This is a genomic window from Paraburkholderia dioscoreae (assembly GCF_902459535.1).
Classification (GTDB): Bacteria; Pseudomonadota; Gammaproteobacteria; order Burkholderiales; family Burkholderiaceae; genus Paraburkholderia; species Paraburkholderia dioscoreae.
This window is the reverse complement of record NZ_LR699554.1, coordinates 3150060-3265402: the sequence shown is the minus strand read 5'-3', so window position 1 is coordinate 3265402 and position 115343 is coordinate 3150060. Positions and strand designations below refer to the sequence as shown.

The window sequence follows — 115343 nt, the reverse complement described above, 5'->3', positions numbered from 1 at the left end:
CGCGATGCTGCAGGCCGGCGTCGAACTGATCGCGGTACTGGGCGGCGACGGCACGCATCGCGCGGTCGCCGCTCATTGCGGCAGGGTGCCGTTGCTGACTTTGTCGACCGGCACCAATAACGCGTTTCCCGATCTGCGCGAGGCGACCGTCGCAGGCCTCGCGGGTGCGCTGGCCGCGTCTGGCGCCGTGCCGCCAGACGTGGCGTTCACGCGTAACAAGCGCCTTGTGGTGCGCTGTATCGCCGGTCCGAACCGGGGCCGCGAAGAGATCGCGCTGGTGGACGTTTGCGTGAGCCGGCAGCGCTTCGTCGGCGCCCGCGCCGTATCCGACCCGGCCGATATCGACACGCTCTTTCTCACCTTCGCGTTGCCCGACGGCATCGGCCTGTCGTCGATCGGCGGCGCGTGGGCACCCGTGGAGCGCACGGCCTCGCACGGACTGCATCTGCGCTTTGCACGACCCGGCGAATCCGGTGTTCCGCTCGTCGCGCCGATTGCGCCGGGCCGCGTCGAGCGGGTCTTGATGCGTACCTGCGAGCGTTTCGAAGTCGGCGGCTGGACACCGCTCGATGCCGAACACGGCACGCTGGCCTTCGACGGCGAGCGCGAAATAGAACTGGAGCGCGGCGACCAGTACGAAATCTCGCTGGATTGGGACGGACCGCTCACCGTCGACGTCGAACGCACGCTGCGCTATTCGGCGTCGCGGCAACTGGTTCGTGAAGTGGCAAATGTAGTTGCGCATCAAACGTAGGTTGTAGGCAAGCAGTGTATTTATTCCAAGGAGACACACCATGTCGGTTTCAACAGAGTTGAGCAAGGACGAACTGCTGAAGGCGTATCGCATGATGCGCACGATCCGTGAGTTCGAGGAGCGCCTGCACGTCGAATTCGCGACCGGCGAAATACCCGGCTTCGTGCACCTGTATGCGGGCGAGGAAGCGTCGGCGGTCGGCACGATGCTGCATCTGAACGACGCGGACTACGTGGCGACCACGCACCGCGGCCACGGCCACTGCATCGCCAAAGGCGTCGACGTGCGCGGCATGATGGCCGAAATCTACGGCCGCAAGACCGGCGTCTGCCACGGCAAGGGCGGCTCGATGCATATCGCCGACCTGTCGAAGGGCATGCTCGGCGCGAACGGCATTGTCGGCGCGGGTGGTCCGCTGATTTGCGGCGCGGCGTTGGCGGCGAAGTACAAGAAGTCGGGTGGCGTGGGCGTGTGTTTCTTCGGCGACGGAGCCTCGAATCAGGGCGTGATTTTCGAATCGATGAACCTGGCTTCGGTGTGGCGGCTGCCTGCGATTTTCGTGGCGGAGAACAACGGCTACGCCGAAGCGACTTCTTCGACGTGGTCCGTCGCGACCGACAACATCGCGGATCGCGCGAGCGGCTTCGGCATGCCGGGTGTGATCGTGGACGGTTTCGATTTCTTCGCGGTGCACGAAGCGCTCGGCGAGGCGATCGAGCGGGCGCGTCACGGCGGCGGACCGACGCTCGTCGAAGTGAAATTCTCGCGCTATTTCGGCCACTTCGAAGGCGATGCGCAAACCTATCGTGCACCGGGAGAAGTGCAGAAGCTGCGCGACGAGAAAGATTGCCTGAAGCGTTTCGAAGAGCGCGTGGTGCGGGCGGGCATGCTCAGCGCGGATCAATTGCGCGGCGTGGATGCGGAAGTGAAGACCTTGATCGACACCGCCGTGACCGAAGCCAAGGCCGCTCCGCTGCCGACTGCCGAAGACCTGCTGAGCGACGTCTACGTGTCCTATCCGTAACGCGCGCGCCGCAGACCTGAACGATTCGCAAACTTGCAGGGACCGAAGTCAGCGCGAGGCGCTCACGCCGGTCAACAGGAGACAGACATGGCACGCAAGATCACATTTTCTCAGGCAATCAACGAAGCACTGAGTCAGGAAATGGCCCGCGATGAAACCGTCATCGTAATGGGCGAGGACAACGCGGGCGGCGCAGGCTCCCCAGGCGAGCAGGACGCGTGGGGCGGCGTACTCGGCGTCACGAAGGGCCTGTTTCACAAGTATCCGGGCCGCGTGCTCGATACGCCGCTCTCCGAGGGTGGTTATATCGGCGCGGCGGTGGGCGCGGCCGCGTGCGGCATGCGGCCGGTGGCGGAGTTGATGTTCATCGACTTCATGGGCGTGTGCTTCGACCAGATATTCAATCAGGCCGCCAAGTTCCGCTATATGTTCGGCGGCAAGGCGGTGACGCCAGTCGTGATTCGCGCCATGCAGGGCGCCGGCTTGCGCGCGGCCGCACAGCACTCGCAGATGCTGACCTCGCTGTTTACTCACATACCGGGCCTGAAAGTGGTGTGCCCCTCCACACCGTACGACGCGAAAGGCCTGTTGATCCAGGCGATCCGCGACAACGACCCGGTGATTTTTTGCGAACACAAGCTGCTCTACAGCCGCGAAGGCGACGTGCCCGAAGAGTCGTATGCGATTCCGTTCGGCGAGGCGAACGTCGTGCGTGACGGCGACGACGCCACGATCGTCACGTACGGCCGCATGGTGCATTACGCCACGGAAGCCGCGGAAAAGCTCGCGAAAGACGGTATCGAAGTCGAGGTGATCGATCTGCGCACCACGTCGCCGCTCGACGAAGACACCATTCTCGAAAGCGCCAACCGCACGGGCCGTGTCGTGGTAGTGGACGAAGCGAATCCACGCTGCTCGATGGCCACGGACATCTCGGCGCTGATCGCCCAACGCGCATTTCACTCGCTGAAGGCGCCGATCGAAATGGTGACCGCGCCGCATACGCCCACGCCGTTTGCCGGCGTGCTCGAAGACATGTACATCCCTTCGGCCCGGCAGATTGCCGACGCCGTGTTGAAAGTGAGAGGTTGAGCGATGCCGATTCATATGATCACGATGCCCAAGTGGGGCCTTTCGATGGAGCAGGGGCAGGTCAACGGCTGGCTCAAGGCGATCGGCGACAAGGTTGCCAAAGGCGAGGAAATAGTCGACGTGGAGACGGATAAGATCTCGTCCGGCGTGGAGTGCGCATTCGACGGCATCTTGCGCCGGCAGATCGCGCAGGAGGGTGACACGCTGCCGATCGGCGCATTGCTCGCTGTGGTGGCCGACCCGGAAACCGCCGACGCGGAGATCGATGCAGCGGTCGGAGCGTTTCAGCGTGACTTTGTTCCGGCCACTACCGACGCTGGCGAAACCGGACTGCAGCCGGAGAAAGCCCAGATCGGCGGGCGGACCGTACGCTACCTGAAACTGGGCGACGGCGGCACGCCCGCGGTGCTGATTCACGGCTTTGGCGGCGACCTCAACAACTGGCTCTTCAATCATGCCGATCTCGCCGCTCATCGCACGGTGTGGGCGCTGGATTTGCCTGGCCACGGCGAATCGGGCAAAGCCGTCGAGACCGGCGGCGTGGAAGAATTGGCCGACAGCGTGATCGCGTTCATGGACGACCGCGGCATCGGCAACGCGCATCTGATCGGTCATTCGATGGGCGCACTGGTCGCCATGACAGTGGCCGAGAAGGCGCCCGAGCGCGTTGCTTCGCTTTCGCTGATCGCGGGCGCGGGGCTCGGCAATGAAATCAATGGCGAGTACATCAGCGGGTTCACGGAGGGCAGCAATCGCAACGCGCTCAAGCCGCAACTGGCAAAGCTGTTTGCCGACCCTACGCTGGTGACGCGCCAACTCGTGGAGGACATCGTCAAATACAAGCGGCTCGAAGGCGTGCAGGACACGTTACGCAAGATTGCCGCGTCTGCTTTCGATGGTGACGTGCAGCGCGTGGGCTATCGCGACCGGCTTGCGGAGTTGGTTCCGCGCGCGTTGGTGATCTGGGGAGCCCAGGATCAGATCATTCCCGCTTCTCACGCGCGGGGACTCCAGGGCGATATCCGCGTTCATGTGCTCGAAGGGAAAGGGCATATGGTGCAGATGGAGGCGGCCTCGGAGGTGAACCGCCTGCTCAACGACTTCCTGGGGTGTTGACATGGAAGCCGCCCTGCATGGCGATAGCGTCACGGCACTTGGCCAGCACGGCAAGCGCAGTGGCGACAAACTCGCGCGGATTCCGGTGAAGATCGTGCCGCTCGCCGGCGGCGAGGCCTTGCCGAAACCGCCCTGGCTGCGCGCGAGGCCGATGATGAGCGAGACGGTCGCCGGCATGGCGGCGGTCCTGCGCGAGCATCGGCTGCATTCGGTTTGCGAGGAGGCGATGTGCCCGAACATCGGCGAATGTTTTGCACAGCGCACCGCCACGTTCATGATCATGGGCGGCATCTGCACGCGGCGCTGTGCCTTCTGCGACGTCGCGCACGGGCGGCCGGAGCCGCTGGACGACGGCGAGCCGCGCAGGCTCGCCGCAGCGGTGGCGGCGCTCGGTCTGCGTTATGTCGTCGTGACGTCGGTGGATCGTGACGATTTGCGCGACGGCGGCGCCGCGCATTTTGCCCGTTGTGTCGCGCTACTGCGCGAACGCGTGCCGGGCATCCGGGTCGAAGTGCTGGCGCCAGATTTTCGCGGACGTGTAGAGCGGGCAGTGTGCGAACTCTCGCAGGCATGGCCCGATGTGTTCAATCACAACATCGAGACGGTGCCTTCACTCTATCGGGCCGCGCGTGCCGGCGCGGACTATCGCGGCTCGCTCGACTTGCTGGCGCGCGTCAAGCAGGAGAACGGCAATGTGTTGACGAAGTCGGGGCTGATGGTCGGACTCGGCGAATCGGACCAGGAACTGCTCGACACCATGCGCGATTTACGCGCGCATCAAGTCGATATCCTGACTATCGGCCAATACCTTGCGCCGTCGCGCTTTCATATGCCGGTGCGCCGATATGTCGAGCCGGGGCAGTTCGCTTCCTGGCGCGACGAGGGTTTGCAAATGGGCTTTCGCGAGGTGGTTGCGGGACCTTTGGTGCGCTCGTCGTATCACGCGGATCATGCCGCCGACGTGGTAACGGCCACAGGCCAGGAGCGGTGATAGCGGTGAAGCCCGTTGCCATCTACGGGTTTTCCCGGCGCGTCATGATGTCGATATTGCTGTGGGTGGTTCGTCGTAGGAGTATGTCCAACTCCTTTAGTGAAAGGCGAACACACCATGACTACCGGAACCGTCAATCTTCATCGTGTCTTGCGCGCCGTTCCCGAACGCGTGTACCGGGCATTCGTCGAACCCGATGCGCTGGCAAAGTGGCTTCCTCCTTACGGATTTACCTGTCAGGTGCATCAGATGGATGCGCGGGTGGGCGGCACCTTCAGGATGTCGTTCCGCAACTTCGGCACTGGCAACGGTCACTCGTTCGGCGGCGAGTACCTCGCACTGGTGCCGTTCCAGACGATCCGCTATACGGACCGGTTCGACGATCCAAACCTGCCCTGCGTGATGACCACCACCATTTCACTGCGGCAGGTGTCCTGCGGAACCGGGCTCACCATCGTGCAGGAGGGTGTGCCCAAGGTCATCCCTGTCGAGATGTGCTGCCTCGGCTGGCAGGAGTCGCTGGTTCAACTGGCAAAGCTGGTGGAGCCTGAGATTCCTGATTGAGGGCGCTGGCGCAGACGTGCGCGCAGCGAGCAACCAGGGGGCGCCTCGGTACGCGCAAGGGACATGCCGCGCCGAAGGCCTCCATTGCCAACCGGATCGCGCGCACTAGCGCCGGGCATGCGAGCCGCCCTCGCAGTACTACCGCCCCCCGCCATCGCATCAGGGATCGCCAAAGATCCGTTCACACAGTTCACCCTCAGGCACGACGCATGCGGAGTCCGAAGCGCAGGTGTCTCTCATTGCGTTCCTGCGCGCGTATTACGCCAGGGCAATCGCTCTGAGACCAGGGTTGGCGACATTCCGCACATGCGTTCGTCATCGCCCGCACGATCGTTTCCAATCAAGCGTCCGCCGGAAGACGCTCCTTTGCCACTTAAGGTGAAGAGCGCCGGCGGTTCCACCATCATGTTTTGGAGAAATGCGATGTTTGTGCACAATAAACGGCTTCAGTACACCGTCCGCGTAGCCGCACCCAACCCCGGCCTTGCGAATCTGCTTCTTGAACAGTTCGGCGGCCCGCAGGGCGAACTGGCCGCAGCGTGTCGATATTTCACACAGGCGGTAAGCGAGGACGACCCGGGTCGGCGCGACATGCTGTTCGATATCGCGACGGAAGAACTCAGTCACCTGGAGATCGTCGGTTCGATCGTCGCGATGCTCAACAAAGGCGCAAAGGGCCGGCTTGCAGAAGGCGTCGAGCAGGAAGCGGAGCTTTACCGCTCACTCACCGGAGGCGGCAACGACTCGCATACCACCGCGCTGCTCTACGGTGGCGGCCCGGCGTTGACCAACTCCGCAGGCGTGCCGTGGACAGCTGCGTACATCGACACGATCGGCGAGCCGACTGCGGATCTGCGATCCAATATCGCCGCGGAAGCGCGAGCAAAAATCGTCTACGAACGACTGATCAACGTGACCGATGATCCGGGCATCAAGGAAGCGCTCGGGTTTCTGATGACCCGCGAAATCGCGCACCAGAAGTCGTTCGAGAAGGCATTGCATTCGATCCAGCCGAACTTCCCGCAAGGCAAATTGCCGGGCGTGCCGGAATTCACGAACGTCTACTACAACATGTCCGATGGCGACGATGCGCCGCGCGGTCCGTGGAATGAAGGGCCGGGCTGGGACTTCGTCGAGAACCCTGAGCCGGCGGTCGACGGTGGCGATGGTCTCGCCAGCGTTCAGGTGTCTGAAGAGGAAGTTGAAGTGTTGAGCGCAATGGCGGCGCGCACGGCTTCTGCAACCGGAATCGACCCCGTCACCGGTGCCGACCTCGGCGCCGGGCAAGATGTCGCGGTAACGAAATAAAGCCCTGCAGCAATGACGGTTGTCAGTTCAATGCCGGCGACGGCGCAACCTGTTCGGTCTTCAGCGTAGCGCGAGAAGCACGAGCAGGTTGCCTTCGAAACGCCGCATTGTGGCGCTGTGCGCGCCTCACACAACGGAGCCTCTATGTACCCCGATACCACGAACCAGTTCTCCCCGCGTCAAAATGAAATGACTATCGACGCAGCTTTTGCCTGCACGAACGAGATATTCGCAGGCATCGAGAAAGTTGCAAAACTAAATGTCCAGACCATCAAAACCTCGCTATTGGAGCAGCAGGCGCTGGCCGATGCGGCACTTTCTGCCCAATCGGTGAGCGAAGTGCTCGATCTTCAATCGCAACAGTTACCGGCCGCGGTAACGAAGACCTTTGCATACTGGCGGCACATGGAAGACATTGCCGCTCAGACGCGAAACGACCTCGCTTCGGCGGTGCAGGAGCATTTCGGAAGTTCGCTTCAGACGTTCGCGAAGATGTTCGACTTCGCCTCTATCGGACTCGACGCTCAGGACATGCTCGGCAAGTCGAGCCAGTTCGTCATGGCGCAATCCGCGGACGCCTCTGCGGAACGGGTGGCGATCGTGGACAGTTCGGGCAAGGTGCTTTCTTCGGAAGGCGTTCGGAGCGACCTGCATTAGCCGGGGACTGGTGGCCGCAGGCGGGCGTTGCGTCCTTATCTGGTAGCAGTTCCAAGCCATCGTGCGAACTGTGCGAGAAAACGTATGAACTCCAATTTTGAAGACCGGGAACGCGGGGATGATCCCAGCGCAAGCCAGAGCGGCCGCCTGCAGAACGGGGCGCCTATTCGGGTGCTCGTCGTCGACGATTCGCGCCCGTCGGCAGACGCTCTTAGTGCATATCTGCAAGCCGGCGGAATGAGCGTGCGAACCGTCTATCACGGCTCGGATGCCCTGAAAGAAGCGCGGGCGTGGATACCGGACTGCATTGTTCTGGATGTCGCCATGCCGGGTCTATCCGGCATCGGCGTGGCGGCGGCGCTCCGGAGAATCGAGGCGACCGGTAAAATTCCTCTTCTGGCATACACCGCATTCGATACTACCGATTACCTCAGGGAAATGAAGGAAGCTGGTTTCGACGCCGTCTGCCGCAAGCCTGCCGAGCTGACCCAGCTCGAAGGCACGATCTTCAGATTGCTCGGGCATAAAACAGTGGATGACCGTCAGGCTGTGTCATCCACTACCGCGCTTGCGCGCGCCGAGCCGGGGGCGGACACGATCGAATGACAGAAGAGCAACGCGATAAGCACGAGCACGGCCAGTCTCGCCGTGACGAACCGTGTACGGGTTTTCATAGCGCTCTGCACTTGAGGCGACCAGGACAAAATTGTTTTACTACGGAGCGGCGGATCAACCTCCTTCTATTTGCACGGCTGCAGACTCACTTATCGAACGTAATTCCGCGTCTATGTAGTTCCCGAATGCTGCTGTCGAGGTGCGCGCGAGCGCTTTCCTTGTCGCCAAGACGCATTTGCTCGTACGCGCGCTGTGCGACATCGTGAGGCACGGGCTTGAGTGCCCGATTGGAACTCATCGCCTTGAGTTGAACCTCTGCAGCGCGTTCCAGGTAGTACAGGTCGTCCCACGCTTCCGCGATGCTTGCGCCCGCCACCATCACGCCGTGATTCTTCAGGAAGAGGATGTCCGCATCGCCCATTGCCGCGGCGATGCGGTCTCCTTCCGACTCGTCCAGTGCCAAACCGTTGTAATGCTCATCGACGGCCGTGCGGCCGTAAAACTTCAACGCCGTCTGCCCAAGCCACAGCAGCGGTGGCCCTTCCAGCAGGCAAAGCGCTGTCGCGTTCGGCATGTGCGTGTGAAACGCCGCTTTCACGCGCGGCATCAACCGGTGCAATCGCGCATGGATATAAAACGCGGTCGCTTCCGGTTTCCCTTCACCGTCGACTACATGTCCGTCGACATCGCAAACCAGAAGCCGCGACGCGGTGATTTCGCCGAACGCGTAGCCATACGGATTCACAAAGAACAGATCGTCGCGGCCAGGGACTACGGCCGAGAAGTGATTGCAAATCCCTTCCTCCAGGCCATGCTGTGCCGCGAGTTGAAAACACGCGGCCAGTTCGATACGAGCCTCCATGACGGCGTCTGAGTCGAGTCGCACGTCGCGTGACGGCACCGGGGAGCCGACGGATAAAAGTGTATGCGCCATGATCTTTGCCTCTGAAATTTACCAGCCAAGAGAAGTGAACAGCGGCGGCACCCGGTCGAGTGTCGCGAGCGTTGCGTCGGGCGTGTAATCGGGCAGCAAGGTGCGGCCCGTTCCGCGATCGATCCAGACGCAGCGAAAACCGATATCGCGCGCGGCGGCGTGATCCAGATGCGGACTCGCGCAAATATGCACGACGTCGTCCTTCGTTACGCCGAGTTGCTCATGAGCATAGTCGAATAGTCTTCGCGCCGGTTTGTACGCGCCTGCCTGCTGCGCGGTTATCACGCGGTCGATATAGCCGCCAAGCTGCGCGACGTTGCCTGAGATGATGTCGTCGTCGGTATTCGACACGATACAGAGGCGATAGCCTTCTTCCTTCAGCCGCCGCAACGTGGAGACCACCTCGGGAAACGGCGGCATCGCGGAGATGCCATCAGTCAGCACGCGGATGTCGTCCTGATCGCTGTGCAAACCGAGTTCTTCGAGCGCAAGACGCAAACCGTCGCCGGCCACCTTGTGAAACGAGCGATGCGGAGGTGTCTGCTCCAGCGCATGTTCGTGCCGGTCATAGACCTCGATGAGTTTTGCCGGATCGACGTCATTGCCGTGTTTCGTCCGGAGAATCTCGTCGACGGCCGCCCGCAGGCCTTCATCCCATTGAATCAGCGTGCCGTAGCAGTCGAAAGTGAGCCACAGTGGGCGACTTGTGTTGTGAAGTGACATGATTTGCTCGCAAAAAAGACGGGTTCGGGTGTGCATCTGTGTGCAGCTTAGGCACATTGGACGTTATTTGAAAATTAAATTAAACTATAAAAGTCAGTTGCATTTCGAATAACGAAGCGAGCCGATCATGCTTGATCTCGAACTGTTGAACACCCTGATTTGCGTCGTCGACGAGGGTAGTTTCACGCGCGCGGGCGAGCGTGTGCACCGAACACAATCCACGGTGAGCCAGCAGGTGCGCAAACTGGAAGAACTGGTCGGCCGGACTCTGCTGCTGCGCGATCGCACCGGCAATCAGGTCACGGCGACCGAGCATGGCGAGTTGCTCGCCCAATACGCGCGCCGGCTGCTGGCGTTGGCACAGGAAGCACAGGACGCACTGGTCAGCGACGTGGAACTGACGCCGGTTCGTATCGGCGTGCCGGAAGATTTCGACGCGCGGCGCATGTCGGCAATGCTGTCAGGTTTCGTCAAGGCAAAACCCGGCGTGCGGCTGGAGACGGTTGCAGGAATGAGTGTCGATCTGCAACGCAAGCTGGCGACGGGCGAGATCGAGATCGCGTTGGTCAAGCGCGAACCGGGCAGTGGCGAGTGCCTCGCATCCTGGCCGGAATCGCTGGTTTGGGTGCGGGGTGGGAATGTCGAATTGCCGGAAGAGTCGGCGGATGAACCTATTCCGCTAGCGCTGTTTCCTCACGGCTGCGTGTACCGGCAACGCGCGATTCGCAGCCTCGACAAGGCGCAGCGGCGCTGGCGCATCGCGTTTGGAAGCCAAAGTCTCACTGGCATTCAGGCGGCGGTTTCGTCGGGGCTAGGGATTTCGGTGTTGCCCACGTCGGCGGTGCTTCCTGAGCATCGCCTGTGCGCGGGCTTGCCACAGTTGCCGCCCACGGAGCTTGCTCTGGTGACATCTGGTGGCGTGCTCAATGCGCTTCAGTTGGCGTTGGTCGAATTCCTGAGGGCGGAGATCAAGGTTTAAGACCCCGGTCGACGCGGTCGCACGTAGCCGTGCCGGGCAGACGGAAGGATTGGTCGAACCGGATTCGTTTTTGGCCGGATTTCCGATCACCGGCAGCAGTACTTTGCGGGCCGCCCGGATTTCGCGTCGCTCAACCCTGTGGCGCTGTCGTATGTTTAACCCGAAGCGCAGTGAGAATACCTCTGAGAATATCAATGGGCGGCGGCGGACATCCCGGGATCGTCACGTCGACCGGAAGGAGTGTCGAGAGCGGCCCGCAGACGGCATAGCTATCCCTGAACATACCGCCCGTACACGCACACTCGCCGGCGGCGACCACCAGTTTGGGATGAGGCGTCGCCTCGTAGGCCTGCCACACGGCTTCCCTCATGTTCAGCGTCAACGGGCCGGTAACGAGCAGCATGTCCGCATGCCGGGGGCTCGCGACGATCCGGATGCCTAATCCCTCGATGTTGTAATAGGGATTGCTGAGCGCGTTGATTTCCAGCTCGCAGCCGTTGCAGGAGCCTGCGTCGATCTCGCGGATGCACAGGGCCCGCCCGAGCACATCGAGGATGTCCTGCTGGATCTGCCGGCTCTCGGTATGCCACGCGTCGTCGGCTTGCGGCACCCGTTCGTCGGGCGTGCCGGTTCGCGCGATCTGTTTGAGAAGTTGCCACATTACAGGTCGTGTCCCGCGTAGTTCAGATTGAACGACTTGTTGATCAGCGGAAAATCGGGAACGATATTGCCGATGATCGCGTGTTCCAGCGCGGGCCAGTTCTGCCATGACGGGTCATGGCAGTGGCAGCGGGAAAGGGTGCCGTCGGCGCCGGTCTGGAGGGCGACGAATACGTCGCCGCGCCAGCCTTCGATCCAGCCTACGCCGCGCGCCGGCGACTCGCGCTGTTCGAGCGCCGCGATGACGTCCCCTTCAGGCAGACCGGCAAGCAAGGTCAGGATCAGCTGGATCGACTCATAGATTTCACCGAAGCGGACCGCGACGCGGGCTGCCACGTCACCGCGCCCGTCGCTGACCATCTGCACCGGCACCTCGTGATAGGGCGCGTAGGGATGATCGACACGTACGTCGCTTTTCCGGCCGCTTGCCCGCCCCACGAGTCCGCACACGCTGAAGTGCTCCGCCACATCCGCGGAGAGAATCCCCGAGCCCGCGAAGCGATCCTGCAGTCCTGACTGATCCTCATAGATGCGCTGCATCACGCGAACCTCCGTGTCGATCCGCTCACACTGAGTCTGCATCGCCGTGATGAAACGCACGTCGATGTCCGTCGACACCCCGCCGGGGACGATCCGGTCCATCAGATAGCGATGCCCGAAAGCCTCGTCGTTCACGCGCAACCAGTCTTCCTTCAGCCGGGAGAACTGCGCGAGGCCGTATGCGAACCCGGCGTCGTTTCCGAGCGCGCCGAGGTCGCCGAGATGGTTGGCAATGCGCTCACGCTCGAGCATCAGCGCACGCAACCACTGTGCGCGCGGCGGAATCCGTCCATCCAGCGCGCGTTCCACGGCCATGCAATAAGCCCACGAGAAAGCGACAGTCGTGTCTCCTGCGATTCGTCCCGCCAGCCGATGACCCATAAGCAAAGGCGTCCGTTCGAACAGTTTTTCGATGCCACGATGGGCATAGCCGAGTCGTTCTTCAAGCCGCAGTACCTTTTCGCCGACCACCGAGAAGCGGAAGTGCCCGGGCTCGATCACGCCGGCGTGGATCGGCCCCACGGCGATTTCGTGGACACCGTCGCCATCCACGCGAACAAAGGGATAGTCCTCCTCTCCAGAGTGGAACCGTTCGGTGCCCGAGGACAGTTTTTGCAGCGGATGGTAGTCGCGCGGCCAGTTGCCGTGATTCAGCCACGGCCGACTATCCGCGGCGCCAATCGCGCGGAGCCCGAGCAGATCGAAGACAGCGCGTTGCATGCGCGCCGCGCAGGGAAATACCGCCGACAGATCCGGATATCCTTCCCCGGCCACCGGCGACTCAAGCCAGAGAATGCCGTCTTCCAGCGCGTAAGCGGCGGAGATCGCAAACGTGCCGGTTGCCTCTTCGTTGCCCCACAGAGAGATCAGCCGTCCGCCGTTTTCACGCGCGGTCCTGGCCGTTCTCATCCAAGTGTCGGGATCGACTCGCGCCAGAAATGCGGACGACCTGCCGGCGAATGCCGACAGGCGTATCTGGTTGGGAAGCCCGAATGCCTCGATGCGCATGCGTTACCCCGCGATCATGGCCGCCGCTTGCCGATACCACGTCGCAAGATACGGAGGAATATAGAGCCCCAGCATCAGGCCGATGCCGAGATGGACGAACACCGGCAGCAGCGCCGGCGAATGTTCGAGAGGCTTGACGCTCGTATCGCCGAACACCATGCCCTGCACGCGCGCGAAAATCGCCGCGAACGCCACGGCAAGGGCGAGTAGCAGAAAGGGTGTGGCCCACGGGAGTTTGCGCATCGCGGTGGTCAGGATCAGGAACTCGCTTGCGAAGACGCCGAATGGCGGCATGCCGAGGATCGCGAGCGTCCCGAGCATCATCCCCCATCCAACGGTCGGGCTGACGCGCAACAAGCCGCGAATGTCGTCGATTGCCTGGGTGCCGGCCTTCTGGGCCGCATGCCCGACGGTGAAGAAGATCGCCGACTTCACCAGCGAATGCACTGTCATGTGCAGCAGGCCTGCGAAGGTCGCAATGGGGCCGCCGAGCCCGAAGGCGAATGTCATCAGGCCCATATGCTCGATCGACGAATACGAAAAGAGCCGCTTGACGTCTTTTTGCCGGAACAGCGAAAAGGTCGCGACCAGCACCGAGACGAGCCCGAAGCCGATCAGCAGGTTGCCCGGCAGGCCGTTGTGGAGCGCGCCGTCGGCCAGCACCTTGCAACGCAGCACCGCATAGAGCGCGACGTTGAGCAGCAGGCCGGACAGCACCGCCGAAATCGGCGTGGGGCCTTCGGCGTGCGCATCGGGCAGCCAGTTGTGCATGGGCACCAGGCCGACCTTGGTGCCATAGCCGATCAGCAGGAACACGAATGCGAGTGAAATGATGGTCGGGTCGAGACTTCCTTTGACCGCGTTCAGGCTGGTCCAGAGCAGCGCTTCGTCGCCGCCGAGCTGCCGGCTCGCCGCAAGATAGAGCAGGATCGTGCCGAACAGCGCCTGTGCGATGCCCACGCCGCACAGAATGAAGTACTTCCACGCGGCTTCCAGGCTGGCCGCGGTGCGATATACGCTGACGAGCAGCACGGTGGCGAGCGTGGCGGCTTCCATCGCGACCCACAGAATGCCCATGTTGTTGGTGAGCAGCGCGAGCAGCATCGCAAAGATGAACAGCTGGTACATGCTGTGGTAGAGGCGCATGCGCGGGCCGGTCATCCTGCCGCGGTCCCGCTCGATGCGCATGTACGGCTTTGAAAAGATCGACGTGGTCCAGCCGACAAAGGCGGTCAGCGCGACCAGAAATACGTTGAGCGGATCGACGAAGAAGAGCTTGCCGAGCGCGAATGCAGGTCCGTGCGCCACGGTTTGCACGGCGAGCAGCGCGGCGGCAGCAAAGGTCAGGAAACTGAACCCGACATTGAGTTCCGCCGCCACGTGGTGTTGTCCCACGAGCGCCAGACTTGCGCCCGCGAAGAGCGGGATGGCGAAAACCAGCAGCAGTACCCAGGCTTCAGTCATCTTTGAGTTTTTCAAGGTGATGAATGTCCAGACTGTCGAACTGCTCGCGAATCTGAAACATGAACACGCCGAGAATCAGAATGCCGACCAGCACATCGAGCCCGATGCCGAGTTCGACGATCATCGGCATACCGTTCGTCGCCGCAGCAGCGGCGAAAAACAGGCCGTTTTCCATCGAGAGGAAACCGATTACCTGGGGAATTGCCTTGGCCCGCGTGATCATCATCATGAACGACAGCAGCACGCAGGCGAGCGCAATGCCGAGCGTGCCGCGCGCGACCGATGACGCAAGCAGACTGATCGGCGAGGCAACGTTGAACGCGATGATCACGAGCACGATGCCCACCAGCAGTGTGGCGGGAATGTTGAGGAGCGGTTCGACATCCGTCCTGACATTGAGCCGCTGCACGAGCTTGTAGAGAATCCAGGGAATCAGGCCGACCTTGAGCACGAGGGTCAAGAGCGCGGAAATGTAGAGGTGCGAGTCGGCGGTCACGTAACCGAGCACCAGGTTGGCGGATACGAGCGTCAGGCCCTGCAGCGTGTAGAGGTGGATCAGCGACAGGATCCGGCGCTGGCTGAGCATCGCAAACGACAGTAGCAGCAGGATGGCGGCCAGAAAGTTGATGATCTGCGTGGCGAATCCGTGCATTCATGCCCCCAGCAGAAAATGAACGAGCATTCCGATGACGGCCAGCAGGAAGGCCGTGGCGAGAAACTCGGGGACGCGGAAAATGCGCATCTTCGCGTTGCTCGTCTCGACTATCGCGAGTGCCGCGCCGCCCACCAGAAGTTTGACGAAGAGCGCGGGGATCGCGAACAGCAGCGCCGTCGGATTGCCGGCCTCGGCAATCCCCCACGGAATGAACAGCGCAACGCCGATGCACGAGTACGCGAACAGCTTGAGACTCGCGGCCCATTCCATCAGGGCGAGATGGCGGCCCGAATATTCGAGGATCAACGCCTCGTGGATCATCGTGAGTTCGAGATGGGTGGTTGGGTTATCGACGGGCAGACGCGCATTTTCGGCGAGCGACACCATCGTGAACGCAATGCCCGCGAAGGCAAGACTCGGATAGATGGCCAGTTCGCGGTGACTGAGCGTGGCGACGATGCTGGTCAGCAAGGTGGACTGCGTGATCAGCGATGCCGAGAACAGGACCATCAGCAAGGCGGGTTCCGCGAGGAACCCCACCAGCATTTCGCGGCGCGCGCCGAGCGTGCCGAACGCGGTGCCGATATCCATCGCGGCCAGCGAAAGCGTCACACGGGCCAGCGCGAACAGGCCGACCAGCGCGATTGCGTCCGCGGCAGGCGAGAGCGGCAGGTCGGTGGAGAGCGTCGGCACGATCGCGCAGGCGAGCGTCATGCATGCCCAGACCACATAAGGCGCACCGCGGAATATCGGGCTTGCGTGGCTGGCGACCACGGACTCCTTGTTGAACAGCTTGTGGAGCATCCGGTACGGCTGCCAGATGCTCGGCGCGCGGCGGTTTTGCAAGCGGGCGCGGCACATGTTGACCCAGCCCGTGAGCAGCGGAGCGGCCGCCAGCGCGAGCAGGATTTCGAGCCCCTGCGAGATCAGTCCGGAGAGCGTGATCATCGTCTCACCAGCATCAGCAGCACGATCAGCACAATGAAGCTATGCATCAGATACATGGCAATGCGGCCGGTCTGAAGCCGCCCGGCCAATGCCGCGATGCGCATGATCAGCCGTTCCAGTGGCGCATAGATCAGGGTCCACGCGCGATCCGTCACGGTGACGCTGTACACGGGGTGTTGGTCGAACGGCGAAGGCAGACGGCGCTCGATTTTGAATAGCGGCGTGAAGATTTCGCGGATGGGTTGCCCGAACCCTTCGGCGGTGTCCTGCATGCGCGCGGTGACGAACGGATAGCCGCAGGCCCACGGCGCCGCGCGCCTCAGGCGCCCGTGGTAGAGACGGCGGACCAGTAACCAGGCGAGCCCGCAGCACGCGCAGAAGAACAGCAGAAAAACCGCCGGCATATAGCTGGCCCGGTCTACGCTGGTGGGCGCAAGCAGCAGCCAGCCATTGCGCGCGACGGCCTCGCCGATGCCGGTTCCCACCAGCATTCGGGTCACGTGGTCCAGCACGGCCACGAACTGCACCGGCAGCAGCCCGAGCAACACGCATATCGCCGCCAGCCAGACGAAGCCGACGCGCTCCCAACGGCTCGCGTCGCGCGCTTGCGCCAGCTTCGGCTCCCTCGGTTGACCCAGAAAGACGATGCCGAAGAACTTGACCATCGTATAGCCCGCCAGCGCGGCTACCAGCGCGATCAACGCCGCGACCAGCGGTACCACCATATTCAGGAACGGGTTCGGCAAGCCCGGCGTGAACAGAAAGCTCTGCAGCAACAGCCATTCGGAGACGAAGCCGCTCAACGGCGGCAGTCCGGCGCTCGCAAACGCGCCCACGAGCGCCGCCCATGCAGTCCACGGCATGACGCGGATCAATCCGCCCAAACGGCCGAGATTACGTTCGCCGGTGGCATGAAGCACGGAACCCGTGCCGAGAAACAGCAGGCTTTTGAACGTCGCGTGGCTTGCGATCTGGTAGAACAGCGCCGTCAGCGAGAGCGCGGCGAGCGTGTTCATGCCGTACGCGCGAAACAGGATCGCGAGTCCCATGCTGACGAACATCAGGCCGATGTTGTCGATCGACGAATACGCGAGCAGCCGTTTCATGTCTGTCTGGATCGCGCTGAACACGACGCCGAACAGGGCGGTGAAAAGTCCGAGCGCCAGCACGAAGACTCCCCACCACCACAACTGGACATGCAGCAGATCGAACACCGTGCGCAGAATGCCGTAGAGACCCGCCTTCAGGATAAAGCCGCTCATGAGAGCGGACACCGGTGACGGCGCGGCCGGATGGGCCTCGGGCAGCCACACATGCAAGGGGAACACCCCCGCCTTTGCGCCGAAGCCGAATAGCGCCAGCAGGAATGCCGCGGATGCCCAGAATACGTCGAGATGCTGTTGGCGCATGTTGGCAAACGTATAGTCGCCGGTATTGGCTTGCAGCAAGCCGAAACACAACAGGAGCGCGAGCGCGCCGACATGGGAGATCAGGAAGTAGAGGTAAGCGGCTCGACGGATCTCCGCGATGCGGTGATTGGTCATGACAAGGAAAACTGCCGACACGGTCATCGTTTCCCACGCGACCATGAAGCTGTACGCGTCGTCTGCCAGTAACAGCGTCGCCATGCTCGCGAGACACACGTGATATTCGAAGCAGAGTAATCCCGGCGGCGTGCCTTCGCCCTTGCGGAAATAACCGGCGGAGAACGCGCTCACGCCCGTGCTCACCACGCCGAGCACAGCGAGGAAATACGCCGACAGGCCATCCAGCCGGAGATGAAAGGGGAGATCGGGCAGTCCGAGCGGCAGGATGATTTCCTGAGGACCGGCGAAAACACCGGTCAGACCCAGCCCGAACAGAGCCAGGCCAAACATTGCGCCGATCGGAAACAGCCCGTGCGCTACCACGCGCGTCCGTCGCAGGCTGGCGAGTCCCAGCACGCTGACGACCAGCCAGCCTGCGATGACCAGCAGCACGTAGTGGATGACCAGCAGGTGTTCCATCGCCGTTGTCTCCGGTGCTGTCAGATGTCGTGTTCGACGGCAGGCTCGCCGGATGAAGGGTATCCCGAAACGGAGTCCTTCCGGTGATGATGTTCCATTCTTTTGACGTGGCGGCACAGGTCGAGACCCGGCGATGTCGTCAACGCCTTCGCGCGGGTATGGAGGCCGCCGGCAATGACGCCTCCGCCCGGACCCACGATCAGGATGTCTCGTGGGGCGTGCTGGAAGAGCCCGAAGGCCCTCATGGCCCGCGTGTACGGGAGGTCGAGTTCGAACGGGGCGCGCTTGCGCACCGAGCTTTGGATGTCGAATGGACCGATGCGCAGCGACCGTGTGCGCATCCCGTCGTTTACCACGGGCACGGGACTTCCGGGCGGCCCTTTCAACAGTTCCGCTAACGCCTGCCTGAAATGATGGTGATTGGCCGACAAATCAATCGTCTCCGGAAACTGCCGAGGCCGGGTGTGCGAGTTGCTGAACCTGCCAGGCCGGAAGGTGCATCGAGTTACCAGTTTATGATAATGGCGTTATCATCCTAGCAGCTTTATCGAGATGGTTCCACCGATGCTGCTCCGGCGACATTTGCGGAAAAACGGCGCCGCGTCCTGCCGGGGCATGGACAACGCGAGCCTCACATAACGCATGGAATTTCAGAAACAGCTTGCCGCACCGGCTCCTGCATGCACCGGTGCGACACGGCGCATGCAAACACAGGAGTCGATACCTGATGCCAGCAGACTATTTCCGGACCCTCACGGGGAAGGACCGGACTGTCAGGGGCGACCGGCAGCTCGGTTTTTCGCTTGCGTTCGTGGCCGGCGCGACGAATGCCGGCGGTTTTCTCGCGGTGAAGCAATACACGTCGCATATGAGCGGTGTGGTATCCGCGATTGCCGACCAGGCTGCGCTGGGCGACTTTTCATTGGTCCTGGCAGGCGCCGGGTCGCTGATCTCGTTCCTGTTGGGCGCCGCCTGTTCGGCGGTGCTCGTCAACTGGGGGCGGCGCAGGCGGCTGAATAGTCAGTACGCGTTGCCGCTACTGATCGAAGCCAGTCTGCTCCTGTGTTTCGGCTTGCTCGGCAGCCACCTCGCCCTGTGGGAAACGCTGTTTGTGCCGGCAACGGTCGTACTCCTTTGCTTCATCATGGGTTTGCAAAACGCCATGATCACCAAGCTGTCCGGCGCGGAAATCCGTACCACCCACATGACCGGCATCGTGACCGATATCGGCATCGAGCTCGGCAAGCTCTTCTACTGGAATTCCTCGCGCGATGACATCGCCGCGCCCGGCGTGCTGGCGAATCGTGCGAAGCTGAAAGTACACGGGACGATGCTGGCTCTGTTCCTTATTGGTGGGCTCACGGGCGCGGTGGGCTTCAGGCATGTCGGGTACGCGGCGACGACTCCGCTCGCGGCACTATTGATCGCCCTGGCGATCGTGCCGCTAATCGACGATCTGCGCGGACGGACCTACCGGCTCGACCGCTAGAGCAGTAGCGGGCTGCGGCTTTTTGACGCTCCCGCTCGCCGCGCCCGAAGCCACCGTCGGGGTGGTAACGGTCTACCTGACCGTGATACACATATTATGATAATAGGATCATCATTAGAGTACGCTACAATGATAATGAATGTTCTTGACCAGCGCCTTTCATGTTTCCGAACCTGAATGCCGGGATCGTGCGAGACGGGGCGCTGCGTTGGAGGGGAGATTGACGTGATTGACACCAGTATTTCGCTTTTGTCCCATGACTACACGCACCGGTTCTTGCGAGACCTGATGGGCCGTCACGGGCTGATTGTCATCGGTGTGGGCCGGGCGGGCGAGCGGGGATTCCAGATGCTGTACCGGTTCTCCGACATCTGCGACAGCCTGGAAGATTGCGGGATCAATGTCATCTTCGTCTATCAGAAGGAATCGGCGCGTCATGTTCACGACACAACCTCGCTTTTCGGGGCGCGATACAGGCAGCGGCCGTGTCTGTTTCTGGACGACGACGGGAAGTTCTTTCGTACTCCGCTGCGTCCAAAGTCGCTTCGCGCGGTTCATCTGGATAGGGATATGAAGCGGCTCGGCACGGTCGACATTACTGTGCGGGATGACGAATGGGATCCGCAGTTACGCGCTTTCCTTGCACAGAGGGCCGCAAGCTCCATGCATTGAATGCTGCGGCCGTGTCTGGGCGTAGTGTGCCGGCTGTGACGATTTACGTGCAAAGGGGAGCGGGTTGGTCGAGGCATCGATTCAGATAAATGGCCGGTGGGGGCTGAACGGGCACGAATCGGCGAGGCTCGCGGTGAGTGCTGCGCGGTTCGCCAGCGATATCGTCTGCATGGCGAACGGCCGGTCCGTTAACGCCAAGGACGTCATGTCCATCATGTCCCTTCGGGTGAAGCGGGGCACGCTCGTACGCATCCTGATCACGGGGCCCGACGAAATCGCCGCGCTGGAGGCTCTGTCCGCGGTTCTGCATGCGCAGGCGTCCTCCTGATCCGGCGTAGGCAGGCATTTCACTTTGCTTCCACTCGCCAACCGATCACGCCACGACTCGCAGCCGATCATGCTCAAGATAGGAAAGAGAAATCCGAACCGGCCATTGGTCGTTGAAAACGACCAGGTTGTGTCGTTGTACTTTGATGCGCGTGGCGTGCAGAGCACGATGTTGCGGCACGATCCCTATGCTCTCGCATTGGGCTATACGCGGACCATGATGGGATTCCTTTTGCTGAAGCCCACGCCCAGCAGAATTTCCATGATCGGTCTGGGCGGCGGTTCGCTGGCGAAATACTGTTATCGCCATTTGCCGGACACTGCCATCACCGCGATCGAAATCAATCCCGATGTCGTCGCGCTGCGTGACCGGTTTCACGTGCCGCGCGACGACGGGCGTTTCACAGTGGTCTGCGCAGATGGTGCGCAGTACGTCGCCGTGCCGGGTCACCGGCCCGACGTGCTGCTGGTCGACGGCTTCAATGCCGACGGCCTGCCGGCCAGGTTGGGCAGTAGCGCGTTTTATGACGCCTGTCGCCGCAGATTGAGCGACGATGGCGTGCTGGTGGCCAATCTGGTGACTGACGAACCCGACTTCCACCGCTACCTCCGCTCGCTCTGGGAGGCCTTTGCCGGCGCGGTTGCTCTGGCGCCCTCGGAAGGGAGTGAGCACAACGTCACTGTTTTTGCGTGGAAAGGAGCGGGCGGACTTCCGTCATTCACAGCGATGCTCGATCGGGCGCGTGCGCTTCAGGCGCGGCACGCGTTGAATCTTCACGCCACGGCCACGCGCATTGAATACGGCAAAAAATTCAACTGGAGCCGATATGAACGGACAGCTTGAGTGAAGTTGTCCGCTAGCTGCGGACGGTTTCATCTCTGCGGCCCGGACCGTTCGCGCGGGTGTGCTCTCGCGGAAGGAAGGCGCTGGCAGGACGCGGCAACGAGGGCGGCGCCTTGATGGCGCGAAGATGACTCGCGTGCCGCCATGTATTATAATCAAATTAACATATCTGGACTCTGCCCGTCATGGAAACGAAAAGCGCTCGGCTCACGATTTTAATCGATCCCGTGAAGAAGGAAGCGTTCGAGAAACTGTGCGCAGCGCAGGATCTGACGCCCTCGCAGGTGGTTCGGCAATTGATCCGCGATTACCTTGAGCAGCACGGTGTTAGCTACAAGACAAAGAGCGCCATTGGTGCGCGTCCGCGCCGCAAAACTGCTTGAATTAGGGCAGTTTTCAAGTCCCTACCCCGATCCTTGAGAGTCGCTGCGTCGTTGCACGCGGGTGGCGGTCGCGCAATCGCTGTCAGCATTCGCCCGGCTCCGGACTCCGTTCGGATCTCCAATTCATGGCGAGACTCGTGCCTTGCTTCAGTCGACGCGCGGTCGCGAGCAGGTTCAGCGGATGTATCGTCGAAAGGGTGCGCGCACGTGCGAGTAACGCATCCCGGGACGGAAGCTTCGGCGCCCCCTTCCATGCAAACATCGTGTAGTTGCAACTATCCTCTGCCATAAAAATGGAGAGCGAGTCAGCGAACGCCGAACGCGCTTCTTCCAGATAATAGGGAATGAGAGGATCGTCCTCGACGAAATTGGCGACGAGCACTCCATCGTCCGCGAGCCGCGAGTGGCATGCCGAGTAAAACGCAGCGTTACCCAACTGCGCGGGCATGCCGTGTGCCAGAAAGCCATCCACCAGAATCACGTCAGGGCGTGCGGCGCCGCCCTTGACGTATTCCGCCCCGTCCGCACAGATCACCTCGAGCCGCTCGTCGTCCGGGGGGATATGGAATGTGTCGCGCAGCGCGATGACCGCGGGGTCGATTTCGATGGCCACTATCCGTGTGTCCGGAAGATGCCGGTAACAGAACTTGGCCAGCGACCCTCCACCCAGACCGATCATGGAAATTCTGCTGGGAGTGGGCTTCAGCAAAAGGAATCCCATCATTGTCCGGGTATAGCCGAGCACGAGTTTGTGCGGATCGCGCCGGGACATGAAGCTCTGTGTGGCCAGCAGGTCGAAGTGCAGCGACAGCGCATTGGCCGTTTCCAGCACGACGGGCTTACCGTCTGCTGGCGGCCCTGCCAGAAACTTCATATAGGCGTTGAAGGAAGCGTGCGAGTGATTCATGCAGTTGCCTTGGCGGCGTGTATGTCTGGCTCTTCAGCCTCGTGATAATCGAGAGCGCCTTCGCTGCGCTTCCGCTCGGCCGACGGTCGAGTCACACGGCTAACCGGATTTGCAGACTATGATAATGATATTATCACGTCAGTCATTTCGGCCGCCACTGTGTGACGGGTCATGGGCAAGAGACTTTGGCATCTGAGCGGATCCAGTCGATCCGGACGCGCGGCGCGTGCCCTTGACATTGCATTCCCACCGAAAATTTGCGGGACACGGGCTGTGTGCCGATCCGGACGTGATACTCAAAGGAGCGACGGCGTGACGAAGAGGGCGGTGAAAAGGCAGGCATTGGACGTGGCAGCAGGCGATCTCAACATGCAGGATGGACACGCCGGCATAACCGTTGCGGGTCAGGCAGCTGCAATCACGACACAACCGGCAAACGTCTCGAAGCAGGACGTGGCGCCGCACGCCGGGGCCGCGAACGGAACGGTCCTGCCGCGGGCAGCGTCACGTCGGACGAAAGCGAATACACGTGTGCATGCGGCGATCGCCTCGCTGCCGGACGAATCCAGCGGAGAAAATGAAAGCGGCCGCGCAGACCTGAGGGCGCTCATCAAGCTCGGAACCGAACGCGGTTTCGTCATTCGTGGAGAAATTAGCGATTGTTTGCCTGAGCGCCTCGCCCAACCGGACGCGATCGAGAACGTGATCAGAGCGTTCAGTGAAATGGGCATTGCCGTGTTCGAGCAGGCGCCGGACGCGGAGTCGATGATCCTGCACGATCGTGCTGCGGTTTCTGCCGACGACCAGATCGAGGAAGAGGCCGTAACGGCTATCTCGAGCGTGGACGCGGAGTTCGGCCGCACTACCGACCCTGTGCGCATGTATATGCGTGAAATGGGCACCACGGAACTCCTCACCCGTCAGGGCGAGATTGCCTTGGCGCGACGAATCGAAGAGGGTCGCAACGGCATGATCCGGGCCATCTCTTCGTGTCCGGCAACGATAGCGGAGATCCTGGCGATCGCTGACGGCGTCGCCTGCGGCGAAACGGCCATCGATGAGCTCGTCGACGGTCTGATCGATCCGGCTGCAACCGGCACGGACGGCATGACCGCGGTGCCGGAAGACTCACTCGACACCGCCTCTGTGTTCGACGACGACCAGGGCGACGAAGACGATGACGACACTGAAACCGAACCCGCCGATCAGTACATCGAGACGCTGAAACACGACGCGCTCGCGAAATTTGCGAAAGTGGCTGACTGGTTCGGTCAATTGCGGGACGCCTATGAAACGCAAGGCTACGGTTGCGCACGCTATCGCGCCGCACAGGCAGCGATCGAGGCTGAACTGATGACGATCCGTTTCACCGCGCGCACGATCGACCGTTTGTGCGGCGCACTGCGGCTATCCGCCGACGAGGTCCGAACCATCGAGCGCGAAATCGCGCGGATCGTAGTAGAGCGATGCGGCGTGCCGCGCGACACGTTTGTCGCGCATTTCCGCGGCAACGAGACCCACCTTGCATGGGCGCGGCAACTGGTTGCGGCGGGGCAACCGTTCAGCAGCGTGCTGGAACGAAACCTCCCGGCAATCGACCTGGAGCAGGAAAAGCTGCTTGCCCTGCAACAGCGGGTCGTGCTGCCGCTCGACGAGTTCCGCGAGGTCTGTCGCGCGCTGAGCGCAAGCGAGGCGAAAACTCTGCGCGCGAAAGGCGAAATGATCGAGGCGAATCTGCGGCTGGTGATCTCCATTGCCAAGCGCTATACGAATCGCGGACTGCTGTTTCTCGATCTGATCCAGGAAGGCAATATCGGGCTGATGCGCGCCGTGGACAAATTTGAATACCGTCGCGGGTATAAGTTCTCCACGTATGCGACCTGGTGGATCCGGCAGGCCGTCAGCCGGTCGATCGCCGATCAGGCGCGCACCATCCGGGTTCCCGTTCACATGATCGAGTCGCTCAACAAGCTCAAGCGGATTTCGCGCCAGATCCTGCAGGAGACGGGAAGTGAACCCGACGCCGCTCTCCTCGCGCAGCGAATGGAAATGCAGGAGCAGAAGGTTCGGGCGATGCTGCGAATCGTCAGGGAGCCGGTTTCTCTGGATGCGTCCGTCGGCGAAAACGACGACACGTCGATAGGCGACCTGATCGAAGACTCCACCGCCATCTTGCCCGACGACGCGGCGCTCCACGCCAGCATGCGCGACGCCATCAGCGAGGCGCTCATGACGCTGACGCCGCGCGAAGCCAAGATTTTGCGCCTGCGTTTCGGCATTGAGAGCGGCAGGGATCACACATTGGAAGAACTCGGAGAACAGTTCGAGTTGACCCGCGAGCGGATCCGTCAGATTGAAGTAAAGGCGCTGCGCAAGCTGCGGCACCCCGCCCGATCCGAACGCCTGAAGTCGTTTCTGGATGAAGGCTAGACGACACCGGCGGCATGACGAAACCGTGCGCCGGCATCCAGACCCATTGCCGCACGGCCAATGCGTGAGCAGAAATACCATGAGCACCGACAAAATCAACCTCGACATCCACAAGATTCTCACGCTACTGCCGCATCGCTATCCGATTCTGCTCGTGGATCGGGTGCTCGAACTCGAGCCGCACAAGCGCATCAAGGCGCTGAAGAACGTATCGATCAACGAGCCGTACTTCATGGGGCACTTCCCGAGCCGTCCCGTGATGCCGGGCGTGCTGATCCTCGAAGCGCTCGCGCAGGCCGCGGCGCTGCTGACGTTCTCTGAAGAACCGCATGATCCCGTCAACACGCTGTACCTGTTCGTCGGCATCGACAATGCGCGCTTCAAACGCGTGGTCGAGCCGGGCGATCAGCTGATCCTGAACGCAACGTTCGAGCGGCATATGCGCGGCATCTGGAAGTTCAAGGCCTGCGCGGAAGTGGATGGTGCGGTTGCGGCGTCGGCCGATCTGATCTGCACAGTCCGGAGCACGGATGCGGATGCGCGCTAGTACGGCGCGACACCGCCGCGCTTCTTACGCTCAGTGCGTTGCTGCGTTCCGGTCGAGGCGCTGAGCCGTGGCGCCGCGAAGCAGGCTAATTCTTCGCGGCGCGAGCCGTTGGCCCACGTCTTCCACTCGGGCGGCCGGGTAGCCGGTTCGATATATGTTGCATTGCAACATGATGCGGCCTATGCTGGGCTCGCGGATTGGACGTCCCGCGCTTGAACCCTTTTTGTTTTTTCGGCAGCGACGTCGATCCATGTGATGTTCGATTCATTTCGCGCGGGCTTTCGCCTGCGGTAAGGCAATTTGCCACGTCAACAGTCATCAGGGAGCATTTCAATGACGCTGTCTACATTCCATTCTCCCCTTGCAGAGCTGTCCGCTACCTGGTTGCAGGCCGTCACGGAGGCCGGCGAGATGTTTGCCGCTACTGCGCAGGTGGTGGGGCATCGCACGACACGCATGGCGCTTGCGGGCCCTATTCCGAGTGAGCGCGATCGGAGCGAATTCAGTCTGATGGGCCGAGAGAAGAAAGAGGCGGCATCGGAATCGCTTCAGGCTCTTGGACTCGGCTTTTTGAATCTTGCTATGGCGGTAGCCGTTGATACAGGCAACCACGTGTGGGCTACGTCTGCCGCTGCCGTCGCGCTCGCGTCCAGCCAATCGCCGTCACAGTGGCTTGAGCGCCAGACAGCCCTGAACGGACTCGCGGCTAACGCGCCGGCCAACCCATTGCGCCTCGCAAACATGGCCGCCCGCGTGATGCAGAAGAGTCTTACCCCTATTCACCATCGTGCAACCGCCAACGCGAAGCGTCTGGGTGCACTTTGAGCGCCGTGGCGCCCTTCTCACGGCGTCCGGTGAAAGCTGTCCGGCGGGAAAAACCCGCCGAAGCGACTCATGTCGTATCGAACCTCGACGGCGTGTCGGAAACGATGTTGTGGACCTTGTATGACCGGGCGTGCGAGTCAGCGCGGGCGGATGGCGTTTTGACAGACCCGGAAAGCGTTCGGATATGCAAGGCGATCGACTATGACTTTGCCGGCCGGTTCGGTACTCCGGACGGCTCGTTCGCCGTGCGGGCGGCCGAAATCGATCATCTGATCATGCGCTGGCTTGAGGGCCATCCCGACGGCGTGATCGTTTCGCTAGGTGAAGGCCTGGAAACACAGGCGCGCCGTGTCGATAATGGCCGGATGCAATGGCTCACGGTCGATCTTCCGGCAGCCATCGAGTTTCGCGAGAATTTTCTGAAGCCCTCGAAACGCCTTCACCACATCGCGGCGAATGCGCTCGACCTCGCGTGGGCCGATGAAATAGAGCCGACCGCCGACGTGTTCATAGTGGCACAAGGGCTGTTCATGTATCTCCAGCCTACGGCCGTAAAGCGCCTCTTTGCGGACCTGGCCGCCCGCTTTCCGAAAGCGGAACTCGTTTTCGACGTGATCCCGCAATGGTTTTCTTCGCTAACGATGTGGGGCGTCATGAAGACTCCTTGCTACCTCCTGCCTCCCATGCCGTGGGGTATTGACGCCGACCATATCGGCGCCTGTCTAGGCGAATGGTCTTCGGGCATTGAAGCGATCAAATTGCTCGAATACCGGGCACCGCGGGGCTGGCCGAAAGTAATGGAAGATCTGCTTTGCGTGAACCCGGCGAACAAAAGGTATCTTCCGTGTCTCGTGCATGTCACGTTTGCGTGAAAGAAACGGGCATCGCCCACCATTCCTCGTGGCGGATGATTCAGGCAAGGGCCGTTTTTCGCGCAAAGCTCCATCTGCTTCATGCACCCGTCTTTCCGGCGATTCGTAATCCTTGAATCGCGCCCGAGGTGCATCAATACGTGACCGTCACAGTCAATATGTCGCTGTACGATCCAACACTCGCTGTTGCCTGACCGGAGGAAATACGCCCATACACAGTGGATGCCTGGGCGGCTCCTCCAGACGTCGCAACGACGTTTCCGGAAAGTAAACTGGTGCCCGAGCTTCCATCGCCCCAGATCGTCGTTCGGGTGTTGTCGACATAAACGTTGTAGTTAAGCGTCTGACTGCCTGACACCAGTTTCCTGGCCAGATAGGCTCCGCTCCCCGTAGAAGCACCGATCGTGTACGTCACGGTTGCGGAACCGGTGCAAGTCACACTCACTGAACCCGTACCGTCAGCGTTGGCATTCGCGAGCGGATTGTAATTTCCAAACGCCACTCCGCTCGCTGAAACCGTGCAGGTGGGGTCTGCGTTGGCGCTCGCGCAGGCAGATATCGCCAATGTCAGTACTGCAATCTTGAGCATTTTCATTTCATTCGCCGCAAACAAAAGGACCAACCGTCGGGAGCACGATGGGTGAAGCAGGCGCCAGTGCCTTTGCCGTGCAACGCTTCGCGCCCCAGGTCGCGGTCACACTGGCTGGTAGCACAATATCTGGCATAAACACCTCGCCATTGCGAGCGACTTGCTGGCTTGCCTGACCCTCGGCGCCAACAACTGCGCCCGCAGGGATTGGCTGATTGTGTTCGTCAACCAGGATAATCGTTGCGCCTGTCACTTTCTTCGCCTCAAACCTGATCAGGTATCCGCCCTTCTGCGGCGGAGTCACTATCCGTTCCGAGAGATCGAGCGCCACGTCCAGCGGAATTGCTGCGTCGTCAAGGCGAATACGGTTCTCTTCATAGGCAACCAGGTTGGGAAGCATGGCAATGCCGCTGCCGTCCGTGTGACCAATCACCCGGTTATTCGAATAGACGTCGACGGTTTGCCTGAGCGGAACTTCGGCCATTGCGAAACTGCCATCGATCCACCGTGTGGGCCGCACAATGCCTCCGAGCATCGCAATTCCGCCTGTCGCTTCAGCCTGCTCGTTGAACTGGCCGGCGATATGGTTGGCACCAAGCTCGATTTGCCCGAGCTTGCTCAGATAGGACACGCCGACATCCTGCGAATCGTCGTTGATGAAAGTGGTACGTGCACGATATCCCCAGCCGCCCTCGAGATCTGGTGCCCGGAAAACCTCAAGGTTTGCCGTCGTATCATGAGCACCGAAATTAATCTGACTGGTTGCGACCGATTGATGCCCGTACGGAATAACCCACAGCGCGCCGGCTGTCAGCGTCCGTATACTCGACAACGCCTTGCTGACGCTCAGCGACAGGCTGCCGTAACGGCGCATGTCGAATGTCAGGCCAGTCGCTACCGCCTCGATGTTCGGCAAATCACGATTTGCATCGTTCAGATAGCTAAGAGAAAAGGAGATGCGGGGGCCGAGCGAAATGCTTCCCTGTGCCAGGAATTCATGCGAAGCGGGGCGATTATTGCTACCGTATCCGAGTTGCCAGTAATTCCTGGTGGTGACCGTGTCGCTGACAGAAATGCCAAAGCCGGGTGACTGATGTGATAACTGCACCTGGACCAGAGCACCCGAACCATACTGCGACATGCTGCCGGCCACGCTGGCAGTCAGAACCACGAAATTGAATAGAGGAATAGTCGATCCAACACCCACGTCCTGATTCCGGGCGGTGGCTTCGGCATGTGTTTCGGCAGTCACATATCTGAACCCATAGCGATAGGTGCCGGAAACGAAGCCGTCCGCATAGCGGCTGCTCGCAAGACCGTAGTTTTCGCGCTGCAAACCCGCCTCGAACGATCCTGCATGGGTGCCCTCCCGCAACATAAGCGGGCTGTTTATAAACGGCTGGGAGATGACCTGCTGCCGTCCAAGCGCATCCTCGACGACCATCTGCACATTGCCTTGCCCTGTGAAAACAGGGACATTGCTCAGCGCGAAAGGCCCGCTATTCACATTGGTCGACGCGCGCAGCACGCTGTCGACGTAGATGTTCACGGTTGACGGCGCTTGCGCAACACCAGAAAGCGTTGGCAACGGTGTCGGGATGACATCGGGCCGAATCGAAAAGTTGGTGTTGTACTGTATTCCGCCGAAGTAAACCTGATTTGACCAGTTGCTCGAAACCGTCGTGGAATCGCCCAGTGTCAGCGTGGCAATCGAATCGGGAAAATCTCTGACATATCTCGTATCCAGCCGGTAAAGAGAATTGATCCCGGCCGTCTGCCGATAAATCTCCCGATATTGGAACTCTCCACCGGCGAGGCCAAACACATTTGCGTCGAGGAGCGCACCAAAATTACGATAAACGGCGGATCTACTGTAAGTCAGATCGTAATTCAGATACCCGCCGACGGCCGGCGCCTGTACATTACGACGCGGCTGTCCACCTATGCTGGCAGTGCTCCCGTTGAACGCCGAGCCGCTCGCCACGATGCGAAGGGTCTGGGTCGCATCGTCAAACGCCACGTGCGTATCGGGCAGATTGTCGATGCGGCAGTATTCATTCCCGCTAATGTGCAGAACCTCGGCGTTGGTCATGCTCAAGCGGACTACGGGGAGCAGTTGGCTGGCAATAAAGATCTTGCCGTCGCCGGTCCTGAGCACACTTGCGAAGTCTGCAACCTCGTTGCCGTTGACCGTGACAGCGACAACCTCAGGCGTAATGACCGGCGCGCTGGTTTGCGCATGGAGGTCCGACATCATCACCGAAAGCAGTAGGCCGCATGCGAGTCCGCTATTCAGACTCCGCATCGAGTACTTCTTCACTTTGCCCAACTGGCGTAAGTATTTTCAGTGTGATACGACCAAGGCTGCCGTTGGTCACGAGCGGCCACTCTTTCCGTTGTTGCGGCAGAATGTACGCCGGGTCGTTGTTGGTGATTCTTGACGTGCCCTTGTCGTCGACAATGGCGAATCCGTTTATCTTTATGTGCGTGTCGCCGCTATTGTCTGCGACCAGAACATATTGCGAGCCCTTGCTGAGCAGATGCCAGCGCACATGCACATTTTTTTGCAGCGGATTGATGAATACCGGAATGCTGACTCGCAGCACCGTTCGCAAACCAAGTTTTTCACTGCTCGCTGTTTCATCGGGTATTTCGTCCACTATCAAACGATAGCTTTGCTCTTTCGCCGTTTGCGTCACTGAGCGTAGGCCGAACCGCAGGAACTGCTGCTGTCCGGGCTTGATGGTGAATATGGGGGGATTGAGAATGACCTCGTCCGTATTGACCTGAGTCTCGACGTGCCCATCGGTACTCCACTTCACCGCGTGCACCTGCAGGCGAAGATCGCTTTCGCCCTGGTTGGTCAAACGCAGAATCGACATCGGCTTGCTCGAAGTGAGATCAAATGTGATCGGGCTGGCGATGAAAGAACTCGCCGACGCATCCAGCGCCGGGTAGACGCAGGCCAGCAGAAATACGATGGCCCGCGTTGCCCACCTGGTGTTGCATAGCATGGGCGCCAACCTTCTATTAGAAGGTAATGGTGGCTGTCACCGTATCGCTGTACGTATCGACGTGGAGAAGGCTTTGACCCGCCGGAATTTCCGTATATACGGTCAGGACGTGCTGGACACCATCTTCGATTGCGGCAAGTTCAGCGGCTGCCGTATAGCCCCAAGGCGTCGTATAGGTGGGCTCCTGGTACAGGTTGTAAGCCAGAAGGTCGGTGGTATTGGTCGCACCAGCGAGATGCCGGAGCGGCACAGCGGATGTGCCCGTTTCATGATTGCCGCCGTCGAGCGCAATGAGTGCGCCTGTGCCGCCGTTGGTGCAGGTGTACGTGACGGACGCGGTGGCGTCTCTCACCGGGGCCGTTGCATTCGCGGTGACCGGGTCATATGTGTTGGTGAATCCCGTGGCGCCGAGCGTGCAACTTGCGACAATGGTCGCGGTGTTCGTCAAGGTGGCCGTGGCGTTGCCGGCCGCCATCGCGCTTGCTGAACCGACCATAGCCGCTGCGAAAACGAGCGTTTTGAGTTTGAATGTGTTCATGCTTTTAATCCTGCTGGGTTATAAAAAGATTCTGTCACCGGATCGAACGCCACGGCCATTCTGATACGCATCGGGCATCCGAGAAAAAACGTATTTACTTTGATAATTTCAACGTTGTCATCATTCGCCAGACGCGACTCTCTCTGGATTGCCGATTGCAGATGCCGTCGGTTAGAACGGAATTTCCGGTCCTCCTGTTTTTTACGGCGAGTACGAAAATTAATGCAAAGACGAGCACCGCGGATCGACCGGAATCGAACCCAAGGCCATTGGCGGACCGGGGAGTTATTGCCGATTAATTTATTCTTCAGTTATTAGTATTCGGCTGAATGGAGATTAGTCTTATTTGTAACCGGCTGTTAGTTAATATTTGGTCACAAGTCTGTTTGACTGGTGGCTTTCAGAGTAGAAAGCTTGCTGTGCCTGCCTCGGCGCTCCGCCCCGAATTATGAAAATAGTTTTTTGAGCACGAAAATAGTGTTGCTTTTTCGTCTGACCAAAAGTTTTTACGAAAAATGGCAAAAAACCTATGCAATTTCCGGCTCCTGCCGCGGGTCGAGAGTTCGGCGTGAACCGCTCACGATTTTTCATGGTGACAACCCCATGCCGAGGCCAGGCATTGACAAATCTGTTTTTGCTTACGATATGAAAGCAAGGCCGGAAATACTTTGCTGCGCTGTTAGTTAAATTTCAGTTTGATGAAAATGTCGATTTTCGCTGTTCGAAATATTCCATGAAAGTAACTGTAATGAAAGTTCCCCTTCACGGGAGATAAATACATCGACTCGATAATCCCCTGTCGCCTGCCTACAAGAGGCGCAAGAAAGCAGTACAACAACCTACAGGGGCATCCCACAATGTCGGTCAATTCAATAAGACGTACTACTCCGCTTCTAACCTCGATCGCAGCGGCATGCGTGCTGGCCGCCTGCGGCGGCAATAGCGACAACTCGCCGTCCGCGAGCACCACGCCGCCGGCTCCGACGACCGTCTCGGGCGTCGTTGCCGCCGCTGGCTTCGTGCCGGGCAGCACGAGCGGCGACCCGACCGTTCATGCAGGCTATTACGTCGGCGCCACGGTGTGCATCGACGCGAACAGCAACGGCAAGTGCGATGCTTCGGAAGTCAGCGCGACGACGGACAGCAAAGGTCACTTCACGCTGCAGTCCAACGCCACGGGACAGCTGATTGCCGACGTGAGCACCAAGGCCACCAACACGGCGACCGGCGCGGCCGTCGCCAGCCACATGATCCTGCGCGCCTCGGCTGCCCAGATCGCCGATCAGGGCTCGACGAACATCGTGATCAGCCCGATGTCGAGCGAAGTCCAGCGTCTGGTCGAAGCGAACGGCACGACGTACGCAGCCGAGAAAGCCAACCTGGTCACGCGCCTGAGCGCGCCGGCTCTGGGCGCGTCGTCGGTGACGGTGGCCGCTGCGGACGTGCTTGGCGACGCCAGCAAACTCTCGGGCGCCGAGCAGCAAGCCGTGCTGTTCGAGGAAAACCAGCTCACGAACCGCTATACGTACGCGACGACCAAGCTCGACCGCGGCGATCTGTACCCGGACAACCTCGCCGTGCCGGGCGGCGACCCGTCGCTGGTCGGCGCCGCAGGCGTGAGCGCCGCAACCGCCGTGAAGTCGACCGTGCAGCAGGCTCCCATCACGTTCGCGCAGGCACAACAAGCCGCGTTCAACGTCGAAGGCATTCCGCGCTACGACAACGTCTTCGTCATCATGCTCGAGAACCACAGTGTGGCTCCGGTTCCGGGTACGCCTGGGATTCTCGGTTCGGCGAGTGCTCCGTTCATTAACCAGTTCCTGACCTCCAACAACCAGTTTACGACCTATTATTCGACGGGTAATCCGAGCGAACCGAACTACACCGCGCTCGGCGCCGGCGACGACTGGGGTATCACGGACGACAACTGGTGGGGCTGCGGCGCGGGCACGAGCGGCGGCAACGCACCGACGGACGTGGCGTTCGCCGGCGGCAACGCTTCGGACGGCCAGCCGCTGGTTGCGACCGGCGTGCTGCCTCCGCAGGACGGCACCCATCTGTCGGGCTTCACGAACGCCACCTGCACGACAACGGGTTCCATCGCCAATCACAACATCAAGAGCCAGCCGAGCCTGTTTACTCTGCTGTCACAGACCGGCATGACCTGGCGCACTTACAGCGAATCGATGAACCCAGGGCAGGATCCGCGTGCGGACAGCATCGCGGACACGGCGGTCAACGCCGCATACGCCGGCCCCGGCGCCAACGGTACTGCTTTCACCATCCCGAACGGTCTCTACAAGACCAAGCACCACCCGGGCATGGCCTACCAGGACGTGCGTAATCTGCCGGAGTTCCATGCCGACAACCGTACCATCTTCGGTACGCAATACAACGCCACGGCTCTCGCGCAATCGAAGGCCTATCCGATCCCGACTGGTTACAACTTTGACCAGTTCAGCACCGACCTCACGAACGGCGACGTGGGCAACATAAACTTCATCATGCCCGACCAGTGCGACGACATGCACGGTGTCGGCTCTGATCCTTCCTGTGGCAGCGGCTCCGCGCAGATCGTCCAGCGTGGCGACGACTACGTGCGTCAGGTGGTCACGAAGATCGAGGCTTCGCCGTTGTGGGCCAACAAGCAACGCAAGGTGGCCATCGTCGTGATGTTCGACGAAGGCGAGGGTAGCTCCACCTCGTGCTGCGGCTGGAACCCGGTAACGTCGAACGACGGCCAGGCACCGCTCACGTTCGCGAACGGCAAGTTCACGCCGACGCCGACGACGCTGTACAACGGCGGCAACCACGGTCACGGCAACTCGATCTTCGGTGTGGCGACGAACCAGGCGAACCCGAACGTCGTCGACAGCGACGCGTACAGCCACTTCTCGCTGGTGCGCACGCTGCAGGACATGTTCCAGATCGGCGACCCGGAGCAGCCGCAAACGTACCTCGCCCGTGCGAAGTACACCGAGTCGTTCATCGCGAGCAACATCCTGAACCTGCCGGAACTCGCAGGCAGCGCGGATACGCACCTCGACTCCGTGCGGCCGATGAACCATGCCTATATCACGCCGGCAACCTACACGCAGAAGCTGAACCCGGTCGACGTGACGGGTACGTCGCTGGCTTCGCGTCAACCTGGTCCGGACGCAAGCCAGACCAACGTGTGGGCGCTCGCCAAGTAAGCACGCGGCTTGCGGGAGGCGGTGGATCGCCTCCCGCATCGGCAAGTGCGTGAATCGCTCCCTGCCGGGCCGTGTTTTTCGCGGCCCGGCATTTTCCGTTCTGTCCGTCCCATTGCCAGGGGGCCCTTCGGCCCTGCCAGGACCGCCCGGCAATCGGACTCAGGCAAAAAACTCAATATGCGAAAAATCTCCCTGGGCGTGATCTGCGCGCTCTCATTGATATTGACCGCCTGCGGCGGCGGTGGTGGCAGCGACAGCAGCAGCGCCGGCACCGACCCGGGCCAGCCTGCGTCGGGCGGCGTGGCGCCTCCGGCCAAGGTCACGCTCAGCGCGGCGGCACAAGTCGGTCAGCAATTGTTCTTCGACCAGAATCTGTCGGGCGGCAAGAACATGTCCTGCGCGACCTGCCATAGCCCTCAATATGCGTACGGACCGCCCAACAGCCTGTCCGTGCAGCTCGGCTCCGATCCGTCGGTGGCAGGGCAGCGCGCCGTGCCTTCGCTGCGCTACAAGTCCATGACGCCGCCGTACAACGATGTCGCCGACAACCCGGACGGCATCACGCAGAACGCACCAGGCGGCGGTTTCATGCTGGACGGCCGTGCTACGACGCTCGCCACCCAGACGGCCTTGCCGCTGCTCAATCCGCTCGAAATGAACAACGCGTCGCCGGGCGCCGTGGTGCAGACCGTGAAGAGCGCGTCCTACGCGGCGCTGTTCCAGCAGGCGTTCGGCGCGAACGTGTTCTCGGACGCGAACGCCACGTTCACTGACGTCGGTCTCGCCCTGCAGGCCTACCAGCAGGAAGACCCGAGCTTCCAGCCGTACGCGAGCAAGTTCGACCTGTATCTCTCCAACAAGGTGGGCGGCACGCTGACACCGGCGGAACTGCGCGGCCTCCAATTGTTTAACGACACCGATGGCGGCGCGGGATGCGTTGCCTGCCACTATGCCGGTGCGAACTTCAACGGCTCGGTCGCGCTCATGACCGATTTCACCTATCAGGCGATCGGCGTGCCGCGCAACGACAAGCAGATCTGGGACAACCCCGACCCGATCCCGAGCAATGCCGACGCGTCGTATTACGACATGGGCTTGTGCGGTCCGCTGAACAACATCCACACGCCCGGCACGGCCAGCAGCGGTGCCGGCCCGGATCAGTTCACCGGCGTCAATGTCCCGGACCCGTATTGCGGCCGCTTCAAGGTGCCGACGCTGCGCAATGTCGCGACGCGCACCGCGTTCTTCCACAATGGCGTGTTCCACTCGCTCGTGCAGGTGCTGAATTTCTACAACACGCGCGATACCAACCCGGAGTACTGGTATCCGAGCACCGGCGGCGATCCTAACAACGTGACGCAAAACCCGTCCTACGCGCTGTTCCCGACCGCTGCGTCGGGTGCGACGGCCAAGCTCTTCAACGATCTGCCCGTGGCCTACCAGGGCAATATCGACGAAGAACTGCCAATGGGCAAGGGCCAGACCGACGCCGGCGGCACGACCGCGGCAGACGGTGCGCTGCCGCGCCCGATTCACTCCACGCCGCAGTTGACTCAGCAGAACATTGCGGACCTGGTCTGCTTTCTGAACACGCTCACCGACGGCTATCAACCGCCCGCCACGCCGCCCACCAGCGGCTCCTGCGTGAACTGATGAAAAATTGATGAGACTCGCGCGCGACCGGCCCGAAGGGCTGGCCGCGCGCTCCGTCCTGTTCGTACCTTAGCAACTCAACCTGAGCAACAAACACCATGACGCGACGTTTCACCCTCGCCCGCTTCGCTTGCAGCACACTCTCCCTGATCGCGCTGACTCTGTTCGCCGGCTGCCATGACAAAACGCAGGACGTCAGTCAGGAGAACTTCACGGCTACGGTCAATGATTTCCTCGCCCAGCGCGGTCACTTGTGCCTCGCCAAATACGACTGGCCGATCTATGCAACGACGGAAGACCAGGCCGCCGGTACTCGCGACGCGGTCCAGATGCCGGTACTCGAGAAACTCGGTCTCGTGACGGGCAAGGACGTGGTGGTAGAACGCACTGACAGCGCCGGCAAGAAGATCACCGCGAACGCTCGCCAGTATCAATTGACGGCCGAAGGGCAGAAGTACTATCTGCACATTCCGGAAGTGGTCGCGACCGCCAACTCGCGCGTCACGCATCCGGCCGATTTCTGCGCGGCCACGCTTACGCTCGACAAGGTAGTGGGTTGGGAGCGGCCGACGCAGGTGGAAGGTAAAACCGCGACTTCGGTTATCTATACGTACAAGATCGATCCGGCGCCGTGGGCCAAAGATGCCGACGTACAGCGCGTATTTCCGATGATCAAGCGCGTGATCGAAGGCGCGGGCACGATGCAGTTGCGCGAAGGCGTGCATCTGACGTCGAACGGCTGGGTCGCCGACGAGGTCTTCCAGCGCTGAGCTGAAACCCGTCCGGCGGGGCGCGAGCCTGGCCGCCCGCCGGACGATTGCAGCTGATCCGTTATACCTGAGCGCGCGGCACGAAGCGGCGCGTACGGATCCATTTGGTGGCCACCCACTTCTCGCCCACCCGCAACGGTGTGCTCGTATGCAGGGAGCTTGGATCGGCAAGCCCGAACCGGTTGCCGTATTCGAAGTAGAGCGCCTGGCCGCGCCGCGGCACCACCGACCATCCGGTCTGCGGGAACATGGTTTCGCCGCCGCCTTCCACATCGTTCAGATACATCAGCAGCGTGCCCACGCGTTGCCCGCTGCGCGCGATCGACTCCTGATTCGCCGGGTTACCCGCGATCAGATAGTCGACGTGCGGCGTCGATTCGGCGCCCACTTCGTAATGCAGTAGTTGCAGGCCTTCGCCGTTCTCGACAGGCAGACCCGTTAGCTCGGCAATCCGTGCTTCCAGGCGCGCGATCAGCGGTGTCTCGCCCAGACGAAAAAACATTCCGTCGCTGCTGCGGTGGCCAGCCACGACGTTACGGCCGGTCACGGGATCGACCACGGTCGAACGGCTCAGTCGCGGCCGCGCAAGCGAGATCAATTGTTCGCATTCGTTCGCACTCAGAAAATCGTCGAGCAGTATCGCGGCCGGCCGCTGCATGCGCGAAATCACGCGAGTCTTGCGCTCGCCGAGCCGGATCAGGGGTCCGTCCGGCACGCGCAGCGGCTCCGGTTCGTAAGCGACCGGCGCAGCGCCTATTTCGAGCGTCTCGCCGGGCAACGGTGTGCCGTACAGGAAAGACGAAGCGACCGCGTTGACCATCGCCGACGCGAGTTCGACTGCATTTTTTCGATCGACCAGCTCGCGCACAATCGCCTGTGGGGCGACGCCGCGTGTGAGATTCTGAGCGATCCAGTCGCGTACTTCGGCGGGAAAACTAACGGTTATGGACATCGGGGTGTCGAGCTATGGGCTGGAAGGGAGTATCGCAGGTGGTCTTATTGCGGACGGCGGTTGGGACCGGGAACAGCCGGGCGCAGGGCGCCTGCTTCGTGGAAGTCGTGATGGCGATCTATCGGCCCTGGTTGCCGCGGCACTCAAAATGTTGCGAGCCCGACTGAATGATGTCGGCTTGCAGCACATCCGGCTGCAATTTCTCGAGTCATCCAGGCGAGCCCGAACCGACATTTTTCCACGTAACTATGGCGCACGGGTGACGGAAAAAAATTAAGCGCGCGCAAGCGCAATCGCGTCGCGTTTCCAGAGCCCGACTTTGCGGGTGGATAAACGGTATATACTGTTTATATCGTTTGTAACTCTGGAGATTTTCTATGACCGCACCGAGCATCAAAAAACCATCCAAGAAGACATTTCATTTCCCTAAAGGCGCGGCCGCCGCCAATCCCGCGGATGAGAGCGAGGCAGTCGGGGCCGACGCGACTGTAGCCACGAAGAAAGGAAATACGACGGCCAAAAAGGCGGCAAAGCGGCGTGCGTCGGCGACCGTCGAAGCTACGCCTGTCAAAGCCGCAGTGGAAGCGAAAGCCAAACGCATCAAGAAGGAAAAGGTGGTGCGAGACAGCTTCACCATGCCGAAGTCCGACTACGACAAAATTGCTGCGTTGAAGCAGAAGTGTCTGGCAGCGGGAGTATCGGTGAAGCGAAGCGAAATTCTGCGCGCGGGTTTGTTTCTGCTCGAATCGGCAACGCCGAAGCGGCTGCTGGAAGCTGTATCCGCCGTAGAGCAGGTGAAGACCGGCCGCCCCGCCAAATCGTAGGTTTTTTTCGTTAAGTGCGGATGACGAAGCCGTTAGCCGGCCGCCTCGCCGGATAGCGGCTTTCGAACGTCTGATGCATTCGCTTCAGGAGCGAGAGGTATTTTTGGCCCTGAGGCGTGAGCACGATTTCCGCCGCTATCGCGTTCGCTTCGTCCCAAAGTCGTTCGAATTTGTCGCGGGCAACGGTGCCTGGCAGCCCGGACGCAATCAGTTCCGCAAAATCCCGGTCGATTGCTTCGGGCGAACGGACAGACTTGGCGGCATGGTCGGACATCTCGTGAGCACTCCAGGGAAGTGATGACCGCGTACCCAATCGGCCAGTCCGCAACAGCGGATCTCCGGATAGGTACTGCCGGAGCCTGCTCGCCGCAACAACACAGTGCATTCTGCGGCGCCGTGTGGAAGTTCCGCGCAGAGGCTTTCTCTCGCTCGTGATCGAGCAAGGGATCTTGATGCATTGTTGAGGAGCACGGCTAAAAGGTCAACGCCACTTCTTCGCTCGCTGCCCCGCCTTGTATCGACGACAGGTCGCTGAACGCTTATCCGGGCGCTGGCGCGCTCCGGTCGCTCGTTGATGTATCTCAACTGGAGCGGCCACTCCGGCAGCTATCCTGATTTGAGCGGGGCTTCGGGATGAAGCGACGGAGGGCATGATGAACTGCGAGTATCAACATGAACCGAACCGGCATCGACGGTGGATCCGGTCGTTTCAGTTCGTTGCCTTGAGCGGATTGCTTGCAGCCGCCGTCACGTGGGCGGGTTCCGTCTACGACCATCCGCTGGACGCGGCAATCATGGCCGGCATGGCGGCGCCCGAGTGCGCCGGGGTGCGCAAAATCACGGCCGGGTCGCTGCTACCGGCGAGACAGCCGGATGACGATATCTGCCGATCCTTCTTCCTCTATCGAACGACGTTTCCCGACGCGACGGACAACGAGCGCGCTTACGTTACATCCATTGCGCAGGATCGGACCGATGAATTCAGGCAACTGATCGGTTACGCGTCCCTGTTGTCGCTCGCGGCGGTCGGTGTGGCGCTTGCGTTAGCGTTGGCGTTTCGTTCCTTGCACGGCCGGTATCGGCATTCTGAGCGGCGCTAGAACGATGGAATACGAACGTCAGGATCTCTTGCAACGCGGATCGCGTATCACATGGACGAGGCACGAAAAGCGTGCCATCCCACCCACTTAAGGCGGCGAATCATGGAAACGAACTACCCTGAACGGCATCATGAATTGCAAACGGTACTCGGCAAGATGCGGCGCGAGATTGCCGGTCCGATGAGCGGCTTCGAGCATCTTCACAAGGAAGCTGTTTCAGGCGGTGAACTGTCGGGCAAGCACAAGGAACTGATCGCGCTCGCGATCGCCATTGCGCTGCGTTGCGACGACTGCCTCGCCTGGCACGTACACGATGCGACGCGGGCGGGCGCTTCGCGGCAGGAAATTCTCGAAACGGTGAGCGTCGCCGTCATGATGGGTGGAGGGCCCGCCGTGGTGTACGCATGCCACGTATTCGACGCGATCGAGCAGTTCGAAGGCCGTGACGGCGGTTTGCCATCGGCGTCCGGATTTCTGTCTGCGGGTGTCGGTCGCGGGGCTGCCTGACGGCGAAGTCAGTCGTCATTCACGCGGATGACCATGGAAAACGAAAGGAGAGCGCAATGAAAACGGACACGCAGTTGCAGGAGGAAGTTGCGGACGAATTGGCATGGGATCCGGCAGTGTCCTTGACGGACATCGAGCTCGAGGTGAAAGACCGGGTGGTCACGCTGTCCGGCCATCCGGCCAGTTATGCGGAAAAGCTGGCTGCCGAGAAGGCGGCGAAGCGGGTGGCGGGCGTGAAGTCGGTAGTCGTCAAGATGGATATCCGCTTGCCGCACAGCGATGTCAGAACGGACGAGGACATTGCGACCGCTGTCCGGTCGATCCTGAAGTGGACCGTTGGAGTGTCGGACGTCAACGTTCAGGTGGAAGTCGACAATGGCTGGGTGACGTTGCGAGGCAGGCTTGAGCGAGCCTATCAGCGTCATCTCGCAGCGCGCATGATCAACCCCATGCGCGGTGTGACGGGACTGTCGAATCTCATCGAAGTGCATGAGAGCCCGGCAGGGGACGATATCGGCGACAGCATTCGCAAAGCCCTCGTGCGTCATGTCGAGCGCGAAGCGGATCACATTGGCGTCAGCGTGCGTGACGGCACGGTAACGCTGACCGGAAAGGTCGGCTCTTATGCCGAGCGGTCGATCGTGCGCGGAGCCGCTTGGGGGGCGCCCGGCGTGCACGCGGTCAACGACGATCTGACCATCGGATAGCCATACGCCTGTTGCGAGTACGGGCGCCTCGCGGAGAAGACGTTCCGTCGATTGGCCCGCAATGGCGGTACTTTTGCCGTAGCGTGGTGTCCTGGTGTTGCGTAGCTCACGCCATATATTTGCCGCCGTTGATCGAAAGCGTGGCTCCGTTGATGAACGCCGCCTCATCGGCAACAAGGAAGACGACGCCGCGCGCAATTTCATCCGTGGTGGCCAGTCTTCCCGCCGGTACGCCGCTGACGATCGTTTTCAGAATCTCATCCGGCACACCGCGCACCATGCCCGTATCCGTATAACCCGGGGCGATCACGTTGGCCGTAATGCCCCGGGATGCGCCTTCGAGCGCAAGCGCCTTGGTGAAACCGATAAGGCCCGCCTTTGCGGCTGAATAGTTCGTCTGGCCAAATTGCCCGGAAAGCGCGTTAACCGAACTGATATTCACGATCCGTCCGAAGCGGCGCTCGCGCATGCTTTCTATGACAGCCCGGCACGTATTGAAACAGCCGCCCAGATCCACGTCGATGACACTGCGCCATTGCTCCAGCGTCATTTTGTGTAATGTGCTGTCACGGGTGATGCCGGCGTTGTTCACGAGAATATCGATCGGCTCCGATTGTGCGACGATCTTGCCAATTGCTTGCTGGGTGGCATCGAAGTCGGCCACGTTCCAACTGAAGATGGGAATGCCAGTTTCTTTGTGGAATGCGTCCGCCTCGGCATCGTTACCGAAATAGTTGGCAATCACCGAATAGCCGCCGCTTTGCAACTGTTTCGCCGTTGCCGCACCGATTCCACTTACTCCGCCAGTAATCAATGCTGTTCTTGTCATTGCATGCTCCTTTTGGAAAGCTTAAAAACCTTGTATCTATCGAGTGCCATGTGAGAGCCCATGATCTGGATGGGTCCGGTCGGCTCATGCCGTAATATGGAAGCCCGCGTCCGCATAGATGGTGGATCCCGTCAGCGTCATGCCGGCCTCGCTCGCGAGCACGGTTGCAATCCGGCCAATTTCCTCGATCGTGACAAGATGCTTCGCGGGCGTATGCGAGCGGACGTCGTCGAGCAGTGCGTCGAAATGGTCGATGCCCGAGGCGGCGCGTGTTTTGACCGCGCCCGCCGAAATCGCATGGACATGAACGCGACGTGCCGCCAGATCGACGGCAAGATAACGCACGCTCGATTCGAGCGCGGCTTTGACGGGCCCCATCACGTTGTAGTGATCGACCGCGCGTTCGGCGCCCAGAAAGCTCACGGTCATCAGGCTGCCGCCGTCGGGCATCAACGGCAGCGCAAGCCTTGTCATACGGATGAACGAATGGCACGACACATCCATCGCGAGCGCGAAACCCTCGGCTGAGCAGTCGACGAGGCTCGCATGCAAGTCGTCGGCGGGTGCGAAGGCGATCGAGTGAAGCACGAAGTCGAGCCGCCCCCACTCTTTCGTGACCCGTTCGAAGACCGCTTCCAGTTGGCCCGGAACGCGCACATCACACGGCATGACAAGAGGTGACTGAAGCGCCTCGGCAACCGGACGGACGAACGGTTCGGCCTTGTCGTTCAGGTAGGTGACGGCCAGCTCCGCGCCGGCGGCGCGAAACAGCGTCGCGCAGCCGGTGGCGATGCTGTGTTCGTTCGCAATGCCAACCACCAGCCCGCGCTTGCCTGTCAGATCGATGATGGAATTCATGATTTCAATGCCTCGTTGTGCAATACGGAAATAGCCTCGTTGGCGATGATCTGCTCTTCATCGGTCGGCAGGACGAGCACCGTTATCTGGCTGCGCACGCTGCTGATTACGCGCGCATTGCTGTCGTTCGCGTCGCGATCGAGTTCGACACCCAGCCACGCGAGGCGCTCGCATACGGCAAGGCGCACGGAGGGTTGATGCTCGCCGATTCCGGCTGTGAAGACGAGGCTATCCAGACCACCCAGCGTGGCGGCGAGCCGCGCGGCCTCGCCTGCAATACGGAAAGCGAAGAGTTCCAGCGCTTCGCGGGCTTCCGGCCGGTGGCTCGCCTCCAGTTCCCGGCTGTCCGCGCTGATGCCGGAGACACCGAGCAGGCCGGACTTTTCATACAGCATATGCTCGACTTCCTTGACGTTCAGACCTTGCTGTTCGAGCAGATGCAGCACGACGCCGGCGTCGAGCGCGCCGCATCGCGTGGCCATGGGAATGCCGTCGAGTGTCGAGAAACCCATGCTCGAGTCGCGACTCGCGCCGTCCTCGAATGCACACAGGCTTGCGCCGCTACCCAGGTGGGCTGCGATGACCTTGCCGCTTGCGAGTTGCGGAAACTGCAGTTCGAGCTGGCCGTGAATGAACTGATAGGACAGCCCATGAAAGCCGTAACGCTTGATGCCCTTGTCGAAGAGTCCGCGTGGAATCGCGAAGCGTTGGACGAGAGCGGCCTGCGTGCGGTGAAAAGCCGTGTCGAACGACGCGGCCTGCAACAGATGAGGCCGCAGATGCCGGATCGCGCGGATCAGCCGCACGCTCTGGGGCTGATGCAGCGGCGCAAGCGGGACGAGTTCGGTAATAGCCGCAAGCGTTTCGTCGGTGACGGCGACGGGGCCGGCGAAGCGATCGCCGCCATGCACGACGCGATGACCGACCGACACGAGATCGTCGAGCGAAAAATGCGTGGCGAACCAGCCCAGCGTTTCGTCGAGCACATCGTGCAGATCTTCGGTGACGGCAGACTGAAGTGAGATGTCTAGAGTTTCGCCGCCGTTCACGAGGTGCAACTGCAAGGGCTGATGCCGGAAATCGATCATGCCCTGGCCGATTCTCGTGGCTTCACCGGCAACGACACGGAATAGCCCGATCTTGACCGTCGAAGAGCCGGGATTGAAGGTGAGGAGAAGCGGGGCGTTCATGATTGGAGCAGATCACCCAGGCTGCTTTCGGCGACGAGCCTGGCAAGCGCGACCGATGCGAGGCGTACCCGCAGGCTGTCGGCGCGGCTCGTCAGGATGATCGGCAGCCGCGCGCCGACAATGAGACCCGCGGCGTCGGCGCCGGCAAAATACACCAGTTGCTTCGCCAGCATGTTGCCGGCTTCCAGATCCGGAACGAGCAGGATGTCCGCCTGACCGGCCACCGGCGAGTGGACGCCCTTGGTCGTTGCCGCGGCGAGGCTGATCGCGTTGTCAAAGGCGAGCGGGCCGTCGACGAGAGCACCGGTTATCTGGCCGCGTGAGGCCATCACGGTGAGCGCAGCCGCGTCGAGTGTGGTCGGCATGGCCGGATTGACGGTTTCAACAGCCGCGAGCACGGCGAGCAGCGGCTGCTCGACGCCTAGAACATGCAGCAGGTCGATCGCGTTCTGGCAGATGTCGCGCTTCTGCGCGAGGGTCGGCGAGATATTGACCGCCGCGTCGGTGACGATCAGCGGTTTGGAGTAAGCGGGCACGTCCATCGCATAAACATGGCTGATCCGCCGGCCTGTTCTCAGGCCCGATCCGGAAGCGACGACCGCAGAGAGCAGTTCGTCGGTATGCAGCGTGCCCTTCATCAGCGCGGCGACCTTGCCGGCCGCGCCGAGTTCGACGGCGCGCGCGGCCGCCGCGTGGCTGTGCGCGACCGCCTCGATTGTGATGCCCGCGAGGCTCACCTGAGCGGCTTCGGCGGCGGCGCGGATTTTCGCTTCGGGCCCGACGAGTATCGGATCGAGCAGTCCTTCGTCGCGCGCCTCGAAGACTGCCTGAATGACATCCGGTGAACAGGGATGCACGACGGCCGTGCGCAGTGCGGTATGGGTGCGCGCTTCGCGGATGAACGCCTCGTAACGGTCATGCCGGCGCACGGTAACTTCAGGCTGAAGTGTGGGATGCCAGACAATCGGTGCAGATGGTGCGATCACCGTGGCCGTGCCGAGCAGGACGACGTCGCCCTTCTGGTTCGTGCAGCGCGTGTCGAGCAGAACGATCCGCTTGTCGGGGCGCTTTTCCTTCACGGTTACCGTGGCGGTGATCGTGTCGCCCGGTGTGACCGGGCGGCGGAACTGCAGATTCTGATCCAGATAGATCGTGCCGGGGCCAGGCAGCCTGGTGCCGAGCAGGGCGGAGATCAGGGCGCCGGTCCACATGCCGTGAACGACGATATGGCCGAACATGTCGTTCGAGGCGAAGGTTGCGTCGGTGTGGGCGGGATTGACGTCGCCGGAAACGGCGGCGAACAGATCGATGTCGAGCTGCCCCGCTGTCCGCACGAGCGATGCGGATTCACCGATCGCCAGTTCGTCGAAGGTACGATTGTGCAATAGAAGATCGTTCACGATTCCCCCTAGTGCTGGAAAATGTAGGTGCCTGGGGCGTCCGGAAGCTTGTCGGCGCTCCGGTCGGTGCCGATGGCCGGTGGTGCGACGAGTTCCGAGCTTGACCTGGCTTTGAGCCAGTCGGACCAGACGGGCCACCACGAGCCTTCCTGCTGCGTGGCAGCGGCCGTCCATTCATCGGGGCTCACGCGCAGATCGTCGGCGGTGGTTTCCTTGATTCTGAATTGCCGGTGCGGATGGCCCGGCTCGCTGACGATCCCCGCGTTGTGACCGCCGCTCGTCAGTACGAACGTGACTTCCGTGTCGGACAGATCGTGAATCTTGTAGACCGAACGCCACGGCGCGATGTGATCGCGCTCGGTGCCCACCACGAACATCGGCACCCGGATGTTGTGAATCGAAACCGGCCGCCCGTTCACCTGATACCGGCTGGACGCGAGGTCGTTGTCGAGGAACAGTTGACGCAGATATTCCGAGTGCATGCGGTACGGCATGCGAGTGGCGTCCGCGTTCCACGCCATCAGATCGATCATCGGCGCGCGCTCGCCCAGCAGGTAGTCATGCACGATGCGCGACCAGATGAGATCGTTCGATTGCAGAAGCTGGAACGCGCCGGCCATCTGATGCGCGCCGAGATAGCCCTGCGACCACATCATGCTTTCGAGGAAATACACCTCGCTGTCGTCGATGAAGAGCTCCAGTTCGCCAGGCTCGGTGAAATCCGTTTGCGCCGCGAACAGCGTGACCGATGCCAGCCGGTTATCGCCCGAGCCTGCCATTGCTGCCGCCGCGATCGACAGCAGCGTGCCGCCGAGGCAATAGCCGGTTGCGTGGATCTTGTGGTCCGGGACGATCTTCGAGACGGTGTCGAGCGCGGCCATCACGCCCAGTTGCCGGTAATCTTCAAGACTGAGGTCGCGGTCGTCGGCGTCGACGTTGCGCCACGAGACGCAGAACACGGTGTGCCCCTGTCCGACCAGATAGCGGATCAGCGAGTTATGCGGCGACAGATCCAGGATGTAGTACTTCATGATCCACGCGGGGACGATCAGCACCGGCTCGGCAACCACCTCGTCGGTCGTGGGGCTGTATTGGATCAGTTCGATCAGATGATTGCGAAAGACAACCTTGCCCGGCGTCGCGGCGAGATTGACGCCCACCTTGAACTGTTCGAGGCCCGCGGGGGGCGTCCCGCTCTGCTGGCGCATCGCGTCTTCAAGCGCGTTGCGTGCGCCCTGAACCAGGCTCATGCCGGCTGTCGACATGGCGCGCTGCGACACCTCCGGGTTGGTGAGCAGAAAATTGGTAGGCGCCAGTATATCGAGCAACTGGCGCGCGACGAACGACACGACGTCTTCATGATGACGGGTAGTGCCGGGCACTTCGCGCGTGGCCGTATTCCACCATTGCTCGGCGAGCAGAAATGTCTGCTGCCACAGCCGGTATGGTTCGGTCTGCCACACGTCGGCACGAAAGCGGTCGTCTTTCGAGGACGGCTCTGCCAGCACCGGGGCGTAAATGCCGGAGGAAACATGGGTGAGATAGTCGGCGATACGCCTCGTGTTCAATGCGCAAAGCGACGCGAGTTCCAGTTGCTTGCCGGGCGCCGCCGCAAGATGGATAAACCAGTCGGAGAGTGCTGCGCCGAGCGAGGCGGGCGACAGACCCGCCGTCAACCGCGCGATCATGGCTTCCTTGGCATGGTCCAGTTCACGGAACGGCGCGGCAGAATCGGAGACGGCAGAACTGTCCGGCGCTGCATGATGTTCTGCGCGAGGTTCTGCGCGAGCCGGCTTGGAGCGAGTGTCCATCTGAGTTCCTTTTGATTGTCCTGCGCGCGCGGCAGTATGGCCGAACGAACTGGCGACAGCAGGACAGCTAGTACGGAAGAAGGGCGGCAAAACGAGAACTGCCTGTGACAGTAGACGTTCCCCGGCACGCCGACATTGCGGGCGCCTATGGAAGCGTGCTCTTATGCTCCATGATTGTGCGCCGCAACAAGATCGTGAGTGTTGACTGTAGCGTTGCCCTGGACGCCGCTGTTGATCTGGGTCAAGAGACGATCGGGCGGCTTTTTTCCCGCGCAAGGTGCAGGTGAACGATAGTTTTTATATGAGACCTGCTGCCTTGATTCCGTCATATTTGCGCTATGCGGAAGGCGTCGCGAGCGGCAATTTAACGCGCTCGGCGAGCGCGGGTACGTTCCTTACGAACTCTCTCTGGCTAGCTGACGGAATTCGCGTCGGGCACCAAGGTGGGCCCAGCGGCAGAAGGTGTGGAAACGGCGTTATTGGGCGGCAGAGGGCGAGGCATTCGCATCGAGTCGGTGGCGACAAAGGTGAGGGTAGCCTCCGTTACCTTGACGACGTCGGCCGCCATGCCCATGCGTTGAGCGAAGACTTCCACGTTGACGGTGATCGACGTACGTCCCTCGCGGACGATATCCGCATAGAAGCTCAGCAGATCGCCGATAAAAACGGGCTGCCTGAACGTGAACGAATTGACCGCGATGGTGACGACGCGGCCATTCGCGCGCCGGCTGGCGGGAATCGATCCGGCGATATCGACATGCGACATGATCCAGCCGCCGAACACATCGCCGTGTACGTTGGCGCTCGACGGTTGGGGCACGACGCGCAGCACGGGCATCGCGTCGGCGGGAAGGCGTTCGGAGGATGAGGATGCGGGCATGGCGGTCTCGTGTCGTAAGTAAGCCGGGAGCGGCACGACAGCGCCCGGCTTCCCGGCAGATATCGGGTTCAGCGGACCACGCGCGTGAGCCAGTGCGCGTAGCGGTCCGATTTGCCGGCAACCGCGGCGAAGAACGTTTCCTGCAGCGACGCCGTGATAGGCCCACGCTCGCCGTTGCCGATCACGCGATCGTCGAGTTCGCGAATGGGCGTGACCTCGGCTGCCGTGCCCGTGAAAAAAGCTTCGTCGGCGCAATACATTTCATCGCGCGTAATGCGTTTTTCGACGACATGAAGGCCCTGATCCCGCGCGATTTCAATCACCGACGCGCGCGTGATGCCGTCGAGGCAGGAGGCCAGGTCCGGCGTATACAACGCGCCGTTGCGCACGATGAAAACGTTTTCCCCCGCGCCCTCGGACACATAGCCTTCCGTGTCGAGCAGCAAGGCCTCGTCGTAACCGTTACGGGTGACTTCGCGATTGGCCAGAATCGAATTGATGTAGTAGCCGCTTGCCTTGGCGCGAACCAGCGACACATTCACATGATGACGCGATAGCGAAGACGTCTTGACACGAATTCCGCGCGCGAGTCCCTCCTCGCCGAGATAGCTGCCCCAAGGCCACGCGGCAATGCCGACGTGAACCGTGTTGCCGCGCGCACCGAGGCCCATCTGTTCGCTGCCGAGCCACACGAGAGGACGCAGATAGCACGCTGTCAGCTGATTGCGGCGCACCACTTCCAGCTGCGCGTCGCGAATCGTCTCCACGCTGAAGGGCACGGTCATTTCGAAGATTTTCGCGGAATTGAAGAGTCTTTTCGTATGGTCGTCGAGCCGGAAAATCGCCGGACCCGCAGCAGTCCCGTATGCCCTGACGCCTTCGAATACGGCCATGCCATAGTGGAGCGAATGAGTCAGAAAGTGGAGTTGCGCATCGCGCCACTGCACCAGTTCGCCATCCAGCCAGATCACGCCATCGCGGTCATGCATTGTCGAGTTCATAACGATTTTTCGAAAGGTTGAGAAGATGAAACGGGCGGCGTGCCGGCCGCATCGGCGCGGTATTCGGCAAGCCAGCGTTCGCGCTTCGTTGCCGCGGCGAGCACGTTGCGCTCCTTGACGTGACCGAAACCGCGAATCTCGTCCGGCAGATTGGCGAGTTTCATTGCCGCATCGAAACGGGCGGTGTCGAGCGTTGCGCAGAATTCGTCGACCAGTGCGAAGTACTGCTCGATCAGATCACGTTCATTGCGCCGCTCTTGCGTCTTGCCGAATACGTCGAATGCCGTGCCGCGCAGGAATCTGAATTTTTCGAGTGCGCGGAACATCGTGAGCGTCCATTGCCCGAATCTTTGTTTTTTCAGGTGGCCGTGTTCGTCGCGTTTGGTGAGCAATGGCGGCGCGAGATGGAACGCAAGCTTGTAATCGCGACCCGGCTCGCCTTCGAACTGGGCACGCAGTTTGTCCATATAGGCCGGGTCCGCATAGAGACGGGCCACTTCGTACTCGTCCTTATAGGTCATCAGTTTCGCCAGATTGCGCGCGACCACCGGCGTGAGGCGAGGCTTCGACCCGGACACCACGGCCGCTTCCTTCGCGCGCAGCCGTTCTACGGCTTCGACATAGCGCGCTGCATAACGCGGGTTCTGATAGACGCTCAGCCGCTCGACATTGCGCTCGATCAACCGGTCCAACGATTCGGGCATCTGCACGACAATGGCCTGCTGCTTGCCGGCCAGCGGCGTGAAAGCATCCGCGGCGGTTTCACCGTGCTGCGCGACGTAGCGGCCCCATTCGAACGCCAGACGATTTTTTTCCACGGCGACGCCATTCAGTTCGATCGCGCGATCGAGACTTTCGTAGCTGAGCGGCAGCCAGCCGCGTTGCCACGCAAAGCCGAGCAACAGCGGATTGGCATAGAGCGTGTCGCCTAACAGCGCGAGCGCAAGACGATTGGCGTCGATAAAGTCGCAGTCGTCGCCGATGCTTGCGTGCAGATCCTGTTGTGTCTGATCGGCCGGAAAACTCCAATGCGGATCCCGCACGAACTGTGCGGTCGGCGTGGCGCCGCTGTTGATCGCCGCTTTCGTTACGCCGCGTTGCGTGCGTGCCAGCACTTCAGCGGAAGCGGAGACGATCGCATCGCAGCCGAGAATCAGGCGCGCTTCACCGGCCGCGATCCGCGTTGCGTGCAGTTGGTCGGGTGCTGCGGCGATCTGCACATGGCTGAGCACAGCGCCGCCTTTCTGCGCGAGCCCAGCCATATCGAGCACGGTGACGCCCTTGCTTTCGAGGTGAGCCGCCATGCCAAGCAAGCCGCCGATCGTCACGACGCCGGTTCCACCCACGCCCGTCACCAGCACGCCATACGGTTTGGATAGCGAAGCAATCGTAGGTCTGGGCAGCGCGGCGAAATCGGGCAACGCGGCTGCGGTCGCATGTTTAACGGGTTTTTTCACCTGCGCGCCTTCAGCCGTGACGAAACTCGGACAGAAGCCGTTCACGCACGAAAAATCTTTATTGCACGACGACTGGTTGATCTTTCGCTTGCTCCCGAGCAACGTTTGCAACGGCTCGACCGACAGGCAGTTCGATTCCACCGAACAGTCGCCGCAACCTTCGCACACCGCGTCGTTGATAAAAGCGCGTTTCGCCGGATCGGGATAGGTGCCGCGTTTGCGGCGCCGCCGTTTTTCGGTCGCACAGGTCTGGTCGTAGATCAGAATCGATGTACCCGCCACTTCGCGCAACTCGCGCTGCAAGCGGTCGAGTTCGTCGCGGTGATACACCTTCACGCCTTCTGGAAGGCGAACGTTCGCGTCGTATTTCTCCGGCTCGTCCGTCACGATCAGCACGTGTTTCGCGCCTTCGGCAACGACCTGAAACGCGATCTGCGGCACGGTGAGCACGCCATCCACCGGCTGGCCGCCGGTCATCGCGACCGCGTCGTTGTAGAGCACCTTGTAGGTGACGTTCGCGCCGGCCGCAATCGAAGCGCGAATCGCGAGCAGACCCGAATGAAAATAGGTGCCGTCGCCCAGATTGACGAACACGTGACGCTCATTCGTGAAATGCATCTGGCCGGTCCACGCAACGCCTTCGCCGCCCATCTGGCTGAAGGTCTCCGTGTTGCGGTCCATCCACATCGACATGTAGTGGCAGCCAATGCCGGCCAGTGCGCGTGAACCATCCGGCACGCGTGTCGACGTGTTGTGCGGGCAGCCCGAGCAGAACCAAGGTTGCCGTTCCGTCACGAAACGCAGCGTGGCCGCCTCGCGCTCCTTGGCCTCGATCACGGCAACGCGCGCATCGATTCGCGCCCGCAAATCGGCAGGCAGATCGGCTTTGGCGAGGCGCCGGGCGATCGCTTTCGCAATCAGGGCGGGCGACAGTTCGTAGTGCGCGGGCAGCAGGGTCTGTCCACGCGGCACCGACCATTCGCCGCCTTCGTCGTCGCGCTGGTCGAATTTGCCGAACACCTTTGGGCGCACGTCGTCGCGCCAGTTGTAGAGCTCCTCTTTGAGCGCATATTCGAGAATCTGGCGTTTCTCTTCGACCACCAGAATCTCGTCGAGCCCGGTTGCGAAGTCGCGCGCGTTCTGCGCGTCGAGCGGCCATACGCAACCCACTTTCAGCACGCGTATGCCAATGCGTGCGCAGGTTTCGTCGTCGAGCGAGAGGTCGGCGAGCGCCTGGCGCACGTCGAGATACGCCTTGCCGGCGGTCATGATCCCAAGGCGTGGATTGGGACTGTCGATCACCACGCGGTTCAGCTTGTTCGCGCGAATATAGGCGAGCGCCGCATACCACTTGTAGTTGAGCAGACGCGCTTCCTGCGCGAGCGGCGGATCGGGCCAGCGGATATTCAGGCCGCCTTCGGGCATCTCGAAGTCATCCGGCAGGACGATCTGCAAGCGGTCCGGGTCGATCTCGATCGACGCGCTCGATTCGACCACGTCCGTCACGCACTTCATCGCGACCCACAGACCCGCGTAGCGGCTCATGGCCCAGCCGTGCAGACCGTAGTCGAGATACTCCTGCACGCTTGCCGGATACAGCACCGGGATGCCGCTTGCCACGAACATGTGCTCCGATTGATGCGCGACCGACGACGACTTCGCCGCATGGTCGTCGCCCGCCAGCACCAGCACGCCGCCGTTCGGATCGGTGCCGGCCGAATTCGCGTGCTTGAAGACGTCGCCGGTGCGATCCACACCCGGCCCCTTGCCGTACCACATGCCGAATACACCGTCGACCTTCGCGCCCGGCCAGAGGTTGAGCTGCTGCGTGCCCCACACGGCAGTCGCCGCGAGATCCTCATTAACCCCCGGCTGGAATACCACGTCGTGTTCCTTCAGATGCTTCTTCGCTTTCCATAGACCCTGATCGAGCGCGCCGAGCGGCGAGCCGCGATAGCCCGACACATAGCCCGCGGTGTCGAGACCGGCGCGGCGGTCGCGCGCTTTCTGCAGCATAGGCAGCCGCACCAGCGCCTGAGTGCCGCTCATATAGACGCGGCCCTTTTCGAGCGCGTATTTGTCGTCGAGCGATACGTCGGCAAGCGCGTCACGTAGTGGCGGCATTAGCGGGGCGTTCATGGGGAAGTCTCCGGCGGCTTTATTGGAAGCGGAGTATAGGAAGCAGAATTTCCAACGTAAAATCACGAATACCGAATCCTGCTATTTGAAAAACACATGTCAAAAGACGTTACCCTGCGGCAGATGCGTTACTTCGTGGCTGCAGCCCAGAGCGGGCAGTTTTCGATGGCGGCGACGGCCGAGCACGTGTCGCAATCGGCGATCACCAATGCCGTGCTTGCATTGGAGGAAACCCTGGGTACGCGGCTCTTCGAGCGCCTGCCTCAAGGCGTCACGTTGACGCCAGACGGGCACGATTTTCTGAGCCACGCGAGACACATACTCGATTCGGTGCGCGACGCGGTTTACAAGGCGCCGTTCCGCTCGCACGATCTCAAAGGTACCGTGCGCATTGCTGCGTCGTATACCGTGTTGGGTTATTTCCTGCCGGAGTTGATGGCGCGGTTTCGCGCGACGTACCCCGACGTCGTGATCGATCTGCACGACCTTGACCGTGAATCGATCGAACAGGCCGTGCTCACCGGCGAGGTTGATCTCGGCATTGTTCTGCTATCGAATGTCGAAAATATCCGGCGTTTCCGTCACCATGTGCTGATCCGCTCGCGCCGACAGTTGTGGACCTCGCCCACCCATCCGCTCGCGCAACTCAATGCGCCTTCGCTCGCGGATATCGCGAGTTATCCGTACATTCTGATCACGGTAGACGAAGGCGAGCAATCCACGCTGCGCTACTGGAAGCAGAATGATGTCGAGCCGAATATCGCGTTTCGCACGAGTTCAATGGAGGCGCTGCGCGGTCTGGTCGCGCATGGCTTCGGCGTGACGATTCTGTCCGACATGGTGTTTCGCCCGTGGTCGCTGGAAGGCAAGCGGATCGACGCGCGACCCATTCTCAACGCGATTCCGCAGATGGATGCGGGCATGTTATGGCGTAAAGGCACGACGCTGGATACGCCGGCAGTGGCGTTTCAGCAGTTCCTCATTCATGCATGCGGGAGTTGAAAGCGGGACGTGATCTGTATGAAAAAAACTGCAGGGCGTTGCCCGAATTGATATTGGCGATCCTGTCATATCTGTTTTTCGCATACCCTGGCGGTTGTTTTTCCTCTGCACTGACAGCGGCCGACTCGCACCGCAAGCCCGAGCCGACATGGGGCAGAGCCGGGACGCACTATAATCGGCTCGATGCATCGATTCATTGAGAACCGATCGACGACTTCCGCCTTCCGTCATGCCCAAACAGAGAGCCAGCAAACCCGTTCAGCCTGCATTGCGCAGCCGAAAATCCCCGCAGGGCTCGCCCACCGTGCAGGACGTCGCGCGCCTCGCGAAGGTGTCGGTCGGCTCGGTGTCGCGGGTGCTCAACGGCCGCGAGAATGTGGCGCCGGCCATTCAGGAGGCGGTGCGCGCCGCGGTGGCGGAGTTGAATTTCGTGCCGAACGTGGTGGCGCGCAGCATGCGCAAGGGCAGCTCCAGCGCGATTGGCTGCCTGATTTCCGACATCACCCAGCACACCGCCGCGCAGATGGTAAGCGCGGCCGAAGAGCGCCTGCGGGCAAGGGGTTTCGAGATTCTGATCGCCAATTCCCATTACGACCTCGAGCGTGAGCGGGCCATTCTGTCGAGCCTCAAGCAGCGCCGCATCGACGGATTCATCGGTGCGATTTCCGACGACGAGACGCCTTCCTATTTCAACTTCCTGCACACCCTGAATATGCCCGTCGTGCTGTGGGAGCGCGACGCCCAGGGCGAATTTAATTCGGTGCTGACCGATCACGCCGACGGCTGCCGTCAGGCCGTGCGCTATCTCGCGTCGCTCGGCCATCGCTCCATTGCGCTCGTGGCCGGCCACGAAAACACGTGGGTGGGCCGCGAGATGGTGCGCGGCTATCAGGCCGCGTGCGAGGCCGCCGGCATCGCGCTCGATCCTGCGCTCGTGCTGCGTACCAGCGCATTTAACAAAGACGTCTGCCGCGCGCTGCTCACCGGTCCCGGGCGGCCTACCGCCATCATTGCCACGCTGAACGACGTGGCGGTCGTGCTCGAAGTGGTGCGGGAAACCGGGCTGTCGATTCCGGCCGACCTGTCGGTGATTTCCATCGGCGAGCACGAGTATTCGGGCATCGCGTCGCCGGCGTTGACCGTGGTGACGCAAAACCCGCGCGACGTGGGCCGCGAAGCCGCGGACATGATGTTGCAACTGATCGAGGGTTCCGCGCCGTCCGGCATTCGCCGCTCGAAACATCCAATGCGGATGATCGTGCGCGAGTCGTGCGGCGCGCCTCCCAGCCTGGCACGCCGCAAAAAGCGCTAGCCGGATTCGATTCCCAGGGTTTGTCCGACCGCAAAGTTGCTTGACAGCGGATTTTTCGTCGCTGACATTGCGTACACACCGAAAATGAATCGATTCACCAAATTCGAGGCGGGATATGGGCGACAGAAAAATCGGGTTACAGTCGAGGCAGGACAACAGCGAGGAAGGCGGCCGTGCAGGCCGTCGACGGTTTATGAAAACGGCAGGCGTGCTGGCCGGCGCGGTGGCGACCGGACTCGGTCTTGATGGCTGCGGAGACGGCGGGATCAGCGCCGCGTCTGCGCAGAGCGTGGGTGCGCAGATTCCGGCGATCGTGCCGGCGCAAACCGCGCTGGTGGTCATGCATTATCAGACCGACATTCTGGGGCTCTTTCCGTCTGTCGCGCCTACGCTGCTCGCCAACACGCGCAAGTTGTGCGATGCCGCGCGGGCCAAAGGCGTCAGCGTCTACTTCGCGAAGATCCAGTTCAGCCCGGGTTATCCGGAAGTCAGCCCGTTGAACAAGAACGGGCAAGGACTCAAACAACTCGGCCTTTTTATCAACGACAAAATCGCGCCGGAACTCGGCCAGCAGGCCAACGAACCGCTCATCGTCGGACATCGTGCCAGCGTGTTTTTCGGCACCGATCTGCAGGCGCGGCTTTCCGCGCAGGGTATCGATACGCTGATCATGGCCGGCATTGCGTCGACCGGCGTCGTGCTCTCGTCTGTCGGGTATGCGAGCGACGCGGACTTCCGCTTGTACACCGTCAAGGATTGCTGTTACGACCCGGACCAGGTCGTGCACGATCATCTTTTCTCCACCGCATTCGATTCGCGCACCACGGTGCTGTCGCTCGCCGACGCCTCGTTGCTGCTTGCCTAGGGCCGCTGCAAAGCGCGCTGAGCGCCCCAGTCAGGGTTTCCGATATTTTTGAAAAGTTGACTCGCCGCGCCAACCTCACTATTGTCTGTGAATCGATTCACTAAAATGTATTGAACGGCGCGGCATTGAAAAAGCAGAGGATTTCATGACTTTCAGCAACAGGCGACGACAACTCCTTCGCGCGGGCGCCGCGGGCATCGCGGGGCTTTCGCTGCCGCTCGCATTCGAAGGCCGCGTTTTCGCGGCGCAGGCAGGGGTGTTGTCGGTCGCCATTCCGAGCAATCCGCAAACGCTCGATCCGATCAACCAGCCGAATCACGACGTAATGGCGATCAACCAGCTGATCTTCGAGAATCTGGTCGGCGTCGACGCGCGCGGTCAGCGGGTGCCGCAACTGGCGCGCGCCTGGACGATTTCGCCGGACAAACTGACGTACACATTCGATCTGCAGCGCGGCGTGAACTTTCAGAACGGCCAGCCTTTCACGTCCGCTGACGTGAAATACAGCTTCGACTACGTGCTGAATCCCGCGAACAAGGCGTTCCGCCGGCCGTTCTGGACCGTGATCGATTCGGTCAGCACGCCGGATGCGAATACCGCCGTGATCCGCCTCAAGCGCCCTTACCGGCCGTTGCTCGACTACATGTCGAAGTACATGGGTATTTTTCCGGTAGGCAGCCGCGAGCAGCACCCAGCCGACTACTTCAAGCAGACGCCGATCGGTGTCGGCACCGGCCCGGCAATTTTCGTGCAGTCCAAGGCGAACGACTTTGTCGAATTGAAGCGCAATCCGGCTTACTGGGGCAAGGGCGAGCCGCATTGGGACAAGGTGGTGTTCCGCATCATTCCGGAAGAATCGTCGCGGCTTGCGTCGCTGATGTCGGACCAGACGCAGATCATCAGCGCGCCGCCGGCCCAGACGTTCGCGCAGATCCGCACGTCGGCGGGCCTCGCGGGCGATAGCCGTCCATCGCCGACCAGCCCGCTGATGATATGCCTGAACAACCGCAAGGCGCCATTCGACGACCCGGCGTTTCGCCGTGCCGTTTCGCTCGTGCTGGATCGGGGCAAGATTTGCCGCGATCTGTGCTATGGCGCGGTGAAGGCGAGCAGCATGCCGTTTGCGCCGGAGTCGCCGTGGTACGACGCAAGCTCGGCTGGAAGCCTGGCGTTCAATCTGGATCAGGCGCGAGCGGCGTTGAAAAGCTCGAAGTACGCGAGCGGCGCGTCGTTCGATCTGCTGTACGTGCAGCCTGCGTATCTGATCGATACATCATCCACGGCGCTGTTCATTCAGGCGCAACTGGCGTCGCTGGGCGTGCGCGTCAATCTGCGTCCGCTCGATTTCGGGCAGATGATTTCGCAGGTGCTGGTCGGCAACCACGCTGCGGCATTGACCGGTTTCATCGCGCCGCCGGAGCCGACGTATCTGCTCAATGCGCTGTTCCGGCCAACGGAAAGTCTCTGGAAAGCGAGCGGCTATGAGAGTGCAGAATTGCTGAAGCTGATCGACGACAGCTATCTGGTCGACGATCCTGCCGCGCTGAAGCCGATTCTCGCGAAGCTTCAGCAGGTGCTGGCGCGCGACTGTCCGGCGGTCTGGATCGGCGCGCTGGAAGTGCAGAACTTGTGGCGCAGCAATGTGAAGGATTTTCAGGTGAACGCCGGCTTCTCGCTGAAGCTCGACAACGTCTATCTCGCGAAGGCATGAGGTCGATATGAAAGCCGTTTCGAGGCTGTTTTCGTCTGTGCTGGTGCTGCTGGTGGTGAGCGCGTTGCTGTTCGCAATGTGTCGCGCGACACCCGTGTCGCCCGCGCGTCTGACGTTGGGCAGCGACGCAAGCATCGAACAGATCGCCGCGTTCAATCATCAATATGGACTCGACCGGACTGTCGTCGCGCAATACGGCACGTGGCTGAACGGCGCGCTCGCGCTCGATTTCGGCAAGTCCTACGTGACCGGCAACCCGATCGGCCCACAGATTGCCGATACGTTGCCGAATACCGTCGAACTCGTCACGCTGTCGTTCGTCTTCACGATCTTCGTGTCGATCGTGCTCGGCACCGTGGCGGCGCTGAAAGAGAACAGCGGAACGGACCATCTGCTGCGAGCCGTGGCGATTGTCGGTTTATCCGTGCCGTCGTTCTGGCTGGGGTTGCTGCTGATCCGCTATGTCGCCTTGAAGACCGGTTGGTTTCCTGTGGGCGGCCTCACGCCCTGGTCGGACGGCCCGGCGGCTCATCTGCTCGCGCTGGTGTTGCCCGTGCTGACGATGTCGGTGTACTACATCTCCGTGCTGAGCCGTCTGGTGCGGGCGAACATGGTCGATGCGCTCTCGCAGGATTATGTGCGAACCGCCAGAGCGCTCGGTTTGTCGCCGTCGCGTATTCGCCTCTATGCACTGAAGAACGCGTTGCCGTCGCTCGTGAGCACGGCGGCGATGAGTTACGGCTACATGTTCGGCTGGGCGTTGATCGTGGAGCAGATCTTCAATCTGCCAGGCGTCTCGCGCGCTTTGCTCACGGCGATCTTCCAGCGCGACTATCCGACGGTGCAGGCCATCGTGCTCGTGATCACGACGATCTTCATCGCGTCGAACACGTGCGCCGACGTACTGCATGGCTATCTCGACCCGAAGGCGAACAGAACATGATGGCTGATTCATCCCTACCCAACGTGCAACGCAAGCCGCATGTGCTCGGCGCATGGCTCGCATCGGCCGGCCAGCTGCTGCGTGCGCTGATGCATGAGCCGGCCGGTGCGATCGGTCTCGCCACGATCGTGCTACTGGGCGTGATTGCCTTGTGCGCGCCGTGGCTGCCGTTGAAGGATCCGCTGCAGCTCTATATCGAACATCGTCTGGAAGCGCCGAGCGCGGCGTTCTGGCTCGGCACCGACCAGGTGGGCCGCGACATTCTGAGCCGCACGATCTGGGGCGCTCGCGCGTCGTTGTCCATTGGACTGTGCGCGGTCGCGATCGGCCTCGTGCTCGGCACGGGCATCGGTCTCGTGGCAGGCTATAAGGCCGGCTCGTGGCTCGACGAAACGCTGATGAAAGTGATGGAAGTGCTGGCGTCGATTCCGCTGTTGATCTGGGCGATCGCGCTCGTCGGTATTACCGGCACTGATACGCTGCATATCGGCGTGCTCGCCATTTCGAATGAAACCAAGCTCGTGCTGCTGATCGGCGTGCTGTACGCGCCGGGTCTTGCGCGGCTCACCCATAGTCTCGCGAAGGCCGAGTCGCAGGCGGAGTATGTCGCCGCACGGATTCTGCAGGGTGCAAGCGGGGCGCGCATCATGTTCTCCGATGTTCTACCCAATATCATCTCGCCGGTGCTGATCCAGGCGTCGCTGCTGCTCGGTGTGACGATCATCGTGGAGGCATCGCTCAGTTTTATCGGACTCGGGGTGCAACCGCCAACGCCAAGTTGGGGCGCGATGCTCTCTGACGCGCGCGCACTGATTTTCACCGACAACTGGTGGGTCTCGGTGTTCCCCGGCGCGGCGGTGTTCGTTAGCGTGCTCGCCTTCAATCTGTTCGGCGATTCGATGCGCACCATTCTCGATCCCCGGCGGCGCAGTGCGCATGCGGCGAATGTGCCGGGAGCGTCGCTATGAACGAAGCGCTACTGTCGATTGAAAACCTGCGCGTCACGTTCGGCGCGGGCAAGACCCAGACCGAAGTGTTGCATGGACTCGATTTGCAGGTGGGACGCGGCGAAGCGGTCGGCCTCGTCGGCGAATCGGGTTCGGGCAAGAGCGTGGCTTCGCTGGCCGTGCTCGGCTTGCTCGGCAACGCGGGGCGTATCAGCGGCGGCCGGATCGTGCTCGACGGCGAAGACCTGGGCCGCGCTTCGGAGGCTCGCATGCGGGCATTGCGCGGGCGGCGCGTCTCCATGATCTTTCAGGATCCGGCGACGGCACTCAACCCCGCCTTCACGATCGGCGCGCAACTCGCCGACGTGATCCGTGCCCACCGTCCGCTGCGCGGCCGCGCGATCCGCGACGAAGTGCATTCCGTGCTGGCGCGCGTCGGTTTCAAAGACCCGCGTACCACGGAGCGCGCGTATCCGCACGAACTGAGCGGCGGCATGAAGCAACGCGCGATGATTGCCGCCGCGATTGTCTGTGAACCGGCGCTGCTGCTCGCGGACGAACCCACTACCGCGCTGGACGTGACCGTGCAGGCGCAGATCGTCGAGTTGCTGAGAACGCTGGTGGACGAAATGGATCTCGGCCTCGTGTTCATCACGCACAACCTGGACCTGATGGCGGAATTGTGTTCGCGCGCCGTCGTGCTGAAACAGGGGCATGTGGTCGAAGCCGGTCCGGTGCAGGACATCTTTCTGCGGCCTTCGCACGACTACACGCGGCACCTGATCGCGAGCATTCCGCGTTTGCCGGTGGCGCGTGATATGGGCCGCCATCAACCTGAGGAGCCGCGCAATGTCCGTTAATGTGCCGAACGCCACCCCGGCTGCGCAGCCGATCTTCGCGCTGCAGGAGGTCGGCAAGTCCTATGCGTTGGCGCGTTCTCCGCTCGAACGCATGTTCAACCGGCGCCGCTTTCATGCGGTGTCGGACGTGAGTCTCGAGGTGGCGAAGGGCGACGCGCTGGCTATCGTCGGCGAAAGCGGCAGTGGCAAATCGACTGTCGCGCGCATGATGGTCGGCCTCACCGCGCCGACCACCGGCTCGATCTGTTTCCGAGGTGACGCGTTGAACACCATGACACGCACGCAGAACGCGACGTTTCGTCAGCGTGTGCAGATGGTGTTCCAAAGCACGACGAACTCGCTGAACCCGCGCAAGACGATTGCCACCACGCTTGCGGAAGCAATCGGCAACGACGGTGTGCCGGTGCGTCAATTACTCGACATGGTGAGGCTGCCGGCATTCGTGCTGGCGCGCTATCCGCATCAGCTGTCGGGCGGTCAGCGGCAGCGCGTGGGTATCGCACGGGCGCTCGCGCGCCGTCCGGAACTGGTCGTTGCCGATGAACCGACTTCCGCGCTCGACGTATCCATTCAGGCGGAGATCATCAAACTGTTGCGCGATCTTCATCAGAGCGCCGGTGTGTCGCTGGTCGTGATCAGTCACGATCTGGCGCTGGTCGGCGAACTGTGCGAGCGCGTGGTGGTGATGCGGGAAGGGCGCGTCGTGGAAGCAGGAGCCGTGGATCAGGTGTTGTTCGAGCCACGCGAGCGCTACACGACGGAGTTGCTGGCGGCGATCCCGAAGGGGATCGGCCGGCACCCCATAGGGGTGGGACCAGAGTAAGCGCCAAAGCACTAACTCTGGTCGACACAGGAGAGGCGGTCCGAGCAGTAAAGAAGAAGATCCGGGTCAAGCAGTGAGCCGACCCACCTGGGATATTTTTTTAAACCTATGGTGAATCGATTCATTTGCTATCATCAATCGATCGCTAGCCGACCGGGGTGTCGCGATTCCTTGTTTGGAGAAGAGCGGTGAAGGAAAAGTTATTCATCATGGCGGCTCTGATGGGCGGGAGCGGTCTCGTTCATGCGCAGAGTTCGGTCACGCTTTACGGGATCATCAACGAGGCCATCACCTACTCGTCGAACCAGGGCGGCCACAGCGCGGTGCAGTTGACCGGCAACGGCGAGTACGGCAGCCGCTGGGGACTGCGAGGCGCCGAAGACCTCGGCGGCGGCACCAAGGCGATCTTCACGCTGGAGAACGGCTTCAATCCGGTCAGCGGCGCGCTCGGTCAGAACAACCGCATGTTCGGCCGCCAGGCTTTCGTGGGTTTTTCGAATCCGAAGTACGGCACGCTGACGTTTGGCCGCCAGTACGACGCGATCGTCGGCACCTTGCAGACCATGACGTCCAACGGTGCGTGGGGCGGCGTGATGTTTTCGCATCCGTACGACAACGACAACACCGACGACTATTTGCGCGTCAACAACTCCATCAAATACGTCTCGCCGAATCTGAAGGGCTTCACCGGCACGGCAATGTACGCGTTCAGCAACGCGCCCGGCGCGTTCGCCAACAATCGCATGTGGTCGGTAGGCGGCATCTATTCGCAGGGTGCTTTTTCGATTGCGGCGGCGTATTCGCTCTACGACGAACCGGGCGTGAACACCACGGCGAACGTGAACACCAATGGCGCGATCACCTGTTGCGATGCGCCGATCACGTCGAAGCGCGAGCAGATTGCGGGTATCGGCGCGTCGTATGTGTTCGGACCGGCCAAGCTGAGCCTGATGTACAGCAACGCGATCTACAACAACGTGGGCACGACCCTGACGAGCGGCATCAACTATCGCTTCAACAACTATGAAGCGAATGCGCGCTTCACGCTCGACCCGACGCTGTTCTTCGGCATGGCCTACACGTACACGAGCGACGACATCACCGGCGGTCCGGGCGGTCCCACGCAGGTGCACTGGCATCAGGTCAATCTGCTGGTCGACAAGTTCCTCTCCAAGCGCACCTCCATCTATACCGAGGTGATCTATCTGCGCGCGGCCGGCGGCGGCTTTTCCCGACCAACGGGCGGACCGTTGCCGGCGACTTCGAACGGCCTGCTGGCCTCGCAGATTCAGACCATGTTGCCTTCTTCAGGCCAGAACCAGGCCGTGGTCAGTGTTGGACTCGTGCACAAGTTCTAGCAGCGCTGCTTTTACCGGCGCAAACCGGCAACGCGTTTGCGCCGAATCGACTAACAAGTAAGGTGTGCAATGACTGAAAGACTTTACCGGGCCGGTGTCGATATCGGCGGAACCTTCACGGATATCGTCGTGATCGGCGATGACGGCGTGATTCATACCAGGAAGGTTTCGTCCACGCCTCAGGACTATGGCATTGCGATCGTTGCGGGCTTGCAGGCATTGCTGGCTTCGCTCGACGCGCAACCGCGCCAGATCACCGAACTGGTTCATGCAACCACCGTCGCCACGAATACCGTGCTCGAAGGCAAAGGCGCGCGCACGGCGCTGATCACCACGCGCGGCTTTCGCGACGTGGTCGAAATTGGCCGCCTGCGCGTGCCGATGCTCTACAACCTCGCGTATCAGAAGCCGGCGCCGCTCGCGAAACGCCGGCACCGTTACGAAGTGGACGAACGGCTGCTCGCCGATGGTTCGGTTGAAACGCCGCTCGACGATGCGCAGGTGCTGGACATCGGGCAACGTATCGCAGACGAGAAAATCGAAGCGGTGGCGATCAGCCTGATTCATGCGTACGCGAATCCCGAACACGAGATCCGTATTCGAGATCTGCTGCGCGGCGTGTTGGGCGACACCGTCTATCTGACCTGCTCGCATGAAATTCTGCCGGAGATCCGCGAATACGAACGCACCAGCACGACCGTCGTCAACGCGTATCTCGGGCCGGTGGTGGTCAGCTATCTGTATTCGCTGATCGACAAGCTGCGCGGCATCGGCATGACCGGTCCCGTGCAGATCATGCATTCGAATGGCGGCGTGATGAGCGCGGCCACCGTCATGCAGAAGCCGGCTACGATCATCGAGTCCGGTCCGGCGGCTGGTGTGATCGCGGGCGCCTCCGTGGCGGCCGCGTCGGGTTACGCCGATTGCATTACGGTGGACATGGGCGGCACCACGGCGAAGGCAGCCATCATCGAGAAGGGCGAGCCGGCGCGCACCACCGAGTACGAGGTCGGCGCGGGCATCAACGTCAGCAGCAAGCTCGTGAAGGGCGGTGGCCACGCGGTGAAGCTGCCGTTCATCGACGTCTCGGAGATCGGCGCGGGCGGCGGCAGCCTGGTGCGTATCGACGCGGGCGGTCTCGTCAAGGTCGGCCCTGATTCGGCAGGCTCGGTGCCCGGTCCCGTGTGCTACGACGCGGGCGGAACGATTCCGACGCTCACGGACGCCGTGCTGACGCTCGGCTATCTGAACCCGGAGTTCCTTGCCGGCGGCGAGTTGCGCATCAATCAGCAGAAGTCGCTCGACGCCATGCGCACGCAGATCGCCGAGCCTACGCACACGGATCTGTACGAAGCCGCCTATGGCGTTTTCTCGATCGCGGCCTCCACGATGACGCGCGCGGTGAAAGCCGTGTCGACGTATCGCGGCCGCGATCCGCGCGAGTTTGCGTTGTTCGCCTTCGGCGGCAATGGGCCGGTGATCGTTCACGCGATCGCCGAATTGCTCGACATGAAGACGGTGATCGTGCCGCCGAGCCCCGGCGTATTCAGCGCGCTCGGCCTGCTGTTCTCCTCGACACAGCACGAGTTCATGCAAACAATGTTCTGCCGCCTCGATCACTTCGCCGCAGTGGAATTGGGCAACGGGCTCGAAGACCTTGTAGCGCGGGCCACTGCGGATATGGCGGCCGAGGGTAACGCCTTCGACGATATCGCCGTGAGGTGCGCACTGGATTTGCGTTACACGGGGCAAGCATACGAGTTGACTGTGCCGATCGAATGGCGTGCCGGCGAGCCGCTCGACATTGCGCCGATCGCCGCCGCGTTTCATGCGGAACACGAACGCACCTACGGGCATGCGTCCGCGGACGAGGTCATCGAGCTCGTCAATCTGCGCGCGGTCGGTTCGCTGCGCTCGCAGAAAAACCGCGCCTACGACGCGCAACGCGCCGGCGGCAGCCGGGCGAATGCGTCGGGTGCGCGCGTGCCGGTGCGGCGCCGGGCCTATTTCGGCAAGTCCCACGGCTTTATCGACACCCCGGTGATCTCGCGTGCCGATCTGCGCGCCGCGCCAATGAGCGGCCCGTTGATCGTCGAAGAATACGACTCGACTTGCGTGGTGCCGCCGAATGCCGGCGCGCGCGTCGATGCCCACGAGAACATCGTCATCACGTTTCTGGAGCACTCCGTATGACTACCCAACAGGCCGCTTCGGCGGGCGCGGATGGCATCACGCTTGAAATCGTCAAGAACGCGCTCGGCTCGATTGCTGACGAAATGGCGCTTGTCGTGCTGCGCACGGCGTATTCGCCGATCGTGCGCGATTCAATGGACTTTTCCACCGCTGTGTTCGACCGCGCCGGCCGCGTGATCGCGCAAGGTCTGACCTTGCCGATTCACCTCGGCGCGTTTCCGGCCGCGATGGATAACGTGGTGCGCCGTTTCGGCACGGCCGGCAAGCCGGGCGACATTTACATCATGAACGATCCCTATACGTCGGGTGGCATGCATCTGCCGGACGTGTATCTGATTCAGCCGGTGTTTTACGCGTCGCGTATCGAAGGCTATGTGGCGACCATCGTCCACCACGCCGATATTGGCGGCATGGCACCGGGCAGCATGGCGATCGGTGCGACCGAAATCTATCAGGAAGGCCTGCGGATTCCCTTAATGAAGCTGTGCGATGCCGGCCATGTCAATGATGCGCTTCTGACGCTGCTGGAGACGAACTCGCGCATGCCGGGCCAGTTGCGCGGCGATCTGCGCGCACAGTTGGCGTCGTGCAAGGCGGGGGAGCGTGGGCTCGTGCAGTTGCTCGACAAATACGGCGCGGACGGTTTCGGCAGCCTTGTCGAAGCGCTGCACGATTACGCGGAGCGTCTGACGCGCCAGGCCATCGGCACGATGCCGAATGGTGAATACCGTTACGAGGATTTCATCGACGGCCTGGGCGATACGCCCGTGCCGATTGCGTTTCGCGTCAAGGTGACGGTAGCGGACGATACGGTCAGCATCGACTGGACCGGGACCGATGCGCAGGTGCAAGGCGCGATCAACGGTCCGTTCGCGACTACGCAATCGGTCGCGTATGCGGCGGTGCGCTGCGCGATTGGCGTGGATGTGCCGAACTGCGAAGGTTTTTCGCGACCCGTGCAGGTCTACGCGGAAAGCGGCTCGATCGTGAATCCGGTCGAACCGGCGGCTTGCGCTGCGCGCGGCATCATTGCTTACCGGATGTTCGACGTATTGCAAGGCGCGTTCGCGCAGATCGTGCCGGACACCATTCCGGCGCTGGGAGAAGGCGGTCCATCGGTCGTGTCGATTTCCGGGCGCCATCTGGATGGCGAGGGCGGCGGCAACTGGCTGATTACCGACGGCGTGCTCGGTAGTTGGGGCGGTGGTCGCAACGACGGCTGCGAAGGGATTGCCAATCCGCTCGGCAATCTGTCGAACCAGCCGGTCGAATTGATCGAGGCACGTCTGCCGCTCAAGATCACCGAGTATGGATTCGTCACCAACTCCGGCGGCGCGGGCCGGCATCGCGGCGGCCTTGCAATGCGCCGCGCTTATGAACTGCGCGGCGACCACGCGTTGCTCGGACTGCGTTCGGACCGTCGCGCGCATCGTCCGTCCGGCTCGCATGGCGGGCTGAGCGGGTCGCCGTCGCTTAATCTGCTGACGCGTGACGGTCAAAGCACGTTGCTGCCGACCATGCCGAGCACAGTGACTGCATTGCGCAAGGGCGATCGCTTCTGCCATATCGCGGCGGGCGGCGCCGGTCATGGCGATCCGTTGACACGTTCGCTGCAGGCCGTGCGTGAGGACGTGCTGGACGAGCGCATCACGGAGCAGTTGGCGCGTGAGGTGTACGGCGTCGTGCTCGAAGGTGCGGCGCGCGAGATAGACGAGCACCGCACCGCCGAGATGCGTACGCGCCTCAAGACGCTTTCCGGGCAGGAGCGCGTCGCGAAGCAGGAGGCGCTGTTCCTGCAATCGACCGGTGCCGATGCTGCGGCTATCGGCGAACTCTGACCACGACAGGGTGCATTGACTATGTCCGTTTCAATCATCGAGCCAGTTCCTGATACTCAACGTGTGCGCTTGCTGCGTCCCAGTTGGGCTGAACTCGACTATGGCGCCATCGCGGCGAATCTGGCGGTCGCGCGTGAACAGGTGGGACACGCCACGAAAATCTACTTCGTTTGCAAGGGCGACGGATTCGGCTTCGGCGCCGCGAAGGTTGCGCGGCTGGCGGCGCAAGCGGGTGTCGACGGCTTTTGCGTCGGCAGTCCGGAAGAGGGCGTCGCGATTCGCCGTGCGGGCATCGATCGCGACATATTGCTGTTTGCCTCGACCCTGCCGGAAGATGCGGCGCAGGTCGCTGCGTTGGGACTGACGGTGACGATCCAGAGTCAGGAAAGCCTGCATGCGTTCATCGACGCAGGTGTGGCGGTCGATGCGTTCCTGGAGATCGATCCGGGCTTTGGGCGCTTCGGCTTTCTGCCGTCGCAATGGCAAGCCGCGTTCGCGGCGCTGCGCGATCAGTCGACCGTGCGGCTCAAAGGCGTGTACACGCATCTGAGCTCGCCGGAGAACGACGACGTGACGCGCCAGCAGGCCGGTGTGTTCGACGCGGCGCTGGCCGACGCGCGCGCCGCGGGCTTCGATAACATAACGACGATGCTGGCAAGCTCGCGGGTCATGCTCGCGCATCCGCATCTGGCATATCAGGCGGTCGATCCCGGGCGGCTTCTATACGGTGCGCTCGACGCGGAATGGATGGTTCGCGCACCGTTGCGGCCCATGTTGCGGGCTGTGCGCGGGCGCATCATTCACGTGCAGGAGCACCCGGCCGGATCCACGCTTGGGATCGGCTATGCGGAGCCGATCCGGCTCGAACGCGGCGTGCGTATCGGTGTCGTGCCGATCGGCTTCTGGGATGGGCTGAATCATGTGCCGCCGCTGGGCCGCGTGCTGGTGCACGGACAGGCGGCGCGCATTCTTGGGCGCCGCTCTTTCCAGCATACCGTGATCGATATCACGGAGATTGCGCAGGCCCGGACCGGAAGCGTCGTGACGTTGCTGGGGCAGGACGGCGACCAGTCGATCACGATCGACGAGATGGCGGAAACGCTGCGGCTGCCGGTCATGGAGCTGGTCCCGCGGCTAGCGAGAAGCCTGCCTCACGTCCAGGTGAACGCGACGGATCTGGTGGGCAGTAACTGACGCCCGTCGCCAGATCCGTCTCATACGGCCTTAGAACATTTTGCGGATGCCGACTGCCGCGCCAACGTTGTTGGTACGGCCAACGGTGTCGACCACGCCGGTAGCCGGGTTGGTCGAGCCGGGGTAGTCGGCGGCAAATGCGCCGTTGCCGCGCGCGAAGTCCACGGTGCCATACACTTCCGTATGCTTGGACAGCGAGTATTCGGCGAGAACGGTGGCGGAGTAGTTGATACCCGAACCGAGTGTGCCGTCGATCCGCTCGGCATTGCGGGCGTGGCCGTAGTAGCCGGCCACGGTGATCAGCAGCGGGGCTGTGGCTTGCCAGTTGCCGCCAATGTAGAGCGTGTCGTCGATACGGTTCGGGCTGCTGCCCGGCAGTTTCGGCGCGCCGGCTTGCTGCATGTTGGCGTCGGTGGTGCCGCTGCGATCCTGCGCGCGCAACCAGCCGGCCAACAGGCGTACGGTAGGCGTGATCTGGTACGCGCCGCTGACGTGCATCAGGTTGATCTTCGCGCCATTGACCAGGCTGCCGTTGGCGGACGTCACGGAGGTTTGCTGGAAGCCGGCGTCGAGCGATGCGGGACCGTGCGTATACGTCACTTCCACGCCATACGTGCTGCCGAGGCCGACTGCGCCCGCCTGATTGCCGAAGCCGTAGATTGCGTCAATGCTCAGGCCGTTGAACGATGCCTTGTATTTGACCGAGTTGTTGATCGTGAGGTACGGACCAATACCATTCCACGCCCAACTGTCTTGCCAGTAGTCGCCAACCGTCAACGGGTCGAACACATCGCCCATTGTGTCGTAGAGCGGCGCATATTGATTACCGAAGGTCAGCGTGCCGTACTTGTCGCTCGACAGGCCCACGTACGCTTGCCGGCTGAACAGCGTGTTGGCCTGATGAAGTTGTCCAGAGTTGAGTTCGAAGCCATTTTCAAGGCGGAAGATCGCGGACAGGCCGCCGCCCAGATCCTCAGTGCCCCTCAGGCCCCAACGGCTATGCGTTTCCGGGCCGACTGTCATGCTGACCAGGTCTTTGCCGTCCGGGCCGGCATTCGTCTGATATCGGAGTGCCGTATCGACGAGACCATACAGCGTGACCGAGCTTTGTGCGAACGCCGGTGACGCGGCAAGGACGAAGAGTGAACCTACGGCACTGGAGATTACGACTTTTTTCATCAGACGGATGTCCTAAGTATGATTGATTATTTGACCGCCTCAAATGCCCTCGAAGACTTGCTGGGTGAGGCTGTGACCGGGAGCATAGTCGGCCGGTTTTTTGCCTCATATCGCAGAATATGGATTGGTTCCTTCCAGAATCAGGAACAATAACGCGACCGCGTATTTCCGATGGAGATGCCTCGACGTGCGGCAAGTCGGCGTGCGGTTCGACGCCGCAGGCGCGGCAAATCGACATTAACCGATCGACGACCGGCCCGCTTTTTCAACTCGTAACGTGTCGCTAAAAAGCGACGATTTGCGACCTGTTCGGCGTGGCGTTGACGTCGCGGTTGCGCGCATTTTTGTTATTGATGGGCGCAAGGCCGTTCGTGGCATAACGGCTCAGTGCGCCCATTGGTTCCGGCAATAGCTGATCGCTCTGCCGAATAGTTAGTCGTAGCGGTAGACGCCCTGACCGACTTTTCGCCCAAGACGGCCAGCCGCCACTAACTCGCGCAGCAACGGGCTCGCTCGATACTTCGAATCACCGAAGTCCTTCAGGAAGACGTCGAGGACCGAAAGGCAAACGTCAAGTCCAATCAGATCCGCGAGTGCCAGAGGACCGATCGGATGATTCGCGCCGAGTCGCATGCCGAGGTCGATCTCCTCTGCTGTAGCAATGCCTTCGGCGAGCACGAAGAACGCTTCGTTGATCATCGGCACCAGAATGCGGTTCACCACGAAGCCCGGCGCGTTCTTCACACTGATCGGCGATTTGTCGAGCTTAACGGTTAGCTCACGCACGGCTTCAATCGTGGCTGTGCTGGTCTGTACGCCGCGAATGATTTCGACGAGCGGCAGGAGCGGCACCGGATTGAAGAAGTGCATGCCGATGAAGCGCGACGCGTCGGTAAGCGACGCTCCGAGCGCGGTGATCGAGATCGACGACGTATTCGACGCGATGATCGCGTCCGGCCGCGCCACCGATTCGATCTGCCGCAGGATGCGGATCTTCAGATCGGTATTTTCCGTGGCGGCTTCAATTACGATGTCGACGGTAGCGAGGCGTTGATAGTCGGTGGACGTCTCGATTCGCGAGAGCGCGGCCTCTTTCACTGCGGCCTCGATCTTTCCCTTGGCTACCAGCCGTTCGAGGCTACCGGTCAACGTGGCTACGCCCTTCGCGAGCGCTGCCTCGGTAACGTCGATCACGACTACCTTCAATCCTGCGACTGCAACGACCTGAGCAATGCCGTTGCCCATCGTGCCCGCACCAATTATCCCAACGGTGTTGATTGTCATGGTTATTCCTTGTCAGTGACGCAACACAATTTCTCTATTGTAGGTTCTCGAATATAGCCGCAATACCCTGGCCGCCTCCGATGCACATCGTAACCAGTGCAAAGCGCCCTTTGATACGCTGCAATTCATATAGCGCCTTGACGGTAATCAGCGCACCCGTCGCTCCGATCGGATGACCGAGCGAAATGCCGGAGCCATTCGGATTGACCTTGTGCGGGTCGAATTCGAGTTCCTGCGCCACCGCGCAGGCTTGCGCAGCAAAGGCCTCGTTCGCCTCGATCACGTCGAGATCGCCGATGCCGAGGCCGGCGCGCTGGAGGGCAAGGCGCGTTGCGGGCACCGGGCCAATGCCCATATAAAGAGGATCGACGCCGGCATGCGCATATGACACGAGCCGGGCCAGCGGTTTCACGCCACTTGCGTCCGCCGTTTCACGCGACATCAGCAGAACAGCGGCCGCCGCGTCGTTGAGGCCGGATGCGTTGCCAGCGGTTACTGTGCCGTTTTCCTTCTGGAAGACGGGCCGCAATCCGGAGAGCTCGGCGGGATCCAGTTGCAGACGCACATGTTCGTCGGTATCGAATACGACGGACCGGCCTTTCACGGTCCGTGTTATCGGCAGGATCTGATCCTTGAAGCGCCCCTCGGCGATTGCATGGGCGGCGCGCCGATGCGACTCGACTGCGAGCGCGTCCTGCTGCTCACGCGTAATGCCGTACTTCTTTGCGACATTCTCCGCGGTAACGCCCATCGGAACCGTGTGGAACGGATCGCTCAACGCCCCAAGCATCATATCGATCAGGCGTGCGTCGCCCATTCGTGCGCCAAAGCGTGCGTCGGGCGTAATGTAGGGCGCACGGCTCATGTTTTCCACGCCACCCCCGATCGCGATATCGGCATCGCCGAGCAGAATCGATTGTGCGGCAGAGACGATGGCCTGCAAGCCTGAGCCGCACAGACGATTGACATTGAACGCCGGTGTCGTTTGGCCGACACCGCCGTTGAGCGCTGCCACGCGCGCCAGGTAAAAGTCTTTGGGTTCAGTCGATATCACATTGCCGAATACGACCTGGCCAACCTTGTCTCCCGCAACGTCGGCGCGCGCCAGCACCTCGCGTACGACAAGCGCTCCGAGTTCGGTAGGCGCAACGTCTTTGAGGCTTCCGCCAAACTTGCCGATCGCGGTACGCACACCGCTGACAACAACAACTTCTCTCTGCACTTGAAACTCCTGGATTCACTTGAACGCGCGCAGCTTGCGCGTGCGGAAGTTACATGTTCGGGTAGTTCGGACCACCGCCGCCCTCAGGCGTGACCCAGACGATGTTCTGCGTCGGATCCTTGATATCGCACGTCTTGCAGTGCACGCAGTTTTGCGCGTTGATCACGAGGCGTTCGGTGTTGTCGTCGTTCTTCACGAATTCGTACACTTGCGCCGGGCAATAACGCGACTCCGGACCCGCATACGTCTGCCAGTTCACATTCACCGGCACTGACGGATCTTTCAGCGTCAGATGAGCCGGCTGGTTCTCTTCGTGGTTCGTGTTCGAGATGAACACCGACGAGAGACGATCGAACGTCAGCTTGCCATCGGGCTTCGGATAGGTGATCGGCCTGCATTGCGAAGCCGGTTTGAGCATCTCGTGATCCCAGTGCTGATGATGCAGCGTCCACGGCACATTGCCGCCCAGCAGCTTCTGTTCGATGCCCACCATCAGCGTGCCGAGGTACAGGCCCTTGCTCATCCACTGCTTGAAGTTGCGTGCGCGATGCAGTTCCGTGTGCAGCCACGAGGTCTTGAAGCTCTCCGGATAGGCGGTGAGTTCATCGCTGGTGCGGCCTGCCTGTACCGCTTCGAATGCCGCTTCAGCCGCCAGCATGCCGGTCTTGATTGCCGCGTGCGAGCCCTTGATCCGCGATGCGTTCAGGAAGCCCGCATCGTCGCCGACCAGCGCACCGCCCGGAAACACCAGTTTCGGCAGCGACATCAGGCCGCCAGCGGTGATCGCCCTTGCGCCGTACGACACGCGCTTGCCGCCTTCAAGCACCGCGCGGATCGCCGGATGCGTTTTGTAGCGCTGGAATTCCTCGAACGGCGACAGGTACGGATTCGTATAACCCAGGCCCACCACGAAGCCCACCACCACCTGGTTGTTATCCATGTGATAGAGGAACGAGCCGCCGTAGGTGTCGCTCTCCAGCGGCCAGCCGGCCGTGTGCATCACCAGACCCGGCTTGTGCTTCGCCGGATCGATTTCCCACAGTTCCTTGATGCCGATACCGTAGACCTGCGGATCGACGCCTTCGCGCAGCCTGAATCTGTCGTTCAGCTGACGGCCCAGGTGTCCACGCGCGCCTTCGCAGAAGAGCGTGTACTTCGCGTGCAGCTCCATGCCGAGCTGGAAGTTCTCGGTCGGCTGGCCGTCCTTGCCGATGCCGAGGTTGCCGGTTGCGACGCCTTTGACCGAGCCATCGTCGTTGTACAGAATCTCGGCAGCCGGAAAGCCGGGGAAAATTTCAACGCCCAGCGCTTCAGCCTGCTGACCGAGCCAGCGCGTGACGTTCGCGAGACTGATCACATAGTTGCCGTGGTTTTTGAAGTTATCCGGCAACGCCCAGACCGGTACGCTCTTCGAACCGGTTTCGGTCAGGAACAGGAATTTATCTTCGGTCACGTCGACCGTCAGCGGTGCGCCTTTTTCCTTCCAGTCCGGGATCAGCTCGGTCATCGCGCGCGGATCCATCACCGCGCCCGAGAGGATATGTGCCCCGATCTCCGAGCCTTTTTCCAGTACGCACACGCCAATTTCAGCGCCTTGTTCCGCCGCCAGCTGCTTCAGGCGGATCGCCGCGGACAGCCCGGCCGGGCCGCCGCCGACGATCACGACGTCGTATTCCATCGACTCGCGCGGACCGTACTGCTCAATGAGACTTGCGGGGGTCATGGATTTGTCTGCGCCCATCAGAACTGATCTTCAGACAGCGCCAGCACGCTCTCGCCACCCTTCGCGCTGACAATCGACGCCTCGAGCGCCGAGGCCAGCGGCAGCAGGTGCTCGGCATAGAACTGCGCGGTCGCGATCTTGGCGCCGTAGAACGAAGGGTCTTCGTCGCGCTTCCCGGCCGCCACGAGCAGCGCACGCGCCATCTGCCAGCCGCCGAGCACGATGCCCGCGAGTTTCAGATACGGCACGCTGCCGGCGAATACCGCATTCGGGTCACTCTTCGTATTGGCGACCACAAACTCAACCACCGCGCTCAACGAGCGATGACCCTGCGCGAGATACTTCTTCATCGACTCGAACGCCGGGCCTTGCTGCGCGCCGAGTGCTTCGATCGTTTCAGCCACTCCGGCGAGCAGCGACTTCGCTATCTTGCCGCCGTCGCGCACCGTCTTGCGGCCGATCAGGTCGTTGGCCTGAATCGCGGTCGTGCCTTCGTAAATAGGCAGAATGCGCGCGTCGCGGTAGTACTGCGCAGCGCCGGTTTCCTCGATGAAGCCCATGCCGCCATGCACCTGCACGCCGAGGCTCGTCACATCGATCGACAGTTCCGTGCTCCAGCCCTTCACGATCGGCACGAGGTATTCGTAGATCGCCTGATGTTCCGCTCGCGTGGCTTCGTCCGCGTGACGGTGCGCGATATCGCAATGAGCTGCAGCCACGTAAGCCAGCGCACGCGACGCCTCGGTCAGGCCGCGCATGGTCGCGAGCATGCGGCGCACGTCGGGGTGCTGAATGATCGCGACCGGCTGTTTCGCGGAACCATCCACCGGACGGCTTTGCACGCGGTCTTTCGCGTACGCCACCGCCTTCTGGTAAGCACGATCCGACACGCCGATGCCTTGCATGCCAACCGCAAACCGCGCCGCGTTCATCATGATGAACATGTACTCGAGACCGCGATTTTCCTCGCCGATCAGATGACCGATCGCACCGCCGTGGTCGCCGAACTGCAGCACCGCGGTCGGGCTCGCCTTGATGCCGAGCTTGTGTTCGATCGACACGCAATGCACGTCGTTGCGCTCGCCGAGCGAACCGTCTTCATTGACGAGAAACTTCGGCACGATGAAGAGCGAAATGCCCTTCACGCCTTCGGGTGCGTTCGGCGTGCGCGCCAGCACGAGATGCGCGATGTTCTTCGCCATGTCGTGCTCGCCCCACGTGATGAAAATCTTCGTGCCGAACAGTTTGAACGAACCGTCGCCCTGCGGTTCGGCGCGCGTGCGCACCAGCGCGAGATCGGAGCCGGCCTGCGGCTCGGTCAGGTTCATCGTGCCGGTCCATTCGCCGGAAATGAGCTTGGGCACGTACGTTTGTTTCTGCTCCTCGCTGCCCGCCGTGAGCAGCGCCTCGATGGCGCCATCCGTGAGCAGCGGGCACAGCGCGAACGACAGATTCGACGCGTTGAGCATCTCGATACAGGCTGTGGCAATCAGCTTGGGCAAACCCTGGCCATCGTAGTCGAGCGGGTGCTGCACGCCTTGCCAACCGCCTTCGCCGAACTGCCGGAACGCTTCCCTGAAGCCAGGCGTTGCGGTGACCACGCCGTCTTTCCAGCTGCTCGGATTGCGATCGCCTTCGACATTCAGCGGTGCCAGCACTTCGCTGCACAGTTTCGCCGACTCTTCGAGCACGGCCTGCGCGGTGTCGAGGTTCGCGTCTTCGAAGCCCGGCAGCGTCGCGATGTGTTCGAGACCGGCCAGTTCTTTCATCACGAACAGCATGTCCTTGATGGGTGCGCTATACATCTCCGTCTCCTTGGTATGGATGTGCAAACATGCGGCCTGCCGTATGAAACCCGTAATCTCGGCCGTGGGCAGTGGCCCGGACGACCAATCCTACTGCCTCTCCTGCATGCGCCCGATGGCCAAACCTGCCGTTTCATTGACAAAATCTGCCGTTCTTTCATCGGCAGAACACGCAGACTCGCCCAAGCCCGGAATGGCAGATTCTGTCAATGAATCGGCCAAGCTTGCTAGTGCTCAATGAAGCGGGCCAATCTAGAATAGACTAAAGATGCAGCGTAACGCTGCCCTCAGCGATGCTCGCGGCTGGCTGGCCTTATTTGTCAGGCAGGCGATCAATACCTTCCAGAGCATCGCGAGTGAAGACCCTTCCGGAGACAAGCACATGGACCTGTTTGGCCAGATGATGTACGCGCCGTTACTGTTGTCGTCGTTGCTTCAGCAGGCGGCGCGGCACTCCAGCAAGGTCGAGATCGTGTCGCGCCGTGTCGAGGGCGATATCCACCGCTACACCTATCGCGACTGCCATATCCGCGCCATGCAACTCGCGAATGCGCTGACGGCGCACGGCATCGAAGCCGGTGATCGCATCGGCACGCTCGCATGGAACGGCTATCGCCACATGGAGTTGTACTACGGCGTGTCCGGTATTGGCGCTGTCTGTCATACCATCAATCCGCGGCTTTTCACTGAGCAGATCGCCTACATCATCAACCACGCGCAAGACCGGTTCGTCTGTTTCGACATGTCGTTCGCACCGCTTGTCGAGCAGATTGCTCACCAGTGCCCGCTTGTGGAGAAGTGGATCATGTTGTGCGACGAGCGGGCATTGCCGGAGACATTCCCTGTGCCGCTGCTGAGCTACGAGACGCTGATCGGCGCGCAGCCTCAGGAATTCGACTGGCCCCGGTTCGACGAACAGCGTGCCGCGGTTCTGTGCTACACGTCCGGGACAACCGGCAACCCTAAAGGCGTGCTGTATTCGCATCGCTCGCTCAGCCTGATGGCCTACGGGTCGGCGTTGCCCGACACGCTCTGTCTGTCCTCGACGGACACCGTCGCGCCTGTAGTGCCGATGTTCCATGTGAATGCCTGGGGTTTGCCGTTTTCGGCGCCGCTAGTGGGTGCAAAGCTCGTGCTGCCCGGAGCGAAACTCGACGGCGAATCGCTGTGGACGCTGTTCGAGCAGGAAGGCGTCACCTTTTCGGCAGGCGTGCCGACTATCTGGTTGGGCCTCGTCGACTACATGCGGCGTGCGGGCAAGCACAGCACGCACTTCAAGCGTGCAATCGTCGGGGGATCGGCGTGCCCGCCGCAACTGGCTTCGTCGTTGCGCGAGCTCGGCATCAAGGCCGTGCATGCGTGGGGTATGACGGAGCTGTCGCCGCTGGGCACGGTATGCTCGCCGTCGCATGACTACCAGGATAAATCCGCGGAGGAGCAGAAGTGCATCGACGCGAAACAGGGGCGCGTCGTGCCTGGCATCGATCTGAAGATAGTCGGGTCCGGCGGAGCGGAACTGCCGTGGGACGGAAAGTCGGCGGGCGATCTGATGGCACGCGGCCACTGGGTGCTGGATCGCTACTATGGCGCCGGGCAAACAGCACTGGAGGACGGCTGGTTTTCAACGGGCGACGTTGCGACGATCGATCCGGACGGCTATATGCAGATCACGGATCGAAGCAAAGATGTCATCAAGTCCGGCGGCGAATGGATTTCGTCGATCGAACTCGAACATGTGGCGATGTCTCATCCCGAGGTCGAATCAGCGGCTTGCATTGGTTGCGAGCATCCGAAATGGGACGAGCGTCCGGTGTTGATTGTAGTAAAGCGTGCCGGCAGTACGTTGAGCGCGCAACAATTGTTAGCGTACTACGAGGGCAAGGTCGCCAGGTGGTGGATTCCGGATGACGTTGTATTCGTTCCCGAGATGCCGCTGACCGCCACGGGGAAGCTCCAGAAACTGGTTCTCAAGCAGCGATTCGGACGGCATCTCGTCGATGCGGCGAAGCCATCGGCGTAGTCTTTGCGTCAAACCATCTTGCGGTATGCCTGTGGCGTGCTGCCCGTCCAGTGGCGGAACGCGCGGTGAAACGCGGTTGGGTCGTCAAAGCCGACCTCGTAGGCAATGACGCCGATTGCGTCCGCCGAACGCGTGAGACGCTGGATAGCGATGTCGCGGCGCAGTTCGTCCTTGATCGCCTGGAAGGTCGTCCCTTCAATCGACAGACGGCGGCACAGTGTTCTCACTGAGTAGTGCAGATCCTGTGCGACGATCGCAATCGTGGGAATTGCTGGAAGGCAACCCGCAATGTATTGGCGAACCTGGTGACAGACCATCTGTTCGGCAAACGACACGAAGATCCAGTCCTCCGGTGCACGCGCCAGAAACTTCTTCAGATCGGATTTGTGTTGCCGGATGGCCATGTCGAGATATCTGGCTTCAAACGACATGCAGGTCTGCGTACAACCGAAATGCACCGGTCCCGGGAACAGATAGAGGTGGTCGGTCTCTCGCGTTGGCCGCGGGAAATCGAACTCCACCTCGACCAGAGGGATTTTCTGCCCGATCAGCCAGGACGCCACACCATGCACGAGCTTCAACATCAACTCCTGCCCAAGCGCGTTCTGAAACTTGTTTGCCTCGTTCGCCACGAGTTCGATCCGGCAAAGCGAGTCATCGCGCCGCGACTTCACCGTGAAGTCGTCCAGAATCAGGTGGAAGAACTGGCCGAAGCGATGCATCGCGACATCCAGTCGAGGTGCGTCGAGCAGACTGAGGCAGAGATATTTGAGCGTGCCATTACGCAATGGCCGGCTGAAGATGCCGGGCATTTCGTCGTCGTATTCGGCTGCCAGCAGACGATACAGCGTTGCAAACTGCTCCTGCGTGACGCGCGCGCCTGGCCTATGCAGCAATGCATGCGGGATGCCGGACCGCTCGGCTAGTCTCTCAATGGCCACGGGGTCCGCACCGGCTAGAAAGCCGTTGACCAGTGACATTGATACGGTAGCTGAAAGCGAGTTCAAGGAGCAGGTACAGTTGCGCGCAACTGTTTGAGGAGGTTAGGCGTGGCTCATTCTGTCATAGGTTGGAACCGAATGCGAATGGGAGCGATGGCGGAGCCGGAATAGGCGCCTTGGCGGGCCGGAAGTGGCTTGAGGGAGATTTCGGTTCGGCGCCGCGGTTCAGCGGCGGCCGACACGCCGGTTGGTCCAGTGGCAATCGATCGCTCACTGGCGGGTTGTTCGGCGCAGGGGAAACACCGGGCAATCCGTACCTTGCAGTGTTCGTGCGGCGGCAGCGAAAAGATGATCTACCTGCTGCCGCGCAAGCTTAGTTACCGGGTTCGAAGACCTTCAGCTTATTGTCGACGCGCTGAACGCCGGCAGCGCCCTGCGCAACGGAGGCCGCGCGAGCGATCTGTTTTTCGTCCGGAGCGCTTCCGACCAGCGTCACGACGCCGTTTTTCGCGAGAATCGAGATTCCGGACGAGTTGAGTCCTTTGGTCGCAGTCAGGGCATGTCGAACATTTTTTTGCACCAGATGATTCTGGGCGCGACGTGCTTTCGCGCTGGACGGAGGAGCGCTTACGGCGGCGCTCACAGGGGCTGACGAGGCGATATCGTCGGACGCCGCGGTCTGCGCAAACACCGAAACCGAAATGATTGAAGCGACACACAATGTGATCGTCTGGACAACTGCTGATTTCATAAAAACTCCGGGAGAGCTTTGCAGGGTGAATATCGACAGCGCTTGTAACAAGGTCGCGCTTTCGTGGAAAGTTGCCTTCACATCATTAATGCACCGGGCGGGGCGCCGCATCTGGTAATCGTCATTCTAGGTGGATGGCTACTCTGTATTCGTTGATGTTGCAGGAAGGGACTGTTGACGAAACCTGAGTCAATTGGACGCTATCGTATCGAGAAGAATGTCTGAGTGCGGCTGCTTTCAGGAGGTCATTCGCACTTCGCGCGGCCGTCCGCTTTTGTGCGGAATTCAAAAAATCACTTTCAGCGACGCACGCGTTGGTGATCACGTCGACGTCTGGTCATGGCGGGAAGCCAGCCGGTGCTGGATCGATCTGTCAACCCGCCGCACCAGGTAATTCCAGGAAAAGTGTTTTAGCCGCTACGGCGTTTATTCAGAACCATGCTGCATTTAATATGCGGTCGCGTCCCGCGTGGAGTGCCTGGATTCCTGGTGTCGGCATGACTCAAAGGATCTTGTAAGTGTCGTTCTGAATCAGCTGCCGAAAACACCTGCAACGCGATTGGCGCCGCATCTGGAGGCCTATTCCCACTCCTCGCCGAAGCCGCCAATAAGGCAGTTGAAAGAAGCATTGCTCAAGATCAATAAGAAAGGGAACGCGTCTATCTCACCATCACGAAATCCGATAAAAATTGATGTTGCCTTCCGATAGTCAGCATGCACTACATGCGTCCTGATCGATCCTTGATTGCCGATATCGAGTTGTCGAGTTGGCGATGAACGAATGAATGAGCGTGTGTTCTCGCGCGCTGGTAGCCGCGCCTCGATTCGTGCGTTGCGGCGCTCAGCGGTGGAAGTAGCATGAGGTACTGTTCGATGATGCACATTGTCTTGTCCGCTTGCCGGTGGCCGCTGGTAGTGCTGTGCTGCATGGCTACGCTATACGCAGTCGTTGCCGCGGTCGCGACTCCGTTTCTGCGCGCGACTCGCGCGAACAACAACCGGTTCCAGCCATATACTGGAATGGCCGACGGCGTCAGTGTATTGAAGCCTTTATGCGGTGACGAGCCGAGGTTGTATGAGAATCTCGCTACGTTCTGCGAGCAGACGCATCCACGCTTCCAGATTCTGTTCGGTGTGTCTTCGCCCGGCGACGCAGCCATTCCGGTTGTAAGGCGTCTGCAGGCTGCGTATCCATCGCGTGATATCGAACTCGCAATCGATTCGCGAGTACATGGCAGCAATCTGAAGGTGAGTAATCTCATCAACATGGCCGAGCGGGCCAAGTACGACGTGATCGTGATTGCGGACAGCGATATCGCAGTCAACCCCGACTATTTAAGTACTGTTTCAGCGCCGTTGGCCGATCCTGGAGTCGGCGTGGTGACATGTCTCTACGTGGCGCAGAGTGTTGGCGGTTTCTGGCCTCGTATTGGCGCGCTCTTTATTAACGAGTGGTTTGCTCCATCCGTGCGAGTGGCGCACGCAGTCGGCTCCCGCCGGTTTGGCTTCGGGGCGACGCTCGCGTTGCGGCGCGCTACGCTCGAGCGCATCGGCGGCTTCCATGCGCTGAAAGATTGCCTTGCCGACGACTACTGGCTCGCCGAGCACGTCCGCAACCTCGGACTTCGTACGGTGCTGTCCCCGGTGATGGTCGCGACCGACGTCATCGAACCGACATTCGCAACGTTGTGGCTCAGAGAAACGCGCTGGTTGCGTACGATCAGGTCAGTGAATCAGCCGGGCTTCGCGTCATTGTTCATTACGTTTGCTACGCCGTGGCTTGTATCCGGTGCATGGTTGGCGTTAGATTTTCGTTCGGGCGTGGTAGCGGGCGCGCATCCGTGGGCGGCAACGGCGATGGCGGTCAATTCGGCCGTTGGCGTGGCCGCGCGGATACTGCTTCACGCACGGGGCGCACGTCATTCGCGTTCGTTCTGGCGCGATCTGCCGCTCGTGCCGCTACGCGATACGTTATTGGCGTTGCAATGGCTCGCTGGAGCGTTTGGTTCGCATGTCGTGTGGCGTGGAGCGCGCGTGCCAGTTGCACCGTCCACTAACCCGATCAATCCTCAGTTATGAAGGCGCTGGATTTCACCGATGCATCCGATGGCCTCTGACATTACATACGTTTCGCGCCAGCGGCGCGAAAATTTCTTTATTGAACGCAAGTTGCCGGAGCAATCATGAAAGCGCTTTTCTTGCAGGCGCCGTCGTACGACGGCTTCGATGGTGGCGCGGGTTCGCGCTATCAGGCCAAACGTGAAGTCCGCTCGTTCTGGTATCCCACGTGGCTCGCACAGCCCGCCGCACTCGTGCCCGACAGCCGCGTGCTCGACGCACCGGCAGATGGTTTGTCGGTCGACCAAACGCTGGACATTGCGCAGCAATACGATCTGGTGGTGATCCACACCAGCACGCCGTCCTTTCCCACCGACGCCCTGTTCGCCGAAGACCTGAAGAAGCGCAAACCGTCCGTGTTGATCGGCATGGTGGGCGCGAAGGTCGCCGTCGATCCGCACAATTCGCTGACGGCTACCGAAGCGATCGACTTCGTCTGCCGCGAGGAATTCGACTTCACCTGTCAGGAAGTCGCCGGAGGCAAGCCGTTTGCGCAGATCCAGGGTCTGAGCTATCGCGCCGCCGACGGTTCGATCGAGCACAACGAAGCGCGCCCGATCCTCGAGAACATGGACGAGCTGCCGTTCGTCGCGCCCGTCTACAAGCGCGATCTGAAGATCGACAACTACTTCATCGGTTATCTGAAGCACCCGTACGTGTCGATCTACACGGGCCGCGGTTGCCGCTCGAAGTGCACCTTCTGCCTGTGGCCGCAAACCGTGGGCGGACATCGCTACCGCACGCGCTCGGTCGAAAACGTGCTGGCGGAAGTGAAGTGGATTCGCGACAACATGCCTGAAGTCAGGGAGATCATGTTCGACGACGACACCTTCACCGACTTCAAGCCGCGGGTCGAAGAAATTGCCCGCGGTCTTGGGCAACTGGGCGTGACGTGGTCGTGCAATGCGAAGGCGAACGTGCCGTACTCGACGCTGAAGATCATGAAGGAAAACGGCCTGCGCCTGCTGCTGGTCGGTTATGAATCGGGCGACGACCAGATCCTGCTGAACATCAAGAAGGGTCTGCGCACGGACATCGCACGCCGTTTCAGCGACGATTGCCGCAAACTCGGCATCAAGATTCACGGCACGTTCATTCTCGGTCTGCCCGGCGAAACACAGGACACGATCCAGAAGACGATCGAATACGCCAAAGAGATCAATCCGCACACGATCCAGGTATCGCTCGCGGCGCCGTATCCCGGCACGACGCTCTATAACCAGGCGGTTGACAACGGCTGGCTCGAAGAGAACAAGGTGATCAACCTCGTGAGCAAATCAGGCGTGCAACTGGCGGCGATCGGCTATCCGCATCTGTCGCGCGACGAGATTTACCATCAGCTCGAAAACTTCTACAAGCGTTTCTATTTCCGGCCGTCGAAGATCTGGGAAATCCTGCGGGAGATGCTGACGAGCTGGGACATGATGAAACGGCGCCTGCGCGAGGGCGTCGAATTCTTCCGTTTCCTGCGCGCCCACGAGGCGTGATCTTCAATGATCGCATGCGTCAGAGAATGCTGATTATTACGGCGGACGATTTCGGCCTGCATCCTCGCGTGAACGAGGCGGTTGAGCTCGCCTACCGGCATGGTGTATTGACCGCGGCGAGCCTGATGGTAGGCGCGCCCGCTGCAGAGGATGCGATAGCGCGTGCCCGATCGCTTCCGGGACTGTGCGTGGGCCTCCATCTGGTCCTCGCCGATGGCATGCCTGTGCTGCCACGCGAGTCGATTCCCGCGCTGGTGGGCGCGCAAGGCCGGTTCGGTAGCAACATGGTGCGCGACGGTTTCAGGTTCTACTTTCTACCGCACGTTCGCGCGCAACTTGCGCTGGAAATCCGCGCGCAGTTCGAGGCGTTTGCGAAGACGGGCCTGCCACTCGATCACGTCAATACACACAAGCATTTTCACCTTCATCCAACGGTACTCTCGCTGATCATCGAGATCGGGCGCGACTTCGGAATGCGCGCAATGCGTCTGCCAGGCGAGCGCGATGCGCCGCTCTGGTTACGGCCGTGGATGAACCTGGTGCGCGCGCGACTTGACCGCGCGGGCATTGCCCATAACGACTATGTGATCGGTCTCGCGGACACCGGACGCATGACCGAGTCGGTGTGGCTTGCCGCGCTCGAAGGGCTCCCCGGTGGTGTCGGCGAGATCTATTGTCACCCGGCCACAGCGGGCGACGCTCCATTGACGCCGGGAATGCAGTCCTACCGTCATGCGGACGAACTCGACGCGCTGCTGTCCCCGCGCGTGGCAGAAGCGATCGGTGCCGCTGGTGCGACGCGCGGCGCCTTTGCCGACCTGCTCGCACTGCGCGGGTAATCGGTATGAAATGGCTGCGTTGGATAGGATTGCCCGCCGGTATCGCGATGCTCATCGCGCTCGTGTTGCATGAAGGTGCTGGCGACGTCATGCACGTTATTGCCGGCGCGGGGTTCGCGTTGCTGTTGTTAGTGCCATTGCACGCATTGCCCCTATTACTCGATGCCTATGCGTGGAGCCTGTTGCTTGGCAAGCGTGCGTCGCTGCCGTTTCTCTGGTGGGTCGCGACTGTGCGCGAGGCGATCAGCCGGCTGCTGCCGGTGGCGAGCATTGGCGGCGAAATCGTCGGAATCGGACTTGCACGCTGGCGCATAGCGGACGCGAGCACGGTCAGCGCGTCGGTCGTAGTCGAAGTGCTGGTCACGATGGCCGTGCAGTACGCGTTTTCCGCGCTTGGGCTCGTACTGATCGCCACGTCGGCGCATCAGGTCAGCGCGATAAAGACGATCGGGCTCGCACTGGCGCTTTCACTACCGCTGCCAATCCTGACGGTTGTACTCATCCGCCGCGGGCGGGTATTTCACAGGATCGAACGCTTCGCCGCGAAACTGCTGGGTGACGCGCACCCATTGCTGCGCGATATCGACGGAAAACGTCTCGATGCGGATATCGATGCACTGATGTCTCGCACGGGCCTGCTAGCAAGTGCTTTCCTCTGGCAATTCGCCGGCTACGTGTCGGGCACGCTGGAAACATACTGGGCTCTGGCAATGCTGGGGCATCCGGTGTCGGTGAGCGGCGCGTTGGCAATCGAGGCCTTGACGCAGGCCGTGCGTCATGCGGCGTTTATGGTGCCGGCCGGTCTTGGTGTGCAGGAAGCAGCGGTGCTGCTTCTCGCGGTCGTGGTCGGCGTGGATCGGGAGACGGCGCTATCGCTGGCACTCGTTAAACGCGCACGCGAAGTGATATTCGGCTGCGTTGCGCTTGCTTCATGGCAGGTGGCTGAAATCGTTCATGGACGCAAGGGCCACAAGAAGCTCCTTTGCCAGCAGCTACCGAATTTGCGCGAGTGAATTTCGTGCTGCAGAGCGCGACGCTCGAATCGTGTGTATTTTCGATGAATTTGCCGTGGTGTAAGAACAACACCGCAGAAGTAGGTGAGGCGGTCATGGAGTCCAGGATTGCGTTGAAAATCGTTTGATCACATGGACTTATCTCTGCCATCCGGATCTTGCGAGTTTGCAGGAGGCACTGTTGCGAGATGCGTTACTAAAGGCTTAAACCGCGGGCGTAGACTTCATTTGTCACACAACATGCGTCACTTGCCGTGGGCAGTGGAACGCAATTCTATGCACGTATCGGAGTCCAGATCATGAGAAAGTCATTTATTGTTGCGGGAATCGTGAGTTTATTCGCCGTGACCGCTCACGCTCAAAGCAGCGTCACGTTATACGGTTCTCTTGATGCCGGCCTGGTTTATTCCAACAACCAGGGTGGTCACAGCGCGTGGCAGGAAGGTAGCGGCGTAGTGTCGAATACGTACTTCGGCCTGCGCGGTAATGAGGATCTCGGCGGCGGTCTGCATGCGATCTTCACGTTGGAAAGCGACTTCAACCTGAACAACGGCCAGTTCCAGGACGGCAGCACGATGTTCAATCGCCAGGCGTATGTCGGCCTGAAGAGCGACCAGTTCGGGCAAGTCACGCTCGGCCGTCAGTATGACTCCGTGGTCGACTACCTCGCGCCGATTTCGGCTGCTGGCGCCGGCTTCGGTAACAACCTGGCCGCCCACCCGCTCGATAACGATAACCTCGATAACTCGTTCTCGCTCAAGAACACGGTTAAGTACTCGAGCGCGAATTACGCAGGCTTCCAGTTCGGCGGCCTGTATGGCTTCAGTAACGGCGCAGGGGATTTCTCGAATAACCGCGCATGGAGCGTTGGGGCATCGTATGCGAACGGCCCATTCAACGTTGCCGCCGCCTATCTGCAGATGAACAACTCGGGCGGTACTTCGGGCGGTGCAACGTCGGTCGGGGCAGGCGAGGCGAACATCGGCGCAGCGCTGCAACGCACTTATGGTGTTGGCCTGAATTACACCTACGGTCCGGCGGTGGTTGGATTCGTCTGGACGCACACGCAACTTGACGGCATCGGCGCAGTCAGCAACGGCTTCAGCGGATCGAATTTCTCCGCGGGGCTGCCGGGCACCAATCTGCACCTGGACAACTTCGAAATCAATGGCCGCTATGCGCTGACGCCGGCCTTGGGCATCGCGGCAGCCTACACGTACACGGACGGCAAGGTGTCCGGTACGGGAACGGGCGATCCGAAGTGGCACACAGTGTCGCTCGAGGCGGACTATTCGCTTAGCAAGCGCACGGACGTGTATGCGGGTGGTGTCTATCAACACGCATCGGGCGAACTCGGCAACGGTGTTGCGAACGTCGCTGTCGTCAATGGCGTTTCGCCGTCGTCGAACGGCAATCAGGTGGTCGGTACTATTGGCATGCGCCATCGCTTCTAAGCCGCCAGTTCGTATCAGACGACGTGGATTGGTAGTCCACGCGTGATGAACATCGAAGCCGATCCCTTATCGGCTTCGATGTTCCTTGCGGCTAATTACGCCGCACCGGCTACACAGCACAGCAGACATAATCAAGGTGGAAAAGCATAGATGACGCAAACGCCAGTTCAGCCCGCACCCTCACGTGATAAGGGCGCGCGCTCCGCCAGGGGAGGCGCCCCTGGAGAGTGTGTCATATGCGACTCGCACGATCTGACGTATGCCTACGGGGCCGACATGCATGAGTCGCTTTGCTTTTCCAGCAACGAGCAGGCGCGTTCTGCACACATCGAGGCCGCGTTAGCGGCCGTTGTCGCCTGTAAAGATTGTGGTTTTGTCTGGGCAGTCAGATAGTTTCGGCGATCGTCCGAAAGAAACGTAGTCATCAATTACTTACCAGACGATTCAACACGAACGGGCCGTGAGCAATAGGGCGGATCGAGAGACGATTGCGCGGCGTGCTTCGGCCAACCTCTGTTCTGCACTCCTCCGCTTGTTGAAGGTTACGTAATACGAAAGACCGTTGCGCGGTTTTGTCGCAGGGGGCGTGGTTCATTGCCTCCGCGTCGCTGCCTGACAGGTTGACCTGGATCATGCTGCGAAGCCATTGGCTCTTTAAGCTGAAGCTGTGCGTATCCAAGCCGGATGACGCATGAAGGAGGAGAGCCGTGTCGGATCAATACAAAATTCTGGTCGTCTATTACACCCGTAGCGGTACGACTCGCCGCATTGCGGAAATGCTCGCACTTGAGCTCGGCGCGGATATCGAACCTGTTCGCGAGACGGCAAGGCATGCAGCTCGCAAGGGCGTGCGCGGATATTTGCGCTCGCTCGTAGACATACTGTGGCACCGTCCTGTCGATGTCATGCCGCCCATACACCGCTTGCAGGACTACGACGCCGTTGTAGTCGGCTCTCCGGTGTGGGCCGGTTTCGCGTCTGCGCCGGTAGAGGCGTGGTTAAAGCATAACGGCGCGTGCGTCCAGCATATCGCGTTCTTCTGCACGCTCCGCAAGCGGGGCAGCGACTCGGCATTCGACCAGATGGGCGAAGCGTCGGGCAAGTTCGCAATAGCAACCTGTGCCTTTGATGCGCCCGATCTGCGGCGCGGCTACGACGGAACACTGCGCGAGAAGTTCGAAGCGCAAATCTGCCGCCGGCTCGATATGCTGCTGGCAATGGAGTGTGCGGCATAGTCCGCGCGCATTGCCGCCCCGGCAAGATCCGATGGAAGGCACCCGGACGTCGGTGCGGTCAAGGCGTGATCTGCATCCCGCAGCCGGTCTTGCATGGCAAGACACAGTCTGCACACAAGCGCGGAAGAAACGAACATCATGGACACGCTACGGAGCATGCGAATCTTTACCCTCGTGGCGCAGGCCGGCAGCTTCAGCGCCGTTGCGCGATCGCTCAACCTGACGACGGGTGCCGTCTCCCGTGCGGTATCGGAGCTGGAGGAACGCCTGAAAGTGCGGTTGCTTCACAGAACGTCGCGTCGCGTTACGTTAACCGAGCAGGGTAAGATCTATTCGCGCTCGGCGCTGCGCATCCTTGCCGATGTCGCGGACGCAGAGGGCGAAGCAAGAAGCGCTCATGAAACTCCGGAAGGCGTACTGCGCGTCGCTCTGAATGAGGCAGTCGGACAGGAGTGGGTAATGCTCGCCGCCGGCGAGTACCGCAAGCTTTATCCGAACGTCGCTGTGCAACTCAAATCGTTTGTGCAGCCGCCGGATCTTTTCTCCGGCATTGCCGATGTGGCGTTGATCTCGGCCTCGTCACTCGCCGATTCCGATCTTGTGTGCCGCGTGCTGGGCACGACCCGTAACATCTTGTGCGCGTCGCCGGCTTATCTGCGCGAGCATCGCGCGCCACGTGAATTGCGCGGACTGAAGTCTCACGCGGGGCTGGTTGCGGACGTGCCCGGACTCCCGTCGTACGACTGGTTTTTCGACCGCACTCAGGATGACGGCGCGCTCCCCATGAGCGGAAAACTGATCGTAACGAGCGTCGATTCGCTCATCTGTGCAATGCGGCAGGGAATGGGCATCGGCATGGTCCCGGCGATTGCCGTCGCGGGAGGATTGCGGGACGGTTCACTTTTGAGGGTACTTCCGGCTCACACAGGCGGCAGTATGAACATCTACGCTCTTTACCCGTCCCGACGCTTTGTCGACGCAAAGATCCGCACCTGGATCGAGTTTCTGCAGCAGTTCGTCGCACGACTGACTGCGGCGACTAACGATCTGCATGACGGCATCGGGGAGTGCGCCGCAGGCGAGGTGCCGTCGGATTCGTTGAACGCTGCGTGAGTTCGAGTTGCCGTTATTGCGATCTGCGTCCGAAACACGCGTTTTCGGCAACAATTCTTTCCAGGTGCGGCGGTTAACGATTCGCAGGGACATGGCTAGACTGCGCGAGCCTGTACAAACACTCGCTGTTGCTCAAACCATCAAGTCCCTACGAGGTTCCTCGACATGAAGTCTACGTTCGCACATGGCGTGCTCGTCGCGTCCGTCGCGCTTGCCGCCGCTATTCCCGCACTTGCGTTTGCTCAATCGGCGGCTCCCCTCACGCGAGCTCAGGTAAGAGCAGAACTGGTTGAACTGGAACTGACGGGATGGCGCCCGGGTGCAGGCAGCGACCCGCATTACCCGGAAGACATCCTCGCGGCCGAAGCTGCAGTCGCCGCGAATCGTGCCGCTGGCCACACAGGCGCGCAGGCCGGCTATGGTGCGGATGACCAGGGCACCTCGGAGTCGGGCGGCCCCCGGAAATAAGTGTCTGCCGCGAGCAACACGCAGGAGCGATCGTAACCGTTCTCCCATTGCTGATGTTCGCCGGTGCCTTGCCTGTCAACGAATTACCGCTGCAAACCGGGTTGTTGCGCTGGTTGGAAAGGACTCTTCCGATTTCGCGGATACGCGAAGAAATTTGGATCACTTAACGTTTGGCATCGATCAATCGATGGCTTCACGCCGTGACGCGTGACAGACATGACTGGTCGACAAAAACGAAGGTATTCAAAACATTCAACGGAAGGGGATTAGCGGTGGTGATGAAACGAATTGGTGTAGCGCTGCCCGCAATCATGATTGCGACAGCCGTGCATGCACAAAGCAGCGTGACGCTGTACGGGAAGATTGAAGACGGCTTCAATTACACGACCAATGCGAGGGGTAATGACGCATACCAGATGCAAAGCGGCTATGACTACGGGAGCCGCTGGGGCCTGAAGGGCACAGAAGATCTCGGTGCCGGGTATCACGCCGTGTTCCAGCTCGAAAGCGGCTTCGACGTGAACACCGGCAAGATGTCGCAAGGCGGCCGGGAGTTCGGCCGCCAGGCGTATGTCGGCATCGCGTCGGACCAATACGGCACGTTGACGTTCGGGCGCCAGTACGACCCTAGCGTGGACATGTTTTCGCCCATGACCGCGAATGGTAACTGGACGGGATATCTCTTCTCGCATCCCTACGACAACGACAACACCGACTATTCCTTCCGCGTCAACAACGCGATCAAATACGTCACGCCGACCATTCACGGCTTCACTGCCGAAGGCATGTACGCGTTCAGCAACCAGGCGGGCGGCTTTTCGAATAACCGGCTGTATGGCTTCGGTGCGCAGTATCAGAACGGCGGCCTGCAGATCGGTGCGTCGTATCTCAAGCTGAACAACGCAAGTTCTGCCACGGTTGCGTCCGCCAACTCGTCCGGCGCGGTGACCAGCGACAATACCTTCAATGCGCGGTCGCAGCAAAACATCGGCATCGGCATCAACTACACGATCGGCAAGGCACTGGTGGGCTTCGCGTATTCGCATGTGGATGTTTACGATCCGACGGCAAACGCATACTTCACGGGTACCACGCAGCCCGCTGGCGGCACATGGAACGCGTGGAAGTTCGACAACTTCGAAGTGAGCGGCTTGTATCACTTCACGCCCGCGCTCTACCTCGGTGCGTGCTATACCTATACGCAGGCAAGTCTTTCCTCGACCGTCGGGAAATTCGATCCCAAGTGGCACCAGCTTAGCCTGAAGCTCAACTACGATCTGTCGACGCGGACGTCTGTGTTTCTCGAGGGCGCCTATCAACACGCGGTCAGCGCGAACACGGGCACCGATTTCGACTTTGCCAATATTCCTGGCTCGGCCGATGTTTCCTCGGGACGTAACCAGATGGTCTATCGCCTTGCACTGTTGCACATGTTCTGACCGGTCAGTTTGAAACTGCCGGGTGTCCAGTCTGCCTTCGCCGCCGCCCTGACTGGCGCCGGTGAAGGTTCCCGCACATTGCGGCAGCAGGCGGTATTGCACCATTGTTGTGTAATCTGGAACTGATGTTCTTTCGATGTCCGATTGATCTCGCCCTATAGGACTTCTAGAATTTTAACCTGAAGCACTCGGCCTACGCCCATATCGGGCGCCGTGCCAGTGTGTCGGCGCCACCCAACGCATGCGGCTACGCGCGTCGACCTTGCTTGTGGAGGCATGCAGCCAGGATGGAGAAAGCGGTGCACGTGTCGATGGAACAAGACTCAAGGGAAATGCAGTTGCGCGCGTTGATGAAGCTCGGCAAGGAGCGCGGCTTCCTGACCCACACCGAAATAGTCGACCACCTGCCGGATTGCGTTGCACAGGCAGACGCCATTGAAGGAATCGTCAAGGCGTTTAACGACGTGGGCATTGCCGTGCGCGATTTCGCGCCTACGGGCGATGCGCTTCTGCTGGGCGACGCGGCCCAGCAATCAGCCCCCGACGACGTCGCCGAAGACGAAACGGCCACGGCGCTGACAATCGCCATATCCGAACCCGGGCCGGCAGCGGATCCGATGCGCGCCTATCTGCGCGAAATGGGCGCGACCCCGCTCCTGACGCGCGAAGGCGAAATTGCCGTCGCGCGTCGTATCGAGGCCTGCTTGCGGGAAATGCTCGAGGTGATCGCCTTGCGCCCCGCGACGGTTGACGCGATACTCGCGCGCGCGGATCGCGTCGCAGCGGGCGAACTCGACATCGACGATCTGGTTGACGGATTCCTCGAACAGCAGCCCGATGAAATGCTTCCGGCAATGCAGGGTGCGACGGCGGAGGGCGCCGCGGGCAGCAAAGTCGACGACGGTGTTCCCTCCAACGCCAACGATTCAACCGGCGCGATCGAGGCCGATGAAGCCCGCATCGCCCGATTGACGGCGGGTTGCAATGCAATCTTTTTGCAGGTGCGCGAACAGCTGGCGTCGTGGCGGGCAGCGGTTGCTGGAACAACCGGCCGGCGCGAAGACGCACAGTCCACGCTCGTTCTGATCGCATCTACACTCGGGCAGATCCGCTTCAGCGCACGGACAATCGGCGAACTCAGTGCCGACGTGCGACGAGCGGTCGAGGAGATTCGCGGAATCGAGAGAAACGTTTTACGCCTTGCCGTGAATCAAGGTGGCATGGTGCGTGACATGTTCGTCGAAACCTTCGTCGGAAGCGAAACCGATCCTGAATGGCTTGCACGCGCGGCCGCAGCGGCGCCGGCCTGCAGTGCGGCGTTGATGCGCTGCGCGCCTTCGATTCATGGCCAGCAGGAAAAACTCGCGCAAATCGAGGCGCGCGAAGGTTTGTCATTGCAGGAGCTGAAACGGATCAGCAGAAAGATGAACGTGGCGGATCGCGAGCTTCAGGACGCACGCCGCGCGATGATCGAAGCGAACCTGCGGCTCGTCGTTTCAGTTGCAAAGAAATATGTGCAAAGCGGCATGCCGTTGCTCGATCTGGTTCAGGAAGGCAACATCGGCTTGATGAAAGCAGTGGATCGCTTCGAATACCGGCGTGGCTTCAAATTCTCCACGTACGCCACCTGGTGGATCCGTCAGTCGGTCTCGCGAGCCATAGCAGACTACGGCCGTACCATACGGGTGCCGGTTCATATGGCTGACGCCATGCACCGCGTCAAGAGGGTGGCGGGCGAGATGCGCCAGGAAACGGGCCGTCAGGCGCGTTCCAGCGAACTCGCTGCGCGGCTCGGCATGAGCGAAGAAAAGGTGCGCAGCGTGCAGCGAGTTACGAGGCAACCGGTTTCGCTGGATGTCCCGATCGGCGAAGACGCAGACACCACGCTCGGCGAAATGGTCGAGGACCCGTCCGCACTGGCGCCGCTCGACGCCTTGCTGCAAGCCGATCTGCGCGTGGCCATCGACGCGGCGCTCGGTGTCCTGACGCCGCGCGAAGCGAAAGTGATCAAGCTACGCTTTGGTGTCGATGCGGTTTCCGAACATACGCTGGAAGAACTCGGGGATCAGTTCGATGTCACCCGTGAACGGGTTCGTCAGATACAGAACAAGGCATTGCAGAAGCTACGTCATTCCGACGGTATCAGCACCTTGAAAAGCTATCTCGATCACTGAGTCGATCACTGAGCGGTTCGCAGCAACGTGAGCCGCATGGCAAGCGGCTCATTTTTCGCGAGCCGAAGTTATCCAGCACCAACAACGCCGACGGCGCGGCGGCCCTTACAGCCCCGCGCCCCCTGATCGCACTGTTCGCTTTAGTGCTTGCTGTAAAGCGACTGTCTATCCGGACCGGCTACCGGAATCACAGCGGGAACCACAGCGCGGCTCGTGCCCGTCGCCGAGGTGCCGCCGGTCGAACCGCCGTATGCGTTTGCCGACGCCCGTTGCGCTGCGACTTTGGCTTCAGCCGCCTGGATGTCGGCGGGGTACGTCGGATCTTCGCCGCGCGCCGGGTTGTAGCCGGCCTTTTCCAGTTCGACGAGTTCGGCGCGCACCTGGGCACGCGTTACCGGCTGATTGGACTGCTGGGCAAAAGTGATTGCCGGCGCGGAAAGAATGGCGGCGACCAGAACAACCGGGAAAACTGACCTGAACATCATGGACCTCACATGTATCTGATTGATGTGGCCAATTTTAGCAAGCAGGACGTAATAAATTATCCGCCTCGCGTGGAACGGACCCTTGGTGAATGAGGATGGATCGCCCATGCCGACCTCATCCACCAGTGGGCAAGGGAATGATGTGTGCGCGCCATTCTGGTGCATTGTTACCCTGGCGACAAGGGACGTTCCTTGCGAACCCGCTTAATAGACGTATTTGACAGCCCTAGAATCAAAGTCTTTCCCCCTGGCGCCGGATGAGGCCATGACGCGGTGTAATTCCGCAACGGGCAATCACCGCGCTCTCCTATGGATATCCGATATTCACGCAATCCGTCATTGAGCCAAAGAACAGACGTTTCGCGCTGGCTGAGGCTGGCGAGAAAGGCATCGTCCCATTGGGCGCTCAACGACGGGCTGATCTGGCTGCATCTGTTCAAGACGGTTGCGGCGGCGTTGCTCGCGCTGGGCATTGCCATGCTGCTCGACCTCCAGCAGCCGCGCACCGCAATGACGACCGTGTTCGTTCTGATGCAGCCCGTCAGCGGCATGGTGCTCGCAAAGAGTTTCTATCGGGTGATTGGCACAGCCGTAGGCACTGTGTTTGCGATTCTGCTGGCCGGCGTCTGCGTGCAGGATCCGGAGTTATATTTGTTCGGCCTCACCTGCTGGATTGGCGTATGCACAGCGGCGGCGGTCCGAAACCGCCACTTTCGCTGGTACGGCTTCGTACTGGCCGGCTATACGGCGGCGCTGATCGGTGTTCCGGCGCTAATGGCGCCCAATGCGCTTTTTCTGGCCGCTTTGACGCGCGCTGCCGAGGTATCGATCGGGATTCTGTGTTCGAGCGCGGTGAGCGCGCTCGTCTTTCCGATTCAGGCGACGACCACGCTCTTCCGCACACTGAAACAGCGGACTATCGAGTTCACCGATTTCGCCGCAGGCGTATTGTCGACGGCATTGCCAGCGGATCTGTTCGAGAAGCGGTTTGCCGCGCTTGTCGACGAGATCGTCGGATTCGAGGCAACGCGCACCTTCGCCTCATACGAAGACCCCGATATGCGAGCCCGGGCAGCGCGGCTTGCACGCCTGAATAGCGATTTCATGAATGCATGCGCCCGCCTGCATGCACTGCACCAACTGCTCAAGCGCTTACGCGGCAGCGGCGCTGCTGAAACGATTGCGGCCATTTCCCCGTTTCTTGATGAACTGTCCGTGCTACTCGTGGACGTCGGCAGGAAGGTGCAGAAGGGCGAGCCCGAGATGCCGGAGCTAATGGAGCGCATCAAGGCTTTCCAGACCGGTCTGGCGCGGCGTGCACGCGAAACGCAGCGGGAGATCGAACGGGTCGCGCCACGTTCCATGCTGGATTACGTCACGGCGATGGAACTGGTTCACCGGTTCGTCGGGGAATTCCTGTCGTACTGCGATATCTACCTCTCGCTGGCCAACTCGCGCAAGCATGTGCTCGACAAATCGCGCGTGCGGTACGAGCCGCAGACCAGCCCGTACGTCGTGGGACTCGCATTTGTTCGCACGGTAGTGGCGGTCGGCGCCGCAAGCTGGTTCTGGATCGCCTCCGGGTGGCCGGGCGGCAGCTTTCTGGTAACGGGCGCGGCCATCACCTGCGCCTTGAGCTCGACCTCGCCCGTGCCGCCGAAATTCACCTTGCAGATTGCAGCCGGGGCCGCGCTCTCGCTTCTCTTCGGCTGCATATTCCTGTCCTACGTCTACCCGAAGATCGACGGCTTTCCGCTGTTGTGCGCCGCCCTTCTGTTGCCGCTCGGCCTCGGCGCGTTTCTCATGGCGCGGCGGTCGACGGCGGCCTACGGTGTCGGCTTCGCCGTTTTCTTCTGCCTGCTGGCCGGCCCCGATAACGTGATCGACTATGCGCCCGACGTCCTCATGAACAATGGGCTCTCCATTCTCGTGTCGATGCTGCTGTGCGCACTCGCGTTCGCGGTGATCTTTCCGCCCCAGATGCCCTGGCTCGTCGAGAAGATCAAGCGTCATTTGAGGGGGCAAATCGCAATGGCATGCACCGCGCCGCTGCCCGGTCTCGACGGGCGCTTCCAGTCGAGCACCCACGACCTGATGTCGCAATTGCGCACGCTGCTCATCACGCAATCGCATCGGCACCGCGACGCCTTGCAATGGATGCTTGCGACACTCGAAGTGGGGCACGCCACCATCGACCTCCGCGGCGAGTTGCAGTTGGCGAACGGAGTGAGTGGCCGCACACCAAAGCCTCGCTGGCTAGCGTCGATTGATATGGCGGTGCGCGCGCTGCCCGTGCTGTTCGATCAACCCAATGTGAAGCATCTGAGAAGCGCGCTGGCGACCGTCAACGTGGCGATCAGCACGGCACAGACGCATCTGGAGGAACTGGAACCTCATACGGCGGAGCGCTATCGCATGTTGAGGATAATCGGTTGCCTGCATTTCGTTCGGACCGCGCTACTCGATCGCGATGCGCCGTTTCCGCGCGACTGAGCGCGCGAACCCGAGGGACTTATAACTTGAACATCGACACGGCGGCGTTCAGGTCATGTTCCAGTTCCACGGTTCGTAGCGCACCTGGTACGCGATTTTTCTCAGGGCTTCATCGAACCCGTACGGATATATCGCTCATGCCACGCGAGCGATTCATCCAGAAGGTGCGGAGTGTGCTTGCCGAAGCTGTTGGAGCAGGCGCGCTGGAAGTAGTCTTCGAGAAGCGGACGATAGTCCGGGTGCGCGCAGTTCGCAATCACCTGACGCGCGCGCTGCTTCGGCGACAGGCCGCGCAAATCGGCAAGACCCTGCTCGGTCACGATCACCGAGACGTCGTGTTCGGTGTGGTCGACGTGGCTCGCCATTGGCACGATCCGGGAAATGTCGCCGCCCTTCGCGGTGCTGGCGGACATGAAACAGGCGAGATAGCCATTGCGGGCGAAGTCGCCGGAGCCACCGATGCCGTTCTGGATGCGGCTTCCCATTACATGAGTCGAATTGACGTTGCCGTAGATGTCCGCTTCGATCATGCCGTTCATGGCAATGCAACCGAGGCGTCTGACGAGTTCCGGGTGATTGCTGATTTCCTGCGGCCGCAAGACGATGCGCTCGCGCAAACGGTCGATTTCCTCGGCAAAACGAAGTGTCGCCGGCGGGCTCAACGAAAGCGCGGTGGCCGAGGCGACGCTGAGTGTGCCGTTCTCGAGCAAATCGAGCATGGCGTCCTGAATCACTTCGGTGAACGCAGTCAGTCCTTTGAAGCCGGCTTCCGCCAGTTCCGCCAGCACGGCATTCGTGATGTTGCCCACTCCGGATTGCAATGGCAGGAGCCCCGCAGGCAGCCTGCCGTGAGCCACTTCATGACGCAGGAATTCGATCAGGTGCCCGGCAATCTGCCTGGACGTGGCATCGGGTGGGGAGAAACTGTTGCTCCGGTCCGGCGCATCGGTTTCGACGATCGCGACGATCTTGTCCGGATCGCAACGCAGGTAGGCTTCGCCGATCCTGTCGCCGGGCGTGAGTAACGGAATGGGTACGCGGTGAGGTGGCAGGGCCGTGCCGTAGTAAATATCGTGCATGCCATCCAGCCCGGCCGGCTGACGCGAGTTGACTTCCAGAATCACTTTATCGGCCAGTTCGAGCCATGTCTTGTTGTTGCCGACAGATGACGACGGAATCAGCAGGCCGTCCTCGCGGATGCCGCTCACTTCCACAATGGCGACGTCTATCTTTCCGAAGAAACCGAACCACGCATGCTGGGCGACATGGCTCAGATGAAGATCGAGATATTCCATCTCGCCTGCGTTGATTTTGTCGCGTAACAAGGGGTCCGACTGATACGGCAGCCGCATGGTGATGCCGTTCGCTCGCGCCAGTACGCCGTCGAGTTCCGGCGCGGTCGACGCTCCCGTCAGCACGTTGATCCTGAACGCCTCGCCACGCGCATGCGCGGCTTCGATGTGACCCGCCAGCGCGCCCGGCACCGCTTTGGGGTAGCCCGCGCCCGTAAAGCCGCTCATGGCGACGGTCATGTCCGGCTGGATGAATGAAGCCGCCTGGTCGGCGCTGCAGACGCGCGCAAGAAGCGCAGAGGAAAGAATGCGAGGGGAGCTCATGATTCGGATTCGCCTGACGGAGGATGGACAATCTCGGGTAACGCGCACGCGCCGGCTGCAACGGGGCGGATGTCTTCGGCAACCCCGGCAGGACACCCCGCATGATCGCACTGAAATGGCGGACGGTAGAAGAGACGGTAGCGCGCATCGCCTGCGCGGCAATTGACTCATATCAAGGCAGGCGGGCCGGGCGCGGCTCTCATGGCGCCCGTCATATCGAACGCATTGCGCAGCGCCATTAGCGACGCCCGGTGGAAGAGTGCCTTGCACATTGACATCTATATAGCCGCGATAGTGCGATGGTAAAAAGGCGAGCGGAATATTCGCTCAACAATCGCACGCCATAGAAAACAGGTCACGGGGACCACTGACCGGCGTCGATATCAACTCTACGCATCATCCAATGAAAAATCATAGGCAAGCGGCTCAAAGCCGCGCCGCCGCGCGTTGCGCGCACTTTGGGGACAACCACTGGCATCGCCGTGGTACTGGGCGTCACGCACGGCTGCGACTCACCATGCTTCTGGCCATGACGTCGCCGCTCGTTCATGCACAAGCTTCGCTGCGGCTGACCGGATCAATGGACGCCGGCATTGCATACGTTAGCGATGCGGGCAACACGTCGGGACATCAGTCGGCCTGGCAAGCAAAAAACGGTGACGTCAACATCAGCCGCTGGGCGCTGACGGGCGAAGAACCCATTACCCACGACCTGAATGCGCTCTTTACGCTGACCAACGGCTTTTCCGTCATGACGGGAACAGCCGCGCAGCAGGGGCGATTGTTCGGGTTTCAGTCGTTTGTGGGGCTCGCTTCGAAGAGTACGGGAACGGTCACGCTGGGCCGCCAGTTCGACGCAGTGGTTCAATACGTCGAGCCTTTCGCACTCGGCGGAACAGCATACGGCGGTACGGCTTTCGCGCATCCGTACGACAACGACAATCTGGATAACTACACGCGTACGAACAATTCGGTCAAATACTCGAGCCCGGAGTTTCACGGGCTGACGTTCGGCGGCACGTATGGCTTTTCAAACAAGGCCGGCGCATTTGACGACAGCCGCGAGTACAGCCTGGGCGCCAGCTACCACTATGGCGGCATGCGCGTTGGTGCGGGTTACTTCCAGTTCAACCACGCTTCGAACCTCGCTACTGCCAATACGGAAGGCTCGGAACCGGCGGGAGCGCCTTTCAACGCCGATCGACAACGGACGTACGCATTGGGCGGAAACTACCGGTACAACGACGCGCTTGTCGGTCTGGTGCTGAGCGAAACACGGCTCGACAACGCAACGTCGATCAACAACGTCGCCGATACGGCGATTTCGCTGCCACACGACAATGTCCGCTTCGAAAATGCCGAGGTCAATTTGCGCTACTTCATTACGCCCAAATGGCATGTCTCGGCCAATTACGTATTTACATATGGCCGGTTCGACACACCTGCCGGCGTGCGTTATCCGAAATGGCATCAGCTCGGGTTGTTGAACACGTATTTCCTTTCACAGCGAACCGACGTGTATGCCGAGGCGTTATATCAACGTGCGAACCAGTTACAGGGCACGGGAATTCAGGGCGCCCAGATCTCGAACTTTTCGCGTGCCTCGGGGGCGAATCAATTCGTCGCGGCTGTCGGTCTGCGCCACCGGTTCTAGCCAGCCATTACTGGAAACAGCGTGGCCCCTTGTTCTGGCGGCTAGACGCGTAGAGTCCCACGCAATTCCCGGAAGTCGATGTGCGGGAGGCTTCCTGAAGGCCGGCGGTCCATTACGCTGAAAACAGGTTTCTCCTGTTCAGCGCACAGCCTGGCTGCAATGTTATGCGGAAATGTATGCAGCGTTGCGTTGTAGATCTGGGCCGCCTGGTCGTAGCGGGTGCGGGCGGATCCAATACGAGTCGACCAGATGGCGAGGTTGCCCTGAAGCGCACGGAAAGTGGCGTCCGAATTCAGCCGCGGTTCGGATTCGGCTTCGACCATCAATGCGGACACTGCTTCGGTGAGCTGTCTTTGCGCAACGTCGAAACGCGCGAACGCAATGGGATCATTTGCAAGCGCGGGCGTGGCCGCTGCGGCAACAACCCGCGTGCGCGCGCTTGCAATCGCCGCGAGGGTAGACGTCCCGCGCTTCAGTTTGTCTTTTGCGATTACCGTCATCCGGCTGACGAGACGCAGCCGCTGCGAATAGAGATCCAGTACGTCTGTCAATGAGGCCTTGAGTTCAGCGTCGTTCGGCGGCACGACGTAGGTTTGGCAGCCGCCTGCTGCCAGAAGCGCGAAGGCAGCAGCAATGAAGCAAACCGTTTTCGTGAACGGTCTGGCTGCTGCATTGAATGCGGCGTTCAGCGTCGCTGCCATCATGATTCCTTCCGGGTGACCAGGCATTGGCGGTGGACATTGCCGCGCGGCGGCGAGCCCCCGTCGACCTTCTACTCTGAACACGGTAGACGATGCGGCGCGGCCGGGTTTGACGGCGATCAAGCGCGACGCGCTGCGGCCCTGAATATGCGGTATGTCGGGATGGGGCACGGATGCCCTATGATAGGGTTCACGTACATCCATTCATGCGATGCCGGGAGTGCAGGCGGCTCATCGAAACTGCATTGTCAGCGCCGGTGTTCGTCGCCGGACATGCGTCGCGCTATTGACACAAGAGACTGCAAGCTTATGGCGAATCCTGCGCAAAGCAGCGGCGGAAGTAATCATTTGATGGATGACGAAGCGGATCTTTACGGTCCGGAACGTGGGTTCGTTTTTACCTCGCTGTTCAGTGCGTTGACTGATCACGCTGCGGATATAGTCGACGCCTTCTACCTGAAACTGGCAGCACTGCCGAGGTCGCAAGCCATTCTCGATGCGCTTTCGCCTGCCGAGCTGGCGCACCTGAAAGCGAAGCAGCGAGAAACGCTCCTGAAGATGGCCTCCCCCGATCTGACCGCACAGGCACATCGCGAGATGGCGTTGAGGGTGGGCCGCGTGCACGCGATTGTCGGCCTCGACCGGGAAGAACTGGTGCGCAGCAGGATCATTCTCTCGGCGGAGATTCGCCGTTGCATTGACCCGGCGCCGTACAACGAAGCACTGTCACTGTTGGGGCGTCGCTTGACTCGTGACCTTGCCTTCCAGACCGAGGCATATCAACAGATTCAGGCGTCGCGGCAGCAGGTTTTGATGTCCCTCACGCGCGTTGCGTGGGAGGCTGAGACTTACACCGACCTGATCAGCCTCACGGTGAATCTGCTTGGCCGCCACGAAGAAGTAGCAGGGTGTTCCGTCGGCCGGCCTGACTCACAAGGGGTGTTCCGGTTCGAGTCCGCGTCGGGCGGCGCGATCCGCACGTATGTGTCGCACGTCGAGGCGGGTGCCGAATACCAGATCACCACAGATCCGCTGCAGCCGCAAGGGCAGGGGCCGGCAGGGCGCGCGTGGCGCAGCGGCGAGGTGCACCGGGTGATCGATATTGCAACGGACCCAAGCATGAAACCCTGGCGGGAGCGGGCAGGAATAGCCGGCTTTCGCTCCAGCATCGCGATTCCGTTGCGGCAGCCGGGCAGAACGGCGAAGGCGATTCTTTCGCTCTATAGCGCGTATCCGGGCGGGTATTCGTCGGAAGATCAGAGCGCGTTTGTTGCCATGCTCCAGAGTCTGCTGGGGCTCGCGATCGACAGGATCGAAAACTTCGAAGGTCGCACGCGCACCGTGCCCTATACGCAACGGCAGCGCTGGACCGAGCTTCTCCACTCTGAAGCGTTGCTGATGTATTACCAGCCCTTACTCGACCTCGGGACGGGAGAGGTGACGAAAATCGAGGCGCTCGCCCGCTTGCGGGACGGGGACCGTATTCTGAGCCCCGCTGCATTTTTTCCGGTCCTGTCCTCGAACGACTTTTTCGATCTCTACGTGAGCGGCCTGAACCAGGCTCTCGCGCAGAGAAATGCATGGTTGCGGGACGACATCGACCTTGCGGTATCGGTCAACCTTCCTCCCGCTGCGCTCAGCGATGCCCGCTATTTCACCGCGACGCAGCACGCACTCGCGCAGCACGGCTGCCCGCCACATGTTCTCACGCTAGAGGTGCTGGAAACCGACGATCTGCCCGCGAGCAACGACATCCTTCAGGCACTGAACCGCTTCAAGGCGCTGGGCGTGATTCTCGCGGAAGACGATCTGGGCTCGGGTCACAGCAGCCTGAACCGTCTGCGGCAGTTGCCGTTCGACTGGATCAAGATTGATCGCAACATCACGAACCTTGCCGATCAGGATGCCAATAGCGTATTGCGCTTCATCTATCAGTTGACGAGGCTCGGTCACTCGCTCGGGAAGTCGGTGGTGGTCGAAGGTATCGAACACGTCGACCTGCTCGACGCCATTGGAATTCTGGGCGCGGATGCCGTGCAAGGTTACGCGATCGCTGCGCCGATGCCGGCCGAGCGACTGGCGGGCTGGCTGGCGACTCGCCCCCGCGCGCCACAGGGCCTCAAGCGCAATGGCGCATTCGTGAAGCTGGCGCAACTGCTGATCTGGGAAGAGCGCCTGCATCTCGTGTCCGAAGACCGGCACGCATTGACCCGGCTGGCCGACATCAACAACATGGCGCCTGTGGCGAACGTGGGCGGCGCGCTTTGGCAGGCTCCGCTCGCGTCTGCTTGCCAGATCTGCCCGTTCTCGACTTTCTTCTCCGATATCGATTCGATCTTTCCGGCCGGATTCGCGGATGAATCCGCCAAGCGTGCATTTATCGATGCGGCGATCAACGGCGGACCGCGTAGCGAAGGTTATCTGCTGGCGCGGGAGGCGGTGGTCGAAGCGATTCTCTCGACATCGGCATGAGCAGCCATGTCGGGCCTCCGCGCAGACATCTGCCACGCTGCGGCGGCCAACCAGTGGTTCGAGCTTCAGCGGACAAGCCGGCGCTACAACGCTGTGCGCTGCTCCCAAGCAAGCAGTTCACCAGCACACTGCTTCGGCGCCAGCAGCGAAAATTCTTTGCTCTCCTCATTCATCAAGGCCGATAGACGGTTAGCGCGATGGCATATCTTGTGCTCTCTGTTCTTCATGACGGGAGCCGGATCGCTCCGCCTCATTCCACACATCGACCTTGGAGCTGGCGCATGACAGCACGAAACCAACACGAAACATCGCCACTTTCACGCGGTACCGACTATGAACAGCTGGCCGCCAGATTCCGCCCCATCTTCAACCGGATTGCAGAAGGCGCGCTCGAACGCGAACGCACTCTCGCATTGCCGCACGAGCAGATTGCCTGGCTGAAGGCTGCCGGCTTCGGCGCGGTCAGAGTACCGATCGAGTACGGCGGCGCCGGCGCGACGCTTCCGCAACTCGTGCAGCTACTGATCGAACTGGCCGAGGCCGACTCGAGTCTGCCGCAGGCGTTGCGCGGCCATTTCGCTTTCGTCGAGGACAGGATTAATGCCGCGCCCGGCGCGGCGCGGGACAAATGGCTCCAGCGCTTCGTAGCGGGTGAAATAGTCGGCAATGCGTGGACCGAAGTCGGCGAAGTCAAGATAGGCGACGTCATCACGCGCGTCTCGCGCCGCGGCAACCAATGGGTCGTCAACGGAACCAAGTATTACAGCACGGGGAGCATCTTTGCCGACTGGATCGACGTCTACGCGCAGCGCGACGACAACGGCGCGGATGTCATCGCCGCAGTGAATACGCATCAGGCCGGCGTCAAACAAAGCGACGATTGGGACGGATTTGGCCAACGTACCACCGGAAGCGGGACCTCCGTGTTTGAAAACGCCGTGGTCGAAGAAGAGAACATCATCGACTTCTCTACGCGCTTCAAATACCAGACGGCGTTCTATCAACTCGTACTGATCGCCGTGATCGCGGGTACGGGACGCGCGGCATTGCGTGACATCTCGCGTGAGGTGCGCAATCGCACCCGGATCTATAGCCACGGCAACGCGCCACGCGTTAGCGAAGACGTTCAGGTTCAGCAGGTGGTGGGGCAGATCGCGGCGCGCGTGTACGCTGCGGAGGCTGCGGCAGTGCGCGCGGCAGAGCCGTCGCAAAGAGCGTACGAAGCCCGCTTCGGCGCGGACCGTGAGGCCGAACAGGCTGCAAACGTGGCGGCCGAAATAGAATCCGCAAAGGCGCAGGTGGCTGTGGCAGGTCTGATTCTTCAGGCGACGACCGATCTGTTCAATGCGCTCGGCGCGTCGGGCGTCAGCGAAAGCAAACTATTGGACCGGCACTGGCGGAACGCACGCACAGCGGCATCGCACAATCCGCTTATCTACAAGGAACGGATCATTGGTGACTGGGAAATCAATGGCAAGGAGCCGCCCTTCGTCTGGCAGATCGGCAACAGCAGAGCAGTGTGATCTGATCCGGTTTCGCGGTTAGCACGCAGTGTCATGTGGGCCGGTCTTACGGTCGGCTCGCTTATCGGTTCAACGGTGCAGAAAATGACGTATCGGCCCCGCCAGATGCAATTGCGCCTATTTCTGCGCCGAAATCTGTTTGGCGCGAATCAGGCGTGCCCGCAGCACGTTGCGGCTGATGCCCAGCAGTCGTGCCGCCTGAATCTGATTCCGGTAGCAGAAGTCGAACGCCACACGCATGACGGTATCTTCGATCTGTTCGAACAGGTTGCCTTCCGCGTTACCGAAAAGATGACGCAACGCCTCCTCCAATCCTTCAAGCGGTGTAGTCGAAACCGGCTCGCTGGCTGTGCGTCGCGGCGCATGCGTTCCGAAGGACGAGATCTGCAGATCGCCCTCGCCGAGCGAATCGCTGCGGCACACCAGTAACGCGTAATGGATGACGTTTTCAAGCTCGCGAATGTTGCCGGGCCAGCTATGCGCGAGCAGCTTGCGCTCGGCGCGCGGTTCGATGCCGACAGGGCCGTAGCCCAGGCGGTTCCGGTACTCTTCTATGAAATACCGGGCGAGCGGCAAGATATCGCCGGGCCGGTCGCGCAACGTAGGCACCGCCAGATGCACGACGTTCAGGCGATAGAACAGGTCCTCCCGGAAATGTCCCGCCGCCACCGCGTCCTGAAGATGCACATTGGTGGCGGCCAGAACGCGTACGTCGATCGGAATGCTCCTGCGTGAGCCGAGCCGCACGATCTCCCGCTCCTGCAGCACGCGCAGCAGTTTGACCTGCATCGAGAGCGGCAGATCGCCGATTTCGTCCAGAAACAGCGTGCCGCCGTTGGCCGCTTCGAACCAGCCGGGTTTCGCGCAGAACGCGCCGGTGAACGCACCTTTCTCGTGGCCGAACAATTCGCTTTCCACCAGCGACTCGGAAAACGCGCCGCAGTTGACCGCCACGAACGGCCCGTCCTTGCGGGCACTGAGGTTATGCACGTGGCGCGCAACCAGTTCCTTGCCGGTACCGGTTTCGCCGATCACGAGCACGTTGGCGTCGCTCGGCGCCACCATGCGAATCCGTTCGAGCAGTGCCAGCGATTGCGGGTCCGAGAAGACCTGTGCCGTGGCGCGAATGGAGGTGGTCAGCGCACGCTTGTCGGGCATGGTCAGCAACGGCGGCGCATCGGTTCGCACTACGGTTGGCCTGTCCGTTATCCCGTGATTGAGTGAATAGTTCATGAGTAGAAGCTCGGCGTCGGATATCGTTGCGTCAGGGCCCATTCGCCGATTTCTCTAAGCTTGTAGGCGAGGGGGTCGTGGAGCGTATGGGTGCGCAAGTTTCGCCAGTGGCGGTCCAGCCTCAGTGCGCCATGCGTCGCGCGCGCGCCGGCTACGTCGAACATGCGGGTACAGATATGGAGCCCGATTTCAGTGGCGGCGACTTTGGCCGTGGCGACCGCCAATGCGACTTCGCCGCGCTCGGCATCGGTCAGCGCATCCTGCTCGCTCCACGCGGCGTCGAAGCGATCGGCGGCGCGGTCGGTCAATAATCGCGCCGCTTCGAGGCCCGCCCAGAACTCACCGTACTGGCCGAGAATATAAGGATCCGCTGAAGTGGTTTGCACGCCGGACGCATGCCACGGACGCGCCTCATGCAATGTGTAGTGGCGGGCATCGTTGAATGCGCTTTCGCCGATGCTGAGATAGATATTCGTCAGGATCAATTGCGCGAGCAACGGACGCAGGCACGCAAACGGCGTCGACAATGGCCCAGGGTCGGTCAGAATCTCGTGATTCTCCACTCGCACCTTTTCCAGCGTCACCGTGCCGCTATCCGTTTGCCGCTGACCGATGTTATTCCAGTCCTCCGCGACAGAGATACCTGTGCGCCCGGTCGGTACTGCCGCGACCAGCAACGTTCCTGTCCCGGCGTCCCGCGCGGACGCGATCAGCATTTCGGAATCGAGCGCGCCGGAGCAGAAGCTCTTCTGTCCAGTGAACTCCCGCCAATCCGCGTACGAGTGGCTGACGGCCCGTTCATCGAGCGGATTTAGCGCGTTCCCCCAGAACCATTGATGGCGGGCAGTCTGCTCGAACCACGCGCGCCACTGCGGCGGCGAGCCGAACAGCCGCACGGTCGCCAGCATCAGATGATGAAAGCCGAAGACGTGGCCGAGCGAACTGTCGGCACGGCCAAGCGTGCGTATCACGTCCAGAGTCTGCCGCCAGTTCGCACCGAGACCGCCGTGCGCTACGGGAATGCTCATGGCGAGCAGACCGCTGGCGCGCAGTGCGTCGCGTTCGGCTTTCGGTGTTCCGCCCTGCGCGTCGCGCTCGGCGGCCGTCGTGGCAAACGACACCGCGAGCCGCTGCGCGATCCGCAGCGGTGTTTCAGTCATCGGGGCTGTCTCTGTGCCCGATAGCAGGGATGCCGGGGCGTCCGGCAGTAGGTAGGTCGAATTCATAGGGATAAAGACACTCGCTGTGCTGCTGGCGGGCGTGGACCATCATGTGTCGGCCGATGGATGTGGAACGGCGTCGCTCAGAGTTGCTTCCTGAGAGACGTATTCTGACGATCTGCCGCAACTTCGGATGCATTTTGTTGTGGTAACCAAAGTCGAATTGCTGATTACGCAGCAGCGTCGTTATGGATGCTGCCTCTGCATCAGCATTCCGGCATGGAGCTACTCGGGGAGGCATACATGTCGGAATACTGAACACCTGCATGCGTGTATTCGACACCCGGCGCTGCTGCTCCAGCAGCAGCGCTGAGGCCATATTGCTTCACCAGCTTCATACGTCAGGCTGCAATGGTTCCATGCCATCGCGATATGCGGCCGGCCAACATTCTCAAACGGTTATGCCCTTTGGTTTGGCGCGCAATCCGGTTAAATCGGCCTGCTCGTCCCGGGCAGCGTGCGTCCGCGAAAAACCGGATGGCATGGTCTTCGCTAAACAGGCTGCAGTCCCGATTAATTCGCTATCGATTGAAAGGATTGTTCGAATGAGCAACAGATTGAAAGTGGTCGCGGTCTCCGGTGGATTGCAGCGGCCGTCACGCACTCTGGTGGTGGTCGAACGTGTGCTCGCCGCACTCGGCGACGCGGTGCCAGTCGACACGCACCTCATCGAGCTCGGTGAGATTGCGCCGGGTCTCGCCGGCGCGGTTCGTCGCGCGCACGTCCCGGCTGACGTCGAAGCACACATCGAGGCGATTGAATCGGCCGACTTGCTGATCGCGGCGAGCCCGGTCTATCGGGCGTCGTATATGGGACTTTTCAAGCATCTGTTCGATCTCGTGCATCACGAGGCGCTGTTCGATGTGCCGGTTCTGCTCGCGGCAACCGGCGGCAGCGATCGTCACGCGCTCGTCATCGATCATCAGTTACGTCCGCTGTTCAGCTTCTTTCAGGCACGCACGCTGCCGATCGGCGTGTATGCGTCCGAGGCCGATTTCAGCGGCTATGCGATTTCCAATCCTGCACTGGAGGAGCGCATTCAACTGGCGGTGTCGCGCGCGCTGCCGTGGCTGCACGCGGGCCGCCTGCCCGCTTCGTTTCCGCGAGCCGCAACAGCGGCTGCATAAACCCTTCACTCAATCATCAGGACCACCATGAGCCAGAACCACTCTCACGACGACGCCGTCAAGTTCGCCTACTGGGTGCCCAATGTCAGCGGCGGCCTTGTCGTCAGCACGATCGAACAGCGCACCGACTGGAGTCTCGAGTACAACGAGAAACTCGCGCAGACCGCTGAACAGGCCGGGTTCGAATACGCGCTGAGCCAGATCCGTTTCACTGCCGGCTACGGTGCCGAATTTCAGCATGAGTCGGTTTCGTTCAGTCAGGCCCTGTTGCACGCAACGACCAGACTCAAAGTCCTGGCGGCGATTTTGCCGGGCCCGTGGCACCCCGCTGTTGTCGCCAAACAACTGGCCACGATCGACCATATTTCAAATGGCCGCATTGCGATCAACGTGGTAAGCGGCTGGTTCAAGGGAGAGTTCACGGCGATCGGCGAGCCGTGGCTCGAACACGATGAACGCTATCGCCGTTCAAAAGAATTCATTCAGGCGCTCAAAGGCATCTGGACGCAGGACAACTTCACGTTCAAGGGCGACTTCTATCGCTTCAACGATTACACGCTGAGTCCCAAGCCGATCCAGAAGCCTCATCCGGAGATCTTCCAGGGCGGCAGTTCACGTGCCGCGCGCGATAACGCCGCCAGCGTGTCCGACTGGTACTTCACCAACGGCAATACTCCGGAGAACCTGAAAACCCAGATCGACGACATCCAGGCCAAGGCGACCAAAAACAATCACAAGGTGCGCATTGGCGTGAACGCGTTCGTGATCGCGCGCGATACCGAAGAAGAAGCCCAGGCGGTACTCGCCGACATCATCAGGCACGCGCACGTCGAAGCCGTGCATGCGTTCGGCGACGCCGTCAAGCAGGCGGGCCAGGCATCGCCGGAAGGTGAAGGCAATTGGGCCAGGTCGAGTTTCGAAGACCTCGTGCAATACAACGACGGCTTCCGCACCAATCTCATCGGTACGCCGCAGCAGATCGCCGAGCGTATCGTCGAATTGAAATCGGTGGGCGTGGATCTCGTGCTGACCGGCTTCCTTCATTTCATCGAAGAAGTGGAGTACTTCGGCAAACGGGTCCTGCCGCTGGTGCGCGAGCTCGAACGCAAGCAGCAGGCGAGAGCCGCCTGATCATGGCGAACCCACAGCCGTCGACGCTACCGGACTGGCTGCGCCATCAGGCGCAGCACCGGCCGCATGCCGTCGCCTTGCGCCATAAACGGCTGGGCGCATGGCACGCGTTGTCGTGGCACGAGGTGGCTACGGCGGTCGAACAGCTGGCAGCCGGTCTCGCACAACGCGGTTTTGCGGCGGGCGACGCGCTGCTGTTCGTCAGTCATCCGCGCGAGGAGGCGTTGCTGTTGTCGCTCGCGGCGCAGTGGAACGGCGGCGTGGCGATACCGCTCGACCCGCACCTCTCCGATGAGGCGTTGCGCGCCGTTCTCACGCATCTTGCCCCACGCTTCGTGTTCGCCGAAGACGACACCCAGGTGGATCGTTTGCTGGCGCACGAAGGCTTGCGAGTGATCGACGCCAACCCGCGCAATCTGACGCCACACCCGCATCCCGCCGTGACCGACTATCGCACACTGGCGATCCCGCATGAAGGCGGCTTCGCTTCCGTTGCCCAACCTCACGACGACGCCTTCGCGTTGGTGCGTCTCGACGCTGACCGGCAACTCGTCGCGCAGCGTCTGTCCCATGCGACGCTGGCACAGGAAGCGCAGCGGCTCGTCGGCACGGAGAAACTGGGCGCGGACGACGAAGCGTTTGCCGCACGCGCATTCGCCGCTGCCTCTCAGGCGCGCTACCTGATCGCGCCCTGGCTGCTGAGCGGCTTTCGCCTGAATTTTCCGGAGTCGCTCGCGACCCGCGACAACGATCGCCGCGAACTTGCGCCGACGCTGGTGGCCGGCACACGCGAAACCTACGCGCGGGTGGCTCAACTCGTCGACGACCGTTTGCCGGGCGCACGCTCCTGGCGGCGGCGCCTCATCAACCGGGCGCAGCGCAGGCAGGGCGGCCCGCTTTTGCGCGTCTTGACGTGGTGGTTCATCAGCCGGCCGTTGCGTGAAGTAATCGGCTTTTCGCGCACGCATGCGGCGCTCGTCATCGGGCCGCCGCTCGACGGGACGACCGCCGCGCTATTCGCCGCATTACGTGTGGACGTGCGCGCGTGGCCCGATACCGGCGAGTGGCGGCGCATCGAGCATCGGCGTGAAGCACCGGCACACCAGCGCCACGCGGCGGACGGCGCGGCGGAACAACCGGCGTATTGATGCATGACTGAACATTCCATGACTACGTCTTCCAACGCGCTGTTATCGCTCGATCACATCTCGCTGTCTTTCAAAGGCGTGAACGCGATCACCGATATCAGCTTCGCGGTGCGCGCGGGTGAAATCTGCGCATTGATCGGCCCGAACGGCGCGGGCAAAAGCTCGCTGCTCAATGTCATCAACGGGGTCTATCAGCCGCAGCGCGGCAGCGTGCATTTCGACGGCCACGCCTATCGGCGGATGAATCCGTATCACGCCGCGCATAGCGGTATTGCGCGCACGTTCCAGAACATCGCGCTGTTTCGCCGTATGAGCGTCCTGGACAACGTGCTCACCGGCCGCAATCTGCACCGGCGCAGCACGTGGCTCGAACAGACCTTGAACGTAGGCCGCGCGCGCAGCGACGAAACGGTGCAACGCAGCTATGCCGAGGTGGTGATCGACGCGCTCGACTTGCAGCGTTATCGGCACACCACTGTCGGCACGCTGCCTTACGGTGTGCAGAAGCGCGTTGAACTGGCTCGTGCCCTCGCCGCCGAGCCGCGTCTGCTGCTGCTCGACGAGCCGATGGCCGGTATGAATGCCGACGAAAAGCACGTCATGGCCGGCTACGTGCTCGACGCCAACACGCAATTCGGCGTGACCGTGGTGCTGATCGAGCACGACATCGGCGTGGTCATGGGTCTGTCGGATCACGTGGTCGTGCTCGACTACGGCAAGAAGATCGCCGACGGCGCACCCGCCGAGGTCCGCAGCAACCCGGACGTGCTCGCCGCCTATCTCGGCACCCGTCATTGAGAGACTGGAGATTATGGGATTTTTCCTCGAAGTGCTCGTAGGTGGTTTGCTGGCGGGCGTGATGTATTCGATGGTCGCGATCGGTTTCGTGCTGATCTATAAAGCGTCCGGCGTGTTCAATTTCGCGCAGGGGTCGATGGTGCTGTTCGGCGCGCTCACCTACGTGAGCCTGGTCGAGCGGCATGTCAAGCCGGTGCTCGCGTTCGGCGTGACCCTCGGCGCGCTCGTGCTGATTGCCTTGCTGATCGGCCGTCTCGTACTGCGCCCGCTGGTCAGCCGGCCGCCCATCGTTCTGTTCATGGCGACCCTGGGTCTGAGCTTCATTCTCGAAGGTGCCGCGCAGCTGTTCTGGGGCGCGCAGGTGCACGGACTGGATCTGGGCATCGACGACAAGCCGCTGAACGTCGGCGGCATCATGATCAGTCAGTTCGACATCTTTGCCGCGGCCACCGCCGGCGTGCTGGTGATCGGCCTTTCGCTATTGACCAACCGTACGCGGCTCGGGTTGTCGCTGCGCGCGGTCGCCGACGACCCACTTGCGGCACTGGCCATCGGCGTACGGCTGCCGCGTGTCTGGGCGATCGTCTGGGCGCTGGCGGGCTTCGTCAGCCTCGTGGCGGGGCTGCTGTGGGGCGCGCGGCTCGGCGTGCAGTTCTCGCTGTCGCTGGTCGTGCTGAAGGCGCTGCCGGTGTTGATCATCGGCGGGTTTTCGTCGATCGGCGGGGCGATTGTGGGCGGTCTGCTGATCGGCGCGTCGGAGAAGCTCGCCGAGGTGTATGTGGGCAGCCTGCTCGGCGGCGGCATAGAAAACTGGTTTCCTTATCTGCTCGCCATGCTTTTCCTGCTTGCGCGGCCGGTCGGTCTATTCGGCGAACCCGCCGTCGAACGCGTGTGAGGCCGCTTATGTCATCTCCTGACACTACGCTGAGCGCTCCGCGCACGTTTAAACCGTACCCACAGCAACGGCCGCTGCTGAAGGTCTGGCTTGCTGCGGTTCTCGTGCTGATCGCTTTCGTTGTCGTGCCGGTATTCGGCAACGACTACTGGCTCAACGCGATTCTGATTCCGTTTCTCGTGCTCTCACTGGCGGGACTGGGTCTGAACCTCGTCACCGGCTATGCGGGACAACTCTCACTCGGCTCCGCTGCCTTCATGTCGGTCGGCGCGTACGCGACCTACAACCTTCTGGTGCGAGTGCCGGCCTTGCCGCTGGCCGTCGATCTACTGCTTGGCGGCCTGATTTCGGCCGTTGTCGGTGCGCTGTTCGGCTTGCCGAGTCTGCGGATCAAGGGCTTTTATCTGATTGTCTCGACTCTGGCCGCGCAGTTCTTTGTCGAGTGGATCTTTACGCGGGTGAGCTGGTTTTCCAACGACGATACCTCGGGCGTACTCAGCGCGCCGCGCCTGACTGCGTTCGGCTGGAAGATCGATACGCCCGCCGCGCGATACCTGTTCGTGCTGGGCGTCACCTCTGTGCTGTTCATTCTGGCAGCCCGTCTCGTGCGTAGCGAACTGGGCCGGCGCTGGATGGCCGTGCGCGACATGGACACTGCCGCGCGCGTGATCGGCATTCCCATCGGCCGGACCAAGCTGCTCGCATTCGCATTGAGTTCGTTCGTGACCGGCATTGCGGGCGCGCTTTGGGCATTCGCTTATCTGGGCACGGTCGAGCCGCACGGTTTCGATCTCAACCTGTCGTTTCAGGTTCTGTTCATCATCATCATTGGCGGCATGAGCAGCATCGGCGGGAATTTTCTGGGCGCGGCCTTCATCGTCCTGCTCCCTATTCTTCTCTCGAACGCGGCCGGCGCGCTCGCTACCGTCGGTATCGAAGCCGGCCAGTTGCAGAACCTGCAGAAGATCCTGTTCGGCACGCTGATTATCGTTTTTCTGATCAAGGAGCCGGACGGACTCGCAAGACTGGTCCAGACCGTGCGTAATCGTCTGCGTGACTGGCCGCTGCGCGCATAGCACTCATTTCTCTCGTCGCTTTTCAAATCACCGCTTAACCATTCAAGGTCCACACAGCATGAATTTCATCGACTCCTTCAAAAGGCGCGGGACGGTGTCGCGCGTGGCGGCTGCCGCGAGCCTGACGCTTGCGCTCACCGCTGCATTCTTATCCACCGCTCAGGCTGCGGGCGAGGAATACTTCCCGCTGCAAAGCTACCGCGTCGGCCCGTATGCGGCGGGCGGCAGCGGGTTCTTTGGCGGCTTCATCGACTATATGAACCTCATCAATAAGCGCGATGGCGGTGTCAATGGCGTGAAGCTGACCTGGAGCGAATGCGAAACCGAATACGTCGTGGAAAAAGGAGTGGAATGCTATGAACGGCTCAAGAGCGGGCTGAACGGCGCACCCGCGGCGGCGACCAATCCGCTGTCGGTCGGTATTGCGTATGCGACGCTCGACCGGTCGACTGCCGATAAGATTCCGCTCATCACGATCAACCACGGCCGCACGGATTCCACCGACGGCGCTGTCTTTCCGTATGTCTTTCCGCTGCAACTCAATCCGTACAGCGAAGTCTCCGCGATCGTCAATTACATCGGCCAGCAATCGGGCGGGTTGAATCAGCTCAAGGGCAAGAAGATCGTGGTGCTCTACCACGGCTCGCCGTACGGCCGTGAGACGATTCCCGTGCTGGATGCACTCGCCAAAAAGTACGGCTTCGAACTCACGCAGATCGAAGTGCCGCATCCGGGTAACGAGCAAGGTTCGCAGTGGCTCACCATTCACCGGATCAATCCGGACTGGGTGATTCTGCGCGGCTGGGGGGTGATGAATCCGGTCGCGTTGAAATCGGCGCAAAAAGTGGGCTTTCCTGCCAATCACATTATCGGCAACATCTGGAGCAATTCGGAAGAAGACGCGCGGCCGGCAGGCGACGCCGCAAAAGGCTTCATTTCGATCACGACGCATCCTTCAGGTACCGACTTCCCCGTCATTCAGGCCATCAATCAATATGTGATCAAACCGGGGAACGGCAACCTGAAAGACCCCGCGCGCTTCGGGACGGTGTACTACAACCTCGGCGTGGTCAACGGTATTCTGAATGTCGAGGCGTTGCGCGTGGCACAGGCAAAGTTCGGCAACAAACCGCTCACCGGCGAACAGGTACGCTGGGGCTTCGAGCATCTGAATCTCGACGACGCGCGTCTCAGGCAACTGGGTGCGTACGGGCTGGTTCAGCCGTTGAAACTCTCGTGCGCCGATCACGAAGGCGGCGGCGCCGTACGCTTCCAGCAATGGGACGGCCAGCAGTGGAAAGTCATTAGCGGTTGGGTTCAGGCAGATCGTGCGCTGCTGCGTCCGATCATCGAGAAGTCGGCCAATGCGTACGCCAGGGAAAAAGGCATTACGCCGCGCGATTGCAGCAAGGATATCTGAGCATGAGTGCCGCCCCGATTCTGCAGGTCGAAGAAATCGCCGTGACGTATGGCCAGCTCATTGCGGCCTTGCGCGGTGTTTCTCTGACGGTGCCGGCCGGCGCCATTGTCGCGTTGCTGGGCGGCAATGGCGCCGGCAAGACCACTACGCTGAAGGCTATCTCGAGCCTGATACGTGCCGAGCGAGGCGAGCTGACCTCTGGCCGTATCGCGTATCGTGGCGATGCGATTACCGACGCCGACCCGTGGACGCTCGCCGGGCGCGGGCTCGTGCAGGTATTGGAGGGGCGGCGTTGTTTTGCGCATCTGTCCGTCGAGGAGAATCTGCGGCTGGGCGCTTTCGTACGGCGGCCAGGACGGGCTGACCTCGAGGCGGACCTCGAGCGCATCTACGGGATTTTTCCGCGGCTCAAGGAGCGTCGCAGGACGCTTGCGGGCTATACGTCCGGCGGAGAACAGCAGATGGTCGCGATTGGCCGCGCGTTGATGGCGCGGCCTGCGCTGGTCCTGCTCGATGAGCCGTCTATGGGACTCGCTCCGCAGATCGTTGAAGAGATCTTCGAGATCGTGGCGGCCCTCAATCGGGACGATGGCGTGAGCTTCTTATTGGCCGAGCAGAACGCGGCGATTGCGCTGCGCTATGCCCAATCCGGGTACGTGCTCGAGAGTGGCCGGGTAGTCGCGCAAGGCAATGCGCGAACGCTGCTGGAACTCGATACCCTGCGGGATGCGTATCTGGGGAGCGGGAAATCCGCTGTTGACGGACCGCCGCACAGGTCGCGCCGTTTGCGGACTCTGCGTGCAGTCCCGGACGCCGGGGCGGCACTCGGGTGAGATGCTGCGTATCAAGCGTCGGTGAAGATGAACAGACCCCTCCCGCCGCGCCAGGCCATATCGGTCAGCACGCTATCAGCCACTGTCCCTATCCGCTAGCGCCTGTTCCAGATTTGCGTCGATCCTCAGCAACAAACTCACCAGCTGCGATCGCTCTTCGCTGGTAAAGCCCGTCAAGGCCGTTTCGCAGACTTCGTCCATTATCAGTTTGCCATTGGGCATCTGTCTGGACGCGCGCGCAGTCAACGAGATCAGCCGGCTGCGCCCATCGGCCGGATCAGGCACGCGCCTGACCAGGTTGTCACGTTCCATGCGATTCAGGAGTTGGGCCATGCTGGACTGCTCAACCTGCGCCATGCGTGCCAATTCTGCCTGGGACAAGGCGCCGGCCTTTTTCAGCGTGACCAGAACGGGCAACTGGCCGATCGCGAATCCCAACTGACGCAGCGGCGCGTCGACCAATCTCGCAAATGCCCGGGACACTTGACCGATTAGCCGCATGGGGCGAGCCGGGTCTTCGATTTGTGATTCACTTGACATATCAATAGGTGCCTATATATATTGAATAGGTACCTATCTTAATGGATTCTCCGATGAACGCAAGCCCGAAGATTGCCGTTGTCGGCGGTGGTCCCGGCGGACTGACGCTCGCCCGTATTCTTCATCTTCACGGCATGGCCGTCACGGTATTCGAGCGGGAGGCGCATTCGCTCGAACGGCCGCAGGGTGGTACGTTGGACCTGCATGAAGAATCCGGCCTGCTGGCGGTGCAACGCGCCGGGTTGACGGATGCGTTCCAGGCTATCGCCCGTTATGAGGATCAAGGTACGCGTTTGCTGGACGAGCGTGGACAGTTACTGTTCGAGGAGCGGGATGCGGCCAGCGGCAATCGGCCCGAAGTCGACCGGACGGCTTTGCGCACCATGCTGCTCGATGCACTGCCTGACGGCGTGGTTCAATGGAACCGGCAACTGCGCGAGGTTCGCGACAATGGCGACGGGCGCTGGACGCTGGCATTTGACGACAGCCTTGAAGGGCCCTTCGATCTTGTGGTCGGCGCCGACGGTACCTGGTCGCGCGTGCGGCCACTCTTGTCGCCATACAAGCCTCAGTACAGCGGCCTTTGTTTCGTCGAATTCGGTATCGACGACGTCGACCGCTCCCATCCGGCGCTGGCGCGACTGGTCGGACGCGGCAAGATGAGCGTGGAAGGCGACGGCAAGGCACTCATCGTGCAGCGCAATGCCAACTCGCACTTTCGCGGCTATGCGATCTTACGCGTTCCGCCTGGCTGGGTGGAGCGTCGCTTCGATTTCACATCGCCGAATGCCGTCCGCGAAGGGCTGATACGCGAGTACTCGGGATTTGCCGACAACATCCTCGATCTGTTTCGGGCCAGTAACGAGCATTTTGCAATACGGCCGATCTATGCCCTGCCTGTAGGGCACTGCTGGACGCAT

At 61.2% G+C, this 115343-nt stretch carries 99 protein-coding genes (2 of these 99 cut by a window edge); 62 read left to right on the top strand and 37 right to left on the bottom strand.

All coding sequences use genetic code 11. The features are described from left to right. From PDMSB3_RS34695 to PDMSB3_RS34655, 9 genes are all read left to right on the top strand, one after another. On the top strand, positions 1 to 754 hold the 3' portion of the coding sequence (locus PDMSB3_RS34695) for an ATP-NAD kinase family protein (protein ID WP_007178431.1). 311 nt of this gene lie to the left of the window's left edge; only the last 754 of its 1065 coding nucleotides appear in the window; its start codon lies off the left edge, out of view; its stop codon occupies positions 752 to 754. Positions 755 to 794: 40 nt separating this feature from the next. Continuing rightward, the gene (locus tag PDMSB3_RS34690) at positions 795 to 1778 is read left to right on the top strand and encodes a thiamine pyrophosphate-dependent dehydrogenase E1 component subunit alpha (RefSeq protein WP_011492908.1); all 984 of its coding nucleotides are present in this window, start codon (positions 795 to 797) and stop codon (positions 1776 to 1778) included. An 87-nt stretch (positions 1779 to 1865) separates the two neighbouring features. Then, positions 1866 to 2870, top strand: coding sequence for an alpha-ketoacid dehydrogenase subunit beta (locus tag PDMSB3_RS34685; protein WP_007178429.1), 1005 nt, complete (start codon positions 1866 to 1868; stop codon positions 2868 to 2870). 3 nt (positions 2871 to 2873) lie between these two features. Next, positions 2874 to 3986: an acetoin dehydrogenase dihydrolipoyllysine-residue acetyltransferase subunit gene (locus PDMSB3_RS34680; RefSeq protein WP_007178428.1), complete on the top strand. Its 1113-nt coding sequence runs from the start codon at positions 2874 to 2876 to the stop codon at positions 3984 to 3986. 1 nt (position 3987) lies between these two features. Beyond that, positions 3988 to 4977: a lipoyl synthase gene (lipA, locus tag PDMSB3_RS34675; RefSeq protein WP_007178427.1), complete on the top strand. Its 990-nt coding sequence runs from the start codon at positions 3988 to 3990 to the stop codon at positions 4975 to 4977. A gap of 117 nt (positions 4978 to 5094) precedes the next feature. Then, the gene (locus PDMSB3_RS34670) at positions 5095 to 5541 is read left to right on the top strand and encodes an SRPBCC family protein (RefSeq protein ID WP_007178426.1); all 447 of its coding nucleotides are present in this window, start codon (positions 5095 to 5097) and stop codon (positions 5539 to 5541) included. A 423-nt stretch (positions 5542 to 5964) separates the two neighbouring features. Beyond that, complete coding sequence (locus tag PDMSB3_RS34665) at positions 5965 to 6849, top strand: manganese catalase family protein (RefSeq protein ID WP_007178425.1); 885 nt, start codon at positions 5965 to 5967, stop codon at positions 6847 to 6849. A gap of 117 nt (positions 6850 to 6966) precedes the next feature. After that, the gene (locus PDMSB3_RS34660) at positions 6967 to 7506 is read left to right on the top strand and encodes a phasin family protein (RefSeq protein WP_232064403.1); all 540 of its coding nucleotides are present in this window, start codon (positions 6967 to 6969) and stop codon (positions 7504 to 7506) included. 84 nt (positions 7507 to 7590) lie between these two features. Then, positions 7591 to 8112 carry a response regulator gene (locus tag PDMSB3_RS34655; RefSeq protein ID WP_007178423.1) on the top strand — a complete coding sequence of 174 codons (522 nt, stop codon included), beginning with the start codon at positions 7591 to 7593 and terminating at the stop codon, positions 8110 to 8112. Between the two features lie 154 nt (positions 8113 to 8266). Here PDMSB3_RS34655 and PDMSB3_RS34650 read toward each other — a convergent pair whose 3' ends face one another. Both PDMSB3_RS34650 and PDMSB3_RS34645 read right to left on the bottom strand, forming a co-directional pair. Further along, on the bottom strand, positions 8267 to 9055 hold the full coding sequence (locus PDMSB3_RS34650; protein ID WP_165189438.1) for an aldolase: 789 nt from the start codon (positions 9053 to 9055) through the stop codon (positions 8267 to 8269). 18 nt (positions 9056 to 9073) lie between these two features. Then, on the bottom strand, positions 9074 to 9778 hold the full coding sequence (locus tag PDMSB3_RS34645) for a haloacid dehalogenase type II (protein WP_165189435.1): 705 nt from the start codon (positions 9776 to 9778) through the stop codon (positions 9074 to 9076). A 127-nt stretch (positions 9779 to 9905) separates the two neighbouring features. Between PDMSB3_RS34645 and PDMSB3_RS34640 the strand changes: the two genes are divergently transcribed. After that, positions 9906 to 10757 (top strand): LysR substrate-binding domain-containing protein, encoded by an 852-nt coding sequence (locus PDMSB3_RS34640; protein ID WP_007178420.1) that lies wholly within the window; start codon positions 9906 to 9908, stop codon positions 10755 to 10757. 130 nt (positions 10758 to 10887) lie between these two features. Here the strand turns inward: PDMSB3_RS34640 and PDMSB3_RS34635 are convergent, their stop codons facing one another. From PDMSB3_RS34635 to PDMSB3_RS34605, 7 genes are read right to left on the bottom strand one after another with little or no spacing between them, the layout of a single operon-like run. After that, positions 10888 to 11418, bottom strand: a complete 531-nt coding sequence (locus PDMSB3_RS34635) for an NADH-quinone oxidoreductase subunit B family protein (protein ID WP_007178419.1) — start codon at positions 11416 to 11418, stop codon at positions 10888 to 10890. Then, the gene (locus PDMSB3_RS34630; protein WP_007178418.1) at positions 11418 to 12965 is read right to left on the bottom strand and encodes a hydrogenase large subunit; all 1548 of its coding nucleotides are present in this window, start codon (positions 12963 to 12965) and stop codon (positions 11418 to 11420) included. The genes PDMSB3_RS34635 and PDMSB3_RS34630 overlap by 1 nt, the downstream gene beginning before the upstream one ends. 3 nt (positions 12966 to 12968) lie before the next feature. Continuing rightward, a complete protein-coding gene (locus PDMSB3_RS34625) occupies positions 12969 to 14429 on the bottom strand; it encodes a hydrogenase 4 subunit F (protein ID WP_007178417.1) in 1461 nt (486 codons plus the stop codon). Further along, positions 14422 to 15081, bottom strand: coding sequence for a formate hydrogenlyase (locus PDMSB3_RS34620; RefSeq protein WP_007178416.1), 660 nt, complete (start codon positions 15079 to 15081; stop codon positions 14422 to 14424). Before PDMSB3_RS34620 ends, PDMSB3_RS34625 begins: the two co-directional genes overlap by 8 nt. Continuing rightward, the gene (locus tag PDMSB3_RS34615; protein WP_165189432.1) at positions 15082 to 16032 is read right to left on the bottom strand and encodes a respiratory chain complex I subunit 1 family protein; all 951 of its coding nucleotides are present in this window, start codon (positions 16030 to 16032) and stop codon (positions 15082 to 15084) included. Next, positions 16029 to 18038, bottom strand: coding sequence for a hydrogenase 4 subunit B (gene hyfB, locus PDMSB3_RS34610; protein ID WP_007178414.1), 2010 nt, complete (start codon positions 18036 to 18038; stop codon positions 16029 to 16031). The genes PDMSB3_RS34615 and hyfB overlap by 4 nt, the downstream gene beginning before the upstream one ends. A gap of 20 nt (positions 18039 to 18058) precedes the next feature. Next, positions 18059 to 18469 carry a class I SAM-dependent methyltransferase gene (locus PDMSB3_RS34605; RefSeq protein ID WP_007178413.1) on the bottom strand — a complete coding sequence of 137 codons (411 nt, stop codon included), beginning with the start codon at positions 18467 to 18469 and terminating at the stop codon, positions 18059 to 18061. A gap of 296 nt (positions 18470 to 18765) precedes the next feature. Between PDMSB3_RS34605 and PDMSB3_RS34600 the strand changes: the two genes are divergently transcribed. The 5 genes from PDMSB3_RS34600 (at position 18766) to PDMSB3_RS34580 (ending at position 21753) form a co-directional block, all read left to right on the top strand. Continuing rightward, a complete protein-coding gene (locus PDMSB3_RS34600) occupies positions 18766 to 19527 on the top strand; it encodes a YoaK family protein (protein ID WP_007178412.1) in 762 nt (253 codons plus the stop codon). A 225-nt stretch (positions 19528 to 19752) separates the two neighbouring features. Beyond that, entirely contained in the window at positions 19753 to 20199 is a 447-nt protein-coding gene (locus PDMSB3_RS34595) for a hypothetical protein (protein ID WP_007178411.1), read from the top strand. A 64-nt stretch (positions 20200 to 20263) separates the two neighbouring features. After that, positions 20264 to 20527 carry an HPr family phosphocarrier protein gene (locus PDMSB3_RS34590; protein ID WP_007178410.1) on the top strand — a complete coding sequence of 88 codons (264 nt, stop codon included), beginning with the start codon at positions 20264 to 20266 and terminating at the stop codon, positions 20525 to 20527. Between the two features lie 69 nt (positions 20528 to 20596). Beyond that, on the top strand, positions 20597 to 21370 hold the full coding sequence (locus tag PDMSB3_RS34585) for a spermine/spermidine synthase domain-containing protein (protein WP_035517435.1): 774 nt from the start codon (positions 20597 to 20599) through the stop codon (positions 21368 to 21370). A gap of 185 nt (positions 21371 to 21555) precedes the next feature. Further along, positions 21556 to 21753 carry a ribbon-helix-helix protein, CopG family gene (locus PDMSB3_RS34580; protein WP_007178408.1) on the top strand — a complete coding sequence of 66 codons (198 nt, stop codon included), beginning with the start codon at positions 21556 to 21558 and terminating at the stop codon, positions 21751 to 21753. Positions 21754 to 21835: 82 nt separating this feature from the next. Here the strand turns inward: PDMSB3_RS34580 and PDMSB3_RS34575 are convergent, their stop codons facing one another. Next, a complete protein-coding gene (locus tag PDMSB3_RS34575) occupies positions 21836 to 22660 on the bottom strand; it encodes a fused MFS/spermidine synthase (RefSeq protein WP_007178407.1) in 825 nt (274 codons plus the stop codon). Between the two features lie 312 nt (positions 22661 to 22972). Here PDMSB3_RS34575 and rpoD (PDMSB3_RS34570) point away from each other — a divergent pair, with 312 nt between their 5' ends. From rpoD (PDMSB3_RS34570) to PDMSB3_RS34555, 4 genes are all read left to right on the top strand, one after another. Continuing rightward, entirely contained in the window at positions 22973 to 25090 is a 2118-nt protein-coding gene (gene rpoD / locus PDMSB3_RS34570; protein WP_007178406.1) for an RNA polymerase sigma factor RpoD, read from the top strand. 79 nt (positions 25091 to 25169) lie between these two features. Further along, on the top strand, positions 25170 to 25637 hold the full coding sequence (fabZ, locus tag PDMSB3_RS34565) for a 3-hydroxyacyl-ACP dehydratase FabZ (RefSeq protein WP_007178405.1): 468 nt from the start codon (positions 25170 to 25172) through the stop codon (positions 25635 to 25637). A 333-nt stretch (positions 25638 to 25970) separates the two neighbouring features. Continuing rightward, on the top strand, positions 25971 to 26462 hold the full coding sequence (locus tag PDMSB3_RS34560; protein WP_007178404.1) for a polyhydroxyalkanoate granule-associated phasin: 492 nt from the start codon (positions 25971 to 25973) through the stop codon (positions 26460 to 26462). Between the two features lie 158 nt (positions 26463 to 26620). Beyond that, positions 26621 to 27334 carry a class I SAM-dependent methyltransferase gene (locus PDMSB3_RS34555; protein WP_232064400.1) on the top strand — a complete coding sequence of 238 codons (714 nt, stop codon included), beginning with the start codon at positions 26621 to 26623 and terminating at the stop codon, positions 27332 to 27334. Between the two features lie 133 nt (positions 27335 to 27467). Here PDMSB3_RS34555 and PDMSB3_RS34550 read toward each other — a convergent pair whose 3' ends face one another. Genes PDMSB3_RS34550 through PDMSB3_RS34535 form a run of 4 tightly spaced genes read right to left on the bottom strand, consistent with a single transcriptional unit; the run spans position 27468 to position 31475 of the window. Next, entirely contained in the window at positions 27468 to 27929 is a 462-nt protein-coding gene (locus PDMSB3_RS34550; RefSeq protein WP_007178402.1) for a Csu type fimbrial protein, read from the bottom strand. A 1-nt stretch (position 27930) separates the two neighbouring features. Then, the gene (locus tag PDMSB3_RS34545; protein ID WP_007178401.1) at positions 27931 to 30228 is read right to left on the bottom strand and encodes a fimbria/pilus outer membrane usher protein; all 2298 of its coding nucleotides are present in this window, start codon (positions 30226 to 30228) and stop codon (positions 27931 to 27933) included. After that, complete coding sequence (locus PDMSB3_RS34540) at positions 30212 to 30937, bottom strand: fimbrial biogenesis chaperone (protein WP_007178400.1); 726 nt, start codon at positions 30935 to 30937, stop codon at positions 30212 to 30214. Before PDMSB3_RS34540 ends, PDMSB3_RS34545 begins: the two co-directional genes overlap by 17 nt. 16 nt (positions 30938 to 30953) lie before the next feature. After that, complete coding sequence (locus tag PDMSB3_RS34535; RefSeq protein ID WP_007178399.1) at positions 30954 to 31475, bottom strand: Csu type fimbrial protein; 522 nt, start codon at positions 31473 to 31475, stop codon at positions 30954 to 30956. An 857-nt stretch (positions 31476 to 32332) separates the two neighbouring features. Between PDMSB3_RS34535 and PDMSB3_RS34530 the strand changes: the two genes are divergently transcribed. The 3 genes from PDMSB3_RS34530 to PDMSB3_RS34520 all read left to right on the top strand — a co-directional run bounded on the left by PDMSB3_RS34530 (position 32333) and on the right by PDMSB3_RS34520 (position 37092). After that, a complete protein-coding gene (locus PDMSB3_RS34530) occupies positions 32333 to 34669 on the top strand; it encodes an alkaline phosphatase family protein (protein ID WP_165189429.1) in 2337 nt (778 codons plus the stop codon). Positions 34670 to 34846: 177 nt separating this feature from the next. Further along, positions 34847 to 36322: a cytochrome-c peroxidase gene (locus tag PDMSB3_RS34525; RefSeq protein WP_007178397.1), complete on the top strand. Its 1476-nt coding sequence runs from the start codon at positions 34847 to 34849 to the stop codon at positions 36320 to 36322. A gap of 98 nt (positions 36323 to 36420) precedes the next feature. Further along, positions 36421 to 37092: a hypothetical protein gene (locus PDMSB3_RS34520; RefSeq protein WP_007178396.1), complete on the top strand. Its 672-nt coding sequence runs from the start codon at positions 36421 to 36423 to the stop codon at positions 37090 to 37092. 61 nt (positions 37093 to 37153) lie between these two features. Here PDMSB3_RS34520 and PDMSB3_RS34515 read toward each other — a convergent pair whose 3' ends face one another. Further along, the gene (locus PDMSB3_RS34515) at positions 37154 to 38044 is read right to left on the bottom strand and encodes a 2OG-Fe(II) oxygenase (protein ID WP_007178395.1); all 891 of its coding nucleotides are present in this window, start codon (positions 38042 to 38044) and stop codon (positions 37154 to 37156) included. A gap of 377 nt (positions 38045 to 38421) precedes the next feature. Here PDMSB3_RS34515 and PDMSB3_RS34510 point away from each other — a divergent pair, with 377 nt between their 5' ends. Continuing rightward, complete coding sequence (locus tag PDMSB3_RS34510; RefSeq protein WP_007178394.1) at positions 38422 to 38868, top strand: hypothetical protein; 447 nt, start codon at positions 38422 to 38424, stop codon at positions 38866 to 38868. 10 nt (positions 38869 to 38878) lie between these two features. On the opposite strand, the gene PDMSB3_RS34505 is transcribed toward PDMSB3_RS34510, so the two are convergent. Further along, entirely contained in the window at positions 38879 to 39142 is a 264-nt protein-coding gene (locus PDMSB3_RS34505; RefSeq protein WP_007178393.1) for a hypothetical protein, read from the bottom strand. A gap of 376 nt (positions 39143 to 39518) precedes the next feature. Here PDMSB3_RS34505 and PDMSB3_RS34500 point away from each other — a divergent pair, with 376 nt between their 5' ends. The 3 genes from PDMSB3_RS34500 to PDMSB3_RS34490 all read left to right on the top strand — a co-directional run bounded on the left by PDMSB3_RS34500 (position 39519) and on the right by PDMSB3_RS34490 (position 41182). Continuing rightward, a complete protein-coding gene (locus tag PDMSB3_RS34500; protein ID WP_232064399.1) occupies positions 39519 to 39968 on the top strand; it encodes a hypothetical protein in 450 nt (149 codons plus the stop codon). Between the two features lie 102 nt (positions 39969 to 40070). Further along, complete coding sequence (locus tag PDMSB3_RS34495) at positions 40071 to 40475, top strand: carboxymuconolactone decarboxylase family protein (RefSeq protein ID WP_165189427.1); 405 nt, start codon at positions 40071 to 40073, stop codon at positions 40473 to 40475. 56 nt (positions 40476 to 40531) lie between these two features. Continuing rightward, positions 40532 to 41182, top strand: a complete 651-nt coding sequence (locus tag PDMSB3_RS34490) for a BON domain-containing protein (protein ID WP_165189424.1) — start codon at positions 40532 to 40534, stop codon at positions 41180 to 41182. 106 nt (positions 41183 to 41288) lie between these two features. Here the strand turns inward: PDMSB3_RS34490 and phbB are convergent, their stop codons facing one another. The 8 genes from phbB to PDMSB3_RS34450 all read right to left on the bottom strand — a co-directional run bounded on the left by phbB (position 41289) and on the right by PDMSB3_RS34450 (position 52747). Beyond that, on the bottom strand, positions 41289 to 42011 hold the full coding sequence (gene phbB / locus PDMSB3_RS34485) for an acetoacetyl-CoA reductase (protein WP_007178389.1): 723 nt from the start codon (positions 42009 to 42011) through the stop codon (positions 41289 to 41291). Between the two features lie 84 nt (positions 42012 to 42095). Next, positions 42096 to 42857, bottom strand: coding sequence for an enoyl-ACP reductase FabI (fabI, locus tag PDMSB3_RS34480; RefSeq protein ID WP_197740321.1), 762 nt, complete (start codon positions 42855 to 42857; stop codon positions 42096 to 42098). Between the two features lie 8 nt (positions 42858 to 42865). Further along, entirely contained in the window at positions 42866 to 44059 is a 1194-nt protein-coding gene (locus PDMSB3_RS34475) for an acetate/propionate family kinase (RefSeq protein WP_007178387.1), read from the bottom strand. Beyond that, entirely contained in the window at positions 44056 to 45459 is a 1404-nt protein-coding gene (locus tag PDMSB3_RS34470; protein ID WP_165189421.1) for a bifunctional enoyl-CoA hydratase/phosphate acetyltransferase, read from the bottom strand. The genes PDMSB3_RS34475 and PDMSB3_RS34470 overlap by 4 nt, the downstream gene beginning before the upstream one ends. Before the next feature lie 8 nt (positions 45460 to 45467). Beyond that, positions 45468 to 47270, bottom strand: coding sequence for a PHA/PHB synthase family protein (locus PDMSB3_RS34465; RefSeq protein ID WP_165189418.1), 1803 nt, complete (start codon positions 47268 to 47270; stop codon positions 45468 to 45470). Between the two features lie 412 nt (positions 47271 to 47682). Further along, positions 47683 to 48150, bottom strand: coding sequence for an acyl-CoA thioesterase (locus PDMSB3_RS34460; protein ID WP_007178384.1), 468 nt, complete (start codon positions 48148 to 48150; stop codon positions 47683 to 47685). A gap of 68 nt (positions 48151 to 48218) precedes the next feature. Further along, a complete protein-coding gene (locus PDMSB3_RS34455; RefSeq protein WP_007178383.1) occupies positions 48219 to 49151 on the bottom strand; it encodes a branched-chain amino acid transaminase in 933 nt (310 codons plus the stop codon). Then, positions 49148 to 52747, bottom strand: a complete 3600-nt coding sequence (locus PDMSB3_RS34450; protein WP_165189415.1) for an indolepyruvate ferredoxin oxidoreductase family protein — start codon at positions 52745 to 52747, stop codon at positions 49148 to 49150. The genes PDMSB3_RS34455 and PDMSB3_RS34450 overlap by 4 nt, the downstream gene beginning before the upstream one ends. A gap of 96 nt (positions 52748 to 52843) precedes the next feature. Between PDMSB3_RS34450 and PDMSB3_RS34445 the strand changes: the two genes are divergently transcribed. The 12 genes from PDMSB3_RS34445 to alr all read left to right on the top strand — a co-directional run bounded on the left by PDMSB3_RS34445 (position 52844) and on the right by alr (position 67793). Beyond that, positions 52844 to 53749 carry a LysR family transcriptional regulator gene (locus PDMSB3_RS34445; protein WP_007178381.1) on the top strand — a complete coding sequence of 302 codons (906 nt, stop codon included), beginning with the start codon at positions 52844 to 52846 and terminating at the stop codon, positions 53747 to 53749. A gap of 229 nt (positions 53750 to 53978) precedes the next feature. Continuing rightward, positions 53979 to 55061: a LacI family DNA-binding transcriptional regulator gene (locus PDMSB3_RS34440; protein ID WP_007178380.1), complete on the top strand. Its 1083-nt coding sequence runs from the start codon at positions 53979 to 53981 to the stop codon at positions 55059 to 55061. Between the two features lie 193 nt (positions 55062 to 55254). Next, positions 55255 to 55926: an isochorismatase family cysteine hydrolase gene (locus PDMSB3_RS34435; RefSeq protein WP_157187727.1), complete on the top strand. Its 672-nt coding sequence runs from the start codon at positions 55255 to 55257 to the stop codon at positions 55924 to 55926. Between the two features lie 145 nt (positions 55927 to 56071). Further along, positions 56072 to 57637, top strand: coding sequence for an ABC transporter substrate-binding protein (locus tag PDMSB3_RS34430; RefSeq protein ID WP_165189413.1), 1566 nt, complete (start codon positions 56072 to 56074; stop codon positions 57635 to 57637). 7 nt (positions 57638 to 57644) lie between these two features. Next, the gene (locus tag PDMSB3_RS34425; RefSeq protein WP_165189410.1) at positions 57645 to 58580 is read left to right on the top strand and encodes an ABC transporter permease; all 936 of its coding nucleotides are present in this window, start codon (positions 57645 to 57647) and stop codon (positions 58578 to 58580) included. Next, positions 58577 to 59548, top strand: coding sequence for an ABC transporter permease (locus PDMSB3_RS34420; RefSeq protein WP_007178376.1), 972 nt, complete (start codon positions 58577 to 58579; stop codon positions 59546 to 59548). Before PDMSB3_RS34425 ends, PDMSB3_RS34420 begins: the two co-directional genes overlap by 4 nt. Further along, positions 59545 to 60387: an ATP-binding cassette domain-containing protein gene (locus PDMSB3_RS34415; RefSeq protein WP_007178375.1), complete on the top strand. Its 843-nt coding sequence runs from the start codon at positions 59545 to 59547 to the stop codon at positions 60385 to 60387. Before PDMSB3_RS34420 ends, PDMSB3_RS34415 begins: the two co-directional genes overlap by 4 nt. Next, positions 60377 to 61210, top strand: coding sequence for an ABC transporter ATP-binding protein (locus PDMSB3_RS34410; protein ID WP_007178374.1), 834 nt, complete (start codon positions 60377 to 60379; stop codon positions 61208 to 61210). Before PDMSB3_RS34415 ends, PDMSB3_RS34410 begins: the two co-directional genes overlap by 11 nt. A gap of 188 nt (positions 61211 to 61398) precedes the next feature. Then, positions 61399 to 62568, top strand: a complete 1170-nt coding sequence (locus PDMSB3_RS34405) for a porin (RefSeq protein ID WP_007178373.1) — start codon at positions 61399 to 61401, stop codon at positions 62566 to 62568. Positions 62569 to 62637: 69 nt separating this feature from the next. Then, positions 62638 to 64761, top strand: a complete 2124-nt coding sequence (locus PDMSB3_RS34400) for a hydantoinase/oxoprolinase family protein (protein ID WP_007178372.1) — start codon at positions 62638 to 62640, stop codon at positions 64759 to 64761. Next, entirely contained in the window at positions 64758 to 66599 is a 1842-nt protein-coding gene (locus tag PDMSB3_RS34395) for a hydantoinase B/oxoprolinase family protein (RefSeq protein WP_007178371.1), read from the top strand. The genes PDMSB3_RS34400 and PDMSB3_RS34395 overlap by 4 nt, the downstream gene beginning before the upstream one ends. A 21-nt stretch (positions 66600 to 66620) precedes the next feature. Continuing rightward, a complete protein-coding gene (alr, locus tag PDMSB3_RS34390; RefSeq protein ID WP_007178370.1) occupies positions 66621 to 67793 on the top strand; it encodes an alanine racemase in 1173 nt (390 codons plus the stop codon). A 30-nt stretch (positions 67794 to 67823) separates the two neighbouring features. Here the strand turns inward: alr and PDMSB3_RS34385 are convergent, their stop codons facing one another. From PDMSB3_RS34385 to PDMSB3_RS34365, 5 genes are all read right to left on the bottom strand, one after another. Then, positions 67824 to 68972: a porin gene (locus PDMSB3_RS34385; protein WP_007178369.1), complete on the bottom strand. Its 1149-nt coding sequence runs from the start codon at positions 68970 to 68972 to the stop codon at positions 67824 to 67826. A 432-nt stretch (positions 68973 to 69404) separates the two neighbouring features. Further along, positions 69405 to 70256 (bottom strand): 3-hydroxybutyryl-CoA dehydrogenase, encoded by an 852-nt coding sequence (locus PDMSB3_RS34380; RefSeq protein WP_007178367.1) that lies wholly within the window; start codon positions 70254 to 70256, stop codon positions 69405 to 69407. Between the two features lie 34 nt (positions 70257 to 70290). Then, a complete protein-coding gene (gene bktB / locus PDMSB3_RS34375; RefSeq protein WP_007178366.1) occupies positions 70291 to 71478 on the bottom strand; it encodes a beta-ketothiolase BktB in 1188 nt (395 codons plus the stop codon). Positions 71479 to 71527: 49 nt separating this feature from the next. Beyond that, positions 71528 to 73219: an electron transfer flavoprotein-ubiquinone oxidoreductase gene (locus PDMSB3_RS34370; protein ID WP_407670649.1), complete on the bottom strand. Its 1692-nt coding sequence runs from the start codon at positions 73217 to 73219 to the stop codon at positions 71528 to 71530. Continuing rightward, positions 73219 to 75006, bottom strand: a complete 1788-nt coding sequence (locus tag PDMSB3_RS34365) for an acyl-CoA dehydrogenase (protein ID WP_165189404.1) — start codon at positions 75004 to 75006, stop codon at positions 73219 to 73221. Before PDMSB3_RS34365 ends, PDMSB3_RS34370 begins: the two co-directional genes overlap by 1 nt. A 382-nt stretch (positions 75007 to 75388) precedes the next feature. On the opposite strand from PDMSB3_RS34365, the gene PDMSB3_RS34360 reads away from it, so the two are divergent. Continuing rightward, positions 75389 to 77026 (top strand): 3-(methylthio)propionyl-CoA ligase, encoded by a 1638-nt coding sequence (locus tag PDMSB3_RS34360; protein WP_035516828.1) that lies wholly within the window; start codon positions 75389 to 75391, stop codon positions 77024 to 77026. 8 nt (positions 77027 to 77034) lie between these two features. Here the strand turns inward: PDMSB3_RS34360 and PDMSB3_RS34355 are convergent, their stop codons facing one another. Together PDMSB3_RS34355 and PDMSB3_RS34350 are read right to left on the bottom strand one after the other, a co-directional pair. Then, the gene (locus PDMSB3_RS34355) at positions 77035 to 78006 is read right to left on the bottom strand and encodes an AraC family transcriptional regulator (RefSeq protein ID WP_007178362.1); all 972 of its coding nucleotides are present in this window, start codon (positions 78004 to 78006) and stop codon (positions 77035 to 77037) included. A gap of 334 nt (positions 78007 to 78340) precedes the next feature. Continuing rightward, a complete protein-coding gene (locus PDMSB3_RS34350; RefSeq protein ID WP_232064398.1) occupies positions 78341 to 78799 on the bottom strand; it encodes a BON domain-containing protein in 459 nt (152 codons plus the stop codon). A 792-nt stretch (positions 78800 to 79591) separates the two neighbouring features. Between PDMSB3_RS34350 and hpnI the strand changes: the two genes are divergently transcribed. The 10 genes from hpnI (at position 79592) to rpoD (PDMSB3_RS34300) (ending at position 92058) form a co-directional block, all read left to right on the top strand. Then, positions 79592 to 80797 (top strand): bacteriohopanetetrol glucosamine biosynthesis glycosyltransferase HpnI, encoded by a 1206-nt coding sequence (gene hpnI, locus PDMSB3_RS34345; RefSeq protein WP_007178360.1) that lies wholly within the window; start codon positions 79592 to 79594, stop codon positions 80795 to 80797. Between the two features lie 104 nt (positions 80798 to 80901). Then, positions 80902 to 82323 carry a hopanoid biosynthesis associated radical SAM protein HpnJ gene (gene hpnJ / locus PDMSB3_RS34340; protein WP_165189401.1) on the top strand — a complete coding sequence of 474 codons (1422 nt, stop codon included), beginning with the start codon at positions 80902 to 80904 and terminating at the stop codon, positions 82321 to 82323. A 26-nt stretch (positions 82324 to 82349) separates the two neighbouring features. Next, on the top strand, positions 82350 to 83162 hold the full coding sequence (gene hpnK, locus PDMSB3_RS34335) for a hopanoid biosynthesis-associated protein HpnK (RefSeq protein WP_007178358.1): 813 nt from the start codon (positions 82350 to 82352) through the stop codon (positions 83160 to 83162). Between the two features lie 5 nt (positions 83163 to 83167). Continuing rightward, entirely contained in the window at positions 83168 to 84175 is a 1008-nt protein-coding gene (locus PDMSB3_RS34330) for a lysylphosphatidylglycerol synthase domain-containing protein (RefSeq protein ID WP_165189399.1), read from the top strand. Positions 84176 to 84474: 299 nt separating this feature from the next. Next, a complete protein-coding gene (locus tag PDMSB3_RS34325) occupies positions 84475 to 85629 on the top strand; it encodes a porin (protein ID WP_007178356.1) in 1155 nt (384 codons plus the stop codon). A 707-nt stretch (positions 85630 to 86336) separates the two neighbouring features. After that, complete coding sequence (locus PDMSB3_RS34320; protein ID WP_007178355.1) at positions 86337 to 86864, top strand: flavodoxin family protein; 528 nt, start codon at positions 86337 to 86339, stop codon at positions 86862 to 86864. A 93-nt stretch (positions 86865 to 86957) separates the two neighbouring features. Then, on the top strand, positions 86958 to 87977 hold the full coding sequence (locus tag PDMSB3_RS34315) for a LysR family transcriptional regulator (protein ID WP_007178354.1): 1020 nt from the start codon (positions 86958 to 86960) through the stop codon (positions 87975 to 87977). Positions 87978 to 88142: 165 nt separating this feature from the next. Beyond that, positions 88143 to 88445 (top strand): DUF4148 domain-containing protein, encoded by a 303-nt coding sequence (locus PDMSB3_RS34310; protein WP_007178353.1) that lies wholly within the window; start codon positions 88143 to 88145, stop codon positions 88443 to 88445. A gap of 278 nt (positions 88446 to 88723) precedes the next feature. Next, a complete protein-coding gene (locus PDMSB3_RS34305; RefSeq protein ID WP_007178352.1) occupies positions 88724 to 89884 on the top strand; it encodes a porin in 1161 nt (386 codons plus the stop codon). A gap of 287 nt (positions 89885 to 90171) precedes the next feature. Next, positions 90172 to 92058 (top strand): RNA polymerase sigma factor RpoD, encoded by a 1887-nt coding sequence (gene rpoD / locus PDMSB3_RS34300; RefSeq protein ID WP_165189393.1) that lies wholly within the window; start codon positions 90172 to 90174, stop codon positions 92056 to 92058. A 140-nt stretch (positions 92059 to 92198) separates the two neighbouring features. On the opposite strand, the gene PDMSB3_RS34295 is transcribed toward rpoD (PDMSB3_RS34300), so the two are convergent. Next, positions 92199 to 92540, bottom strand: a complete 342-nt coding sequence (locus tag PDMSB3_RS34295; RefSeq protein WP_007178350.1) for a DUF4148 domain-containing protein — start codon at positions 92538 to 92540, stop codon at positions 92199 to 92201. A gap of 312 nt (positions 92541 to 92852) precedes the next feature. Here PDMSB3_RS34295 and PDMSB3_RS34290 point away from each other — a divergent pair, with 312 nt between their 5' ends. Then, positions 92853 to 95036 (top strand): FUSC family protein, encoded by a 2184-nt coding sequence (locus tag PDMSB3_RS34290; protein WP_165189390.1) that lies wholly within the window; start codon positions 92853 to 92855, stop codon positions 95034 to 95036. 101 nt (positions 95037 to 95137) lie between these two features. Here PDMSB3_RS34290 and PDMSB3_RS34285 read toward each other — a convergent pair whose 3' ends face one another. Next, positions 95138 to 96652 carry an acetyl-CoA hydrolase/transferase family protein gene (locus PDMSB3_RS34285; protein ID WP_165189387.1) on the bottom strand — a complete coding sequence of 505 codons (1515 nt, stop codon included), beginning with the start codon at positions 96650 to 96652 and terminating at the stop codon, positions 95138 to 95140. A 517-nt stretch (positions 96653 to 97169) separates the two neighbouring features. On the opposite strand from PDMSB3_RS34285, the gene PDMSB3_RS34280 reads away from it, so the two are divergent. After that, complete coding sequence (locus tag PDMSB3_RS34280) at positions 97170 to 98306, top strand: porin (protein WP_165189384.1); 1137 nt, start codon at positions 97170 to 97172, stop codon at positions 98304 to 98306. Between the two features lie 41 nt (positions 98307 to 98347). Here the strand turns inward: PDMSB3_RS34280 and PDMSB3_RS34275 are convergent, their stop codons facing one another. Next, positions 98348 to 99130, bottom strand: coding sequence for a LemA family protein (locus tag PDMSB3_RS34275; RefSeq protein ID WP_232064395.1), 783 nt, complete (start codon positions 99128 to 99130; stop codon positions 98348 to 98350). 228 nt (positions 99131 to 99358) lie between these two features. Here PDMSB3_RS34275 and PDMSB3_RS34270 point away from each other — a divergent pair, with 228 nt between their 5' ends. Together PDMSB3_RS34270 and PDMSB3_RS34265 are read left to right on the top strand one after the other, a co-directional pair. Then, complete coding sequence (locus tag PDMSB3_RS34270; RefSeq protein ID WP_232064394.1) at positions 99359 to 101479, top strand: EAL domain-containing protein; 2121 nt, start codon at positions 99359 to 99361, stop codon at positions 101477 to 101479. Positions 101480 to 101760: 281 nt separating this feature from the next. Then, the gene (locus PDMSB3_RS34265) at positions 101761 to 103002 is read left to right on the top strand and encodes an acyl-CoA dehydrogenase family protein (RefSeq protein WP_165189378.1); all 1242 of its coding nucleotides are present in this window, start codon (positions 101761 to 101763) and stop codon (positions 103000 to 103002) included. A 117-nt stretch (positions 103003 to 103119) separates the two neighbouring features. Here the strand turns inward: PDMSB3_RS34265 and PDMSB3_RS34260 are convergent, their stop codons facing one another. Next, the gene (locus tag PDMSB3_RS34260; RefSeq protein WP_157187726.1) at positions 103120 to 104235 is read right to left on the bottom strand and encodes a sigma-54 interaction domain-containing protein; all 1116 of its coding nucleotides are present in this window, start codon (positions 104233 to 104235) and stop codon (positions 103120 to 103122) included. Then, positions 104232 to 105395, bottom strand: a complete 1164-nt coding sequence (locus PDMSB3_RS34255) for an acyl-CoA dehydrogenase family protein (protein WP_165189375.1) — start codon at positions 105393 to 105395, stop codon at positions 104232 to 104234. Before PDMSB3_RS34255 ends, PDMSB3_RS34260 begins: the two co-directional genes overlap by 4 nt. 605 nt (positions 105396 to 106000) lie before the next feature. On the opposite strand from PDMSB3_RS34255, the gene msuE reads away from it, so the two are divergent. The 8 genes from msuE to PDMSB3_RS34215 are packed head-to-tail and all read left to right on the top strand — an operon-like array spanning position 106001 to position 113883. Next, a complete protein-coding gene (gene msuE, locus PDMSB3_RS34250; RefSeq protein WP_165189372.1) occupies positions 106001 to 106582 on the top strand; it encodes an FMN reductase in 582 nt (193 codons plus the stop codon). A 27-nt stretch (positions 106583 to 106609) separates the two neighbouring features. Further along, positions 106610 to 107713, top strand: a complete 1104-nt coding sequence (gene sfnG / locus PDMSB3_RS34245) for a dimethylsulfone monooxygenase SfnG (RefSeq protein ID WP_007178340.1) — start codon at positions 106610 to 106612, stop codon at positions 107711 to 107713. Positions 107714 to 107715: 2 nt separating this feature from the next. Further along, on the top strand, positions 107716 to 108861 hold the full coding sequence (locus PDMSB3_RS34240; RefSeq protein WP_165189369.1) for an AMP-binding protein: 1146 nt from the start codon (positions 107716 to 107718) through the stop codon (positions 108859 to 108861). 18 nt (positions 108862 to 108879) lie between these two features. Continuing rightward, entirely contained in the window at positions 108880 to 109659 is a 780-nt protein-coding gene (locus PDMSB3_RS34235; protein WP_007178338.1) for an ABC transporter ATP-binding protein, read from the top strand. 13 nt (positions 109660 to 109672) lie between these two features. Beyond that, on the top strand, positions 109673 to 110554 hold the full coding sequence (locus PDMSB3_RS34230) for a branched-chain amino acid ABC transporter permease (protein ID WP_007178337.1): 882 nt from the start codon (positions 109673 to 109675) through the stop codon (positions 110552 to 110554). 8 nt (positions 110555 to 110562) lie between these two features. After that, complete coding sequence (locus PDMSB3_RS34225) at positions 110563 to 111630, top strand: branched-chain amino acid ABC transporter permease (RefSeq protein ID WP_007178336.1); 1068 nt, start codon at positions 110563 to 110565, stop codon at positions 111628 to 111630. A gap of 58 nt (positions 111631 to 111688) precedes the next feature. Then, positions 111689 to 113050, top strand: a complete 1362-nt coding sequence (locus tag PDMSB3_RS34220) for an ABC transporter substrate-binding protein (RefSeq protein WP_007178335.1) — start codon at positions 111689 to 111691, stop codon at positions 113048 to 113050. Between the two features lie 2 nt (positions 113051 to 113052). After that, positions 113053 to 113883 carry an ABC transporter ATP-binding protein gene (locus PDMSB3_RS34215; RefSeq protein WP_007178334.1) on the top strand — a complete coding sequence of 277 codons (831 nt, stop codon included), beginning with the start codon at positions 113053 to 113055 and terminating at the stop codon, positions 113881 to 113883. A 75-nt stretch (positions 113884 to 113958) separates the two neighbouring features. On the opposite strand, the gene PDMSB3_RS34210 is transcribed toward PDMSB3_RS34215, so the two are convergent. After that, positions 113959 to 114423, bottom strand: coding sequence for a MarR family winged helix-turn-helix transcriptional regulator (locus PDMSB3_RS34210; protein ID WP_007178333.1), 465 nt, complete (start codon positions 114421 to 114423; stop codon positions 113959 to 113961). A gap of 53 nt (positions 114424 to 114476) precedes the next feature. On the opposite strand from PDMSB3_RS34210, the gene PDMSB3_RS34205 reads away from it, so the two are divergent. Beyond that, a protein-coding gene (locus PDMSB3_RS34205) for an FAD-dependent oxidoreductase (protein ID WP_165189367.1) crosses the window boundary here: on the top strand, positions 114477 to 115343 show its 5' portion. It continues 297 nt past the right edge of the window; only the first 867 of its 1164 coding nucleotides appear in the window; the start codon lies at positions 114477 to 114479; the stop codon falls past the right edge of the window.

Excerpts from the sequence above, each read along its gene's own strand:
- PDMSB3_RS34690 (WP_011492908.1), top strand. The coding sequence starts at position 795 with ATGTCGGTTTCAACAGAGTTGAGCAAGGACGAACTGCTGAAGGCGTAT.
- PDMSB3_RS34685 (WP_007178429.1), top strand. The coding sequence starts at position 1,866 with ATGGCACGCAAGATCACATTTTCTCAGGCAATCAACGAAGCACTGAGT.
- PDMSB3_RS34680 (WP_007178428.1), top strand. The coding sequence starts at position 2,874 with ATGCCGATTCATATGATCACGATGCCCAAGTGGGGCCTTTCGATGGAG.
- lipA (WP_007178427.1), top strand. The coding sequence starts at position 3,988 with ATGGAAGCCGCCCTGCATGGCGATAGCGTCACGGCACTTGGCCAGCAC.
- PDMSB3_RS34670 (WP_007178426.1), top strand. The coding sequence starts at position 5,095 with ATGACTACCGGAACCGTCAATCTTCATCGTGTCTTGCGCGCCGTTCCC.
- PDMSB3_RS34665 (WP_007178425.1), top strand. The coding sequence starts at position 5,965 with ATGTTTGTGCACAATAAACGGCTTCAGTACACCGTCCGCGTAGCCGCA.
- PDMSB3_RS34655 (WP_007178423.1), top strand. The coding sequence starts at position 7,591 with ATGAACTCCAATTTTGAAGACCGGGAACGCGGGGATGATCCCAGCGCA.
- PDMSB3_RS34650 (WP_165189438.1), bottom strand. The coding sequence starts at position 9,055 with ATGGCGCATACACTTTTATCCGTCGGCTCCCCGGTGCCGTCACGCGAC.
- PDMSB3_RS34645 (WP_165189435.1), bottom strand. The coding sequence starts at position 9,778 with ATGTCACTTCACAACACAAGTCGCCCACTGTGGCTCACTTTCGACTGC.
- PDMSB3_RS34640 (WP_007178420.1), top strand. The coding sequence starts at position 9,906 with ATGCTTGATCTCGAACTGTTGAACACCCTGATTTGCGTCGTCGACGAG.
- PDMSB3_RS34635 (WP_007178419.1), bottom strand. The coding sequence starts at position 11,418 with ATGTGGCAACTTCTCAAACAGATCGCGCGAACCGGCACGCCCGACGAA.
- PDMSB3_RS34630 (WP_007178418.1), bottom strand. The coding sequence starts at position 12,965 with ATGCGCATCGAGGCATTCGGGCTTCCCAACCAGATACGCCTGTCGGCA.
- PDMSB3_RS34625 (WP_007178417.1), bottom strand. The coding sequence starts at position 14,429 with ATGACTGAAGCCTGGGTACTGCTGCTGGTTTTCGCCATCCCGCTCTTC.
- PDMSB3_RS34620 (WP_007178416.1), bottom strand. The coding sequence starts at position 15,081 with ATGCACGGATTCGCCACGCAGATCATCAACTTTCTGGCCGCCATCCTG.
- PDMSB3_RS34615 (WP_165189432.1), bottom strand. The coding sequence starts at position 16,032 with ATGATCACGCTCTCCGGACTGATCTCGCAGGGGCTCGAAATCCTGCTC.
- hyfB (WP_007178414.1), bottom strand. The coding sequence starts at position 18,038 with ATGGAACACCTGCTGGTCATCCACTACGTGCTGCTGGTCATCGCAGGC.
- PDMSB3_RS34600 (WP_007178412.1), top strand. The coding sequence starts at position 18,766 with ATGCCAGCAGACTATTTCCGGACCCTCACGGGGAAGGACCGGACTGTC.
- PDMSB3_RS34585 (WP_035517435.1), top strand. The coding sequence starts at position 20,597 with ATGCTCAAGATAGGAAAGAGAAATCCGAACCGGCCATTGGTCGTTGAA.
- PDMSB3_RS34580 (WP_007178408.1), top strand. The coding sequence starts at position 21,556 with ATGGAAACGAAAAGCGCTCGGCTCACGATTTTAATCGATCCCGTGAAG.
- PDMSB3_RS34575 (WP_007178407.1), bottom strand. The coding sequence starts at position 22,660 with ATGAATCACTCGCACGCTTCCTTCAACGCCTATATGAAGTTTCTGGCA.
- fabZ (WP_007178405.1), top strand. The coding sequence starts at position 25,170 with ATGAGCACCGACAAAATCAACCTCGACATCCACAAGATTCTCACGCTA.
- PDMSB3_RS34560 (WP_007178404.1), top strand. The coding sequence starts at position 25,971 with ATGACGCTGTCTACATTCCATTCTCCCCTTGCAGAGCTGTCCGCTACC.
- PDMSB3_RS34550 (WP_007178402.1), bottom strand. The coding sequence starts at position 27,929 with ATGAAAATGCTCAAGATTGCAGTACTGACATTGGCGATATCTGCCTGC.
- PDMSB3_RS34545 (WP_007178401.1), bottom strand. The coding sequence starts at position 30,228 with ATGCGGAGTCTGAATAGCGGACTCGCATGCGGCCTACTGCTTTCGGTG.
- PDMSB3_RS34540 (WP_007178400.1), bottom strand. The coding sequence starts at position 30,937 with ATGCTATGCAACACCAGGTGGGCAACGCGGGCCATCGTATTTCTGCTG.
- PDMSB3_RS34535 (WP_007178399.1), bottom strand. The coding sequence starts at position 31,475 with ATGAACACATTCAAACTCAAAACGCTCGTTTTCGCAGCGGCTATGGTC.
- PDMSB3_RS34530 (WP_165189429.1), top strand. The coding sequence starts at position 32,333 with ATGTCGGTCAATTCAATAAGACGTACTACTCCGCTTCTAACCTCGATC.
- PDMSB3_RS34525 (WP_007178397.1), top strand. The coding sequence starts at position 34,847 with ATGCGAAAAATCTCCCTGGGCGTGATCTGCGCGCTCTCATTGATATTG.
- PDMSB3_RS34520 (WP_007178396.1), top strand. The coding sequence starts at position 36,421 with ATGACGCGACGTTTCACCCTCGCCCGCTTCGCTTGCAGCACACTCTCC.
- PDMSB3_RS34515 (WP_007178395.1), bottom strand. The coding sequence starts at position 38,044 with ATGTCCATAACCGTTAGTTTTCCCGCCGAAGTACGCGACTGGATCGCT.
- PDMSB3_RS34510 (WP_007178394.1), top strand. The coding sequence starts at position 38,422 with ATGACCGCACCGAGCATCAAAAAACCATCCAAGAAGACATTTCATTTC.
- PDMSB3_RS34505 (WP_007178393.1), bottom strand. The coding sequence starts at position 39,142 with ATGTCCGACCATGCCGCCAAGTCTGTCCGTTCGCCCGAAGCAATCGAC.
- PDMSB3_RS34500 (WP_232064399.1), top strand. The coding sequence starts at position 39,519 with ATGATGAACTGCGAGTATCAACATGAACCGAACCGGCATCGACGGTGG.
- PDMSB3_RS34495 (WP_165189427.1), top strand. The coding sequence starts at position 40,071 with ATGGAAACGAACTACCCTGAACGGCATCATGAATTGCAAACGGTACTC.
- PDMSB3_RS34490 (WP_165189424.1), top strand. The coding sequence starts at position 40,532 with ATGAAAACGGACACGCAGTTGCAGGAGGAAGTTGCGGACGAATTGGCA.
- phbB (WP_007178389.1), bottom strand. The coding sequence starts at position 42,011 with ATGACAAGAACAGCATTGATTACTGGCGGAGTAAGTGGAATCGGTGCG.
- PDMSB3_RS34475 (WP_007178387.1), bottom strand. The coding sequence starts at position 44,059 with ATGAACGCCCCGCTTCTCCTCACCTTCAATCCCGGCTCTTCGACGGTC.
- PDMSB3_RS34465 (WP_165189418.1), bottom strand. The coding sequence starts at position 47,270 with ATGGACACTCGCTCCAAGCCGGCTCGCGCAGAACCTCGCGCAGAACAT.
- PDMSB3_RS34460 (WP_007178384.1), bottom strand. The coding sequence starts at position 48,150 with ATGCCCGCATCCTCATCCTCCGAACGCCTTCCCGCCGACGCGATGCCC.
- PDMSB3_RS34455 (WP_007178383.1), bottom strand. The coding sequence starts at position 49,151 with ATGAACTCGACAATGCATGACCGCGATGGCGTGATCTGGCTGGATGGC.
- PDMSB3_RS34450 (WP_165189415.1), bottom strand. The coding sequence starts at position 52,747 with ATGAACGCCCCGCTAATGCCGCCACTACGTGACGCGCTTGCCGACGTA.
- PDMSB3_RS34445 (WP_007178381.1), top strand. The coding sequence starts at position 52,844 with ATGTCAAAAGACGTTACCCTGCGGCAGATGCGTTACTTCGTGGCTGCA.
- PDMSB3_RS34440 (WP_007178380.1), top strand. The coding sequence starts at position 53,979 with ATGCCCAAACAGAGAGCCAGCAAACCCGTTCAGCCTGCATTGCGCAGC.
- PDMSB3_RS34435 (WP_157187727.1), top strand. The coding sequence starts at position 55,255 with ATGAAAACGGCAGGCGTGCTGGCCGGCGCGGTGGCGACCGGACTCGGT.
- PDMSB3_RS34430 (WP_165189413.1), top strand. The coding sequence starts at position 56,072 with ATGACTTTCAGCAACAGGCGACGACAACTCCTTCGCGCGGGCGCCGCG.
- PDMSB3_RS34425 (WP_165189410.1), top strand. The coding sequence starts at position 57,645 with ATGAAAGCCGTTTCGAGGCTGTTTTCGTCTGTGCTGGTGCTGCTGGTG.
- PDMSB3_RS34420 (WP_007178376.1), top strand. The coding sequence starts at position 58,577 with ATGATGGCTGATTCATCCCTACCCAACGTGCAACGCAAGCCGCATGTG.
- PDMSB3_RS34415 (WP_007178375.1), top strand. The coding sequence starts at position 59,545 with ATGAACGAAGCGCTACTGTCGATTGAAAACCTGCGCGTCACGTTCGGC.
- PDMSB3_RS34410 (WP_007178374.1), top strand. The coding sequence starts at position 60,377 with ATGTCCGTTAATGTGCCGAACGCCACCCCGGCTGCGCAGCCGATCTTC.
- PDMSB3_RS34400 (WP_007178372.1), top strand. The coding sequence starts at position 62,638 with ATGACTGAAAGACTTTACCGGGCCGGTGTCGATATCGGCGGAACCTTC.
- PDMSB3_RS34395 (WP_007178371.1), top strand. The coding sequence starts at position 64,758 with ATGACTACCCAACAGGCCGCTTCGGCGGGCGCGGATGGCATCACGCTT.
- alr (WP_007178370.1), top strand. The coding sequence starts at position 66,621 with ATGTCCGTTTCAATCATCGAGCCAGTTCCTGATACTCAACGTGTGCGC.
- PDMSB3_RS34385 (WP_007178369.1), bottom strand. The coding sequence starts at position 68,972 with ATGAAAAAAGTCGTAATCTCCAGTGCCGTAGGTTCACTCTTCGTCCTT.
- PDMSB3_RS34380 (WP_007178367.1), bottom strand. The coding sequence starts at position 70,256 with ATGACAATCAACACCGTTGGGATAATTGGTGCGGGCACGATGGGCAAC.
- PDMSB3_RS34370 (WP_407670649.1), bottom strand. The coding sequence starts at position 73,219 with ATGGGCGCAGACAAATCCATGACCCCCGCAAGTCTCATTGAGCAGTAC.
- PDMSB3_RS34365 (WP_165189404.1), bottom strand. The coding sequence starts at position 75,006 with ATGTATAGCGCACCCATCAAGGACATGCTGTTCGTGATGAAAGAACTG.
- PDMSB3_RS34360 (WP_035516828.1), top strand. The coding sequence starts at position 75,389 with ATGGACCTGTTTGGCCAGATGATGTACGCGCCGTTACTGTTGTCGTCG.
- PDMSB3_RS34355 (WP_007178362.1), bottom strand. The coding sequence starts at position 78,006 with ATGTCACTGGTCAACGGCTTTCTAGCCGGTGCGGACCCCGTGGCCATT.
- hpnI (WP_007178360.1), top strand. The coding sequence starts at position 79,592 with ATGATGCACATTGTCTTGTCCGCTTGCCGGTGGCCGCTGGTAGTGCTG.
- hpnJ (WP_165189401.1), top strand. The coding sequence starts at position 80,902 with ATGAAAGCGCTTTTCTTGCAGGCGCCGTCGTACGACGGCTTCGATGGT.
- hpnK (WP_007178358.1), top strand. The coding sequence starts at position 82,350 with ATGCTGATTATTACGGCGGACGATTTCGGCCTGCATCCTCGCGTGAAC.
- PDMSB3_RS34330 (WP_165189399.1), top strand. The coding sequence starts at position 83,168 with ATGAAATGGCTGCGTTGGATAGGATTGCCCGCCGGTATCGCGATGCTC.
- PDMSB3_RS34325 (WP_007178356.1), top strand. The coding sequence starts at position 84,475 with ATGAGAAAGTCATTTATTGTTGCGGGAATCGTGAGTTTATTCGCCGTG.
- PDMSB3_RS34315 (WP_007178354.1), top strand. The coding sequence starts at position 86,958 with ATGGCAAGACACAGTCTGCACACAAGCGCGGAAGAAACGAACATCATG.
- PDMSB3_RS34310 (WP_007178353.1), top strand. The coding sequence starts at position 88,143 with ATGAAGTCTACGTTCGCACATGGCGTGCTCGTCGCGTCCGTCGCGCTT.
- PDMSB3_RS34305 (WP_007178352.1), top strand. The coding sequence starts at position 88,724 with ATGAAACGAATTGGTGTAGCGCTGCCCGCAATCATGATTGCGACAGCC.
- rpoD (WP_165189393.1), top strand. The coding sequence starts at position 90,172 with ATGGAGAAAGCGGTGCACGTGTCGATGGAACAAGACTCAAGGGAAATG.
- PDMSB3_RS34295 (WP_007178350.1), bottom strand. The coding sequence starts at position 92,540 with ATGTTCAGGTCAGTTTTCCCGGTTGTTCTGGTCGCCGCCATTCTTTCC.
- PDMSB3_RS34290 (WP_165189390.1), top strand. The coding sequence starts at position 92,853 with ATGGATATCCGATATTCACGCAATCCGTCATTGAGCCAAAGAACAGAC.
- PDMSB3_RS34285 (WP_165189387.1), bottom strand. The coding sequence starts at position 96,652 with ATGAGCTCCCCTCGCATTCTTTCCTCTGCGCTTCTTGCGCGCGTCTGC.
- PDMSB3_RS34280 (WP_165189384.1), top strand. The coding sequence starts at position 97,170 with ATGCTTCTGGCCATGACGTCGCCGCTCGTTCATGCACAAGCTTCGCTG.
- PDMSB3_RS34270 (WP_232064394.1), top strand. The coding sequence starts at position 99,359 with ATGGATGACGAAGCGGATCTTTACGGTCCGGAACGTGGGTTCGTTTTT.
- PDMSB3_RS34265 (WP_165189378.1), top strand. The coding sequence starts at position 101,761 with ATGACAGCACGAAACCAACACGAAACATCGCCACTTTCACGCGGTACC.
- PDMSB3_RS34260 (WP_157187726.1), bottom strand. The coding sequence starts at position 104,235 with ATGAACTATTCACTCAATCACGGGATAACGGACAGGCCAACCGTAGTG.
- PDMSB3_RS34255 (WP_165189375.1), bottom strand. The coding sequence starts at position 105,395 with ATGACTGAAACACCGCTGCGGATCGCGCAGCGGCTCGCGGTGTCGTTT.
- msuE (WP_165189372.1), top strand. The coding sequence starts at position 106,001 with ATGAGCAACAGATTGAAAGTGGTCGCGGTCTCCGGTGGATTGCAGCGG.
- sfnG (WP_007178340.1), top strand. The coding sequence starts at position 106,610 with ATGAGCCAGAACCACTCTCACGACGACGCCGTCAAGTTCGCCTACTGG.
- PDMSB3_RS34240 (WP_165189369.1), top strand. The coding sequence starts at position 107,716 with ATGGCGAACCCACAGCCGTCGACGCTACCGGACTGGCTGCGCCATCAG.
- PDMSB3_RS34235 (WP_007178338.1), top strand. The coding sequence starts at position 108,880 with ATGACTACGTCTTCCAACGCGCTGTTATCGCTCGATCACATCTCGCTG.
- PDMSB3_RS34230 (WP_007178337.1), top strand. The coding sequence starts at position 109,673 with ATGGGATTTTTCCTCGAAGTGCTCGTAGGTGGTTTGCTGGCGGGCGTG.
- PDMSB3_RS34225 (WP_007178336.1), top strand. The coding sequence starts at position 110,563 with ATGTCATCTCCTGACACTACGCTGAGCGCTCCGCGCACGTTTAAACCG.
- PDMSB3_RS34220 (WP_007178335.1), top strand. The coding sequence starts at position 111,689 with ATGAATTTCATCGACTCCTTCAAAAGGCGCGGGACGGTGTCGCGCGTG.
- PDMSB3_RS34215 (WP_007178334.1), top strand. The coding sequence starts at position 113,053 with ATGAGTGCCGCCCCGATTCTGCAGGTCGAAGAAATCGCCGTGACGTAT.
- PDMSB3_RS34210 (WP_007178333.1), bottom strand. The coding sequence starts at position 114,423 with ATGTCAAGTGAATCACAAATCGAAGACCCGGCTCGCCCCATGCGGCTA.